Origin of the sequence: Mycolicibacterium arenosum (genome assembly GCF_024320865.1) — a bacterium.
GTDB classification, from domain to species: domain Bacteria; phylum Actinomycetota; class Actinomycetes; order Mycobacteriales; family Mycobacteriaceae; genus Mycobacterium; species Mycobacterium arenosum.
Window position 1 is genome coordinate 1 of sequence record NZ_JANDBD010000019.1, and the last position, 101,891, is coordinate 101,891.

Here is a 101,891-nt window from a genome sequence, read left to right on the forward strand (position 1 = left end):
TATGGACAAATCACCTTGAAAGCCATCTATGGCAAGTGTTTTCCGAGTCACCCAGCAGCCCACCGGATCGACCCCCGTCGAAGCCGTCCGGTTGCCATCACTGTGCACCAATAGGTGTTTTCGTTGACCGGCTACTGTGCCGTCGGCTGAATCGACACCAGTCGGAACGAGCCCGACTGGGCGTCGTCGGGCGTGAAGCGGACCGTGAGGGTGTCCGGGGGGAACCGGGTGGCCATCTCGTTCAAGGTCCGGGACAGAAACACTTTCGCCTTGGCGTTGCCGTACCAGTTCGGGTCGGACGGGTCGACGCTGAGATCTCTCGTCTGCTCGATCGCCGTGTCCCACTGCTGCACCGCGTCAGGCCTCGCGTCTCCGAATCCGGTGGACTGCAGGTAGGCGTCCTCCGCTCCTGAGAGCGTGACCACTGCTCCGCCACCGACCGGCGTACCGGTGATCGTGCCGTTGACGACGTCGGCGGTGACCGACGCCAGCCGCGCCGTGCACACGTCGTCGACGACGCTGGACGGCCCGCAGAACTCCGGCAGCGGGTCGGCGTGAGCCGGAGCGGCGGGTAGTACGAGCACGCCAACGGCGGCTATCGCACAAGTGAACAGGCGGGGCATCACGGGAATGTATTCGGTGGGTGCGCAGCGGGGGTTACACGTTGGTGTGCTGACTCTCACCGCGCGAATGGTCGAACAGGGAATTCGCCAGGAGTAAAATCGGTTTTGCTCATGACCGCGTTGTGCGATCGTTCCGAGTAGACATCTCAAAAGCAGTAGCAGGAGGACAGTGTGGTGGAGTCGACCCGTGCTCACACGGGCCAGGCCTCGCGTGCGCGTCAACCAGGGATTCTGACCCGGATCGTTCGGGAGACCGACCCGCCGACCGACACCATGCAGCGCATCACGGCACCGCTGCGCACCAACGCCGACGAGGCATACAACATCCGCGTCGGCGAAGTGCTCGATCTGGCCGGCAACATCGGCGCCCTGCTGATGGCGTCCGGGATGCCAGCGACCGCCACCATGGACCAGGTCACGGCCATCGCGGCCGCGTACGGCATCGAGCGGTGCGAGGTCGACGTCATCAGCACCACGATCCACGTCGCCGCCTATCGCGGCCCGTCGGTTCCCGCGGCCAGCACGCTGCACGTGGTGCAGTCCCGGTCGATCGACTTCAGCCGGCTGGCGGCCGTCGACCGCCTGATCGCCCGCATTCGCGCGGGCGACGTGTCCTCGTCGGACGCCCGCAATGAGCTCGACGCCATCGTCACCGCGCCGCACCCGTACAAGCGCTGGATCGCCACCCTCGCGTGGGGCGCGCTCGCGTTCGCGACGGCGGGCACGCTGGGCGCCACCTGGCTCGCGTGTCTGGTCAGCGCGCTGAGCGCCATGACGATCGACCGCGTCAACCGACGACTGAACCGGCACGGGCTGCCGTTCTTCTTCCAGTACGTGGTCGGTGGCGCCATCGCGACTGCGCCGCCGCTGCTGCTCTACTGGTTCGGCCCGAAAATGGGGCTGTACTTCGAACCGACCGTGGCCATCGCAGCCGGGCTCGTGGTGCTCCTCGCCGGTCTGTCGTTGGTGGGCTCCGTCGGCGATGTCATCACCGGTGCCCCGGTCACCGCGGCGGGTCGCTTCTTCGAACTGGTCATGATGACGGGCGCGACGATCGCCGGTGTCGCCGTCGTCCTGCACCTCGCCAATCGCTACGGCGCGCCGTGGATCGACATCAGTGCCAGCGCACCACCGGCGTTGGCGGAGTTCCCGGCCCGCGTCGCGTTCGGCGCGGCCAGCGCGGCCGCGTACGCCCTGGCGTGCTACGCGGAGAGGTCCGCGGCGGTGGCGGCCGCGTTCGGCGGCGCGGCGGGGACCATCGCGTTCCTCGTCGCTCAGGGTGCGGGACTGGGTGTCGTGGTCGCGTCGTTCATCGCCGCCGTGCCGATCGGCTTGGTCGGCCGCTTGATGGAGCGTCGTAATCTCGCGCCGCCGCTCGTCGTGTCGATCGCGGGCATCGTGCCCCTGCTCCCTGGTCTCGCACTGCTGCACGGGGTGTACGCGATCCTCAACGAGCAGTCGGCGATCGGGTTCGCGGCGGTTCTCGGCGCGTTCGCCGTCGGCACCGCGCTCGCCGCCGGAGTCACGTTGGGCGAATGGAGTTCCTGGAAGGTGCGGCGCCGCCGGCTTCGGGCCCGGCGCGGCAGCCGCGGTACGCGACTCGCGCGCCGCGGAGCGTTGAGTTCCGCCGACTAGCTGTGCGGTGGTCGGGAATTACCCGGCCTCCGCGAACGCTCTCACCTGCGTGAGCAAGCACTATCCGGCGATCGCGTTCACCGACGACGTCCGCGCCGTTCAGCATCAGCACGGCAGCGATGCGTTCTACGATCGTAAGCGCGTCGCCGGGAAGGCATCCGCCGTGCCCGATCTGTTGACGGATGACGAGAAGGACTTCCTCGCCGAACGCGACGGCTTCTACCTCGCGACAGTCGGCGAGACCGGGTGGCCGTACGTCCAATTCCGTGGCGGTCCAAGGGGATTCGTACACACACCGGACGACCGCTCGATCGCCTGGGCCGACTTCCGCGGCAATCTCCAGTACATCAGCACCGGCAATCTCGAGAGTAGCGATCGCGTGGCGCTGATCGCCGTCGATTACGCACACCGGCGTCGCCTGAAGCTGTTCGGCCACGCTCGCATCGTCACCGTCGACCAGGACCCCCAGTTGATGGCCGCGCTGAGCGACCCGGCCTACGACGCCGTCGTCGAACGAGCCGTCGTGGTCACCGTCGAGGCGTTCGACTGGAACTGCCCGCAGCACATCACCCCGCGGTTCACCGCCGCGGAACTCCAGCCGGTTCTCGCCGATCTGACGGACAAACTGACCGCACTGGAGGACGAGAACGCCGCCCTGAAGGCCGCGCTGGCCGGGCGCAGCTAGCTGCTCTGGCAACCATCGCATCGAGACTCGGTCGGATGCCTGCAATCTTTTGTGTTGTGACGTCTGGGTACGTCTGTGACCACTGGTACAGATAGTCCTCACGCTGCAGTAACCACCGAGTAGTTGCTATCGCTTTGCTGATGGCAAACGTTACAAGATCAAAAAGATCCTCTGTACAGCGATAACGCAATCATTACGAAGTCGAAAGGGTATTGCATCCGACTTGCTGTTCGCTATTCTGAGCAAAGTCTCTGGTCCATCGGCGGGCCGGACTGTCACGAAGGGTAAGGGCTAACATGGCTAAGGTCTCGGTGCCGTCGAGCAAGCTCGCGGCAAAGATGGTTGGCGTCGGACTGGTCGCGGGCGGGCTGATGCTCGGGCTGCCGGCTGCGATGGCGTCCGCCGACCCGCTCGGCGACGCGCTCGGCGGTGCGGTCAACGGCGCGAACGGTGCCGTCCAGAACGTGGTCAACCAGAACAACGCAGGCTTGCAGGGCATCACCGCGATCAACAACGGCGGTCTCCAGGCTGGCACCGCGACCAACAACACCGGCCTTCAGGCGGGTCTGCTGGAGGTGAGCAAGAACGCTCAGGCGGGCGGGCTCGCCACGTCGTCCGCGATTGCCAACACCAACAACTTCGTGCGGTTCGCCGTGTTCGGCATCCTGCGCTGACACGGAAGCCTTACGCGAAGGGGTCGAGCCGCCGGCTCGGCCCCTTCGTCGTTCTGTGCACCGGGTACTCCCCGAATGCGGTTACCTTGGCTTCATGATCAACGTGAACCGCCTGTGGACGGCGGTCGGTGGGGGAATCGTCACGATCGCGCTGTTGTCCGGATGCTCTGCGGGGCAGGACCGCATGCCGGAGGCGCCGCCCAGCGCGCCGGGTGTGACGGCCGACGGAGTGGCTGCGCCGGCGCCGGAGTTCGGACCCGTCGACGAGCCGGCTACCAAGCGAGACGTCGTCAAGACCGCGTCCATGACCGTCAGAACCGGCAATCCGTCCGAGGCCGCCGACAAGGCCGCCGTGATCGCGGAGAACGCGTCGGGCCGGGTCGACCGTCGCACCGAGAACGCTGGCACCGGCCGCGGTCGGGCCTCCACGACGATCGTGTTGCGGGTCCCGGTCGGCCAGCTCGACGGTGTGGTGCGTGAGCTTAAGGAACTGGGAACGGTGCAGACCGCCGAAACGACGGCCGATGACGTGACCGCTCAGCGCGTCGACCTCGACGCCAGGATCAAGGCGCTGCAGACATCGGTGGACCGGCTGCTCGGGATCATGCGCGACGCGACGGATCCGGATTCGCTCATTCGGGCCGAGGACGCGCTGTCCGAACGTCAAGCCGAACTCGACAGCCTGCGCGCCCAGCGCGAGCAACTCGGTGACCAGATCGCCTACAGCACCGTCGACGTCAGCTTCGTCGCCGACCAGATCGGCGGCCCGACACCCGAGCAGTACAGCGGCTTCCTCGGTCAGGTCGAACGGGGCTGGGACGGCTTGGTCGCCGTGGTGGGCAATCTCGTTCTGCTTCTCGGGCTGTTGCTGCCGTGGCTCGGCGCGCTCGCCGTCGTCGGCGTTGGGCTGTACCTGATCATTCGGACCGCCCGTCGACGCGAACGCGGCGGCCCTCCGCCTGCGCAGCCTGTCGTGGCCGCTGCCGCCGACACGCCGACGACCCCCGACCAGAGCCGGGGATCGTCGGGTGAGAGCTAGAAGGAACGTCTAGCAGGGACTCAGGAGGCGCGGCGGATGCCGCGCTTGAGCAGGAGCTCGCGCTCGGATTCGGACAGTCCGCCCCAGATGCCGTAGGGCTCGCCGACCGCGAGTGCGTGTGAACGGCACTGGGCGATCACCGGGCACGCCCGGCACATCTCCTTGGCGCGCATCTCCCGCTGGGCGCGCGCACGGCCGCGCTCGCCGTCGGGATGGAAGAACATTGAAGAATCGACACCCCTGCAGGTGCCTGCCATTTGCCAATCCCAAATGTCGGCGTTGGGTCCGGGTAGCTGCTGCGGCTGTGGCATGTGGGAAACCCCTCTCTGCACATTCCATTTCGCGTGTGCGAAACGGAGTGTGTTGAGTCGAAAAACCGATCCGAGCTCGTGTCGCCGATGACTACTCGTGCAGACAACGTAGAAGGGCCCCGGAAAACACGTCAATACCCAGCACGTGTGCTCAGGCACATACCGGCAGCGTGAGAATTTACATCACGTTCATCATTGGGACCCGCGCGAAACTTGCGGGGTGATTACGAAACGCCCGCTCTACGACATCATTTCGTGTTTTCGCTGTTCGCCATAACCGGCCTTAGCGTGCGCGCCCGGCCCGCCTAGGTGGCAGTTGACATGTCGGTAACATTCCGACCATCAACTGTTAACCAAAGTTGCGTTGGCAACACTTCTCCTGGCCGGACCGCCGGTATCGGGTTCTCGCCGTGGCGATTCCGGGCGGTTGATAGCGTCCCGGTTCGATGAACACCTTGGCCGATGCCGCATTCGGCGGCCACCCCTGGCGCTGGCCGTTGCCGCCCGCGCGCACGCCGGAGGAGCGGTGGCTGCGCGCAGTCGCCGCCGGCGGCCAGGGTCGGTATGCAGCCGCCCTCACCGACCTGGGCGCCCTCGAGCGAGCCGACGGGGCGGGACCACTTCGCTCGCTGGCGTTCAGCACTCGGGCCTCGTTTTTGCGGCAGCTCGGCTGGCACGCCGCCGCGCGCCCGTGGGACGGCCGGGCCCTGGCCCTCGCGGACACGCATTCCGACGCCCGCGCCGACGCGCTGATCGGCTTGGCCGCCGATGCGCTGGGCGTCGGACGGTTCGCGCTGTCGGCCCGTCTCCTGGACCGCGCGCGGCCGGTCGTCGGTGCCGGCACGTCGCCCCGGTTGCCCGTGCGGCTGGCGTGGGTGAGTGCGGAACTGGCGATGTTCACGAGCCGCGGCGCCGAGGCGGTGGAGCACGCGCGAGCGGCCGTCGCACTCGCCAAGGACCTCGGTTCGACCCGACACGCCGTGAAGTCCGACGTTGTGCACGCGGCGGCGCTGTGCAGTGCGGGCGAGCTCGACGACGCGCGCCGCGTCGCCGACGGCGCCCTCGACGCCGCCGAGGACTCCGGACTGCTACCGCTGAGCTGGGCGTTGGCGTGTCTGCTCGGCGACATCGGGAGCGCGACCCGCCCGCCCGACACGATCGCGGAGATCCGAACTCGCAGCGCAAACGTCGTAGAAGATCGTGGTGGCGCGTGGTCGAGTCGCTGATTCCACGCGTCACAGCCGGATCATTAGTCTTTAGCTGACGCATCGGCCCCGATGCACCCCATCCGTAACGCTGGAGAAGCCGCCCACGATGACAATTTCGGGAGATGGTCTCGATGATGTCGTTGCTAGAGCAGTGGCGGGTGATCGAGGCGCACTTCAAGAAGTGCTGGTAACCATCCGGCCGATCGTCCTCCGCTACTGCCGGGCGAGGATCGGCTCCGCGGAGAGATCCGGGTTATCGGCGGACGACGTTGCTCAGGAGGTGTGCTTGGCCGCCATCACGGCGCTGCCGCGCTACAGGGATCAGGGACGACCCTTCCTGGCCTTCGTATACGGCATCGCCGCTCACAAGGTCGCCGACGCATATCGAGCCATGGGACGAAATCAATCCGACGCCACAGACACCCTGCCGGACCGAGCGTCGTCCGACCTGGGGCCCGAGCAACTCGCGATGAACGCCGAGGCCTCGGCCCGAATGGAGCAGCTCCTCGCGGTGCTTCCCGAAAAGCAACGCGAAATCGTCATCCTGCGCATCGTGGTGGGCATGAGCGCTGAGGAGACCGCCGAAGCGGTCGGCAGCACCGCCGGCGCCGTGCGCGTCGCGCAGCACCGAGCGCTGACAAGACTGAAGTCCGAACTCGACGGAAGGGGGGAAGGACGTGCCTGATTTCGGCCGCTGGACCTCCAACGGCGGAGACCCGTCGCTCAACGACGTCAACCGCGTCGACCGGTTCTTCGACGCCCTCGGCTCGAACGAGACTGCGTACTCGACCGACCACGCCGAGGCCGAACTCGCCTTCCTGTTCGCCGACTGGCGTGACGAGGTGCGCACTGCACCCGTCACCGCGCCGGTCACCACCCGCGACGCCGTCGACGCGCTGAACGCCGGACTCGGCGCCCGCAAGCGCGGCCGGTCGACCCTCGTTCTGGTCGGCTCGGCGGCCGCCGCGGTGCTCTGCATCGGTGGCTTCGGTGCCGCGGTGTACTCCGCAGGCCCCGGCGACGCGTTCTACGGCATCCGCTCGTCGCTGTTCGGTGAGCAGGCCACCCGTGACGACGCCGTCATGCTCGCCGCGCAGGCGGAGATGCAGCAGGTGCAGAAGCTCATCGACGACGGTCAGTGGGAGCAGGCGCAGGACAAGCTGGTCGCGCTCAGCAGCACCGTGCAGAGCGTCGAAACCCCCGAGCAGAAGCAGCAACTGGTCGACCAGTACAACCAGCTGACGGTCAAGGTCGTCGAGCAGGATCCGGCGGCGACGCTGCCGCCCGACGCACCGCTGCCGACGTTCACCGATTCGCCGCTGACGCTGTTGCCGATCCCGACCTTCCAAGTCGGGGACACCACGACCTCGACGACGTCGGAGACTTCCGGGACCACGTCGACCGAGCCGTCGGACACGACCACAACGTCGACGTCCACGACGACATCCCCGTCCGATTCGGCCACGACGTCGACTCCCGGCCCGGAGGTCATGCTGACCACGCCGCCCACGTCGTCGGGTGACGCGTCGTCGAACCCGGCGACCACGCCGCCGTCGACACCACCGTCGGGCACCACCACGACCACCACGCGCGTGGAGGTGACATCGGTCACGTCGGTTCCGTCGGCCCCGCCGTCATCGCAGGCACCGCCGCCGCCGTCACCGCGGTCCGAGCCGTCGCAGGCCCCGCCGCCGAGCGTGGTCCCCACGCGTGCCCCTCAGTCGGTTCCCGCCCCGCCACCGGCGTCGTCGGTGCCCGCCGAAGCTCCCGCACCGGTCGAAGCGCCGTCGTCAGAGCGGCCGGCACCCAAGCCGCCGCGCGTGGAGGAACCGGCGCCGGTCACGACCACCGTCGCGCCGCCGAGCTAATCGAAGAGTTGCGCCGTCAGCGATATCCGTCGTGGTCCGACGTGGCCTCGTTGAGCGACGCGTCGGCGTAGCCGCGGCAGTAATCCCAGGTCACATAGGCTTCGGGCTCGGGATCGTAGGCGGGCTCGTGGGGGCGAACCGTGCCGTCCACCAGCAACTGCAGCAGGTTCGCTCGCAGCATGTCCCAGTCGTGATAGTGATCCTGCTGGCACTCGTCGCAGCAGACCACCAGTCCGCGAATGCCCTTGTGCGCCAAAAGCGCCTCGTAAACCGCCAAGTCGGCGAGATCGGCCTCGACCGCGACACGTTCCTGCGGATCGAGCGGCTGGCCCGGCTCGATCGCGTCGAGAGCCGCCGACGGATCGCAAGGGTCGTCGGCGAACGGATCGGGGGGCAAACCCGGCGGCAGGTGGTCGCGCACGGGTCCACAGTACTCAGGCCCCTGGGTATCGCGCCAGCGCTCCACGCCGCAGGTCGAGTGGGCGCGGCATGTCGGCGGCGAGCATCCGGATAGGATGGATACCTCAGTCTCGCCGGAAGTCTGAACGTGCCCCGCGCCGTACTGGAGGCCCATAAATGTCCATCGCTGAAAGCAGCCTTCCCATCGCCGTTCCGGTGCCCACCGGCGGCGACGATCCGACCAAGGTCGCGATGCTCGGGCTGACGTTCGACGATGTCCTGCTTCTGCCCGCCGCCTCCGACGTGGTGCCCGCCAACGCGGACACGTCGAGCCAGCTGACCAAGCGCATCCGCCTGCGCGTGCCGCTGGTGAGCTCGGCAATGGACACCGTCACCGAATCCCGCATGGCCATCGCGATGGCCAGAGCCGGCGGCATGGGCGTCCTGCACCGCAACGTGCCGCTGTCCGAGCAGGCGGGCCAGGTGGAGACCGTCAAGCGCTCCGAGGCGGGCATGGTGACCGATCCGGTGACGTGCTCGCCGGACAACACCCTGGCCGAAGTCGACGCGATGTGCGCGCGGTTCCGCATCTCCGGTCTGCCGGTCGTCGATGCGGGCGGGCAGCTCGTCGGGATCATCACAAACCGCGACATGCGCTTCGAAGTCGACATGAACAAGCCCGTCTCCGAGGTCATGACGAAGTCGCCGCTGATCACCGCGCAAGCGGGGGTGTCCGCGGAGGCGGCGCTCGGACTGCTGCGCCGGCACAAGATCGAGAAGCTGCCGATCGTCGACGGCCACGGTCGCCTGACCGGGCTGATCACCGTCAAGGACTTCGTCAAGACCGAGCAGTTCCCGTTGGCCACCAAGGACAGCGACGGCAGGCTGCTCGTCGGCGCCGCCGTCGGGGTGGGCGGCGACGCGCGCGAACGTGCGATGGCCCTCGCCGACGCGGGTGTGGACGTGCTCATCGTCGACACCGCGCACGCTCACAACCGGGGTGTGCTCGACATGGTGTCCTGGGTGAAGGCGATGGTGGGTGACCGCCTCGACGTCATCGGCGGCAACGTGGCGACACGAGCCGCGGCGGCCGCGCTCGTCGAAGCGGGCGCCGACGCCGTGAAGGTGGGCGTGGGCCCCGGCTCGATCTGCACCACCCGCGTCGTCGCGGGCGTCGGCGCCCCGCAGATCACCGCGATTCTGGAAGCCGTTGCGGCGTGCGCGCCCTCGGGTGTGCCGGTGATCGCGGACGGCGGGCTGCAGTACTCGGGGGACATCGCCAAGGCGCTCGCCGCCGGCGCGTCGACCGCGATGCTCGGCTCGCTGCTGGCCGGCACCGCCGAGGCGCCCGGCGAGCTGATCTTCGTCAACGGCAAGCAGTTCAAGAGCTACCGCGGCATGGGGTCGCTGGGGGCCATGCAGACGCGCGGGCCGCAGAAGAGCTACTCGAAGGACCGTTACTTCCAGGACGACGTCCTGAGTGAGGACAAGCTGGTCCCCGAGGGCATCGAGGGCCGGGTGCCCTTCCGCGGGCCGCTGTCGACCGTCATCCACCAGCTCACCGGTGGCCTGCGCGCCGCCATGGGTTACACCGGTTCGGCCACCATCGAGCACCTGCAGCAGGCACAGTTCGTCCAGATCACGGCGGCTGGGCTCAAGGAGAGCCACCCGCACGACATCACGATGACGGTCGAAGCGCCCAACTACTACGCCCGCTGACACGGCGTTAAGGAACCACACGCATGCGCGACATGGTCGAAATCGGCATGGGCAGAACCGCCCGCCGCACCTACGAACTCGGCGACATCAACATCGTGCCCTCGCGGCGCACCCGGTCGTCGCAGGACGTGTCGACGGCGTGGCAGCTCGACGCGTACCGCTTCGAGATCCCCGTCCTAGCGCACCCCACCGACGCCCTGGTGTCGCCGGAGTTCGCGATCGAGATGGGCAAGCTCGGCGGGCTCGGCGTGCTCAACGGCGAGGGGCTCATCGGCAGGCACGCCGACGTCGAAGACAAGATCGCGCAGGTGATCGACGTCGCTGCCAGTGCATCCGACGAGTCCGCCGCGATCCGCCTGCTACAGCAACTGCACTCCGCGCCGCTGGATCCCGAGCTGCTGGGTGCCGCCGTCGCACGCATCCGCGACGCCGGCGTCACCACCGCGGTGCGGGTGAGCCCGCAGAACGCCCAGGCGCTGACGCCCGCCCTGGTCGCGGCCGGGGTCGATCTGCTGGTCATCCAGGGCACGATCATCTCCGCGGAGCGGGTCGCCAAGGACCACGACGGCGTCGGGGAACCGCTCAACCTCAAGACCTTCATCTCGGAGCTCGACATCCCGGTGGTGGCGGGCGGCGTCCTCGACCACCGGACCGCACTGCACCTGATGCGCACCGGGGCCGCAGGCGTCATCGTCGGCTACGGCTCGACGTCCGGCGTCACGACCAGCGACGAGGTCCTGGGCATCAGCGTGCCGATGGCGACCGCGATCGCCGACGCCGCCGCAGCCCGTCGCGAGTACCTGGACGAAACCGGCGGCCGCTACGTGCACGTGCTCGCCGACGGTGACATCCACTCGTCCGGTGACCTGGCCAAAGCCATCGCCTGCGGCGCCGACGCCGTGGTCCTCGGTACGCCGCTGGCGATGTCGACCGAGGCGATGGGCAACGGGTGGTTCTGGCCGTCCGCGGCCGCGCATCCGTCGCTGCCTCGCGGCGCGCTGCTGCAGGTCGCGCTCGACGACCGACCATCGCTGGCTCAGGTGTTGACCGGGCCGTCGGACGACCCGTTCGGATCCCTGAATCTCGTTGGTGGACTTCGCCGTTCGATGGCCAAGGCCGGTTACTGCGACCTCAAGGAGTTCCAGAAGGTCGGCCTCACGGTCGGGAGCTGACAGCCGTTACCTTTACAAATTAGGGTCACCTGTCTAGCCAGTTACCGGTCGGTAGGTCCATACTGGACGTATGGAGCCTGACTACGACGTCCTGATTATCGGCTCGGGTTTCGGGGGCAGCGTCAGCGCACTGCGGCTCACCGAAAAGGGCTACCGCGTGGGTGTGCTGGAGGCGGGCCGCCGATACGAGGACGCCGACATGGCGAAGACCTCCTGGAACCTGCGGAAGTTCCTCTGGGCTCCGCAGTTCGGCATGTACGGCATCCAGCGCATCCACCTGCTGCGCAACGTGATGATCCTAGCCGGGGCCGGCGTCGGCGGCGGTTCGCTCAACTACGCGAACACGCTCTACGTCCCGTCCGGGCCGTTCTTCAACGACCCGCAGTGGAAGGACATCACCGACTGGCACGACGAGCTCATGCCGCACTACGAGCAGGCGAAGAAGATGCTCGGTGTCGTGATGAACCCGACGTTCACCGACGCGGACCGCATCATGAAGGAGGTCGCCGAGGACATGGGCGTCGGCGACACGTTCGTGCCGACGCCGGTCGGTGTGTTCTTCGGCACCGACGGCCAGAAGCAACCTGGCAAGCGCGTCGAGGACCCCTACTTCGGTGGCGCCGGCCCCGCCCGCACGGGCTGCATCGAGTGCGGTTCCTGCATGACCGGCTGCCGGTACGGCGCGAAGAACACCCTGCTGAAGAACTACCTCGGGCTCGCGGAATCGGCTGGCGCGCAGATACATCCGCTCACGATGGTGAAGTCGTTCGAGCAGCGGGCCGACGGCATCTGGGAGATCAAGACCGCCCGCACCGGCGGCAAGTTGCGGCGCAAGCGCAAGACCTTCACCGCCCGCCACGTCATCCTCGCCGCAGGCACCTACGGCACGCAGAAGCTGCTGTTCAAGATGCGCGACACCGGCAAGCTGCCCAAGCTGTCCGATCGCCTCGGCCTGCTCACCCGGACGAACTCGGAGTCGATCGTCGGCGCCGGCCGGCTCGCCGTCTCCGATGACCTGGATCTGACGCACGGCGTGGCCATCACCTCGTCGATCCACCCGACCAGCGACACCCACGTCGAACCCTGCCGATACGGCAAGGGGTCCAACGCGATGGGGCTGCTGCAGACCTTGATGACCGACGGCTCCGGGCCGCAGGGCACCGACGTGCCGCGCTGGAAGCAGCTGTTCCAGAACGGCCGTGCGGATCCGAAGGGCACGCTGCGGCTGCTCAACCCGCGCCGGTGGAGTGAGCGCACGATGATCGCGCTCGTCATGCAGAACCTGGACAACTCGATCACCACCTTCACCCGCAAGACGAAGTTCGGCTTCCGGATGCTCGACAGCAAGCAGGGCCACGGCGAACCGAACCCGTCCTGGATCCCGGCGGGCAACGAGGTCACGCGACGCATCGCCGAGAAGATCGACGGCGTCGCCGGCGGCACGTGGGGCGAACTGTTCAACATTCCGCTCACGGCGCACTTCCTCGGCGGAGCGGCGATCGGCGACACCCCGGAACGCGGCGTGATCGACGCCTACCAGCGGGTCTGGAACTACCCGACCCTGTCGGTCGTCGACGGCGCGGCGATCTCGGCCAATCTCGGCGTCAACCCGTCGCTCTCGATCACCGCGCAGGCCGAACGGGTGGCGTCGCTGTGGCCGAACAAGGGTCAGGAGGACCTGCGTCCGGCGCAGGGCCAGGCCTACCGGCGCATCGACCCCATCTCGCCCGAGCACCCGGTCGTGCCCGAGCACGCGCCCGCCGCTCTGAAACTGATTCCGATCACGTCGGAGCGCAGCGCGGGTTAGGTCCCTTTGCCAGAATGAGCGCGTGAACTTCCTTCAGCGCCGCCGGACGGGGCTGTTGATCAAGCGCGCGCAGCCCTTCGTCGACGAGCCGCTGGTCGCGGTGGGCAACTTCACCTGGCTGGGTAACAGCATGGGCGCCCAGCCGGGGATGCGCGGCAGGGCGGACCTCGCGGGCGGGTTGCCGGAGTGGACTCTCATCGGGACGGGGGCGACGAGGCTGCACATCGTGACGTCCAACAACCTGAATCCCGATCGGGGCGAGGAACTGTTCGGCAGCTGGCCGCTCGACGGGGTCCGGGTCACCGAGGAGACCTACGGGCGCAAGATCGGGCCGGTCTCGGCCGGCGCCTACCGCGCCGCCAGGTTCGAGTTCCCGGACCGCCCGGCCGCCCTGCTGCAGCCGTTCGGCAGGCAGGCGTTCGAACTGGTGGCGGCCCGGCACGCGGCGAACCCCGACAAGCCCTCCTTATCCGACGGATTGACCAGGGTCGCCCTGATGACGACGGCTGACGGCCCCGTGTCCGCCGACGTGTTCTTCCTGCTCAGTTACGGCGACGGCCGCACCGACACCGTGCCCCTCGGCGACGGCGACAAGCTGCTGACCCGCCTGCAGGCGCTGCCCGGATTCGACAACGAGACGTTCATCAAGGCGGTGGCCGCCAGCGAGGGTGGCATCTCCGTGTTGTGGACGGGCCCGCCACTAGACTGAGCGGGTGAATTCCCCGCGCCCCGTGCTGGTCGTCGACTTCGGAGCCCAGTACGCACAGCTGATCGCGCGTCGCGTCCGCGAGGCCAGGGTGTTCTCCGAGGTCATCCCGCACAGCGCGACCGTCGACGAGATCAAGGCCCGCAATCCGCAGGCCATCGTGCTGTCCGGCGGACCGGCCAGCGTCTACGCCGACGGCGCGCCGCAGCTCGACCCGGCGGTCTTCGACCTCGACGTCCCCGTGTTCGGCATCTGCTACGGATTTCAGGCCATGGCGCAGGCGCTCGGCGGCACGGTCGCACGCACCGGCACCAGTGAGTACGGCCGCACCGAGCTGAAGGTGACTGGGGGACAGCTGCATTCGGACCTGCCGTCGACGCAGCCGGTGTGGATGAGCCACGGCGACGCCGTCACCGCGGCACCGGACGGCTTCGACGTCGTCGCCGTCAGCGCGGGGGCGCCGGTCGCGGCCTTCGAGAACCGGGAGCGCCGACTCGCCGGTGTGCAGTACCACCCGGAGGTGCTGCACACTCCGCACGGCCAGCAGATCCTCAGCCGCTTCCTGCACGAGTTCGCGGGCATCGACGCGTCGTGGACGCCCGCGAACATCGCCGACGCCCTTGTTGAGCAGGTCCGCACGCAGATCGGCGACGGCCGGGCCATCTGCGGACTGTCCGGCGGCGTCGATTCCGCCGTGGCCGCCGCCCTGGTGCAGCGTGCCATCGGTGACCGGTTGACGTGTGTGTTCGTGGATCACGGACTGCTGCGCGCGGGGGAGCGCGGCCAGGTGCAGCGCGACTTCGTCGCCGCCACCGGCGCGAAGCTGGTGACGGTCGACGCCGAAGCGCGCTTCCTGGAAGCGCTTTCGGGTGTCACCAACCCGGAGGGCAAGCGCAAGATCATCGGCCGGGAGTTCATCAGGGCGTTCGAGGGTGCGGTGCGCGACATCGTCGGTGATGGCGGCCCCGAGGTCGACTTCCTGGTGCAGGGGACGTTGTACCCCGACGTCGTCGAGTCCGGCGGCGGATCGGGCACGGCCAACATCAAGAGCCACCACAACGTCGGCGGGCTTCCCGACGACCTGAAGTTCAGGCTCGTCGAACCGCTCCGATTGCTGTTCAAGGACGAGGTGCGCGCCGTCGGACGCGAGCTCGGTCTGCCCGAGGACATTGTTGGGCGCCAACCGTTTCCGGGTCCGGGGCTCGGCATCCGGATCGTCGGCGAGGTCACCGCGGATCGGCTGGACACGCTGCGCCGTGCCGACTCCATCGCCCGCGAGGAGCTTACGTCGGCCGGGCAGGACGCCCAGATCTGGCAGTGCCCGGTGGTGCTGCTCGCCGACGTCCGGTCGGTGGGGGTGCAGGGCGACGGCCGCACCTACGGCCACCCGATCGTCCTGCGGCCGGTGTCGAGTGAGGACGCCATGACGGCCGACTGGACGCGGGTGCCCTACGAAGTGCTGGAACGGATTTCGACCCGCATCACCAACGAGGTGCCCGAGGTCAACCGCGTCGTGCTCGACATCACCAGCAAGCCGCCCGGCACCATCGAGTGGGAGTAGCTAGGTCTCCTCGTCGGCCTGTTTGGCGATGATGTCGCCGAAGATCTGACCGACGGCCTCCTCGATGGTCGTCTCGATCGAGAACGCCAGGGTGGCCGAGACCGCGGCGACGGCCTGGGTGCGGAACCGTACCAGCATCGTGATCAGTTCGGCCACTTCGGTATCCGGCGGCAGCGCCTCGCCGGGCTTGATGCGGTCGAGGACGTGCTCGACGCCCGCGGCCACCAGCAGTCCGCTGATCTGATCGACCAGCGGCGCGATCTGCTCGTGCAGGTCGATCAGCTTGTCGCTGGCCACCCCGTACTGGCGGATCTCGTTGAACGCCTCGATGAGCTTGGGGCGCACGACGACCGCCTCGCCGTCCTCGAGGCGAATGACCCCGAGCCCCACCATCCGCTCGAAACCGGTGTCGTCGTCGACGAGCCGTTTCGCGTTGGCGACGCTCATCCGTTCCGGCTTCTCCGTCGCCCAGCTGCCCGCGATCGCGGACTCGATGCCGAGCATGTCGCCGACGCCCTTGCCCTGCTCCCACGCGGACAGCATTTCGTGGACGTGCGAGATGTTGTAGCCGCGGTCGAGCAGCGAGGTGATGAGGCGCAGCCGCGTCAGGTGGGTGTCGTTGAACAGCGCGATCCGGCCGACGCGCAGCGGCGGGTGCAGTAGGCCTCGGTCCCGGTAGACCCGGATGTTGCGCGTCGTCGTGCCGGCCAGCCGGGCCAACTCCTCGATGCGGTACTCGCCGGACGCCTCGACGCCGTGCGGCTGCACCGCGGCGTCGAAAAGCTGCGAAACCGCGTTCTCGATGACCCCGCGCGAGCCGCGGCGGATCTGCCTCGGCGCCCGACGCAGCCCGGCGAGAACCGTCGAGATGGCTCCCGCCTGCTGCTTGGGCTGCCGAGCGGACACGATTAGGCCGGTGACGCGACCGCTCGGAGGTGCGTCGCCTTCGCGACGGCGTCATAGTCCCCGAATTCGAAATCCCGCATCTGTCGAAGATACTGCGTGGCGAAGCCGGGGTACATCGAGGCGTTGAACCCGTCGGCTGTCAGGTACCAGCTGTTGCAGCCGGACATCCAGGTCGTCTTCGTGAGTCGGCGCTGAAGGCGCTCGTTGTGCCTGCGCTGAACGTCGGCTCGGACGTCGAGGTAGAGCAGGTCGTCGCGGAGCACCGTCGAGATGGCGGACACCGCGTAGTCGAGTTGACCCTCGACGTAGACGAGCAGCGAGTTGTGCCCCGGCCCCGAATTCGGGCCCGTCATGAAGAACAGGTTGGGATAGCCGCTGGCTTGAATGCTCTTGTACGCCTGCGCCCCACGGGCCCAGTCATCGGCGAGGGAACGCCCGCCGAGTCCGGTGACGGGGTACGGCGGACCGGTGAGGTGGACGTCGAAGCCGGTGGCGAACACGATGGCGTCGAGGTGGTGTTCGACCCCGTCACTGGTGCGGATCCCCACCGGACTCATGGTGGCGATCGGCCAGTCGATGAGCTTGCAGTTGTTCTTCTGCAGCGCCGGGTAGTAGTCGCTGGACACCAGCATGCGCTTGCAGCCGGGCGTGAAATCCGGCGTCAGCTGGCGGCGCAGCCACGGATCCTTCACCTGCCGGCGCAGATGCGCCTTGCCCAGCCGCGCCACCAGGCCGGTCAGCGGGGTGTCCCACACCATCGCGGTGGCGCTCGCCTCGTGTCCCCAGAACAGCAGCTGGCGCGCGAGTTGTTGCGCGGCGGGCACTTTCGCGAACAGGGTCTGCGCGGCGTCCGGCATGGCGACGTCGAGGCGGGGGATGACCCACCCGGGCGTGCGCTGGAACACCTTGACGAACTCGGCCTGCTCGACCAGTTCGGGAACGATCTGGACGGCGCTGGCACCGGTGCCGATGACGGCCACCCGCTTGCCGGTGAAGTCGTAGTCGTGGTCCCAGTTCGCGCTGTGGATCTTGTGGCCCTGATAGGTGTCCAGCCCGCGGATGTCCGGCCACTTGTGATCCGGTAGCGGTCCGGATGCCAGCACGACGGTTCGCGCCCGGTACGGCCCGGAGTCCGTCGTGACGGTCCAGGTGCCCGCGTCCTCGTCGAATTCGAGGCCCGTGACCTCGACGCCGAACTCGATCCGGCGACGCACGTCGAACGCGTCGACCATGTCCTCGATGTGCTGGCGGATCTCGTCGGCAGGGGAGTAGGCCCGCGACCACGTCGGGTTCTTCACGAACGAGAACGAGTACAGCAGCGAGGGGATGTCGCACGCCGCCCCCGGATAGGTGTTGTCGCGCCAGGTGCCGCCGACGCGATCGCTGCGTTCGAGGATGACGAAGTCGTCGACGCCGGCCTCGCTGAGCTTGATGGCGGCGCCGACGCCGGTGAACCCGGCTCCGACGATGAGGGTGTCGTAAGTGTGCGTCATGATCAGGCCGCCGGCTCGTGGGTCAGTTCTTTGAACCAGGACGGGATCGGCTTGAGCAACGCCTTCGGGTAGTAGTCCGACGCCTTCACAAGGGGATTCGCCACCCAGTGGTAGGGGTTGTTCGGCTTGACCACCATGCGCGCGTGCAGCTTCAGAATCTGGTAAGTCGGCACCCGCCAGGTGCTCTCGCCGCGTTCGCCGAGCGTCTTGAACCGCTTCATCGCGTTGTACAGCTTCTCGGGCTGCAGACCCATGTCGACGATGTTGTTGCGCATCCGGTTCAGCAGCGGGATGTACATGATCGCGCCGATGATCACGCCGGGTGTGGCGATGTTGCCGACGAACTGGACCAGCAGCCGGCGGGCATCGGCCTGGCCGATCATGTTCAGAACCTCGAAATCGACGGCGATGTGCCGGGATTCGTCGTTGTTGATCTTCTCGAACACCTGGTGGCAGACGGGGTCGTGCACCTCTTCGAGGAGGAACTTCAGCAGCGCGCCGTCGAGCGCCACCTCGAGCATCGGGATGACGGTCCCCAGGATCGACAGCGACATGTCGTCGGCGTAGGTGTCGAGCCAGTCGATGGCGAGGCGGATGTTGACGTTGGGCTCCGGCATCTCTCCGTCGTCGAGCATGCCCCAGCGCTTCATCAGCGCGAGTTCGGCGTTCGCGTGCCGCTGCTCCTCGGCGTGGAAGTAGCGGTAGATCTCGGCGAGCGTGGGTGTCGGCGCCTTCTTGGCCAGCGCCGCGAACCCACGCGCTCCGACGTTCTCGATCCAGCAGAGGTCGGCCATGAAGGCCTTCAGCTTGGGCCGCATCTCGTCGGTGATCGTCTCGGCACCCGGGGCGTCCCAGTCGATGTCCGCCAAGGCCCACTGACGGTCCTTGATCTTCGCCAGCATGTTGTCCATGTCGATGGCCATGTTGTGCTCCTAACCGGTCACGCGGGTGGTGAGGCCGACGGCGCGGGTGTACACCGTCGGAGTGAAACGTTTGATGCCCCAGCCGATCCGGGCGTCCGGCTGCGGCAGGCAGTACAGGCCGCCTCGGTCCAGGGTGTCGAGGCAGGTGCGGGCGACCCGCTCGGGTGAGAAGCCGGTCCAGCGCATCAGCCGGTCGGCCAGCTGGGTGGACTTGTCCGAGATGCGGCCGGCCTCCACGATGTTCGTCTTCACGAACGTCGGGCACAGCACCGTGACGTTGACTCCGGTGCCGGACAGTTCGGCCGACAGGGTCTCCGAGAGCGACAGCACGCCGGCCTTGCTGACGTTGTAGGCGGCCATGCCGGGGGCGGCGCCGAACGCCGCCGCGGAGGCGACGTTGATGATGCCCGCCGGCCGACCCGCGTCGCGCAGGATCGGCGCGAACACGTGGCATCCGTGAATGGGTCCCCACAGGTTGATGTTGAGCACCCAGTTCCAGTCGTCGAGGTCGGCCTCGCCGATTGCCTGGCCGCCCGCGCCGACGCCGGCGTTGTTGATCACCACCGTCGGTGGGCCGCCGAACCACGACTGCGATTCTTTGGCCAGCAGTTCGACGTCCTCGAGGCGGGATACGTCGCAGGTCAGTGCGATCGCCCGGCCGCCTGCGGCCGTGATGGCGTCCGCGGTGTTCGAGGCGGCGGCTGCGTTGATGTCGCTGCACACCACCCGGCCACCGCGGCGGCCGAGTTCGGCGGCGAAGGCGGCGCCGATGCCGCTGCCCGCGCCGGTGATGACGGCCGCGGCGTCGTGGCTGCGTTTGGTCGAGCCGAAGATTCCCATCGCGCTATCCCGTCGCTTCCCGAATCGTGTTGGTACGCAGTGCGTCCGAAATGAAGTTCGCGACGCCGTACATCGCGGGTCTGGCCTCCGGGCTCAGCCGGGGGAGTGCCTGGAAGACGTGCACCTGGTCGGGCCAGATCTGCAGGTCGCAGGTGCCGCCCGCCGCTCGGATGTCGGCGGCCAGCTTCCGCGCGTCGGAGACGAGCATCTCGCCACCTCCCGCCTGGACCAGCGTCGGCGGAAGGACCCGGCCGCCCGCCACGTCGAGCGTGAGCCGGGGATGATCCAGTGGCGTTCCGGCGCAGTACAACTCGAGCAGCCGAGTGGCGTCGGCGGCGCGGATGGCGGGATCGCGGCGCAGTTCCTCCCTGGCTCGCGCCAGGCCGAACGTCAAGTCCATCAGCGGGGAGAACAGCACCAGCCCCGCGGGATGCGCGGTGTCGGGCTGCAGCGCGAGGTCGACGCTGAGATGCCCGCCCGCGGAGTCGCCGGCGACGACGATGCGGTGCGGCTCGTGTCCGTGGTGAAGTAGCCAGTCCCAGCCCGATCGGACATCCGTTGCGGCCGCAGGGAATCGGTGCCGCGGGGCCAGCCGGTAGTCGACGCTGAACACGGGCAGGCCGGTCAGCCGCGACAGCCACCCGGTGAGCCTGCGGTGCGTGCGGGGTGAGCAGAGCGCGTAGCCGCTGCCGTGCACGTAGTAGATCGCGGCGCCGTCGGCCGTCGCGCCCGCGGCCCGCACCCACTCGCCGACCAGGCGGCGGCCGTCGGGCAGTCGAGCGTCGACGGGTTCGACGTCGACACCCCGCAGTGACGGCCCGAAGGTGTCCATGACGCGGGCGACGATCTGACGCGAGGTCCACAGGCCCCACGCCTGGTCCGGCGGTAGGACGGCGCTGAGTTGACGCAACGTCAGGCTGCTGACGGTGGCTGCACCCCGCGATCGCAGCGACCCGCGCGTTCTGACCTCCATTGGTCGAGACATGCGATGAGTACAGCACCAATGGTGACATTCGTCAATGTCAACATTTATCAGTGTGAGGCCCTGATCACGCCGGTTTCGTTTGCTTCAACCCCGCCGAACGTTGGTTACCGCCACGCGAAACCGCGCGGACGCGTGTCGGTAACCAACGTTCGCGCGAGGGGGAGGGGTGGGATCAGCGGGCGGGGTCGCCGCGCCAGGCGAAGCTGTTGACGTACTTGCCCATGTCGAGGGCGAGTTGCAGGTTGGCGCCCGACGGCTTGCCGGATCCGAACTCCGGACTGAAGGCGTGATACGGCCCGACCGCGCCCGCGATCAGCGCGAAGTCGTTCTTGACCGCGACCATGACCATCACCCGCATGCGGGAGTAGCTCGCCGTCGCGCCCTGCGGCCAGCAGTCGGCGACGAGGCCGTAGCCGGTGTGATAGCCGACCATCGTGTTGGGGATCTCGTAGGCCGTCTTCGTGTCGGGGAACGTGCTGTTGACGAGTTCGGTGGCGATCTGCTGCGGCGTCCGGCCGCGGGCCGGTTGCCCGAACAACCGCATGGTGCCGCCGTCTCCTGCCTGCAGATCGGCGGTGACGCTGTCCGGCGCGGTGGTGATGGCGTACGCCGCGCCCTCGGCGGGGTACGAGACCGAGAAGGCGCCGTCGGCGGACGTGAAACGCGGGTTGGCCGTGACGGGTTCGCCCATCGGAGGAGCCCCGCAGTCCGGCGGGCACATGTATCGGGCCGACGGCTTCTGCAGTGCGCCCGACAGCGAAACCAACCCCGCCGCAACGAGGCCGATCGCGAGCACCCACACGACGATCAGGTGGCGCTGCGACGTCTTCTTCAGTTCGGGCGCCTCGTACGTGCCCGAGAAGTAGGTGTGGCCGGGAACCTCGATCGTCGGCGCGCTCACGGCTCACCGGTTTCGATGCGCACCGGTCGGATGTCGCGACGGAGTTGTCGCGACGACCGTGACGCAGCGTGAATGGACGCGCCGCAGGCGACGCAGAACGCCAGGTCCGGTACGACGTGACCGCAGTGTGGGCACAGGATCGGGTCGTGCTCGTGCATTTCGCCGTGATCCTCGTGCAGCAGCGCCAGGTGCACGCCGACGCGCAGCGCCAGCAGAGCGATCGCCGTCATCGTGAGGTGCACGCTCAGCTGCAGGAACTGCGGCACCCGCGCGACGTCGACGAGGCCGAGCAGCGCGTACATCGCGATGACGATGAACGCCATCGCCGCCAGTACGAGGCGGATGTAGTTGCGGCCGTGCTGTTTACGGTCGGCAGGTCGGGTGAACCACAGTGCGGTGCCGACGAGACCTCCGACGCACGCCGCGGTGAGCGGCACGGCGACCCCCCGAATGCCCGCCTCGACGATCAAGCCCTCCATCGGCCGCGCCCGAGCGATCATGCCCACGGAGAACTGCGGCGCCAACCGGGTGAGCGTCGCCGCGCCGGTGAACATCAACGCGCCGAGCGCGCCGAGCGCGAAACCGTCGAGCGCCTCCCTGGGGCCGGGCCGGATCAGCCGCACCAGCGTCGCGGGGACGAGCATCAGCACCATCCCGCCGACCGGTACCCCCAACCCGTCGCGGAGCAGTCGTCCGCCGGTGATGCCCGCTCCGAGGGGAACGCCGTAGGACCTGGCCACCGCTGCGCCGGTCAGCAGCACCCAGCCGACTCCGAGTCCGATGCCGATGGCCGCCGTCAAGATCAGTGTGCTGGAGGGGATGTCGCGGTGGACGTCGGCTTCCTGCAGGTAGATGAGGAACAGCAGCGGCAGGCCGAGTGCGGCGACCGTGATCAGTGCGGCTGGCAGGCGGAACAGCGCGGCACCGACGAGCGCGGCCAGCAGGAGGCCGAGTCCGATCAGGAACACGATGCGCGACGCGGGCGGCAGATGTGGGAACAGTGAACTGCCGATGTTCGGCCTCAGCAGGTGCTCGCCGGGCGAGGCGCTGAAGGCCTTGGCTCGCAACCACTTCGGCCCCTTGTTCTTGGTGTCGTCCAGGTAGTCGCCGCACCACCCGCAGAATTCGCCTGCGGGGACGGCCATTTCGCACCGCGCGCACTCCATGGTCGGGAACTCGTCGTCGGTTGCTCCGGAGTCGGTGGTCATCGGGTTGCTCTCTGGATGAGAAGGATGTTGCGGACCAGGTTGTCGACGTCGGGGGTGCCCAGGCCGGTCACCAGGTCGTAACCGGGACCCGCGTCGTCGACGGCGTTGCCGCCCAGCGTGACGTCGCGGAACGCGGGAAGCGGCGCGCCCTGGGCGATGCCGTACAGCATCGGATTCAGATCGCCGATCAACCGTCCGCCGTTGGCGAGCAGGTACTGGTTCATCATCGCGGCGAATCCCGCCCAGATCGGCGCGGACATGGACGTACCGCCGCCGACGCCCTCCTGGCCGTCGTGGATGATCCGGATACCGGTGAAGGGGTCGGCCACCGCTGCGATGTCGGGGGTCAAGCGGTTGCCGTTGTGCCGGTCCGCGGCGATGCTGTCGGATGCTTCGTCCTGCCAGGGCGGGCGGTCGAACAGCGCCGAGACTCCACCGCCGGTGCCCTGGGTGAGGGGGATGTCGAACCACGACTGTTCGGAGAGCCATCGGCCGTTGGCGTCGGTGGACAACGTCGTGCCGCCGACGTTGGTCATCTCGGGAAGCGAGGCCACCGAGTCCAGGCCGATGTCGTTCGCGCTCGGTGGGGAGTCCCAGTTGTCGCCGCCCTTGCATTCGAAACCCGCGAGATCGCCGCTCGCATCGAAAGCCGTTGTGCCGCTTCGGTGGGCGTCGCGCAGGGCGGACCGCACGGGCGCGAGATCGGCGGCCGTGATCAGCTTGTCGCAGCCCCAGCCGATCGAGAAGCTCCACACCGCACCGGGGAACTGCTGCTCGGTATCCTCGAGCAGTTTTCCGATCTTGACGTATGCGCCCCCGCCCTCGACGGTGGGACGGGCGTTGACGACGATCTTGCGCGCATCGGGCGCGATGGCGTGGGCGACTTGAAGATCCATGGTCGTCTCGCCGTACGGCCTGGGTAACTCGTCGCCGACGACGGTCGGGGTGAACGTGGGGAGCCCGGATGTGGTGGCGTACGTGTCGAGATCGGCCTGATCGAAGCCGTTGAACGCGAAGATCACGATCGTCTGGCCCTTACCGGTGTAGCCGTCCTTCGCGAGGTTCGTGGCGTTGTAGGCGTTGATCAGCGCGGTGGGGCTCAGCCCGCCGTTCGGCACCTCCGTCGGAATATCGGCGGGGCGTGACTCGTGATGCGGTGTGTAACTGAGGATTCGACCGAGCTCGCGCACCTCCGCGTGCAGTTCGTCCGGCACTTCGGGTTGTTGCGGAGACGCGTAGAACTCCTGGCCGAGCTTGCCGCGGTAGTCGTGGATCTCGACGCCGAGGGCCTTCGCGACGGCGTCGGGATTCCCCTCGATGACGGCCCAGTCGTCGCCCGCCCGCCACTGCACGGTCAATCCCACGGCGCCCGCCCAGGACTGCAGGCCCGACGGTCGGTCGGTGCGCGCCAGGGTGGCGGTCAGTTGGACCTGTTCGCCCTGTGCGGGACCGAGATCCGTGGAAGCGGCCAGCAGCGACGCGAAGGGCCCGGTGATCCGATCGGGTTGCTCCGGCGTGAGTCGGAGATCGGCGGCCAGAACCAGGACCGCGGCCATTACGAGTGCCAGCAGCCAGTGCACGGAGAAGGTGCGTTCACCGTGTGTGGTCACGGTTGACGTGTAACGCCGAACCATGTCAGTGGAACGCGCTGTCCGGGGAGTCCGAGCACCTGGTCAGGTGGCGTACTCCCCGGACGGCTCGACGTCAGTTGTCGCCGGGAATGGCGGTCGGCGCCGGCGGTGCCTTGACCGTGGGGGTGAACAGGTTTCCACCCGTGGGGTTGATCGACTTCTCGGTCGGCGTGACCTCGGACGTCGACGACGGCGTGGTCGAGGTTTCCGGAGCCTTCTCTTCCTCCGTGCCGCACGCCGCGGTCAGTCCGACCATGGCGATGATTGCGCCACCACCGACGACAGCTGCGATGCGACGGCCCAGACGATTCGACTTCATGATTCAGTCCTTTAACTATCCCCGAGTAGCGAACGGTTCTTCGGTGAATCGCAAGCGATTCCGCACGCCCAGGGACGTACATCAGCCCCATTCCGAAGCGGGTTCTGGTGATCAGCACCTTATCCCACCGGTTAAGGCGGTGCACAGCATTAGCCAGTCGGTTCGCCGCAGGCAGAAGCGTCGTGGACCGCGCCGATTCCCCGGCTCGCGCGCTTCTGCCCGCCGGTTCCGCTTGACGGTTGTCGGAGGCCGAGTGTTTACTCGTCTTATCGAACAGATGTTCGAATGTGGCGGTGTTTCGAATGATGCGGGAGGTGCTGCTGTGACAGCGGCGATGAACCTGGAACAGGCCCGGTCGCACCGCGCTGAACAGGTGGAACACCTGCGTCGCAGGATAGCCGGAATGTCCGGCAAGGGGTCCGGATCGGTGGGCGCATCGTTCCGGGGGAGCGCCACCGCAACCCCTTCGAACGCCGCGCTTCCCGACTCGGAGACTTTGCTGCCGCTGCCGGATTCTCTGGCGCAGACCCTATCCGGCGCGTTGCCGCGCGGCTCGGTCGCGGTGGTGTCGGGTGCGCGTTCGTTGCTGCTGCAGTTGGTGGCCGCGGTGACGTCGGCAGGCGGTCACGCGGCCATCGTCGGGCAGCCCGACGTGGGTCTGCTGGCGGCCGTCGAAATGGGTGCGGATCTGAGTCGGGTTGCGGTCGTGCCGGATCCGGGTGCCGACCCGGTCGAAGTGGCCGCCGTTCTGATGGACGGAATGGACCTCGTGGTGCTCGGCCTGAGCGCGCGCTCGGTTGCGCCCACCCGCGCCAGGGCGGTGACGGCACGCGCCAGGCAGAAGGGGTGCACTCTTCTGGTCGCCGGTGGCGACTGGCCTGGCGCGGCCATCCGGCTGGATGCGCGGGTCAGCGGCTACGACGTCGTCGGGGCCGGCTCCGGAGCGCCGACACCGGGGTGCGGACGTATCGGCCGGGTGCGGTTGGACACCAGGGCGAGGGGCAGGCTCGCCGACAGGGCCGACGGCCGGCTCGCCGGCGGCGTTCGCGCAGTGGGCGAATGAGGTGTCCGCTCGGTCGAACGGCGCGGGTGTGTTGGCCGTGTGGTGCATGGACTGGCCGGCCGTCGCGGCGGCCACCGCCGCGGGGTTGCCCGCCACCGCGCCGGTAGCGGTCACGCTGGCCAACCGCGTCGTCGCGTGCTCGGCCGCCGCGCGCTCGGTCGGGGTGCGGCGCGGGCTGCGGCGTCGGGAGGCGCAAGCCCGATGCCCCCGGTTGCACGTCGTCACAGCCGATCCCGCACGCGACGCCCGGCACTTCGAGGGCGTGACGGTCGCGGTGGACGACGTCGTGCCACGGGCCGAGGTGCTGCGACCCGGTCTCCTGGTGGTGTCCGTACGCGGTGCCGCCCGCTACTTCGGCTCGGAGCAGGCCGCTGCCGAACGGCTCGTCGACGCGGTGGCCGCAGCGGGTGCCGAATGCCAGGTCGGGATCGCCGATCAACTGTCCACCGCGGTGTTCGCCGCCCGCGCGGGGCGCATCGTGGAACCGGGAGCGGATGCGGCGTTCCTGTCGGGGCTGTCCATCAGGCAGCTCGCCACCGAGCCCAGCCTGGCCGCTCCGGGGCGCGGGGAGCTAGCGGACCTGTTGTGGCGCATGGGTATTCGTACCATCGGACAGTTCGCCGAACTGCTCCGGTCGGACGTGGCGTCGCGATTCGGCGCCGATGCCGTCGTCGCGCACCGGTTCGCCAGGGGTGAGCCCGCGCGTGGGCCGTCGGGCCGGGAGCCGCCCGCCGAACTCGACGCCGTGATGAACTGCGACCCTCCGGTGGACCGGGTCGACGCCGCGGCGTTCGCGGGCCGTTCGCTGGCGGGGGAGCTGCATCGCAGCCTGGAGTCGGCGGGCGTCGGCTGCACCCGGTTGGCCATCCGCGCCGTCACCGCCAACGGTGAGGAGCTGCAACGGGTTTGGCGCTGTGCCGAACCGCTGACCGAGGACGCCACCGCGGACCGGGTGCGATGGCAGCTGGACGGATGGCTCAACCGGCGCCGCAGCGACGACCGGCCGAGCGCGCCCATCACGATGCTGAGCCTGCACCCGGTCGAAGTGGTGTCGGCCGCGGCGCTGCAGCTGCCGCTGTGGGGTTCGTCCGGTGACGAGGATCGGCTGCGCGCACGCCGTGCCCTGGTGCGGGTGCAGGGTCTGTTGGGGCCGGAGGCGGTTCAGGTGCCGGTGCTCAGCGGTGGTCGTGGACCTGCCGAGCGCATCACCCTGACGCCGCTCGGCGACGAGCCGGTGCCGCGTGCCGATCCCGGCCAACCCTGGCCGGGGCAGCTGCCCGAACCGTCCCCCAGCGTGCTGCTCGACGATCCCGTCGACCTGCTCGACGTCGACGGGAATCCGGTGCGGGTCACCGGCCGGGGACTGTTCACCGCCGAGCCCGCGCGGCTGAAGGGCGATCGGACGAGTGGCGGGCTGAGTTGGTGGGCCGGGCCGTGGCCGGTGGATGAGAGGTGGTGGGACGCGGGATCGGCGGGCGGCCGGACCGCGCGAGCGCAGGTGCTGCTGAGCGGTGACGAGCGAGCCGGCGGGCGCGCGCTGCTGCTCTGCTACCGGCAGCGCAGGTGGTACATCGAGGGGGCGTACGAATAGAACGAGCACAACTCAGTTGTGCACAATCAAATAATCGGTTACCGTCGACTCGTGGCAACAGTGGGCATCGACAGTCAGCTCTGCTTCGCCCTGTACTCGGCGTCGCGGGCGATGACGGCCGCCTACCGACCGATCCTGGCCGAACTCGACCTGACCTATCCGCAGTACCTCGTCATGCTGGTGCTGTGGGAGGAGCGGGACGGTGTCACCGTCCGCCGGCTCGGCGAGCGGCTGCACCTCGACTCCGGCACGTTGTCGCCGCTGGTGAAGCGGCTCGAGGTCAACGGATTGGTGCGGCGTGTCCGCTCGCGTGACGACGAACGCGTCGTCGAGGTCACCCTCACCGCGGCCGGGCGCCGCCTCGAGGAGAAGGCTCAGTGCATTCCCGGACGGCTCGGCGCAGCCACCGGAATCACCGAGAAGCAAGCGGCGGACCTGCGCGATGCGGTCCGCCAACTCACCGATGCGCTCGACGCATCCACTGAAAGGGAACTCACGTGAAGACGCTCTACACCGCCGAAGCGCTGGCCACCGGCGAGGGCCGCGACGGCCACGGTCGGACCTCCGACGGCAAGCTCGACCTGGACCTCGCCACGCCCACGGAGCTCGGCGGCAGCGGCGAGGGGACCAACCCCGAGCAGCTGTTCGCGGTCGGCTACGCCGCCTGTTTCCACTCCGCGCTGCGACTCGTCGCCCGCGCGGAGAAGGCCGACGTCTCGGATTCCGCTGTTGGAGCGCGGGTTTCGCTCGGTCAGCTCGACACCGGCGGCTTCGGCCTTGCGGTGGAGCTCGAGGTGACGCTGCCCAACCTGGATCACGACACCGCGCAGGCGCTCACCGAGAAGGCGCATCAGGTGTGCCCCTACTCGAACGCGACCCGCGGCAACATCGACGTGACGCTCACGGTCACGGACGACTAGAAGACGACTAGGCCAGGCCGGCGGCGAAGGGGCCGACCCGCTCGATGAACCTGTCGAAGAAGGCATCCGGGTCGACCTCGACGCCGACGTGCGCGTTCGGTGGTTTGCCCCAGGTCCCGCGCCAGTCGGCCACGGTCATGCCGCGGGTCAGCGTGCCGGTCAGCTCGACGTCGATCGGGGCGCGGCGGTAACGCACCAGATCGGGATCGAGGGCGACGGCGGCCGCGAGCGGGTCGTGCAGATGCGCCAGGTAGCCCTCGCCCTGGTCGAAGTGGAACTCGAAGTAGAAGCGCATGGCGTCCTCGAGCACCCGGATCAGCGGGTTGGCCGCCGCCGACCGGGTGCCCCTGTCGTCGAGGACGCTCATCGGCGTGGTCGCCGACCCCGCCGCGGCGGCCAGTCGGCTGAGGATCGACGGCGTCATCGCGGCGTTCTCGGTGAGGTTGAGCCCGAGGACGATCGGCAGGTGCGTGGGCTGTTCGAGCCCCCACGCCGCGCCCCACACCCGGAACACCTCCGCGGCCGCCTCGGGATCGACCGACACGTTCCACTCGGAGACCGGCGTGGTGTTGCCCCCGTAGTTGAACGCGCCGCCCATGATCACCAGCCGGTGCAGCATTCGCGGCAGCGCGGGCTCCTCCCGGATGGCCAGCGCCAGATTGGTGAGCGGACCGGTGGCCAACCCCACCAGTTCGCCGCGGTGTTCACGTGCGGCGCGCACCCACGCCTCGGCCGCGTCGTACGACGTGAGCTCGCTCCCCGCGTCGGGCAGGCTGGCGTAGCCGAGTCCCAGGGGGCCGTGGGTGTCCTCGGCCGTCCTCAGCGGAATCGCCAACGGCCGGTCCGATCCCCTCGACACCGGGATGTCCGCGGCGCCGCACAGCGCGAGCAAGCCGAGGTTGTTGGAGCACACCACGTCGACGGGGACGTTGCCCGCCGTCGAGGCCACGCCGACGAGCCGGGCGTCCTCGCTGGCCAGCAGATAGGCCAGCGCCATCGCGTCGTCGACTCCGGTGTCGACGTCGGCGAACACGGGGACTGTCACGGTCACCCGATAAGTATCACCAGTGCACGCCGGGCACGAGTCGCACGGCCTGCTTGACGGGCCGTGGCACCCGCAGTTTCACCGCGGTGGCGCGGGCCGGGCGTTTCGGCCGTCGGGCCGGTGAGTCGACTGAGGGCTCGCCGGGTTCGATTCCGCGGGCCGCGGCCGAATCGGGATAACCCAGGTACAGCTGATGCAGCACGCGGCGCGACACCTTCGGCACGAAGTACATGCCGATGTCGGCCAGCGTGCCGACCGGGGTGTCGATGCGGGCCGGCTTCTCGACCAGGCCGCGCACCACCATCGCGGCGGCGTGCTCGGGACTGATCGCGGGCATCGGGTTCAGCTTTCGCGACGGCGCGATCATCGGCGTCTTCACCAGCGGCATGTGGATGCTGGTGAACGTGATGTGGTCCGACAGCGTCTCGGTGCCGACGACTTCGGCGAACGCGTCGAGCGCCGCCTTGCTGGGAATGTAGGCGCTGTACTTGGGGCTGCTCGCCTGCACGCCCGCGCTGGACACGTTGACGACGTGGCCGAAGCGGCGCTCGCGCCAGTGCGGCAGGAGCGCGAGCACCATGCGGACGGACCCGAAGTAGTTGACGGCCATGACGCGCTCGTAGTCGTGCAACCGGTCGGTCGACGCCGACACCGACCGGCGGATCGACCGGCCCGCGTTGTTGACCAGGTAGTCGACGTGCCCGAACTGGCCGAGGATGTCCTTCACGGTGTGCTCCACCGACGCCGAGTCGGTCACGTCACAGGTGAAAGCGTATGCGGCCCCGCCGAATCCGCGGATCTCGGCGATCAGTTCGTCGAGGGCCTCGGCGTTGCGGGCCAGCGCGAACACCACGCCGCCGCGTTCGGCTACGGCCACCGCCGACGCGCGCCCGATCCCGCTGGAGGCGCCGGTGATGATCACGTGACGGCCGACCAGTGGGCCCTCCGAGTCGTCGCGTCGCGCCCGGTCCGGGTCCAGGTGCGCGGCCCAGTACCGCCAGAGCTTCGGCGCGTACGAGGCGAACTCGGGCACGTCGATTCCACTGCCGCGCAGCGCTTCTCGAGCGTTGTCCGAGGTGAACGTCGGGGCCAGGTCGACGACGTCGAGGATCTCGGCGGGAATGCCGAGTTGCGTCGCCGCCATGTCGCGCAGCACCTTGGCCCGGCCGGTCACCTTCAGGAACGGTGTCGCGGTGGCGGCGGGCAGGGTGCCCCGCAACGGCGGCAACCCGGCCTCGCGCGCGACGCCGCGGTAGATGCCCCGCAGGCCGATGGTCTTGGGTGCGACGAGGTGGAAGGTCTGACCGTCGCGACCGTCGACGTGCATGAGATGAGTCAACGACTCGGTCACATAGTCCACCGGCACGATGTTGGTGCGCCCGGTGTCCGGCAGCACGATCGGCGTGAGTTTGGGCAGCCGGGCGAGCCTGGCCAGGATGCCGAAGAAGTAGTACGGCCCGTCGATCTTGTCCATCTCGCCGGTCACCGAATCGCCGACCACGACGGCGGCGCGGTAGATCCGGGTCCGCAGCCCCGTCGCCTGCCGCACCAGCAACTCGGCCTCGAACTTCGTGCGGTGGTAAGGCGTCGGCAGCTCCTGCGCGACGTCGAAGTCGTCCTCGGTGAACTCGCCGGGGAAGGTGCCCGCCACCGCGATGGACGACACGTGGTGCAGTGTCGCGTCGAGCCGCTTGGCGAGGTCGATCACCGCGCGGGTGCCGTCGACGTTGGCTCTCCGCGCTGCGGCTTCATCGTCTGGGCCGTCGGCGGTGATGTCGTAGATCGCGCCGCAGTGCACGACGTGGTCGACGTCCCCCAGCTCGGCGACGGTCTCGTCGCTGAGCCCGAGGCCGGGCGCAGTCAAGTCGCCGACCAGCGGCTTGGCTCGATCGCCCCACTCGCTCGCGAGTCTTTCGAACCGGGCGAGCGAATCGCGGCGCACCAGGACGTGGACCTCCTGATCGCCGGCTCGGGTCAGTAAACGGGTGATGACGCGGCGACCGATAAACCCGGTACCGCCGGTAACGACATAGCGCATGCGAGTCATGCTCGCCCTGTTCAGGGCGTTCGTCAACAGGGTGTGACGTGATCGGTTACGGCGCAGCCGCGACCTTCCGCGCGATGTCGCGGGCGACGGTGAACCCCTGGTTCCCGGTTCCCGGACCGCACCCGAGCGCGTCGACGACGACATTGCGCTCGACGGTGATGGCCCGCTGGCAGTTCGGGTTGTCGGAGGTCGGCGGCGCGCCGGGTGGCGATTGGGAGAAGAGCAGCAGGATGTTCACGCCGTCGTTGTTGCCGACCACGCCCGTCTTCCAATCGTGGTCGCGGCCGCCGAGCTTCTCGGTGAAGTCGATGTTCTGGCAGTTCCGCCACGCGGCCACCACCCGATCGCGCGCCGCGGTGGCCGCCGCGGCGTCGGGATACGCCACGACCGCCTCGACAACCCCCCTGCCGGTCGGGGGATCATCGCCGATCGTCTTGCGGGCGACACCCGTGAACCCGGTGGGATCGTAGGTCTCCTTGTGGGCGGGTGCCCACGCACTGCGGCACTCCAGCGGAATCGGCGAGTCGCCGCCGATCGGGTCGGTGCCCGAGTTCTTCTCGATGAGCGCGGGCACCGAATACACCGAGGCGACCTCGGGTGCGCTGAGCAGGAAGCCCATGACGGCGTCGGGTGCGACCGGGGTGGCCGGGGGTGGGGGCGCCTCGGTCGTCTTCGGTGTCGACGTCTTCGGCACGCCGGCCTTCGTCGTAGTGCTCGGCTGAGTGGTCGACGTCGACGCGGTGGTGGTCGAATCGTCACCGCCGGTGGTCGACACCACGACGACGACGACCGACGCGATGACGATCACGACGGTAGCCGCGATCATCACCCACATCCACCTGTTCTGCGGGGGCTTGGCGGGCGGGGCGGGCGGCTGCCACCCACCGGGTACCTGCGCCGGTGGCGGAGGCACGGGCGCCCTGGGCACCGTCCTGTCGTCGTCGTAAGGCCGGCCCTGCGGATCCATCGCGTATCTCTCCCACCCTGGCAGTCGTCGATCCAATCTAAGACACCTCGGCAGGTGCTCTGCGCGTCAATTCCGCGGCGCGCTATCGTCCGAACCGACCACGCCACGCCTGGACAGGGAGCGACCAATGCCGATCAACCCCAACGCCATCGGCGCGAAGACCGCGCCGCAACCGTTCGAGTGGACCGATCGCGAGACGCTGCTCTACGCGCTGGGCGTCGGCGCGGGCACCGCTGATCTCGCGTTCACCACCGAGAACAGTCACGACATCGAGCAGCAGGTGCTGCCCACCTACGCCGTGATCTGCTGCGGCGCCTGGGGTGCGGTCGGGGAGGTGGGCAGCTTCAACTTCGGCATGCTGCTGCACGGCAGTCAGCGCATCCGGCTGCACGCCCCGCTGCCGCCAGCGGGCAAGCTGAACGTCAGCTCCGAGGTCGTCGACATCCAGGACAAGGGCGAGGGCAAGAACGCCATCCTGGTGTTCAAGGGCACCGGTACCGACGACGACGGCAACGTGATCGCCGAGACGTGGTCGACCGCCGTGATCCGCGGCGAGGGCGGCTTCGGCGGCCAACCGGGTGAGCGCGCTGCCGCGCCGGAGATCCCCGACCGGGAGCCCGACGCGAAGGTGGCGTTGCCCACCACGGTGGATCAGCCGCTGATCTACCGACTCTCCGGCGATCGCAACCCGCTGCACAGCGACCCGTGGTTCGCGCAGAACCTCGCAGGGTTCCCGAAGCCCATCCTGCACGGGCTCTGCACCTACGGAGTCGCGGGCCGGGTGCTGGTGTCCGAACTCGGCGGCGGGGACGCCACCCGGATCCGGGCCGTCGGCGCGCGTTTCACCTCGCCGGTGTTCCCCGGCGAGACGCTGACGACGTCGGTGTGGCGCACCGAACCGGGTCATGCCGTATTCCGCACGGAGGCAGCCGAAGTCGACGGTTCCAACGCACGCCTGGTGCTCGAGGACGGCGCGTGCGAGTACGTCGACTGATCGACTTACCCGTCCGGTAATTGTGTTCGGACGGGCGTGGGCCGATGCTCGGATCATGTTCGAATCCGTGCCCGCCTACGCGGTGGCCGTCCTGCGCGACGTCGACTTCGGTGCCGACGTCGTGCGCTACATGCGTGAGATCGACGCCACGCTGGAACCCTTCGGTGGCGAGTTCATCGTGCACGGCGGCGATCTCACGGCTGTGGAGGGCGACTGGGCCGGCGACGTGGTGATCATCCGATTCCCGGATCGCGCGGCGGCCGACGGCTGGTACGCCTCACCCGCGTATCAGCGCATCCTGCCGCTGCGCACGCTGCACGCGGCGTCGGACGTCGCCGTCGTCGACGGCGTCGCGCCCGGCCACACCGCGGCGAAGCGTGTCGAGGAACTGCTGGGCGCCGGGTCAGGGCCGGTCGACCCAGTCCACTAGCGTCCAGCCGGTCGTCGGGTTGCCGCGCACCACGACGTACCCGGTGTTGTCGAGACCCGTGATCTCGACAGGAGGGTTGTGGACGTTCATCAACGTCCATGCCACGATCGCGCCGCCGTGCGAGTAGACGACGGGTTTCGTGTAACCGCCCGAGCGGATCGCACCGAGTGCGGCGTCGAACCGCTCGTCGAGTTCGTCGCCGTCGATGGAGCCGGGGATGCGAGCGGTGCGATCGCCGCGCGTCCACGCCTGGACGGCGTCCAGATACCCCACCGCCCGATCCACTGGGAGGCCCTCGAACTCGCCGCCCTCCACCTCGCGCAGCCCGTCCTGGATCTGCACCGGCTCACCGACCTCGTCAGCGAGATACTGCGCGGTCTGCCGGGTGCGCAGCAGCGGGGACGCGAACACGGCGTCGGGCACCGGGTCGCTGTGCAGGACACCGGCGGCCTTGGCCTGCTGCTCGCCGAGCGCGGTGAGCGGCGGCCCCGGAACCGCGGTCGCGACGATGCCCGCGACGTTGGCCTCGGATTCCCCGTGCCGCACCAGAGTCACCGTCATGACGCCGTCCGGCTGCGCCGCCGCGGGTGGTGCCAGCGCAATGGTGAGCACGGCGGACACGACGAGGCACAGCAGACGCGGCATTACGCGACCGTACGCTCCAGGCTCGCCAGCGACTGCTCGATGAAGTCGGGTTCGAACACCGGCACGCCGACGCTGTCGCGGAACTCCTGGCTGGTGTCGCTCCAGTCGTAGGTCATGGTCACGTCGGTGTCGTCCCCGTTGGGGGTCAGGTCGTAGCGCCACCACCAACCGCCTGGTGAGTGCTCGCCCGACTCGTCGAGCCGACCCGGCAGCCATGCGATGGTCCTGTCCTGGTCGAACTCGGTGACCAGGTTGTGCATGACGTAATGGCCGCCGGCCAGATCGAGATACATGTTGACGGCGAACATCTGGCCCACGTGGGTGATGGGGGCGGCGTCGACGGCGTCGCGCACCCAGTCGCCGGGTTCGGTGTCCTTGTGCCGCGTCGGGTCGGCGAGTACCGCGAACACGTTGGCCGGGCTGGCCGGGATCGTGCGGGTGACGACGTAGCGCTCCTCGGTCGCGGTGGTCATGCGTTGGCTCCTTCTCCGTAGGCGGCGGCGATGTCGGGTGAGTCGGTCCACTTGGAGTACGTCGGCGACTGCGGCCAGCCGTCCGGCGAGTCCTGCCACTCCTCCTGGCGGCCGTAGGGGAGGAGGTCGATGAGCGCGAAGCTGTGGCTGAGCTGCTCGGTGCCACGGCCGTCGGTGTGCCAGGTGCGATAGACCTTTTCGCCGTCCCGAAGGAAGACGTTGACGGCGAAGCCGGTTCCCGGCGCGGCCCCGACGTCGGCGCCGAAGCTGCTGTCGGCCGACGAGTACCAGTCCATCTTGTTGCCGACCTTGCGCTTGTAGGCCAGCGCCTCGTCGATCGGCCCGTTGGTGACGATGACGAACCGCGCGTCGTAGTTGTCGAGGAACTCCAGTCGGGTGAACTGCGACGTGAAGCCGGTGCAACCGCCGCACTGCCACTCGGCGCCGTCGTTCCACATGTGGTTGTAGACGATCAGCTGGTCCTTGCCCTCGAAGACGTCGGCCAGCGTCACGGGCCCGTTCTCGCCGACGAGCGTGTAATCGGGCATCTCGACCATCGGGAGCCGACGACGTTGCGCGGCGATCGCGTCGAGTTCTCGGGTGGCGGCCTTCTCCCGTGCGCGCAGATCGTCGAGTTGGGCGCGCCAGGTGTCGTTGTCGACGACGGGCGGTAGGGCGGGTGCAGTCATTCAGGCCTCCTCGGATGGGGTAGATGGTGGGTAGACCGACGGGGCTCCGATTACTCATCGCGGCCGGCCCTCCCCCTGGTGCTCGAACGCATGTTCGATTAGATTCACGGGGTGGGTTGGAACGACGGGCCGTCGACGTGGACGGAGATGAACCGCGTCCTCACCAGCAAGCCGCGCCGTGCCGGTCTGCCGATCGCCGAGCCCACGGGTGACGGTGGTGACAGTCCGGCCTGGTCGCGCAAGCGCGGGGCCTACGAGCCCGTCGGGAGGCGGGGGAGGTCGTCGGTCCCGTACGCCGAACTTCACGCGCACTCGGCCTACAGCTTCCTCGACGGCGCCAGCACGCCCGAGGAACTGGTCGAGGAGGCGGCCCGGCTCGACCTGCGCGCCATCGCGCTGACCGATCACGACGGGCTCTACGGAGTGGTGCGGTTCGCCGAGGCGGCCAAGGAACTCGACGTCGCCACCGTGTTCGGGGCCGAACTCTCGCTCGGCAACAAGCCGCGTACCGAGGATCCCGACCCGCCGGGTCCCCATCTGCTGGTGCTGGCCCGCGGCCCGGAGGGGTATCGCAGGCTGTCGCGCCAGATCTCGGCGGCGCATCTGGCAGGCGGGGAGAAGGGTAAGCCGCGCTACGACTTCGACGCGCTGACCGAAGCTGCGGGAGGGCACTGGCAGATCCTCACGAGTTGCCGTAAAGGTCATGTGCGACAGGCGCTTTCGGACGGCGGGCCCGAGGCTGCGGAGCGAGCGCTCGGCGAGCTGGTGGACCGGTTCGGGGCGAACCGCGTCAGCGTCGAACTGACCCACCACGGTCACCCACGCGACGACGAGGTCAACGCCGCCCTCGCCGCGTTGGCGCCGCGGTTCGGTGTGAACGTCGTCGCCACCACCGCCGCGCACTTCGCCGAACCGGCGAGGAGCAGGCTCGCCATGGCGATGGGCGCCATCCGGGCCCGCAACTCCATGGACGAGGCCGCCGGCTGGCTGGCGCCGCTGGGCGGCTCGCATCTGCGCTCCGGGGAGGAGATGGCCCGGATCTTCGCGCATCGACCCGAGATCGTCACGGCGGCAGCCGAACTGGGGGAGCAGTGCGCGTTCGGGCTGGCGCTGATCGCCCCGCAGCTGCCGCCGTTCACGGTGCCGGACGGGCACACCGAGAACAGCTGGCTGCGGCACCTGGTGATGACGGGTGCCCGTGACAGGTACGGGCCACCGGGACGGGCGCCGAAGGCGTACAGCCAGATCGAGCACGAGCTGAAGATCATCGCCCAGTTGAACTTCCCCGGCTACTTCCTGGTGGTGCACGACATCACCCGGTTCTGCAAGGAGCACGGCATCCTCTCGCAGGGCAGGGGTTCGGCGGCCAACTCCGCGGTCTGCTACGCACTCGGTGTCACCAACGTCGACCCGATCGCCAACGAGCTGCTGTTCGAACGGTTCCTGTCGCCGGCTCGCGACGGGCCGCCCGACATCGACATCGACATCGAATCGGATCTGCGCGAGAACGCCATCCAGTACGTCTACGACAAGTACGGTCGCGACTACGCCGCGCAGGTCGCCAACGTCATCACCTACCGCGGCCGCAGCGCGGTGCGCGACATGGCCCGCGCCCTCGGGTTCTCACAGGGCCAGCAGGACGCGTGGAGCAAGCACATCAGCCGCTGGAACGGGCTGCCCGATTCGCCCGACGTCGAGGACATCCCGGAATCGGTCATCGACCTGGCGCTGCAGGTCAAGAACCTGCCTCGGCACATGGGCATCCACTCCGGCGGGATGGTCATCTGCGACCGGCCGATCGCCGACGTCTGCCCGGTGGAGTGGGCGCGCATGGAGAACCGCAGCGTGCTGCAGTGGGACAAGGACGACTGCGCGGCAATCGGTTTGGTGAAGTTCGACCTGTTGGGGCTCGGCATGCTGTCGGCGCTGCACTACTGCATCGACCTGATCGCCGAGCACAAGGGCATCGACGTCGACCTGTCCAAGCTGGACCTGTCCGAAGCCGCCGTGTACGAGATGCTGCAGCGCGCCGACTCCGTCGGAGTGTTCCAGGTGGAGTCACGCGCGCAGATGGCGACGCTTCCCCGGCTCAAGCCGCGGGTGTTCTACGACCTGGTGGTCGAGGTGGCGCTCATCCGGCCCGGCCCCATCCAGGGCGGGTCGGTGCACCCGTACATCCGACGCCGCAACGGTGAGGAGCCCGTCACCTACGATCACCCGTCGATGGAGTCCGCACTGCGGAAGACGCTGGGGATCCCGCTGTTTCAGGAGCAGCTGATGCAGCTGGCCGTCGACTGCGCCGGGTTCAGCGGGGCCGAGGCCGACCAGCTGCGCCGCGCGATGGGCTCCAAGCGATCCACCGAGAAGATGCGCAGACTGCGAGGCCGGTTCTACGACGGCATGCGGGCGCGCCACGGCATCGTCGGCGACGTGGCCGACCGGATCTACGAGAAGTTGGAGGCGTTCGCCAATTTCGGCTTCCCCGAGAGTCATTCGCTGAGCTTCGCGTCGCTGGTGTTCTACTCGTCGTGGTTCAAGTTGCACCACCCGGCGGTGTTCTGCGCGGCGCTGCTGCGGGCGCAGCCGATGGGGTTCTACTCGCCGCAGTCGCTGGTGGCCGATGCTCGGCGGCACGGTGTCGTCGTGCACGGGCCGGACGTGAACGCCAGCCTGCCGCACGCCACGCTGGAGGACGCCGGTACTCAGGTTCGATTGGGGCTGGGCTCTGTGCGCCACATCGGTCAGGAGTTGGCCGAGCGGATCGTCGACGACCGAGAAGTCAACGGGCCCTTCGCCGATCTGCTGGATCTGGCCGACCGCGTGCAGCTGTCCGTGCCGCAGACCGAGGCGCTGGCGACGGCGGGCGCGCTGGGCTGCTTCGGAACGGCGCGACGCGAGGCGCTGTGGGCGGCGGGCGCGGCGGCGACCCAGCGGCCCGACCGACTGCTCGGTGTCGGTGCGTCGTCCCACGTGCCCGTCCTTCCCGGCATGACCGAGTTGGAACTGGCCGCCGCCGACGTCTGGGCGACGGGGGTGTCCCCGGACAGCTATCCGACTCAGTTCCTGCGCGAGAAGCTCGACGAGATGGGAATCGTGCCGGCTGATCAGCTGCTGTCGGTGCCGGATGGAACGCGAGTCCTGGTTGCCGGTGCGGTGACTCACCGGCAGCGGCCGGCCACCGCGCAGGGTGTGACGTTCATGAACCTCGAGGACGAGACGGGCATGGTCAACGTGATGTGCTCGCGTGGCGTGTGGGCGCGACACCGCAAGCTGGCGCAGACGGCGTCGGCGCTGGTGATCCGCGGCATCGTGCAGAACGCCACCGGCGCGGTTACGGTGGCCGCCGATCGGATGAGCCCCATCGACATGAGGGTGGCATCCAGGTCGCGTGACTTCCAGTGAGCGAAGCGAACTGGATCGACGGCCGTAGCCAGTGAGCGAGACTGCGACGCCAAGAAGTTGTTGAGGATGCGCCAAGGCGCGGTTGCGAAGGTTCTCTCAACCCGGACACCACCGGAACACAACCACCGAAAGTGAGAACATCGTGAACAGCATCCGCAAGTCCATCGTCGGAGCCGCCCTCGCCGGCGGTCTGCTCCTCGGCGCCCCCGTTCTGGCGACGCTGGCCGCCGCACCCGCCTCTGCCGACAGCGGCATCGTCTTCCAGGACGGCAACGGCGGCGGCTTCGCGATCGGCGACGACAGCGTGGCCTTCGGCAACGGCAACGGCGACGGCGCGGTCATCACCGACGACGGCTTCGGCTTCCGCGTCGGCGGCCTGCAGCTCAACCTCGACGACTGACACCACAGCTGCCCACCGACCACGCGCCCGCCCCTCGACGAGGGGCGGGCGTTGTCGTCGCCGGGCACGAACCGTTGCTGGTGGGGGATCATCTAGGTATGACCGCCAGAGCAGACGGATCCGTACCGGGTCGACCATCGCCGCACATCCGGCTGACGTCGCACCCCGTCACGGCCGTGCACGCCGTCAACTGGGGGGCCGCGACCGCCGCTGAGCGCGGCCCGGTGATCGCCACCACGAGCAACCGTCTGCACCGCAACGCCATCGGCACCCACTCGGGCTCGTACAGCGTCTACCGGGCGCTGGCCGTCGCCGCGGGAGCGTTGTCGCGCGAGCATCGCGCGGACCTCACCAACACCGCTCCGACCGACGTCGTCGGCCCGTATGCGCAGTGGGGCGACCCGCAGGCCATCGTCAGCCTCGACCCCTGGGGTGCCGCCGTCGCCGACGTGTTCGCCACCGAACTGGCCGACGGCCAGGACATTCGCCCGACGATCGCGGTGACCAAGGCCCACGTGCTGTTGCCCGAGATCATCGAGGCGGTGCAGAAGGGGCGGCTTCGCCCGGACGGCCGCGTGCTCGTCGATTCCGGAGCGGCGGTCGTCACGAAGGCGGCGATCGAACCGGTGTGGCACCTGCCGGGGGTGGCGGCCCGCTTCGGCTGCTCGGAGTCCGATCTGCGCCGGGTGCTGTTCGAGGAGACCGGCGGCATGTACCCGGAACTGGTCACGCGCGGCGACCTGGAGGTGTTCCTACCGCCGATCGGCGGCCAGACCGTCTACATCTTCGGCGACCCGCACAAGCTCGCCGACCCTGCCGTGGAGTTGACCGCACGAGTGCACGACGAGTGCAACGGATCGGACGTCTTCGGCTCCGACATCTGCACCTGCCGGCCGTACCTGACGCACGCGATAGAGGAGTGCATCGCCGGGGCCCAGCGCGGTGGCGTCGGCCTGGTCGCGTACTCGCGCAAGGAGGGTCGGGCACTCGGTGAGGTGACGAAGTTCCTCGTCTACAACGCGCGCAAGCGTCAGGTGGGAGGGGACACCGCCGATCAGTACTTCGCCCGCACCGAATGTGTTGCGGGAGTTCAGGACATGCGTTTCCAGGAGCTGATGCCGGACGTGCTGCACTGGTTGGGCATCACGAAGATCCACCGGTTGGTGTCGATGAGCAACATGAAGTACGACGCGATCACCGGGTCGGGCATCGAGGTGGGCGAGCGGGTCAACCTGCCCGACGAGCTGATCCCGGCGGACGCGCGCGTCGAGATCGACGCGAAGACCGCCGCCGGGTACTTCACGCCCGGTCCGATCCCGGACGCCGATCAGCTGCGGAGCACCGTCGGCCGGGATCTGCGGTGAGCCTGGTCTCGGCCTCCGCGGTCGACGACCTCCGCACCACGGCCGAGATCCGCAGCCGAGCGGAGTACCTGCTCGCGCGCGCCCGCGGCGACGAGTCGGAGTGGTTCACCGTCGTCGACGACGCGTTGCCCGGTGCGGCGGCCACCGTGGCCGACCTCACCGCGACGCGCTTCCCCGACCTCGTGATCCCGTTCCACAGCCGGTGGCGGCACTTCGAAGCCGGCGGGGTGGATCGCACCGCGGACCTGGACCTGTCCGGCCTCGATGCCGCGGAGCGGGCCCGCACGTGGATCGACCTCGCCGTCGTCAGCGTCCTGCTCGACGCGGGTTCGGGCCCGGACTGGCGCTACCGGGAGACCGGCACGAGTCTGGACTTCACCCGGTCCGAGGGGCTCGGCGTCGCGAGTTGGCACGCCTTCACCACCGGAGTGTTCTCGTCCGATCCCGACCAGCCGCTGCGGGTCGACGCCGACGGCCTGATCGACCTGGACGCCGATCGGCTGGCGCACGCCTTCCAGGTCGGTCCCGGCAATCCGCTCGTCGGCTTCGAGGGGCGGGTCGCCCTGCTGCGCAGGCTCGGGTCGGCGCTGGCGGACCGCCGGGACGTGTTCGGGTCGAGCGCGCGGCCGGGCGGGATGTACGACGCCCTGGTGACGCGGACCGGCGCGACGAGCGTGCAGGCCCACGACATCCTGTCGGCGCTGCTGTCGACGCTCTCGGGAATCTGGTTGGCGGACAACGGGATCGACGGGCAACCACTCGGCGACTGCTGGCGCCACGACGCCGTGCCGGGCCGCGGCGCGACGCGCGGTTGGATGCCGTTCCACAAGCTGTCCCAGTGGCTGACCTACTCGCTGCTCGAGCCGTTCCACTGGGCCGGGGTGGATGTGCAGGGCCTCGACGCGCTGACCGGACTGCCCGAGTATCGCAACGGCGGCCTGCTGCTGGACTCCGGCGTGCTGCGGCTGCGGAACCAGGGGTGGGCGGGCCGCTCCTGGACGCCGGCCGACGAGCTGGTAGTCGAGTGGCGCGCGCTGACCGTCGCGCTGCTGGACGAACTCGCGGTCCTGGTACGCGATCGCCTGGGCGTCGACGCCGAGGCGATGCCGCTGGCGTGTGTGCTCGAGGGCGGCACCTGGGCGGCGGGCCGACTCCTGGCGCAGCGGGCGCGCGGCGGCGTGCCGCCCCTGACCGTCGTCAGCGACGGCACCGTCTTCTGAACACTCGAGAGGAACCCATGTCCGGCGTGCACGTCATCGATCACCCCCTGGTTCAGCACAAGCTCAACACGATGCGTCGTAAGGACGCCTCCACCAACACCTTCCGCCGCCTCGTCGAAGAGCTGTCGGCGTTGATGGCCTACGAGGTGCTGCGGGACATCCCGCTCCACGAGGTGCAGATCGAGACGCCGCTGGAGACGATGACCGGACAGCTCATCGACGGCAAGAAGCTGGTGTTCGTCTCCATCCTGCGGGCCGGAAACGGCATCCTCGACGGCATGCTCAGCGTCGTGCCCAGCGCGCGCGTCGGCCATATCGGGATCTATCGAGACCCGAAAACGCTTGTTGCCGTGGAGTACTACTTCAAGGTGCCCAAAGATCTCCAGGAGCGCGACGTCGTGGTGGTCGATCCGATGCTCGCGACCGGGCACACCGCCATCGCGGCGGTGGACCGGCTCAAGGAGTGCGCACCGCGGTCGATTAAGTTCGTGTGTCTGCTCACCTGTCCCGAAGGCCTGGCCGCGATGCAGGAGGCCCACCCGGACGTTCCGGTGTACGCCGCCGCCGTCGACCGGGAGCTCAACGAACACGGCTACATCGTTCCCGGCCTGGGCGACGCCGGGGATCGCATCTTCGGCACCTAGCGCCAGCACTGCCGGTCCACGGCCGCTTGCCGCTTGCCCTAGCGCTGATGGGGGCAGCCGCCGGCAAGCCTGATGACTCGAACGCGAAAGCCTACGTGCCCCGCCTCGCTCTCAACGCGAGAGCGCACCGGTGTCCACCAATCGGTGGACACGGGTTTCATCCGGTGCCTCCACCGGCTGCCCGACATACGTCGTCGCGGGTTCGCGACATAGTTGTCTCATCGCCGGAACACACCGGCGGCAAGCAGGTAAAAGCGAACTCACACAGAAGGATTCACGAAATGACCAAGCTCACCCGCCTCCTCGCCCTGCCCGTCGTCTCCGCAGGCATCCTCGGTGGCGCCGCCCTCGGCCTGGCCGGTATGGCCAGCGCGCAGACCCAGGCCCCGACCGGCCCCGGTTACAGCTACAGCCCGCAGACGACGGCCACCCCGGCCGCCACCCAGCAGCCCGGGTGGGCGGCACACCACGGCCCGCAGCACGTCGCGAACCTGCAGAACCGGTAACCCCACAGACCGGTAGGCCCTCTCCGAACATCCCCGCGGAGAGGGCCTACCGCTGTGCGCGGGGTCGCCAAGAAGTTGTTGAGGATGTGCCAAGGCGCGGTTGCGAAGGTTCTCTCAACCCGGACGACACCGGAACACAACCACCGAGAGTGAGAACACCATGAACAGCATCCGCAAGACCATCGTCGGCGCCGCCCTCGCGGGTGGCCTGCTGCTCGGCGCCCCCGTGCTGGCCACCCTGGCCGCCGCGCCGGCGTCGGCCGACAGCGGCATCTTCTTCGAAGACGGCAACGGCGGCGGCTTGGCGGTCGGCGAGAACGGCGTGGCCTTCGGCAACGCCAACGGCGACGGCGCGCGCATCAGCGACGACGGTTTCGGCTTCCGCGTCGGCGGCCTCCAGGTCAACGTCGACGACTGACATTCACACCACGACTGACCCCGGCGCCACGCGGCGTCGGGGTCGTTGTCGTTCTCAGCCCTCCGTCGGCCTCACCGCCGATGACGACGATGCCGCCGCCCTGCCCGTCGGAGTCGAGGTTCACGCTGTTGATGAAGCGACGGTGGTGAGCCAGCCGTAGTGATCGGAGGTGAGGCGGTCGACGACTTCCGGTGTCAGATCTGCTGGCATGCGCGCGAATGTAGTCTCCGGCTATGTCCTCTACGACCTCCTCCCCGCAGCTGAACCTGACCGTCGACGAACTCCTCACCACCACCCGGTCGGTGCGCAAGCGCCTCGACTTCGACAAGCCGGTTCCCCGCGACATCGTGATGGAGTGCCTCGACCTGGCGCTGCAGGCGCCGACCGGTTCCAACGCGCAGGGCTGGCAGTGGGTGTTCGTCGACGACCCGGAGAAGAAGAAGGCGATCGCCGACATCTACCGCGTCGCGGCCACGCCGTACCTCGACATGGAGAAGCCCACCTACGGCGACAGCCGCGACGAGCGCACGCCGCTGGTCGTCGACTCGGCGAAGTACCTCAACGAGAACCTCGAGAAGGCGCCCGTCTTGATGATCCCGTGCCTGGAGGGCAGGCCCGACGGAGCGCCCGCGGGGATCAGCGCGTCGTACTGGGGCTCGCTGCTGCCCGCGGCGTGGAGCTTCATGTTGGCGCTGCGGTCGCGCGGGCTCGGGTCGGCGTGGACGACGCTGCATCTGCTCGGCGAGGGGGAGAAGCAGGCCGCCGACATCCTCGGCATCCCGTTCGACACGTACGCCCAGGGCGGGCTGTTCCCGATCGCCTACACCAAGGGCACCGACTTCAAGAAGGCGAAGCGGCTGCCCGCCGAGCAGCTGTCGCACTGGAACAGCTGGTAGCGATTTGCGTGTCGCTAACCGCTGCCAGCGCGGGTTTCGACACGCGAGCCACAGTTACACCGCGCCCGCGAAACCCTGCTGACGCCACGCCTCGTACACCGCGACCGCGGCCGCGTTGGACAGGTTCAGCGACCGCCGACCGCCGAGCATCGGGATGCGCACTCGCGCGGTGATGTGCGGGTCGGCGAGGGTGGCCTCGTCGAGGCCCGTCGGCTCGGGCCCGAACATCAGCACGTCGCCCGGCCGATAGGCGATGTCGGCGAACGACGTGTCGGCATGAGCCGTGAACGCGTACACGTTGGCCGGCGTCACCTCCGCCCACGCCGTCGGCAGGTCCGCGTGCACCGTCACCGACGCGAGGTCGTGGTAGTCCAGGCCGGCCCGTCGCAGTTTGGGCTCCGACAGATCGAAGCCGAGCGGCTCGACGAGGTGCAGTCCGCAACCCGTCGCCGCCACCATGCGGATCGCGTTGCCCGTATTCGGAGCGATGCGCGGTGAGTAGAACAGCACGTTGAACACGGCGGCGGAATCCTTTGGTCGGGCATGTCTCGGATGTGCAACGACATTTGCTCGTATAACACACGAGTCGGCAACGGCCCGGTCACGAACTCTGTCTGTTCAGTAAGAATTGTGGAAACGCTCGCACATCGCTGTCATACTCGACAAATTGCCAGGCGGACGTAGATCTTCCGGTGCCCACCCCGACGTGGGCAAACTGCAGCAGGAAGCCTTATGACAAACGCGCGATTGATGAAATGCGGGCCACTGGCCGGTAGCACGGTCGGGGCGCAATGACGGCCTTCGGGCAGCAGCAACCACCGGGCGCCGCTATTGCCGAATTCGAGAACAATCTCGCGCAGCCGCCGAAGCGTCCCGCGCGGTGGGCGATGAGCAATTGGCCGGTGCGATGGAAAGTCTTCGCCATCGTGGTGGTTCCACTGCTATTGGCGGGTGCATTCGGCGGCCTGCGGATCTACACCGGCTGGACGGCTACCGACGAGTTGCAACTCGCGTCGGACCGCGCGGACCTCGTCCCCGCCACCGAGGACTACATGGCCTCGCTCGAGGCGGCACTGCTGGCCAACTCGACCGGCGGCGACCCGCAACCGGCCCTCGCGGCGTTCGACACGAGCAAGCAGAACCTGCAGCGCCACCTCGCCGACACCGACATCGTCCCGGACGTCGCCAAGGGCACCCAGACGCTGCTCGAGGGCGGGCAGTCGTTGCTGGATCAGGTCACGGCCAACAGCATCAGCCTGCGCGACCGGATCACCACTTACGCACCGATCCTGCTGACCGCCGAGGACGTCGTCACGGGGTCGGTCCGCGTCGACGACGAGCAGATCCGCGCCGAGGCGCTCGGCCTGTCGCGTGCCATGGGCGCCCGTGGCCAGATGATGATGCAGCAGCTGCTGGTCAACCTCGGCGGCGAGATCCCCGAGCCCGAACTGCGCACGTCGATGGTCACGCTTGCCGGCACGGAGCCCTCGACGCTGTTCGGCATCAGCCAGGTGCTCGGCATCGGCTCACCCGACGCCGAGAAGCTGCAGAGCGAATTCGTCACCCGCATGGGCATCATCTCGGACCCGGCGATCCCGCTGGTGAACAACGCCGAACTCAGCCAATCTCTGCAGGCGACCAACGAGATCGCACTGCAGGTCATCGACTCCACGAAGTCGGGCATCACCACCGCGATGGCCGATCGGGTGAGCACACAGCGGCAGGAGGCCATCCGCGACTCGGTGGTGGTCGGCGTCGCGATCCTCGTCGCGCTGCTCGTCGTCCTGCTGGTGGCCCGCACGCTGGTCCGGCCGCTGCGCCGGTTGCGCGACGGCGCCCTGAAAGTCGCCCACGACGACCTCGCCCGCGAGCTGGAGCGGGTGCGCTCCGGAGGTGCGGTGGGTCCCGTGCAGCCGCTGCCCGTGCACACCACCGAGGAGATCGGCCAGGTCGCGCACGCGGTCGACGAACTGCACGAGCAGGCCATCCTGCTGGCGGGCGAGCAGGCGAACCTGCAGATGCAGGTCGACGACATGTTCGAGACGCTGTCCCGCCGCAGCCGCTCACTGGTCGACCAGCAGCTGACGCTGATCGACAACCTCGAGCGCAACGAGGAGGACCCGCAGCGTCTCGAAGCGCTGTTCCGCCTCGACCACCTGGCCGCGCGCATGCGCCGCAACGGCGCCAACCTACTGGTGCTCGCCGGGTCGAAGGTGCCTCGCGAGCAGGCCGATCCGGTGCCCGTCGCGGCGATCATCAACGCGGCCGCCTCCGAGGTCGAGGACTACAACCGCGTCGTGACCGCCGTCGTCCCCGAAAGCGAGGTGCTCGGCGTGGTCGCGGGCGACCTCGTCCATCTGCTGGCCGAGCTGCTGGACAACGCGCTGCGCTACTCGCCGCCCATCTCGCAGGTCCGGGTGTCGGCCGTTCACACCGGAAACGGAGGCCTGGTCATCGAGGTCAGCGACATCGGCCTCGGGATGACGGATTCCGATCTGCGCGTGGCCAATACGCGCCTGCAGTCCGGCGGTGAGGTCAACCCCTACACCGCGAGGCACATGGGCCTGTTCGTGGTCGGGCGGCTCGCCTCACAGCACGGCCTGGTCGTGCGGCTGCGCAGTACCGTTGCGGGGGATCCGAATTCGGGCACCACCGCTGGTGTGTACCTCCCCGGTGAACTGTTGATCGAGCACGGCGACGGCTACCGGGCGCCCGCACCCGGCGAGTACGGCGCGGTCACTCCGGCCGACGCGCACGCCGGTATCGCGACGGCGCTCGCCCTCGACGAGGACCACTCGGGCCACGCCGGGTACGACGAGCAGGGCCGAGACTTCGGTGCCGAACCCGAGTTCGCGCCGGCGCCGGCAGCCGACCACGGCTACGGCTACGGCTACGGCGGCGAACCGGAATACCGTGGCGAACCCGAATACCGTGGCGAACCCGAATACGGCGCAGAACCCGAGCCGGATTACCGCAACGGACACGGTGAGATCCCCGTTTCGCTTCTGCCGCAACGTAATCCGGGCGCCAGCGGAATCTCGGGCATACCGTCCATGCCGCCGCCTCCTCCGTCGGTCGAGCCGGAGTCGGACTGGCCGGACGAGGAGTGGCCCGCCGACTCGATGCCCGCACAGACTCAGCCTCAGCAGCCGTCGTCGTACCCGCCGCCTCCCGCGGCTCCGCCGCCGGGTCGTCCGGCGCCAACCAACACCTCGGCGTTCTTCGCGTCGCGCGACCAGGCGGCGAACCGGCAGCAGCCGTCGCCGCCTCCGCCGCCTCCGAACGGGCTACCGAACCGGCCGGTTCCGTACTCCAACGGCGTATCCCGTCCGCCGACCAACGGGGTGCCCCGACCGCCCGCTCCCGAACCGGAGTCCGACGCCGGCGTGGCGGAGGCCCCGGCAGCGGCGACCGTTCCCGCCACCGGCGATCAGGCACGCAGCAGCGACGGCTCCATCTTCGACAAGATGCTGTCGGAGTGGCTCATCGACGATCCCCACGAGCTGGCGCAGAGCTCCGACCTGGATTGGCAGACGGTCTGGGACAAGGGCTGGGAAGCGGCCGCCGCCGCGGCCGAGGCGCCCGTCGACCAGCACACCGAACACGGCCTGCCGATGCGCACGCCCGGTGTTCGGCTGGTACCCGGTGCCGCCGAACAGGGTGAGCGCGCCGCCAACGGGCGACACCGCAACGGCGGCGACGCCGAGGGCTCGGATTCGGAACCCCACGACATGCCGCACCGGAATCCGGACGCGGTGCGCAGCACGATCAGTAGTCATTTCGGCGGCGTGCACGCGGGCCGCACGCATGCGCGGGAGATCAGGGAGACGGATAAAGGATGACGCGGCTGTGACCCGTTCAGGACAACGAGACTCTCTGGACTGGCTGGTCTCCAAGTTCGCGAGGGAGGTTGCCGGCGTGTCGCACGCGATCCTGGTATCCGCCGACGGCCTGCTGATGGCGGCCAGCGAGCACATGCCAGGAGAGCGCGCCGATCAGCTCGCGGCGGTGGCGTCGGGGATGGCGAGCCTGTCGACCGGTGCCGCGCAGCTCTTCGACGGCGGCTACGTCATGCAGTCGATCGTCGAGATGGAGAACGGCTATCTGCTGTTGATGCGCGTGGGGGACGGGTCGAACCTGGCGACGCTGGCGACGCCGGGCTGCGATATCGGCCAGATCGGCTTCGAGATGGCCGTGCTCGTCGAACAGGTGGGCACCGTGATCCAGTCCGGACGCAGACGCGCCGGGCAGTCGTCTTGAGCCGCCGATGGACGCGCCACACGACACCTGGGACACCGGCGGGATGAGGGAAGGGGCCAGCCTGGTTCGGCCCTACATCCTGACATCGGGTCGCACTCGGTCGCGTGTCGCACTGGCGCTCGAGGCTCCGATCAGGACACTGGACCCTGCGCCCGCGCCGCGTTGGCCCGGCAGTGATGTTCGTGCCAAGATTCTTCAGTTGGGTGTCGAGGCCCCCTCGGTCGCCGAGATCGCCGCACGCCTGTCGTTGCCGCTCGGTGTGGCGCGTGTGCTGATCGGGGACCTGGTGGCTCAGGGCTACGCACAGGTCCACGACACGCTCGACGAGACGTCGACGACCGACGAACGACGCGAACTGATCGGAAGGACCCTGCGTGGCCTACGGGCACTCTGAGGGGCGCACCGCCTCGACGAAGATCGTCATCTCCGGCGGCTTCGGCGCAGGCAAGACGACGTTCGTGGGTGCCGTGTCCGAGATCATGCCGCTGCGCACCGAGGCGCTGGTGACCAACGCCTCGCAGGGCGTCGACGGGCTGGAGGCCACGCCGGAGAAGAACACCACGACGGTCGCCATGGACTTCGGTCGCATCACCCTCGCCGAGGATCTGGTGCTCTACCTGTTCGGGACGCCGGGCCAGCGCCGCTTCTGGTTCATGTGGGATGACCTGGTCCGCGGCGCGATCGGGGCGATCGTCCTGGTCGACGTGCGGCGGTTGCAGGACAGCTTCGCGGCGGTCGACTTCTTCGAAGCCCGGCGGCTGCCGTTCCTCGTCGCGGTCAACGAGTTCGACGGCGCGCCCCGGTATCCGCACCCGGAGGTCCGCAAGGCGCTCGCGCTCGCCGAGCACATCCCGATCGTCACCGTCGACGCGCGTGACCGGCACTCCGCCAAGGCGGCGTTGATCGCCGTCACGGAGTACGCGTTGATGAACCTGTCCACGCTGCCGGGGTGAGCACGTCGCACGACGACGACATGGTCTGGCTCGACCGGGAGTACGTCGGCCACGACTTCCGTGACGACGATCTGAGCCGCCTGCGCACCGAGCGGGTGGTGTTCACCGAGTGCGATTTCAGCGGAGTCAACCTCACCGAGTCCGAGCATGTCGGCTCGGCCTTCCGCAACTGCACGTTCCGGCGGACCATGCTGTTTCACAGCAGCTTTCACGGATGCAGTCTGCTGGGTTCGGTGTTCACCGAGTGCCGGCTGCGACCGCTGACGATGAGCGAAGTGGACCTGACGCTGGCGGTGCTCGCCGGCTGCGACCTGCGCAGCGTCGACCTCAGCGACTGCCGGTTGGCGGAGGCGAGCCTGGTCGGAACGGATCTGCGTAAGGCCGTGCTGCGCGGTGCGGACCTGCGCGGCGCTCGCACCCAGAACGCCCGCTTCGAGCAGGCGGACCTGCGCAGAGCGCGCGTCGACGCGACGTTCTGGACCACCGCCGCGGTCAGGGGTGCCAAGATCGACGTCGACCAGGCCCTGGCGTACGCGGTCGCGCACGGTCTCGACGTCGGAGGGAGTTAGCAGTGTCGACCCCGTCAGGGGACGAGCGGCGATCCGCGAGTTCCACCGAGAGACGTTCGCGGGTGGTCCGTTGACGTGTACGCCGGTGAACCTCGTCGTCGACGGCGAGTGGGCGGCCATCGAGTGGACCGATCCCGCGGGCTTTCGCGGATGTGGGTTCTTCCGGGTCGTCGACGACCTCATCGTCACCCAGCGCGGCTACTGGGACAGCGCACAGCTCAACGAGATTCACCCCGACGTGCACGGAGCGAGCTAGCCCCGCTCAGGGGATCACTTCCCCTTGAGGCGGATCTTCCAGCGCACGAAGCTCAGGTAGAAGATCGACAGCAGCACCAGCATTCCGAAGTCGAGCAGCCAGACGCTCTTGGCGAGGTCGCCTCTCTGGTCGACGGGCCCGCCGAACTCGCCCAGCTGCGCCGGGCCACCCTCCTTGATCGGCAACGGCAGCGCCCCGGCGTAGTGCTTCCACAACCCGTCGGCGGGCAGAATCGGCGGCCGCACCATCTCGGGCAGACCCACGGTGGAAGCGGTGATGGCGAAACCCCAACGTGCCGGGGTGATCCAGGACAACTGGTCGAGGCCGATGCGACCCGTCACGGGGATCATGCCGCCTGAGAACACCAACTGGCTCATGACCGCGACCACCAGCATCGGCATGATCTGGTCGCTGGTCTTGGCCATCGACGACAGTGCGAAACCGACGCACGCGGCGCAGATCGTCGCGGCGGCCATGCCGACGTAGAGCTCGATCGCCGCGGCCGTCCCGCCGTCGCCCAGGAACGTCAGGACGACCGGCCCGTTCTTCGGAGTGCCGACGCCCGCGATCGTGATGAGCATGACGATGCCGGACTGGAGAATCGCGAAGACCGAGTAGATGGACACCTTCGCGGCGAGGTACGCGGTGGTCGACAACCCCACCGCCTGCTCGCGCAGGAAGATCGCACGTTCGCCGATGAGGTCGCGGATGGTCAGGGCGGTGCCCATGAAGATCGCGCCGACGTTCATCAGGACCAGCACCTGGCCCGGCTGGTTCGGCGCGTCACCCGCCGGGTCGGGTACGCCGAAGCCGGTCGTGCCGGGCACCGATAGCGACAGCGCACCCATGATGAGCGGCAGACACGCGAGGAAGATGAAGTATCCGCGGTCGGAGACGATGAGCCGCAGCTGCCGTCGCGCGATCGTCGAGAACTGCCGGACCACGCTGGTGTGCACCGGCTGGCCAAGGTCGGCGGGCGCCTCGGCCTGTGGCGGTGGCGGCGGTGGACCGTGCCGCTCGAGGAATTTGCGCTTGGCGCCCTCGGGATCACCGGCGACGCTGCTGAAGATGTCGGCCCAGTTGGTGGTGCCGAGCTGCGGGCCGATCTGATCCGGCGGCCCGCAGAACGCCGTCTTGCCGCCGGGGGCGAGCAGCAGCACCTGGTCGCAGACGTCGAGGTAGGTCAGCGAGTGGGTGACCACCAGCACGACGCGGCCGGCGTCGGCGAGCTGGCGCAGCATGGTCATGACCTGGCGGTCGAGCGCGGGGTCCAGACCTGACGTCGGTTCGTCGAGGATGAGAAGCGAAGGGCCGGTGAGCAGTTCGAGCGCCACCGAGGCGCGTTTGCGTTGGCCACCGGACAGCTTGTCGACGCGGGTGTCGAGGTGTTTGGTCATCTCGAGTTCCTCGAGGACGCGCATCACCTGCTGTTCGCGGTCTTCCTTCGTGCTGTCGGGCGGTAGGCGGAGCTCGGCGGCGTACATCAGCGCCTGGCGCACGGTCAGCTGGCCGTGTACTACGTCGTCCTGCGGGACCATGCCGATTCGGGAGCGGAGGCTGGCGTACTCGGCGTGGACGTCGTGGCCCTCGAACGAGACCCGGCCCGTCGTGGGGTGGGTGAGGCCGGCGACCATCTTGGAGAAGGTCGACTTTCCGGCGCCCGACGGTCCGATGACGGCGGTGAGGGTGCCGGGCCGTGCGGAGATCGAGATGTTGTCGAGCAGCGTCTTGTTGCCCTCGATGGTCCACGTGACGCCGTAGGCGTCGAGACCGCCGGTCTTGGTGGCCGCCTCGGTCTCGTTGCGTCGGGCCAGCGTGCCGTTGCCGAAGACGAGGTCGACGTTGCCGATGGTGACGACGTCGCCGTCGCGCAGGGTGGCGGCGTCGACGCGCTGGCCGTTGACGAACGTGCCGTTGATGCTCTTGTTGTCGCGGATCGTCGTCCCGGTGGGCGACGGGAGCAGCGTCGCGTGGTGCCGCGAGGCCAGCACGTCGGGAATGACGATGTCGTTGTCGGTGGCGCGGCCGATCTTGACCCCGCCGGTCGCGACCTCGGTGGTCCCGCGGCCGGGCCGCAGGATCTTGAGCATGCTCGTCGCGAGGTTGGGCTGGCCCGTGGCCACGTTCCCCTGCCCGTCCATGGGACGCGGAACTGCGGCGGGGCCCATCTGGGTGGCGGCGGGGTTTCCGCCGGAGGGGGGCGACACCTGTTGCGGCGCACTGGGATACGCGGGTGCGCCGGCGCGGGGCATCGGGGCGCTCTGGTGCGGCCGGGGACCGTTCGGCGGACCCATCGGGCCCGACGGGTAGCGCGGCTGCGGCGACGACGGCGGGTGGTAGGCGGGGCCGGGGGGCGCCGTCGGGTACTGAGCGGCGGGGCGCGCCGCGATCGGGACCGACTGCGTCGGCGGCGGCGAGCCGACGTTGCCCTGGTGCTGGCCGACGTCGAACGTCAGCGCGGGACCGTCGGGGTTGCCGATGTTCACGGTCAGGCCGTCGCTGATGTCCGTGACCGGCACGCGCTGGTTGCGCACGTACAGACCGTTGAGGCTGCCGTTGTCGATGGCGAGCCAGCGGCCCTGGTCGAATCGCAGGATCAGGTGCGCGCGCGAGATCAACGGGTGGGCGACTCGGACGTCGGCGCGCAGGTCGCGGCCGACAACCACGTCGTTGCCCGCGGCGAAGTTCCGGGCGGACCCGTCGTACTTGACGGTCAATGCAGGTGGGGCGGGTCGGCTCATCGGGTGCAACTCTAACGGTATGAGGCCCGCCCGCGCCTGCGGTCCGCGCCCTTAGTTCGGGACCGGAATCCGCCAGCTTACGGTGTCGGTGATCTGGTGCAGCCCCGTCATCCGGTCGCCCTCGGCGTCGATCACGTGGGCGAACGCCGCGTCGACGGCGGCGTTGTCCGCTTTGGACCGGCCGCGGTAGTGGCCGAGGACCACGACGCGCTGATCCGACACGGTCAGGTACTCGCTCGGTTCGACGGAGATGTCGTAGGCCTCGTCGATGGTCGCCCACACGCCGAGCATGTCCTGCGCGCCGTGATGCGGGCCTCCGACGCCGTGCGGCATTCCGGCACTGACCAGGCCCTCGAAGTCGTCGGCGAGCAGTGTCAGCAGGGCTTCGGCGTCGGCCCCCGCGAGCGCGTCGTAGAACCGGCGCGCGACGGAGGTGGCGGTGGCGGGTGTGTCGGTCGGCATGTCGAGCCTCCTTTTTAGAGATGTCTCTCTATTATTAGCTCGTGCCGAGGCCAGCCCGCTACTCGAAAGACGATCTGCTCGACGCCGCCGCTGCGCTACTGGCGACGGAGGGGCCCGCGGCGGTGGCGATGGCCGGAGTCGCCCGCGCGGTCGGCGCGCCCAGCGGATCCGTCTATCACCGTTTCCCGACCAGGGCCGCACTGTGCGGCGCCCTGTGGCTGCGCACCGAGGAGCGCTTCCAGGCGGGGTTCGTCGCCGCCCTCGGTTCGGGTATCGACGAAGTCGAAAGATGTGTCGCCGCAGCGTGTTACGTGGTCACGTGGTGTCGCGCGCATCCGAACGACGCGCAGGTGCTCGTACTGGGACCGGGTGCGCTCGATATGGCGGAATGGCCCGATTCGGTGCGCGAGCGGCGCGGCGAACTGCAGCGCACCGTCGGCGCCGCGATGGCGGGCTTCACGGCCGACCCCGATCGGCTGCGCGCAGCGGTGGTCGACGTGCCGGTGGGTGTGATTCGCAGGCACTTGGTTGCGCGGCAAACCATTCCGGCATCCGCGGAGGCGATCGTAGAGGATTGCGCCCGAGCGTTAATTGCAGTGTGCTAACGAATCGGCGCTGATTCGGGCGCGGCGCATCTATTTACAGGTGAGGACGTGTTCTCGTAGATCCATGTCGATTGACGACGCACGCGCCGACTGGTTGCGCACCCTGCTGCGGACGCTCCTCGCCGCGGCCGCGGTCGGGGCTGCTCTGTGCACGCTCATGGCTACCAACGGCTATTTGCCTCTGGCCGCCGCCAAACCGGCCTTCGTCGTGGACGGCCGGGGTTACGTGAACACCCCGGCCCGCTGCGACGCGGCCCAGACCCCCGTGTTCGCCGGGCGAACCCCGCTGTCGCTCATCGCGATCTGCCAGGACAAGAGGGGCGGCTACGAGTATCGCGGGATGCGGTTGCGCGACCGCGCGCTGCTCAAGCTGCCCGCGGAGCAGCTGGGCAACGGGTGCTTCGGCGCCAGCACGAAGGACATCACGTACACGGTGTCCGAGCGCAAGCTGCTGCTGACCGCCAAACTGCGCGTCGTCCGCGACGAGGCGATGCTGGAGTTCACGGACTTCACCGCCGAGGCACCGGCGGCGGCACCGGTGGACAAGGCATCCGGCACCGTCGGCTAGTGCTAGACCGGTGTCGGCGAGCCGGTCACGACGCAGTGCGTGTGGCTGTAGATCGTCGCCATGCACTTGTTGCAGTGTGTGCACAGCGAGCGGATGCTGCGCGCGTCGCCGTCGTCCTTGATGCGGTTGATGAGATCGGGTTCGGCGAGTAGCGCGCGGCCCATCGCGACGAACTCGAAACCCTCGGCCATGGCGAGGTCCATCGTCTCGCGATTCGTGATGCCGCCCAACAGGATCAGCGGCATCTTCAGCTCGGCGCGGAACTGCTTGGCGTCGCGCAGTAGGAACGCCTCGCGATACGGGTACTCGCGGAGGAACTTCTTCCCGGTCATGCGGATGCCCCAGCGCAGTGGCGGCTTGAACGCACCTGCGAACTCCTTGACCGGAGCGTCGCCGCGGAACAGGTACATCGGGTTGACCAGCGAGCTGCCCGCGGTCAGTTCGAGGGCGTCGAGTCCGCCGTCCTCCTCGAGCCACTTCGCGGTCTGGAGCGACTCCTCGATCGGGATGCCGCCGCGCACCCCGTCGGCCATCGTCAACTTCGCGGTGATCGCGATCTGGCCGCCCACCGCCTGGCGCACCGCGGTGACCATGCCGCGGGCGACCTTGGCGCGGTTCTCCAGCGAGCCGCCGAACTCGTCGTCGCGGCGGTTGATCAGCGGACTGAGAAACGAGCTCGCGAAGTAGTTGTGTCCGAGGTGGACTTCCACGGCGTCGAAGCCGGCGTCGACGGCGTACCGGGCGGCGTCGGCGTGCGCGGCGATGATGTCGTCGATGTCGGCCCGCGTGGCCTTGCGGGCGAACCGCATCGACATCGGATTGAAGAACCGCACCGGCGCGAGGGCCGTCGCCTTCGTCGTACGGGCATTGGCGACGGGTCCGGCGTGGCCGATCTGCGCGCTGACGGCTGCGCCCTCGGCGTGGATGGCCGCTGTGAGCTTCTGCAAACCGGGGATGGCTTCGGGCCGCCACCAGATCACGTTGCCCTCGGTGCGTCCGCCTTGGGTCACCGCGAGGTACGCCACCGTGGTCATCCCGACCCCGCCCGCCGCGGGCAGCCGGTGGTAGGTGATGAGGTCGTCGGTCACCAGTGCATTCGGCGTCGACGCTTCGAACGTCGCGGCCTTGATGACGCGGTTGCGAAGCGTCACCGGGCCGAGCTGAGCAGGGGTGAACACATTGGGCTGAGTGTCCATAACAGGGGAGCCTGCCACAATGTGTGCCGTGGGAGCGATCACTCTGGACGGTAAGGCCACACGCGACGAGATCTTCACCGACCTGAAGGACCGGGTGGCGGCGCTGACCGCCGCGGGTCGCACGCCGGGGTTGGGGACCGTGCTCGTCGGCGACGACCCCGGCTCGCACGCCTACGTTCGCGGCAAGCACGCCGACTGCGCCAAGGTCGGCATCACGTCGATTCGGCGCGACCTGCCCGCCGACATCAGCCAAGCCGAGCTCGACGCGACGATCGACGAACTCAACGCGAACCCCGAGTGCACCGGGTACATCGTGCAGCTGCCGCTGCCCAAGCACCTCGACGAGAACGCCGCACTCGAACGCATCGATCCGGCCAAGGACGCCGACGGACTGCACCCGACCAACCTCGGACGGCTGGTGCTCAACGAGCCCGCGCCGCTGCCGTGTACCCCGCGCGGCATCGTGCACCTGCTGCGCCGCTTCGACGTGGAGATCGCGGGCGCGCACGTCGTGGTGATCGGACGCGGTGTGACCGTCGGCAGGCCGATGGGGCTGCTGCTCACCCGTCGCTCCGAGAACGCGACGGTCACGCTGTGCCACACCGGGACTCGCGATCTGCCCAGCCTGGTCCGGCAGGCCGACATCGTCATCGCCGCGGTGGGGGTGACGCACCTGGTGACCGCCGATATGGTCAAGCCGGGGGCCGCGCTGGTCGATGTCGGCGTCAGTCGCGACGCCGAGGGCAAGCTCGTCGGCGATCTGCATCCCGACGTATGGGATGTCGCGGGGCACGTGTCGCCCAACCCCGGCGGCGTCGGCCCGCTGACGCGCGCGTTCCTGCTGACGAACGTCGTCGAGCTGGAGGAAGCGAAGCGCGGGTGACGCCGAAGGAGATCGCGCACAAGGTGTTCGCGGGGCAGTGGCCGATCCTGTCGGTGGGTCTGGTGCTGCTGGCGGCGTTCGGCCTCGTCGTCGCGGGCTACTGGCGCCGTGGCGCCCTGGTGCTCGCGATCGGGGTGGGCATCGCCTCGGCACTGCGGCTGACCATGCCCGAGGACCGGGCCGGCCTGCTGGTCGTGCGCTCCCGGACCGTCGACGTCATCACCACGGCGGCGGTCAGCGCGGCGATGTTCTACATCGCGTGGACGATCGACCCCCTCGGCACCAGCTAGCTCACCTCAGCTTGAGCGCCGCCGCCACGATCGGCTTCGCCCACGCCGGCGTCGCACTCACATCCGTTGGGGCCACGATGTCTCCGCGCACCACGTGCAGGATCAGGACCGGCTGCGGCGCGACACCTTGAGCCGGGTCGCCGGCCGCGGAGTTATCGTAGACGCGCAGCTCGGTGAGGACGGGCAGCAGGCTGATCAGGTTGAGCCGACTGTGCCGCCAGCGCTTCCGGATGGCCTCCTCGGGGATGTCGTGACCACCGCCGGCCACCCGCTGGCGCACCCGCGCGAGGTGCATCTCGGGACTGGCCAACCCGACGTAGAACACGTGCACCTCGAAGCCCGCGGCCGCGGCCTCGGACAGCAGGCGCGTCATCGTGCCGCCGCCGAGCGTGGTCTCGAACGCGAAGTCCAGACGTTCGGCGAGCGCGCGTTCCAGCAGTCGCCGACCCTGCCGCCACGCGGCGGCGTTCGCCTTGACCTGCTCTAAGCCGGGGTTGGCCGCGATCAACGCGCGAGCGGCCTCGTCGGGGTTGTAGTACTCGCCACCCGCGGCGCGAATCATCGCGCCGCCGATACTGCTCTTGCCCGCGCCGTTGACCCCGGCGAGAACGTGGATGGTCGGCGGTGCGGTCCGACTCAGCGGGAGCGTCGCTTCGGGCGTGCGGCCTTCACCGCGGCGCGGCCGAGGTCAGCGGGTGACGCGTCGAACGCCGCCGCGACGCCCGCCTTGGCCGCGGGCCTCTGCATCCGGTCCAGCAGCGCGTCGAATTCCTCGGTGAGCTCGTCGAGCACCGGCGAGCCCGCGCGCGTCAGCGCCTGGAACTCGGCGTAGGACAACAGCACCGCCTTGGTGGTGTTGTGCTTGGTGATCGCGACGGCGCCCGTCTGCGCGGCCTGCTCGAAGACCGCCCCGAACTCGTTCTTGAAACGGGTGGCGGGCACCGACGGCACGTCGACGAGCTCGCCGTCCCGGTTGCGGAAACTCAGCGTGGTCATGCACCCAGTCTAGCCGTTTCAGCCATTTTGGACAGAATGGACATTTCAGCCGGAACGAAACCCGCCGAACGTTGGTTACCGCCACGCGTTTCGCAGTTTCGCGTTGCGGTAACCAACGTTCGCGCGTAAGTCGAGTTAGGTGGCGAGGGTGGCCCGGATGCCGACCGTGACGTATGGCAGCGCCAACCCCGAGGTGTTGGCCAGTGCCGGGTGGGTGTTCAGCAACTCGCGAACCCGGTCGAGCGTGCGGGTGCGCACTTCGGTCGGCGAGGTGATGCAGTAACTCCGGGACGCGACGAGGTCGACGAGCGCCTGGGGAGTCAGGTAACTCGTCCACTCGATCTGTGACCGCTCCTGGTCGGTGAACGGCGAAGGCAGTGCGACCTGTCGCCTGCCGTAGGGATCGTCCTCGTGGCCGATGATGCGACCCAGGTCCCTGACCCAGCCGAGACGCTCGTCGCGGACGTTCCACACCAGTCCGAGCCGGCCGCCCGGCCGCAGCACCCTGGCGACCTCCTTGACCGCACGCTCGGGATCGAACCAGTGCCAGGCCTGCGCGACGAGCACGGAGTCGACGCTGCTGTCCGGCAGCGGAATCTCCTCGGCCGTGCCGAGCAGGGCGGGAGTGTCCGGCAGCGAGCCGCGCAGCACCTCGAGCATCTCCGGAATGGGGTCGACGGCGATCACGTTGAGGCCTCGCTCGACCAGCCGGATCGTCAGCTTGCCGGTCCCCGCCCCGAGGTCGAGCACGTCGCGTGCACCCGACGGCAGCAGCCAGTCGATGGCCTCCGGCGGGTACGACGGGCGCCCGCGCTCGTAGGCGGCGGCCTCCTCGCCGAACGACAGTGAGCGATCCCGCGCTTCGCTCACCGCGCCGCCAGGTCGAGCGTCCGCCTGACCAGGATGCCGACCGCATCCGTTTCGACCAGGAAGCCGTCGTGGCCGAACTCGGACTCGACGACGTTGAGTTCCGCGCATCCCGGCAGCAACTCGGCGAGTTCCTGCTGCAGCCGCAGGGGATACAGCCGATCCGACGTGATGCCGCCGACGATCACCGGAATCTCGCAGGAGCGCAGGGCCGATCGCACCCCACCGCGGCCGCGGCCGACGTCGTGGCTGCTGAGCGCATCGGTCAGGACGACGTACGTGCCCGCGTCGAATCGGTTCGCCAGCTTGCCGCCCTGATGCTCGAGATAGCTCTGCACGGCGTACCGTCCGCCGTTCGTCGGCTGCTCGTCACCCTGGGCGTCGTTGCCGAACCGATCGTCGAGTTCCTTCTCGCCGCGATAGGTGAGATGTGCGAAGCGGCGGGCGATCTCGATGCCCGCGCGGGGGGTGCGGCCGGTGTCGTAGTAGTCGCCGCCGTGCCAGTCGGGGTCGGCCTTGATGGCGGCGACCTGTGCACTCTGCGTGCCGATCTGGTCGGCGGTGGCCCTGGCTCCGACGGCCAGCACGAGTGCCGCCCGCACGGTGTCGGGATGCCCGACGATCCACTCCAGCGCCCGCGCCCCGCCCATCGATCCGCCGACGACGGCGGCCACCCGCGTGATGCCGAGCTCGCGCAGCGCCGCCAGATCGGCGTTCACCTGGTCGCGCACGGTGATCGCGGGAAACCTTGAGCCCCATGGCTTTCCGTCGGGCGCAATCGAGCTGGGGCCGGTGGACCCGCGGCAGCCGCCCAGCACGTTGGTGGCGATGGCGCACCAGCGATCGGTGTCGATCGGCGCTCCCGGTCCGGCGACGCCGTCCCACCAGCCGGGGGTGGGGTGGTCGGGTCCCGCCGGGCCGGTGACGTGCGAGTCGCCGGTGAGCGCGTGGAGCACCACGACGACGTTGTCACGGGTCGGCGACAGCGCGCCCCAGCGTTGGATCGCGATCTCGACGTCGTCGAGAACGGTGCCGTTTTCGAGGGTCAGCGAGCCGATGTTCACCACTGCCAGGTCGCCCTCGGCGGGCAACTGCGTGGTGCGGCTCTCCAACGTCGTCACACCGACGCCGCGGTCGCTGCGACACCCGAGAAGGCTTTGGCCGCAGCGAAACCGCGCTCCAGGTCCTCGATGATGTCGTCGATGCCCTCGATGCCGACGGCGAGCCGTACCAGGCCGGGGGTCACGCCGGTGGCGAGCTGCTCTTCAGCGGACAGCTGCTGGTGCGTCGTCGACGCCGGGTGGATCACCAGCGAGCGGACGTCACCGATGTTGGCCACGTGGCTGTGCAGGGTGAGCGCGTCGACGAACGCCTTGCCCGCCGCGATGCCGCCCGACAGTTCGAAGGCCAGGACGGCCCCAGTTCCCTTGGGCGCCAGCTTCTTTCCAAGGTCGAACCACGGCGAGCTCGGCAGGCCGGCGTAGTTCACCGACACCACGTCGTCGTGCCCCTCGAGGTACTCGGCGACGCGCTGCGCATTCGCCACGTGCCGCTCGACGCGCAGGCTCAGCGTTTCGAGGCCCTGGGCGATGAGGAACGCGTTGAACGGTGCGGCGGCGCTACCCAGGTCACGCAGCAGCTGCACGCGGGCCTTCAGTGCGAAGGCGGGCGGGCCCAGCTCGGCGAACACCACACCGTGGTAGCTCGGGTCCGGCGTCGTGAAGCCGGGGTGACGGCCCTGCGTCCAGTCGAACGTGCCGCTGTCGACGATCACGCCGGCGATCGCCGAGCCGTGTCCGCCCAGGTACTTCGTCGCCGAGTGCACGACGATGTCGGCGCCGTGCGCGATCGGCTGGATCAGGTACGGCGTGGCGATCGTGTTGTCGACGATCAGCGGGATGCCGTGTTCGTGCGCGACGCCCGACACGCCGGGGATGTCGAGGATGTCGATCTGCGGGTTCGAGATCGTCTCGGCGAAGAACGCCTTGGTGTTCGGCTGAACGGCCGCGCGCCACGACGCGAGGTCGTCCGGGTTCTCCACGAACGTGGTCTCGATGCCGAGCTTGGGCAGCGTGTAGTGCAGCAGGTTGTAGGTGCCGCCGTACAGCCGTGGGCTCGACACGATGTGATCGCCCGCGCTGGCGAGGTTCAGGATCGCGAACGTCTCCGCGGCCTGGCCGGATGCCAGGAACAGCGCCGCGATACCGCCCTCTAGCGCGGCGATGCGCTGCTCGACGACGTCCTGCGTCGGGTTCATGATGCGGGTGTAGATGTTGCCGGGCTCGGCGAGGCCGAACAGCGCGGCAGCGTGGTCGGTGTCGCGGAAGGTGTACGACGTCGTCTGGTAGATCGGCAGGGCCCGCGCGTTTGTCGCGATGTCGGGCGTCTGGCCCGCGTGCACCTGCTTGGTCTCGAACGACCAGTTGACCGTCGGGTCCTCTTCTGGCGTGCTCATGTGGAACGAACCTCCATCTATCTCAGGGGGCCCGTACAACGGACCCGCGCTTGCCGCGTAGCCGTTCTCGACTACTCAACCTGGTCGTCTCCCGGGGCACCCCACCGCGGTTGGAGGGTTGCCGGCCAGCAAGCCGGGGCTTAACGCTGGCGCTCATGACCGATGCGTAGCTTAACTCACAGCCTCACGCGGGTGCCACCAGGTTCCAGCCTGGGCGGCGGATACCGGGGTCGCGTGGGGCGGATGCCTCAATTCGTCGCATGTCCGGGGGACCCCGCGCTGAGAGCGCCTTCACCGCGTAGGTTCGTAGGCGAATTAACGGGAGTTTCATCGCGACGCCGGGAGAGTGACCGAGAGTGACCGAGGGTGCCAAGCCAACCATCATCTACACGCTGACCGATGAGGCGCCGCTGCTCGCGACGTACGGCTTCCTGCCGGTGATCCGTACCTTCGCCGACGCCGCGGGCATCGACGTGAAGACCAGCGACATCTCGGTCGCCGCGCGCATCCTCGCCGAGTTCCCGGAGAACCTCACCGACGAGCAGCGCGTGCCGGACAACCTCGCCGAACTCGGCGAGCTCACCCAGTCGCCGGACGCGAACATCATCAAGCTGCCGAACATCAGCGCCTCGGTGCCGCAGCTGGTGGCCGCGGTCAAGGAGCTCAAGTCCAAGGGCTACGACATCCCCGACTACCCCGGCGATGCGAAGACCGACGAGGAGAAGGCGATCAAGGAGCGCTACGCCAAGTGCCTCGGCAGCGCTGTGAATCCCGTTCTGCGTGAAGGTAACTCGGACCGCCGCGCCCCGAACGCGGTGAAGGAGTTCGCCAAGAAGCACCCGCACAGCATGGGCCAGTGGTCGCAGGCGTCGCGCACCCACGTCGCCACGATGACCGGAGGCGACTTCTACCACGGTGAGAAGTCGATGACGCTGGACAAGGCGCGCACGGTCAAGATGGTGCTCACCCCCGCCTCCGGCGACGCGATCGTGCTGAAGCCCGAGGTCAAGCTCGACGAGGGTGACGTCATCGACAGCATGTTCATGAGCAAGAAGGCGCTCGTCGAGTTCTACGAGAAGGAGATCGAGGACGCCTACAAGACCGGCGTCATGTTCTCGCTGCACGTGAAGGCGACGATGATGAAGGTGTCGCATCCGATCGTGTTCGGGCACGCGGTCAAGGTCTTCTACAAGGACGCGTTCGCCAAGCACCAGAAGCTGTTCGACGAGTTGGGCGTCAACGTCAACAACGGCCTCTCGGATCTGTACGACAAGATCGAATCGCTGCCCGCGTCGCAGCGCGAGGAGATCATCGAGGATCTGCACCGTTGCCACGAGCACCGCCCGGAGCTCGCGATGGTCGATTCGGCGAAGGGCATCTCCAACTTCCACTCGCCGTCCGACGTCATCGTCGATGCGTCGATGCCCGCGATGATCCGGCTGGGCGGCAAGATGTACGGCGCCGACGGCCGCACGAAGGACACCAAGGCGGTCAACCCCGAGTCGACGTTCTCCCGGATCTACCAGGAGATGATCAACTTCTGTAAGACCCACGGCCAGTTCGATCCGACCACGATGGGCACCGTTCCCAACGTCGGTCTGATGGCGCAGAAAGCCGAGGAGTACGGCAGCCACGACAAGACCTTCGAGATCCCGGTGGACGGCGTCGCCGACATCGTCGACGTCGACACCGGCGAGGTGCTGCTGTCGTGGGACGTCGAAGAGGGCGACATCTGGCGGATGCCGATCGTCAAGGACGCTCCGATCCGCGACTGGGTCAAGCTCGCCGTCAACCGTGCGCGGCTGTCGGGGATGACGACGGTGTTCTGGCTGGACGACGAGCGTCCGCACGAGAACGAGCTGCGCAAGAAGGTGAAGAAGTACCTCAGGGAGGAGGACACCGAGGGCCTCGACATCACGATCCTGCCGCAGGTGTGGGCCATGCGGTACACGCTGGAGCGGGTGATCCGCGGCCAGGACACCATCGCCGCGACGGGCAACATCCTGCGTGACTACCTGACCGACCTGTTCCCGATTCTGGAGCTGGGTACCAGCGCCAAGATGCTGTCGATCGTCCCCCTGATGGCGGGCGGCGGACTGTACGAGACCGGAGCGGGCGGCTCGGCGCCGAAGCACGTCAGCCAGCTGGTGGAGGAGAACCACCTGCGCTGGGATTCGCTCGGCGAGTTCCTGGCCATCGGCGCGAGCCTGGAGGACCTCGGCAACAAGTTCGACAACGCCAAGGCCAAGGCGCTGGCGGCGACGCTCGACACCGCCGTCGGAAAGCTGTTGGAGGAGAACAAGAGTCCGTCGCGTAAGGCGGGCGAGCTCGACAACCGGGGCAGTCAGTACTACCTGTCGCTGTACTGGGCGCAGGCACTGGCCGCCCAGACCGACGACACGGAGTTGGCCGAGCACTTCGCCCCGCTTGCCAAGCAGCTGGCCGAGAACGAGGACGCCATCGTCAACGAGCTCCTCGCGGTTCAGGGCGAGAAGGTCGACATCGGCGGTTACTACTACCCGGACCGGGAGAAGACCACCGCCGTGATGCGGCCGTCCAAGACGTTCAACGACGTCCTCGAGGCCGTACACGCGGGCGCCAACGAGGCACCGACGGACTAGCCGTCAGCCCGCAGGCGGCGCCGCCCGCTCGGGTTCGGCGTTGGCGTCGACGAAATCGGCGATGAGCTCGGTGATGATGCCGGGTGCTTCGAGCATCGGGATGTGGCCGACGGCGGGCAGCGGGGTGACCTTGGCGTGTTCCGGCAGGTGCTCGCGGAAGTAGCGGTGGCCGCGCGGGGTGGGGAACACCCGGTCCTTCTCGCACAGCACCAGGTGGGTGGGCACGTCGATGTCGGCCAGTTCCAGCAGCCCCGGCAGTCGCAGCGTCTTGATCAGCAGTTGCACGTAGGCGGTGCAGTGCGTGGCGTCCTCGACGAGTGCGACGAGGTCGGGGTGGCTGGGTCCGTCGGCGGGGCCGCTGACGGGCAGCGTGGCGATGCGGCGGACGAACGGCAGGTCGACGATCCGCGGGCCGATGAGTCGCGCCGCGACCAGTGCGGGCCCGCCCAGCAGGAACTTCAGGACGGTCTCGTACTTCGACAGCGCGTGATGCGGCCAACCACCCGCGGGCGCGATGCCGGTCACCGTGCGGGCCCGGCCGCGCCGCTCCAGCTCGAACGCCACCCAGCCGCCCAGCGAGTTGCCGACGATATGTGCTGTCTCCCAGCCGATTTCGTCCATCCGACGCTCGACGTCATCGACGAGGGCGGAGGTTTCGAGCAGCCAGGTGCCCGAGCGCCTGCCGCCGTTGTGGCCCGGCATCGTCGGGGCGAACACCTCGAAGCGACCCGTCTCGGCCAGTTGCTCGGCCACCGTGCGCCACACGTTCTGCGAGCACAGGAAGGGGTGGAGCAGGACGATCGGTTCTCCCGTTCCGAGGTGGATGGGATCGCGTTCAGGCATGCGGCGACCCTAAAGGTGTTACCGCCGGTACCGCAAGGGTGTGTGAGGGCGACCGGCTAAGGTCCTATCCCTGTGATCGTCAGCACCATCAACGTCAACGGCATCCGCGCGGCGGTCAAGGAACGGTCGCCCGAGAACCAGGGGTTGCTGCCGTGGCTGAAGACCACCCCCGCCGACGTCATCTGCCTGCAGGAGACCCGCGCCGACGACGAGCAGTTGGCCGAAGCGCTGGCGCCCGCGCTCGCCGACGGCTGGCACCTCGCCTCGGCCGACCCGCATCTGAAGGGCCGCAACGGCGTCGCGGTGCTCAGCAGGAACCCGATCACGCGCACCCGGATCGGACCGGGCTCGAATGCCGACGACGAGTTCGCCTCCCACGGCCGCTATCTCGAGGTGGACACCGGCGATCTGACCGTCGCCAGCGTCTACTTCCCGACCGGCGAGGCCGAGACCGACAGGCAAGTCGAGAAGGAGCGGTTCATGGCGGCCGTCGCCGCCCGGATGGCCGAGCTGCTGCGTAATCGTCGCGACGCGGTGGTCTGCGGCGACTGGAACATCGGCCACACCGAGCTCGACATCAAGGCGTGGAAGGCCAATCGCAAGAAGGCGGGCTTCCTGCCCGCGGAGCGGGCCTGGCTGACGGATCTGCTCGCCACCGGCTGGGTCGACGTGGTGCGAGTGCTGCACCCGGACACCCCCGGCCCGTACAGCTGGTGGTCCTGGCGCGGGAAGGCGTTCGACAACGACGCCGGCTGGCGGATCGACTACCAGCTGGCGAACCGGCGGCTGGCCGACCGGGTGGTGTCGGCCCGTGTCGAGCGCGCCGAGGCGTACGCGCTGCGGTGGTCCGACCACGCTCCGGTCACCGTCGAGTACTGCTGAGAGCCCCCGCGGGGGTGCGTCCGAGGTGGCGCAGGACGCGGTCGAGATCGGTTGCGGCCGGGCCGGTGACGGCGTGCGCGAACGGGGCTCCGTCGACGTCTCTGATCTCGTCGTCGGGCACCGCCAGTGCCACGGTCAGCGCCGCGGCGGCGACGTCGTCGGGCACCGTGTACGTGCGGCCCAGCGCTGCGGCGACGTCCCAGCCGTGGACGACGTAGTCCACCAGGTGGAAACCGATCGCCATCTCGCCGGACACGACGACGTCGGCGCCGAACTCGGGCAGGGCGAACGGGGTCTGCGCACCGGCGTCGGCGAACGCGGCCAGGACGTCGGCCGCGGCGTCGGCATAGGTCCCCGCGGGATTCCGGCGCACCGCGTCGACGACACCGGCGACGTCCCACCGTGCGAGTTCTGCACCGAATCCCCTTGCTGCGGAGGCGAACCCGTGGTGCTGCACGGTCATGTGGGCGAGCAGATCGAGCAGCGTCCACCCCGCGCACGGTGTCGGGCGGTCGAGATCAGTCGAGGAGACGTCGCGAACGACCTCGATCGAGTGGAGCACAGCGGTGCGGTGCGGGGGGAGGAGTGTCTGATAGTTAGTAGGCATGTGCATACGATAGGCGCACGCATATAGTTTGGCAACGCCTACGATACGGCGATGGCTGATCGTCCCGACCTCGCCGCCATGCTCGCGCCGTTGCTGCGCGAGCTCATCGCCGCCGAGGAACCGATCCTCGCGGCGCACGGCGTGACGATGTGGGCGTACGTGGTGCTGAGCGCGCTCGACCGGTCACCGAGCAGAACGCAGGCCGCGCTGGCCGAGGCGATCGGCGCCGACAAGACGCGCATCATCCGCACCCTCGACGACCTGCAGCGCAGCGGGTACATCGAGCGCGAACCCGACCCCGACGACCGCCGGGTGCGGCTGCTGGCGATCACGGTGCGTGGCCGCGCGGTCAAGCGCGCCGTTCAGGAGGAGATCCAGCGGGGCGAGGAGCGATGGCTCGGCGAGCTGACCGCCGAGGAGCGGACGGTGTTCCTGCGATCGCTGCGGCGGCTGACCCCCGACATATTCGGATGACACCAGTGAGAAGATCTTTCCCATCATGAGCGCTCAGCCCGTCGTCTTCTCCGGTGTCCAACCCACGTCCGACTCCCTGCATCTGGGCAACGCGCTGGGTGCGATCAAGCAGTGGATCGGGTTGCAGGAGGACTACGACGCGTACTTCTGCGTCGTCGACCTCCACGCCATCACGATCGCGCAGGACCCCGCGACGCTGCGCAAGCGCACGTTGGTCACGGCGGCGCAGTACCTCGCGCTCGGTGTCGACCCGGCCAAGGCCACCGTGCTGGTCCAGAGCCACGTGCCCGCCCACACCGAATTAGCCTGGGTGCTGGGCTGTTTCACCGGCTTCGGGCAGGCGTCGCGGATGACGCAGTTCAAGGACAAGTCGCAGAAGGAGGGTGCCGACGCCACCACGGTCGGCCTCTTCACCTATCCGGTGCTGATGGCCGCGGACGTGCTGCTCTACGACACCGCACTGGTGCCCGTCGGCGAGGATCAGCGCCAGCACCTCGAACTGGCCCGCGATGTGGCACAGCGGTTCAACGCCCGGTTCCCCGACACGTTCGTCGTGCCCGAGCCGATGATCCAGAAGGCCACCGCCAAGATCTACGACCTGCAGGACCCGACGGCGAAGATGAGCAAGTCGGCCGCCACCGACGCCGGGCTCATCAGCCTGCTCGACGATCCCGCGAAGACCGCCAAGAAGATCCGGTCCGCGGTGACCGACAGTGAGCGCGAGATCCGGTTCGACCGGGAGGCGAAGGCGGGGGTGTCGAATCTGCTGACCATTCAGTCGGCTGTCACCGGCACCGACGTCGACACCCTGGTCGACGGCTACGCCGGCCGCGGATACGGTGACCTCAAGAAGGACACCGCGGAGGCGGTCGTCGAGTTCGTGACGCCGATCAAGACGCGCGTCGACGAACTGCTCGCCGACACCGCCGAACTCGAGGCGGTGCTGGCCGCCGGTGCGGACCGCGCCAACGACGTGGCTGGCAAGACGCTGAAGCGGGTATACGACCGCCTAGGGTTTCTACAGATCAAGCGATAACCGCATGGGGAGGCGTGGATGACCGAACCGGCCGAACCGGGGATACTCGACCGGTTGCGTGCGCGCTTCGGCTGGCTCGACCGCACCATGCGGGCGCAGGGGCGGTACAACGACGTCAAGGGCGACTTCTTCGCCGCAGGCATCACGTACTTCACCATCTTCGCGCTGTTCCCACTGCTCATGGTCGCGTTCGCCGCGGCCGGCTTCGTGCTGGCCAGCAGGCCGGAACTGCTCGCCGACGTGACGGCGAGCATCAAGACCTCCGTGTCGGGCGATCTCGGGCAGCAACTCGTCGACCTGATGGATTCGGCCATCGACTCGCGCACCTCGGTGGGCATCATCGGCCTGGTGACCGCCGCGTGGGCCGGGTTGGGTTGGATGGCCAACCTCCGCGAAGCGCTCTCGGAGATGTGGGTGCAGCGGCGCGAGCCCGCGGGGTTCGTCACGACGAAGCTGTCCGACCTCGCCGCGCTGGTGTCGACGTTCGTCGCGCTGGCCGTCACGATCGCGCTGACAGCCGTCGGCAGCTCCGGATTGTTGCGGGAGGTGCAGGAACTGCTCGGGCTGGAAGGCGTGCCGGGTGCCGGCGTCTCGCTGCGCATCGGTTCCCTGGTGCTCTCACTGCTGGTGTCGTGGCTGCTGTTCACCTGGATCATCGCCCGGCTGCCGCGCGAGTCGGTGAGCTTCCGCAGCTCGCTGCGCGCCGGCCTGCTCGCGGCGGTCGCCTTCGAGATCTTCAAGCAGGTGGCGTCGATCTACCTGAAATCGGTGGTGACCGGGCCCGCGGGAGCGACGTTCGGGCCGGTGCTCGGCCTCATGGTGTTCGCCTACATCACCGCACGACTGATCCTGTTCGCGACCGCGTGGGCCGCCACGTCGCCGGACAATCTCGCGGCCGCACCGGTCGAGCCACCGAACCCGGCGCAGATCACCGCGCGCGTTCAGGTGAACGAGGGGATCGGCGTCGGCGGGGCGTTCGCGGCTGCGGCGGTGGGCGCCGTTGGTGCGCTGGGGCTTTCGCGGCTGTGGCGGCGCTAGCGGATCAGATCCGGATCACCTTGCGAATGCTGATCGCGTCGGAACCGCAGAGCCGGCACGTCAGCGGACGAATCTTCAAGCGCAGGTTCGAGATCGAGAGCGCCTGCTTGCAGAACGGGTAGCAGCACCCGCAGGACAGCGTGATCCAGAACGTCGCGGGGTGGTACTCGGGGCTGCAGAATTTCTTGCAGGCACAGGGGAGTTCGAGCTCGTAGTCCAGTTCCTCGAGCGAGAACTCGGCGACAGTCGTCACGATTGCAAAGGTTAAAGCGGAGGTTGAGGCTTGTCCGTTAGGCGCGCCCTAGCGGGCCGGGCGGCGATTCAACGATCGGGCACCCATCATCAGCCCGAAGACGATCAGCGCGCCCACCACGCCGACGCCGACCCGCACGGGGGTGGCGTCGACCGCGGGCAGGGCCGTCGCCAGGTCCTGCGTGCCGGGGGCGCCGGGCTGCACCTGGCCGGGATTCGGCGCCGTGAGGGAGGGATCGGGTTCGATCAGCGTGCCGACCGTCGTGCCGGGCGGGGTCGCGAAGCCGTAGTCGAGCAGCCGGGCCGCCTGTTCCCACGGCGCGATCGGCTGCCGGGTGCCGCGCAGCAGCACGGCCACCAGTCGCCGGCCGTCGCGGTTGGCGGCGCCGACGAAGGTCTGGCCGGCGTCGTCGGTGTAGCCGGTCTTGCCGCCCATGGCGCCGGGGTAGTTGGCCAGCAGCTTGTTGTCGTTCTCGATGGGATACCCGGCGTCACCGCGACCGGGGAAGTCGAACGTCCCGGTGGAGACGATGTCGGTGAACACCGCGTTCTGCCAGGCGTAACGGTAGAAGAGGCCGACGTCGTAGGCCGACGTGCTCATGCCGGGGCCGTCGAGACCCGACGGCGTCGCGACCCTGGTGTCGTGGGCGCCCAACTTGTCGGCCAGGGTGTTGAGCTTGCCGAGTGCGGTGTCCATGCCGCCGAGTTGCATGGCGAGTGCGTGGGCGGCGTCGTTGCCCGAGTGCATCAGCAGGCCGTGCAGGAGGTCGTTGGTCGAGTAGAAGCCGCCCTCGCCGACGCCGACCTTGGTGCCTTCGGCGTTCGCGTCGTCCTGCGTGCCCGCGATCACCTTGTGGATGGGGAGTTCCTTGATGGCCTGCATGGCGACGAGGACCTTGATGACGCTCGCCGGGCGGTGCCTGGCGTGCGGGTCGCGCGCCGCGATGATGTCGCCCGAGTCCAGGTCGGCGACCAGCCACGCCTCGGCGGAGACCTCCTCGGGGACGGGCGGGGTGCCCGGCGCGGTGATGATGCCGCAGTTCGACAGCGCCTCACCGCCGATCGGCGACTCCGGTACGGCCAGCGGTTCCGGGGTCGGGTCACCCGGTTTCGGGACCTCGGAGGCGTCCACCGCGGGCGGCGTCGTGACGCGGTACGCGCAGGGATCCGGTTCGGGGTCGGCTGCGGCCGACGGTGCGCCGACGAGGACCGGAGCCGTCAGCACCGCGGCGGCGGCGACCAGGCAGGCGAGGCGGCGTGATGCCGATCCGAAAGTAGCCATCGTGGTTGGAGGTTAGGAGATCGACGGCGGATATCCGCGGAGCCACGCTGTGACTGGTGTGACTAATGTTTCAAATGAGGTCTAACTGGTTACCGCATGCTCGGTCGGACGCGTCTACAGCTCGACGTACGCCAGCGCGGGGAACTCGATCGTCGCCATCCAGAGCCTGCCGCCGGTCTCCACGACGCCGGTGACACCGCCGAAGTCGGGATGCTTGGTGCGGACGCCGCCGACCACCTCGCCCGAGTCGGGGTCGAAGCCGACCACCCAGACCTCCGGCTCGACCTTCGGCTGGAAGCGCGCGGGCAACCGCCAGATCACCTTGCGGATCCACGGCGGCTTCGGCATGAGGCCCTCGGCGGCCGGGTTGGCCGGTGTCACCAGCGCCACCCAGATCCGGCCGTCGACCCCCGTCGAGATGTTGTCCGGCATACCCGGCAGATGCACGGCCAGCGGGGTGACCGTGCCGGCCTGCGGGCCCGACAGCCAGTACTTCGACAGCCTGCGGCCCAGCGTCTCGGCGAACACCAGCGCCGAGCCGTCAGCGGTCACGGTCACGCCGTTGGCGAAGTACAGGTCCGGCACCACGGTGTCGACGCCGCCGTCCGGGGTGAGCCGATACAGGCCGCCGCTGGGACGGGCCTCCAGCACCGGCGCCAGGAAGTGCTCGAAGTGAAAACGACTGGTGGACTCGGTGAAATAGATTGTCCCGTCAGCGGTTTCGGTGACGTTGGAGCAGAACTTCAGCGGCCGACCTGCGACGTTGTCGGTGAGCACGTCGAGCTTTCCGCTCGCCGGGTCCAGCGCGAGCAGCCCCCGGTGGCTGTCGCAGATCAGCACCCGTCCGTCGCGCGCGACGTGCAGGCCCAGGGGGCGCCCTCCGGTGTCGGCCACCACCGTCTGCTCACCGCCGTCGGAAGACAGCCGCACGATCCGGCCGTCGACCAGGCCGGTCCACAGCCTGCCGTCCGCGTCGACGACGACGTCCTCCGGCCCGTCGCCACCGACCGGGACGACGGTGACGGGCCGGGCGGGCACGTCGGGTATCGCCTCGATCGGCGGCGGCTGCCAGCGGACGGGATCGATCGACGGTTTGCGGGTGCTCACTAGAGCATCTTGCTGGCGCGTCCCAACACGTCGTTGAGGATTTCGTAGATCGCGTCGAATTCCGGCTGCCCGCAGATCAGCGGCGGCGCGAGCTGCACGACCGGGTCGCCGCGATCATCGGCGCGGCAGTACAGCCCGGCCTCGAACAGCGCAGGCGTCAGGAAGCCGCGCAGCAGCCGCTCGCATTCGTCGTCGTTGAACGTCTCCTTGGTGGTCTTGTCCTTCACCAGTTCGATGCCGTAGAAGAACCCCTCGCCGCGAACGTCACCGACGATCGGGAGGCTGTACAGCTTCTCGAGTGTCGACTTGAACGCCGGCGCCATCTGCTTGACGTGGTCGTTGATGCCCTCGCGCTCGAAGATGTCGAGGTTGGCCAATGCCACCGCCGCGGACACCGGATGACCGCCGAACGTGTAGCCGTGCCCGAACACCGTCGACCCGTCGTTGAACGGCTCGAAGAGACGGTCGCTGGCGATCATCGCGCCGATCGGCGAGTAGCCCGACGTCAGGCCCTTGGCGCAGGTGATGATGTCGGGCACGTAGCCGAAGTCGTTGCACGCGAACATCGAGCCGATGCGGCCGTACGCGCAGATGACCTCATCGGACACCAGAAGGACGTCGTACTCGTCGCAGATCTCGCGGACCCGCTCGAAGTACCCCGGCGGCGGCGGGAAGCAGCCGCCCGCGTTCTGCACCGGCTCGAGGAAGACGGCCGCGACGGTGTCGGGGCCCTCGAACTCGATGGCCTCGGCGATGCGGTCGGCGCAGTAGCGCCCCCATGCCTTGGGATCGGTGCTGAATTGCTCAGGCGCCCGGTAGAAGTTGGTGTTGGGCACCCGAAAACCGCCGGGAGTCGGGGGGTCGAACGGCGCCTTGAAGGTCGGGATGCCGGTGATGGCGAGGGCGCCCTGCGGGGTGCCGTGATACGCGATGGACCGCGATATCACCTTGTACTTACCCGGCCTGCCGGTCAGCTTGTAGTACTGCTTGGCCAGCTTCCACGCGCTCTCGACGGCTTCGCCGCCGCCGGTCGTGAAGAAGACCCGGTTCAGGTCGCCCGGTGCGTAGCCGGCGAGGCGCTCGGCGAGTTCGATCGCGGGCGGCGTCGCGAAGGACCACAGCGGGAAGAAGGCGAGGGTCTCGGCCTGCTTGGCGGCCACCTCGGCCAACTCGGAGCGGCCGTGCCCGACCTGGACGACGAACAACCCGGACAGTCCGTCGATGTACTTGTTGCCGTTGCTGTCCCAGATGTTGACGCCCTCGCCGCGGGTGATGATCGTCGGCGTGATGTCGTCGCCGTGGCGGGCGAAGTGCCCCCAGAGGTGGCGGTTGGCCTTCGCGCCCATGTCGCTGGCGGTCGTCGGCGCGTTTTCGGTGATAGTCATCTTGTACCCCAATTGTATTGCTGTTTAACGAGTTTCAAATAGACGAGGGTTTCGGTGGATATCACTCCCGGAACTGCGCGGATCTTGGTGTTGAGCAGGTCGAGCAGATCGCCGTCGTCCTCGCAGACGACCTCGACGATGGCGTCGAACGACCCCGCGGTGAGCACCACGTAGTCGACGGATTCGATCTTGGACAGCTGCTCGGCGACCTTGGTGGTGTCACCGGTGCACTTGATGCCGATCATGGCCTGGCGCGCGAAGCCGAGTTGCATGGGATCGGTGACGGCGACGATCTGCATCACCCCGGCGTCGACCATGCGCTGCACGCGCTGCCGCACCGCCGCCTCGGAGAGTCCGACGGCCTTCCCGATTCCGGCATAGGAACGTCGGCCGTCCTGTTGCAGCTTCTCGATGATCGCCTTGGACAACTCGTCCAGCTGAAAGGCGGCACCGGGTCGCGATTGGTTGATTCGCAACGAGACGGCCTGGATGCCCTGAGGCGCACCCGGGTTGACCATGGACACGATTGTGCACGGAATTCGTCTCCCGCCACAACCATCTGATGCGAAATCGTTCGTTGGAGGCGGTTCACACCACGGTAATGCGTAGCCGCGCGCCCACGGCGTCCGTTAGCGTGGGGACATGAGTATGGCGAGCAGCTGGATCGGCGGGACCGCAGTCAAGACCGACGGTGCACCGCACCGGATCGTCAACCCCGCTACCGGCGATGCGGTCGCCGAGTTCGCCCTGGCCACCCCTGCCGACGTCGACGCAGCGGTCGCCGTCGCACGAGCGGCGTTGCGCGGCTGGTCCACGGCTACCCCCGCCGATCGCGCGGCGGTGCTGTTCAAGCTGGCCAAGCTCGCCGACGAGAACGCCGAGGCACTGGTCGCCGAGGAGGTCTCCCAGACCGGTAAGCCCGTCCGGCTCGCAGGAGAGTTCGACGTCCCCGGCAGCGTCGACAACATCGACTTCTTCGCGGGTGCCGCGCGGCATCTCGAGGGCAAGGCGACCGCCGAGTACTCGCCCGATCACACCTCCAGCATCCGGCGCGAGGCCATCGGAGTCGTCGCGACGATCACCCCGTGGAACTACCCGTTGCAGATGGCGGTGTGGAAGGTCCTGCCCGCGTTGGCCGCCGGATGCTCGGTGGTGATCAAGCCCGCCGAGATCACGCCGTTGACCACGCTGACGCTGGCGCGGCTGGCCACCGAGGCGGGTCTTCCGGACGGTGTGCTGAACGTCGTCACCGGCGCCGGATCCGACGTCGGCACCGCGCTGGCCGGCCACGCGGGCGTCGACCTGGTGACGTTCACGGGGTCGACGGCCGTCGGCCGACGGGTGATGGCCGCGGCCGCGGCGCACGGTCACCGGACGCAGCTCGAGCTCGGTGGCAAGGCGCCGTTCGTGGTGTTCGACGATGCCGACCTGGGCGCCGCGATCGAGGGCGCGGTCGCCGCGTCGCTGATCAACACCGGGCAGGACTGCACCGCCGCCACCCGCGCGATCGTGGCCCGGCCGCTGTACGACGACTTCGTCGCAGGTGTCGGCGAGCTGATGGGCAAGATCGTCGTCGGCGACCCGCACGACCCGGATACCGATCTGGGCCCGCTGATCACAACGGCGCACCGGGAGAAGGTCGCGGCGATGGTGGCGCGGGCACCGGGGGAGGGCGGCAGGGTCGTCACGGGCGGCGAGGCGCCCGACGGGCCGGGGTCGTTCTACCGGCCGACGCTGATCGCCGACGTCGACGAGCGGTCCGAGATCTACCGCGACGAGGTGTTCGGCCCGGTGCTGACTGTGCGCTCGTTCACCGACGACGACGATGCGCTGCGGCAGGCCAACGACACCGAGTACGGGTTGGCGGCGTCGGCGTGGACGCGCGACGTGTATCGCGCCGGACGGGCGTCCCGCGAGATCAACGCCGGCTGCGTGTGGATCAACGACCACATCCCGATCATCAGCGAGATGCCGCACGGCGGTGTCGGTGCGTCGGGCTTCGGCAAGGACATGAGCGACTACTCCTTCGAGGAGTACCTCACCATCAAGCACGTGATGAGCGACATCACCGCGGTGGCCGAGAAGGGTTGGCACCGCATCATCTTCACGAAGCGCTAGTTGCGCCGGAATAGTATTCCTAGTCGTCAAGTCTCGGGCTTGACGACTGGGAATGCCGTTCCGGCGAGAGAGGGTGGATGGTGAGCGCGCTCGAGGTTCGCGACGCCGTCGAAGACGACTGGCCCGGCATCCGGTTGCTCACCGGTGTCAGCTACGGCGCCAACTGGCGGCCCGAGACGTTCGACGCCTGGCGGACGCTGATGCCGCCCCGCAGTTCGGTGGTCGTCAGCGACGGGCCGGACATCGTCGGGATGGCGCACTACCTGGACTTCGCCATGACGGTGCCCGGTGGCGCGCAGCTACCCGCCGCGGGCATCACGTGGGTCGGCGTGGCGCCCACACATCGCCGTCGGGGCCTGCTTCGCGCGATGTACACCGAACTGCACCAACGGATTTCAGACGCGGGTTATCCGCTGGCCGGACTCACCGCGACCGAGGGCGGCATCTACGGCCGCTTCGGCTACGGGCCCGCGACGATGGAGACGCAGCTGTCGGTGGACCGGCGGTTCGCCCGACTCCACGCGGACGCCCCCGACCCCGGTGGCGTCCGCGTCGTGCGGCCCGGCGACCATCGCGACGAACTCGCGGCGATCTACGACCGGTACCGGCGGCTGACGCCCGGCGCGCAGGTGCGGCCGACGGCACTGTGGGACGACCTGCTCGCCGACTGGGAGGACTCGCGTCGCGGCGGCACGCCGTGGTTCTGCCTGCTTCATGCCGACGGCTACGCGCTGTACCGCATGCATCGCGGAGCCGCGAGAAACGTTCGGGTGGAGGAGTTCAGGGCCGCGACGGCCGACGCGCACATCGCGCTGTGGCGAACGCTGGCGGGCATCGACCTGGCGGAGACCGTCAGCGTGTCGACCCACGCTCGGGACCCGCTGCCCCACCTGCTGACCGACGCGCGACTGGTGCAGACGACCGGCGTCGAGGACGAGCTGTGGCTGCGCATCATGGACGTCAGCCGTGCGCTCGAGGCCCGCAGCTATGCCACCGATCTGGACGTCGTGCTCGAGGTACACGACGGATTCCGTTCCGACGGTGGAAGATTCGCGCTGTCAGCCAGTGCCGGCCGGGCGCAGTGCGCCCGTACCGATGCCGCGCCGGACCTGACCATGGATCTCGACGTGCTCAGCGCGCTGTACTTCGGCGTGCACTCGGCGGCGACGCTGGCGAGCGCGGGCCGGATCCGCGGTGACGGTGCCAGCCGTCTGGACGCGGCGCTTTACAGTGCCGTCCCGCCGCAGTTGGGATTCGGCTTCTAACCCAGCATCGAGTGTTGACTTCTGCGACGCGAGAACGAAAATCGCGTGGCGGTAACCAACGTTCGCGCAAAGCGTTGCTAACGCCCGGCGATCAGACCCGCGACCCTTGCGAACGGTGAGGTCGTCGGGCGGCCCTTGAACTCGGCGCGGTCGGCGGTCCGGTAGAGGGCGTAGATACCCTGCACCGCCAGCCACCGCAGCGGCTCGGGCTCCCAGCGCCGGGATCGGTGGCCGTTCCACGGCAGCCGGGTCAGGTCGGTGTCGCGGCCGAGCACAAGATCGCACAGCGTGCGGCCCGCGAGGTTGGTCGCGGTGACCCCGGTACCGACGTAGCCGCCCGCCCAGCCCAGTCCGCTGGCCGGATCGAGGCCGACGGTCGCCGACCAGTCCCGCGGCACGCCGAGCACCCCGGCCCACGCGTGGTCGATGCCCGCCGACGCGGCCGCGGGGAAGAACCGGCGCAGCAGCGCGGTGAGGCTGTCGATGGCGGCCTGCTGAGTGGCGCCGTCGGTGTCCACCTTCGATCCGTACCGGTACGGCACGCCTCGGCCGCCGAACGCGATCCGGTCGTCGGCGGTGCGCTGCGCGTACATGTACACGTGGGCGAAGTCGCCGAGCGTTTCCCTTCCCGCCCAGCCGATCTCGTCCCACGCCGCCAACGACAGCGGCTCGGTGACGATCATCGACGAGTTCATCGGCAGCCACGTCCGATGCTCGGCGCGCAGGTTGGCGGTGAAGCCCTCGGTGGTGCGCAGGACGTGCGTCGCCCGCACCGTGCCGTGATCGGTCACGGCGACGCCGGGCCGGATCTCGGTGACGGTCGTGCCCTCGTAGATCGGCACGCCCGCCCGCTCGACGGCGTCGGCCAGGCCGCGGACCAGTTTGGCCGGGTGGATGCGCGCGCAGTGTGGATGCCAGATGCCGCCCAGCGTGCCCGCCACGTTGATCCGCGCGGCGCTGTCGGCGGAGGACAGCAGTTCGGCGTCCACCCCCGGCCACTCCGCATCCGCCTTCGCGGTCTCCAGCAGCCGCGCCTGCTGGGCGGGGGTGTAGGCGACGTTGAGCTCGCCGCCCTTGACGATGTCGGCGTCGATGCCCTCGGCCGCGGCCACCGCGATGACCTCGTCCACGGTCTGGTTCAGCGCGCGCTGGTGGTCGATCGTGGCCTGCCTACCGTGCGCCGCGGCGTAGCGGGCCCGCCCGCCGGTGATCTCGTGAGTCAGCCAGCCGCCGTTGCGCCCGGATGCGCCGAAGCCCGCGAACCGGCTCTCCAGCAACACGATTCGCAGGTCGGGCTGCGCCTTCTTGAGGTAGTAGGCCGTCCACAATCCGGTGTAGCCCGCGCCGACGATCGCGACGTCGACGTCGAGTGAGCCGGCCAGCCCGGCGCGGACGCCGGGCAGGCCGAGCTGCTGCCACCAGAACGAGACACCGCCGTTGCTGGTCGTGGTGCTCACGCGATGCGGATGAGCTTCTTGTTCACGAACTCGTCGATGCCGAAGCGCCCGAGTTCGCGTCCGAAGCCCGAACGCTTGACTCCGCCGAACGGCAACTCGACACCCTCGGCGCCGACCGCGTTGACGAACACCATGCCGGCCTCGATCTTGTCGGCGACGCGCTTGGCCTGCTCGTCGTCGGTGGTGAACACGTAGGAGCCCAGGCCGAACGGGGTGTCGTTGGCCAACTCGACCGCCGCGTCCTCGTCGGCGACCTTGTAGACCGACGCGACGGGGCCGAACAGTTCCTCGCGGTAGTCGCCCGGCACGTTGGTGAGCACGCCGGGCGGGAAGAAGGCGCCGTTGCGGCTGCCCGTGCTCGTCAGTTCGGCGCCCGCGTCCACGGCGCGCTGCACCTGCTCCTCGAGCCGTTCAGCCGCCGCCACCGAGGACAGCGGCGCGAGTCCGTCGGCCTTGTCGAGGACCTTCTTGGTGAACTTGTCGAGGAACTCGTCGTAGACCGACTCGGCGACGATGATGCGCTTGGCCGCGTTGCACGCCTGCCCGGTGTTCTCGAAGCGGCCGTCGATCGCGGCCTCGACCGTCGCGTCGAGGTCATCGGAGCTCAGCAGGATGAACGGGTCGGACCCGCCGAGTTCCAGCACGACCTTCTTCAGGTTGCGGCCCGCGATCTCGGCCACCGCCGCACCCGCGCGTTCGGAGCCGGTGAGTGAAACCCCTTGCACGCGTGGGTCCGCGATGGCGTCGGCGATCTGCTCATTGGTGGCGTACACGTTGACGTAGGCGCCCTCGGGGTATCCGGCGTCGGTGAAGATCTGCTGCAGCGCGGCGGCGGACTCCGGGCACTGCGGGGCGTGCTTGAGCACGATCGTGTTGCCCACCGTCAGGTTCGGGCCCGCGAATCGTGCCACCTGGTAGTAGGGATAGTTCCACGGCATGATGCCCAGCAGCACGCCGACGGAGCTGCGCCGTATGAGCGCGGAGCCCTCACCGTCCAGCAGGGTGATGGGCTCGTCGGCGAGGAACTTCTCGGCGTTGTCGGCGTAGTACTGGTAGATCGCGGCGCTGAACTCGACTTCTCCGACCGACTGATCCAGCGGCTTGCCCATCTCGCGCTGAATGATCTTGGCGAGCTCGTCCTTGCGCTCCTCGTGCAACTGCGCCACCCGGCTGATCAGCGCGGCGCGCTCGGCGATCGTCGAGCCGCGCGACCACTCGCGGTGCGCTTTCGTGGCCGCTGCGATGGCGTCCTCGATCTGCGCATCGGTGGCCGTGGGGTACTCCTTCACCAGCTCGCCGGTCGAGGGGTCGACGACGGCGTAGGTGATCGTGCTCATGTGTTCACTTCTCCTGTTGTGCGATGGGCAGGCGCCGAAACGGCGAACGACGTTTCAGCGCATGACATTTTCGACGCTACTCGTCCTTCGGGACGACAATCACCGGAACGTCGACGCCGGCGAGAATGCGGGCGGCCGTCGAGCCGAGGAAGATGCGCTTGGGTGCCGCGAAGCGGCTGGAGCCGACGACCAGCAGGGCGCCGTCATCCCAGCTGAGCTTCTTCAGCGCGGATTCGAGCGTCAGTCCGTCGGCGACCAGCGAATCGATCTCGGGGGCGTCGGGCAATGCCCGCGCCGCCACCCCGAGGTTGGCCTGGGCGGCATCCACCTGGAGTTGGCGCACCTCGCGGGCGCTGCTCGCCTCCGCGAGGTTCTCGGCGGACACCAGCGACAGCATCCGGATGGAGATGCCCGCCGCACTGGCGAGCGTGATGGCGAACGGCAGCGGGTTGTCGTCGCCCGGACGCGTGGGCACCGCAGCGGTGATCTCGGTGATGGAGTCGTCGGGATCCTCGGCGTAGCCACGTGGCGCGAGCGCCACCGGAATCGACGACGTGTGCAGCAGGGCGCCGGTGACCGGGCCGATGGTGTGCCCCCCGAAGAAGCCGTCGCGAGCCCCGCCCACGACGATCAGATCCGATTCCTTCTCCTCGGCGAAGGCCGCCAGCGACTCGGCGAACGAGTCGCCGACGACCACGTTAGGAGTGGCGGTGACACCGTCCTTCGCGAGCGCCGCGATGGCCTTCGCGATCCACTCCTCGCCCTTCCGCATTAGCAACTGCTGGTACTCGACGCGGCCGGGGTGTCCGTCGGGGAACTCCTCGCGAACGACGAGGACGACGTCAACGGTGGCACCGAAAGTCCGGGCCAGGGCGCTGGCCAGGGCGACACCGTCGTCACCCGTGGGCGTGGCCAGATAGCCGACCGTCAAATGCATTTCGTCTCCTCTAGAAGGTGTCGGGGACCTTGACCTCGGTGGACGCGTTGAGCGTCTCGCCCCGGAAGAAGCGCTTGGTGCCGAAGGCGAAGCACGCCAGCATCAGCGGGATGCCGAGCACCAGCATGCCGACGCCCAACACGAAGACGCCGCCGACCGGACCGAAGGCCGTGTAGCCGTAGTCGGGCGCCATCATGTCGTAGGCGCTCTTGCCGAATGCCAGCGTCATCGCGAGCGCGCCCAGCAGTGGGAAGATGCCGCGGAAGAACAGGTTTCGGGCCGACTGGAACAGCGTCCTGCGGAAGTACCAGACGCAGGCGTAGGCGGTGACGCCGTAGTAGAAGGCGACCGCCAATCCGAGCGAGGCGACCGAGTCGGCCAGTGCGTTCTCCGAGAGGAACGTCAGCACCAGGTAGAAGAAGAGCGCCGCGAGCCCCATGACGATGGTGCCGAACGCCGGGGTCATGTACTTGGGGTGCACGCTGGCGAACCGCTTGGGAATGGCCTCGTAGACCGCCATGGACAACGATCCGCGGGCCGTGGGCAGGATGGTGGTCTGCGTCGACGACAGCGCCGAAACCGAAACCGTCAGCAGCAGAAGCGATGCCAGGATCGAGCCGGCCACCGGTTCGCCGAGCACCGTCAGCACGTCATCGGTGTTGTTCGCGTTGTTCAATCCGATGCCCACGTTGCCGAAGCCGGCGAACGACTGGATCGCGTACGCCACCAGCACGTAGGTGCACACCAGGATCAGCGTGGTCACGACCGCCGCGATGCCAGGGGTCTTGCCGGGGTTCTTCGTCTCCTCGCCGACCGCTAGACAGGCGTCCCAGCCCCAGTAGATGAAGATGCACAGGATGATCGCCGCGGCGATCGAGGACATGTCCAAGCCGCTCGGCCACAGCCACGACAGTTGCGGGGTGATCGCCTGTGCGCCGGCCGTGCCGGTGAACACCCGGACCAGTGCCCAGATGCTGGCGACGATCAGCACGCCGAATTGGATGGTGATGAGGACGTTCTGCATCCTCTCGGAGACGACGACGCCGCGGGCGCTGACCAAGGTCATCGAGAGGATGAAGAAGGAACCGAGCAATACCTTCGCCCAGATGTTCTCGGCGAGCGCGTCCTGGCCGAGGAACTTGAACAGGTAGATCGCGGCGACCTCGGCGACGTTGGCGAGCACGATGATCGCCGACACCGCCAGACCCCAGCCGCCGATCCACCCGATCCACGGACCGAAGGCCTTCGTGCCCCAGGTGAAGGTCGTTCCGCAATCGGGGGTGTCCTGGGACAGTTCCTTGTAGGCGAACGCCACCAGGAGCATGGGGATGAAGGCGAGTACGAACATCGACGGGGCCTTCTCGCCAACAGCCAGTACCACGTATCCCAGCGTGGCGGCGAGGCTGTAGGCGGGCGCGACCGCCGCGAGACCGATGACGACGTTGCCGACGAGGCCCAGTGCACCCGCCTGGAGTCCCTTGCCCGTGACGGCGGGGGTAGCGGGCGCGGCGGGAGCCGGAGGTTCAGCGATTGCCATGGATGCTGAATATACGGTTCGAGTCGTCTGTGCGCGTGAGTACGACGAAGTAGTTTTCGCGGCGGTAACCCAGCAACGAAATCCGCGGTTTGCAGCTACTTCGAGCGCCGGTTCGCGATCGTCCTCGACCTCCCGGCCGCCGGTTGTTTCGGACGTGGCTCCGACGGGCCGATGTGCGGCGCACGGCTACCCCTCGACATCGGTGGTGACTGCGGCGGCGAGGGCCAGGACGAGGCTTATGCGACGGGATTAGGCTGGTGGCGTGACCGCCTCAGTCGACGAATTCGAGGGCCTGCGTACACATCTGCTCGCGGTCGCCTACCGGCTGACGGGAACGTTCGCCGACGCCGAGGACGCCGTCCAGGACGCGTGGCTGCGGTGGGATGAACTGGGTTCGGGACGCGATGCGATCGCTGACAGCAGGGCGTGGCTCACCACCGTCGTCAGCCGAATCGGGTTGGACCGCTTGAAATCCGCTGCGCGTCGCCGTGAGATGTACGTCGGCGAGTGGCTGCCCGAACCGGTGGTGACGCCGCTCGACGGTTCCGATCCGCTGGCTGCAGTCGTCGCCGACGAGGACGCCCGTTTCGCCGCCATGGTCGTGTTGGAGAGGTTGACCCCCGACCAGCGGGTCGCATTCGTCCTGCACGACGGATTCGCGGTGCCGTTCAGCGACATCGCCGACGTGCTCGGTGTTTCCGCGCCGACCGCTCGTCAGTTGGCATCGCGCGCCAGGAAGGCGGTGGCCGATGCCGCGCCGCCCGCACGGGACGCGTCCCACGACGAGGTGGTCGGAAAACTGATGGCGGCCATGGCGTCCGGTGATCTGAGCACCGTCGTCAGCCTGCTGCACCCCGACATCACGTTCACCGGAGACTCGAACCGGATGGCGCCGACCGCCGCCCGCGTCATCCACGGGTCGGAGAAGGTGGCCCGCTTCATCATGGGTCTCGTCGCGCGGTACGGCCCCAAGATGTTCGAGGCCGGCCGGCCGGCGCTCGTCAACGGCGATCTCGGGATCTACAACGAGCGTGCGGACACCGACGGTCACTGGGCAGAGTTGCACCCGCACATTCAGGCGATCACCGTGCGTGACGGGCTGGTGACCGCGATCTGGGATATCGCGAACCCGGAGAAGTTCAGCGCGTCTCCGCTTGCGGCTCGGTGAAGGTCGACTCCGCCCACGGGACCCGGCACGCGTCGCCCGAGCTGAAGCCCTGCTCGGTGATGCCGAGCGCGGTGTTCATTCGGGCGCGCATGTTCTCCACCCCGACCTGGTAGGTCAGTTCCATCACCCCGGCGTCGCCGAAGCGCTGACGGAGATCGTCGACCTGCTCGTCGGTGACGGTGTGCGGATCGACGGTCATCGCGTCGGCGTAGGCGATCGCAGCGCGCTCGTCGGCGGTGAACAACGGCGAGGTCGCGTAGTCGTCGATCTGCTTGAGCCGCTCGACGTCCAGGCCGTCCAGCCTGATCAGCATGGCGCCGAAGTCGACACACCACGAGCACCCGACGGTCCGCGCGGTCCAGTAGACGGCCAGCTCACGCACGTTGGACGGCAGCGTCTTCGACGCCCGCTCCAGCATGCCCTCGTGCACCGCGCCCGCGACCATCAGCTTCGGATTGTGGGCGTAGATCGCGAAGGGTTCGGGCACCTCGCCGAACCGCCGCTTGGCGTAACGCCACATCAGCCGGGTGGTCAGGGAGGCCTTCTTGGGGGAGAGCGGGGGGATTCGCGTTTCGGTCATACCACTAGGACGACGCAGCCTCGCGAGGTGTGACATTCCGAAATCACGGTGGATCGCTCGCGCGCGGGTACATCGGGGGTGTGCACGAGGAAACGACGTCGATCCCCACCCGCGGGTCGATCTACACGGCCCACCTTCGATCGAGTTCGGCGGTGGCGATCCAGTTCATCGCCGTGGCCGCCGCGCTCTGGGTGCTGGCGTGGGCGGTGGGTGAGGCGTGGGTGATCATCCTGCCGGTGGTGCTGGCGTTGATCGCGTGCACCGTTCTGTGGCCTCCCGTGCGCTGGTTGCGGGGCAAGGGCCTGGCCCCGGCGGCGGCGGTCGCAGTCGTGCTACTCGTCGCGGCGGGTGTCGTCGCCGGTGTCATCGCCCTGGTGGCGCCCGCGATCGCGGAGCAGTCCACCCAGCTCGCCCAGCAGGCGTCGGCAGGCGTCGTTCAGGTGCGGGACTGGCTGGGCGGCCCGCCGCTGAACATCAGTGAGACGCAACTGAATTCAGCGGTCACCGCTATCAACGACCGGCTGAACTCCAGCAGCACTCAGATCGCGTCCGGTGTCTTCACCGGCGTGGGTGCGGCGACGTCGGCCCTGGTCACCGTGTTCACCGCCCTCGTCGTGACCTTCTTCCTGCTGAAGGACGGGCCGCGCTTCGTCCCCTGGCTGCGTCGCGTCGTGGGACGGCCCGCCGCCCCGCACGCCGCCGAGCTCCTCTCTCGCGTCTGGGCCACGCTCGGAGGCTTCATCCGGACGCAGGCGCTGGTCAGCCTGGTCGATGCGGTGCTCATCGGGATCGGGCTGGTTATCCTCGGGGTGCCGCTGGCCTACGCCCTGGCGATCATCACGTTCATCGGCGGGTTCGTACCGATCGTCGGAGCGTTCGTCGCCGGAGGCCTCGCGGTGCTGGTCGCGCTGGTCGCGAACGGCCCGGTGAACGCACTCATCGTGCTGGGGCTCATCCTCGCGGTACAGCAGCTCGAGGGCAACGTCCTACAGCCGTGGCTGCAATCGAAGTCGATGAACCTACACGCGGTGATCGTCCTGCTGGCCGTCACGTTCGGCGCGTCGACCTTCGGTGTCATCGGCGCGTTCCTCGCGGTGCCGGTGGCGGCCGCCGTGGCGGTCGCCCTTCGGTACTACGGCGAGCAGGTGGCGAAACGGCAGCTCGGCGGTGCTGTGCCGGCTCAGCGCCGCGCCGCGGCGACCGACGAGTAGACGTCCAGATAGGCGTCGAGCCCGAGGACCTCCAGCGGCCTGCCGGTGACCGGGCCGCGAGCCACCACCCGCATCTCGGTGGTGTGCCCCTCGGTCAGGCGCTGAACGTCGACGAGCAGGTTGATGCCCGCCGCGGCGAGGAACTCCACCCCGGTCAGATCGACGATGAGCAGGGACGCACCGGACCCGAGCGCGAGTTCGAGGTCGACGGCGAGTCGGGGAGCGGTGATCGTGTCGATCACCCCGGCCACGTGCAGGGTGAGAGCGTCCGAATCGAGTTGTCGCCGGACGACGAGTTGTTCGCTGGCGCGGGGGAGCCGCGGCTCGGGCCAGTGCGGGCCGGCGCGGACGGAGTCGAACTCGGAGCGGTCATGGCCGTCCATGGGTGGGACCTCGTGGTCGATCGCACGGTTGACGTGCGTGTCCCGCTCTACGGTGTACCGGCGGGCGCACGCGCGCGGCCGGGTGAACGCGGGATGTTTCGGGCGCGACTCGTGGTTGAACGCGCACTCCTTACTGGAGTGAACATCGTCGATCGGCGTCGCGGTGTTACCCGACGAGGCCCCCTACACGTCCGGTTCCGGTCAGCGGGCGAACATCAGCGCGCGCTTGACCTCTTGAATCGCCTTGGTGACCTGGATGCCGCGGGGACAGGCCTCGGTGCAGTTGAACGTGGTGCGGCAGCGCCACACCCCGTCCTTCTCGTTGAGGATGTCGAGCCTTTCGGCGGCGCCCTCGTCCCGGCTGTCGAAGATGAACCGGTGCGCGTTGACGATCGCAGCGGGCCCGAAGTACGAGCCCTCGTTCCAGAACACCGGGCAGCTGGTGGTGCAGCAGGCGCACAGGATGCACTTGGTGGTGTCGTCGTAGCGGGCGCGGTCGGTCTGGCTCTGGATCCGCTCCTTGGTCGGCGGGTTGCCCGACGTGATGAGGAACGGCTTCACGGCGCGGAAGGCGTCGAAGAAGGGCTCCATGTCGACGACGAGGTCCTTCTCGACGGGCAGCCCGCGAATCGGTTCGATCGTGATCGTCAGCTGCTTGCCCGGCTTCTTCGGCAGCATGTCGCGCATCAGCACCTTGCACGCCAACCGGTTGACGCCGTTGATCCGCATGGCGTCCGAGCCGCACACACCGTGCGCGCAGGACCGGCGGAACGTCAGCGTGCCGTCGAGGTACCACTTCACGTAGTGCAGGAGGTTCAGCAGCCGGTCGCTCGGCAGGCACGGGACCTGGAAGCTCTGGAATCCGGCGTCGTCGGGAGCCTCGGGGTTGAACCGCGCGATCTTCATCGTGACCATCACCGCGCCGTCCGGTACGGGAGGCAGTTCGGGATCGCCGGTCTCGGGCTTGGGAAGAGTCGGTGCGCTCATGGTCAGTACTTCCGTTCCATCGGCTCGTACCGCGTCTGGACGACGGGCTTGTAGTCCAGCCGGATCTCGCTCAGGAGGTCCGTACCCTCCTTGTACGCCATCGTGTGCCGCATGTAGTTGGTGTCGTCGCGGTTCGGGTAGTCCTCGCGGGCGTGCCCGCCGCGCGACTCCTTGCGGTTCAGCGCGCCGGCCACCGTGACCTCGGCGAGCTCCAACAGGAAGCCCAGCTCGATGGCCTCGAGAAGGTCGCTGTTGTAGCGCTTGCCCTTGTCGTGCACCGTGATTCGCGCGTAGCGCTCCTTCAGGGCGTGGATGTCGGTCAGGGCCTGCTTCAGCGTCTCCTCGGTGCGGAACACCGCGGCGTTGTTGTCCATCGACTGCTGCAGCGCACCGCGGATGTCGGCGACCCGCTCGTTGCCGTGGTCGGACAGGATATCGCCGACCCAGCCGGTCACCATCGCCGCCGGAGCCTCCGGCATGTCGACGAAGTCGTGGCCGTTGGCGTAGTTCGCCGCGGCGATGCCGGCGCGGCGACCGAACACGTTGATGTCCAGCAGCGAGTTGGTGCCGAGGCGGTTGGCGCCGTGCACCGACACGCACGCGCACTCGCCGGCCGCGTACAGGCCGGGAATCACGTTGGTGTTGTCACGCAGCACCTGACCCTGGATGGTCGTCGGGATACCACCCATCACGTAGTGGCACGTCGGGTACACCGGCACCAGTTCGGTGACCGGGTCGACGCCCAGATAGGTGCGGGCGAACTCGGTGATGTCGGGCAGCTTGGCCTCGAGCACGTCGGCACCGAGGTGGCGCACGTCGATGTAGACGTAGTCCTTGTTCGGCCCGGCGCCGCGGCCCTCGAGAACCTCGAGAACCATGGAGCGGGCGACGATGTCACGCGGCGCGAGGTCGACGATCGTCGGCGCGTAGCGCTCCATGAAGCGTTCGCCGTCGGCGTTGAGCAGACGGCCGCCCTCGCCGCGGACGGCCTCGGAGATCAGAATGCCCAAGCCTGCAAGGCCCGTCGGGTGGAACTGGTGGAACTCCATGTCCTCCAACGGAAGTCCCTTGCGGAACACGATGCCGAGGCCGTCGCCGGTCAGCGTGTGGGCATTCGACGTCGTCTTGTACATGCGACCCGAGCCGCCCGTCGCGAAGACGATCGCCTTGGCGTGGAAGACGTGCACATCGCCGCTGGCGAGTTCGTAGGCGACGACACCGGTCGCGACCGGGCCACCCGGCGTCTCGGTCAGCACCAGGTCCAGCGCGTAGAACTCGTTGAAGAACTCGACGTCGTGCTTGACGCAGTTCTGGTACAGCGTCTGCAGGATCATGTGGCCCGTGCGGTCGGCGGCGTAGCACGCGCGGCGCACCGGCGCCTTGCCGTGATCGCGGGTGTGTCCGCCGAACCGGCGCTGGTCGATGCGGCCCTCGGGAGTGCGGTTGAACGGCATCCCCATCTTCTCGAGGTCGAGGACGGCGTCGATCGCCTCCTTGCACATGACCTCGACGGCGTCCTGGTCGGCGAGGTAATCGCCGCCCTTGACGGTGTCGAACGTGTGCCACTCCCAGTTGTCCTCTTCGACGTTCGCGAGCGCGGCGCACATGCCGCCCTGGGCCGCGCCGGTGTGGCTGCGCGTCGGGTAGAGCTTCGTCAGCACCGCGGTGCGGGCCCGCGGTCCCGCCTCGACGGCTGCGCGCATCCCCGCGCCGCCGGCACCCACGATGACGACGTCGTAGCGGTGTTCAATAATCATTCGAGCCCACTGTCCTTCTACGAGATGTTCGCGTCGAACGTCAGCAGCACGTAGGTGCCGAGCACCAGGGTGAACAGAACCGACAGTGCCAGCAGGGTATTCAGCCAGAACTTCGTCGAGTCCTTGCGGGCGTAGTCTGCGATGATCGTGCGCATGCCGTTGCCGCCGTGCAGCTGAGCGAGCCACAGTAGCAACAGGTCCCAGGTCTGCCAGAACGGCGACGCCCAGCGCTCTGCGACGTAGTTGAAGTCGATGCGGTACACCCCGTCCTCCCAGAACAACATGATGAAGAGGTGCCCGAGCGCGAGGAAGACGAGGACCAGACCCGAGAAGCGCATGAACAGCCAGGCGTACTTCTCGAAGTTCGGCATCGCCGAGGCGCGCCGCGGCGAGCGCGGGTTGTCCAGTCCCGCAGGACGGTCGAAGCTGCGCTGCATCACGGGCGCCGGGCCACCGCGCTCGCTTATGTGGTCGTAGGGGTTCTCGCGACTCATAGGAAACGCTCCGCCATGTGCATGCCGATCACGCCCACTGAGACGGCGATCAGCGAGATCCAGATCCCGAGCACGATCCACAACATCAGTCGCTGGTACTTCGGTCCGTGCTGCCAGAAGTCGATCAGGATCACCCGAATGCCGTTGAGCGCGTGGTACAGCACGGCCACCACGAGGCCGAGTTCCATCAGCCCGATCAGCGGCGTCTTGTAGGTCTCGATGATCTCGTTGTAGGCCTGCGGGCTGACCCGGACCAGTGCCGTGTCGAGCACGTGCACGAAGAGGAAGAAGAAGATCGTCGCACCGGTGATGCGATGCAGTACCCACGACCACATGCCCGGGTCGCCGCGATACAGCGTGCGACGCCTGCGCGGTGACGATCGCGGAGCCGGGATATCCGAATCAGCCGCGGTAGCTGTACTCACGTCGAATCCTCCAACGCCTACGGTGGATGCTCGGGCTCGGAATCGCCCCGAAAGAGGCCGAAAATCCTGCCCGATACCTGGTGGCGACTCTAATCCCACACCCGGTGATTAACGAACTACCGTTGAGGCGTCACCGCACGGTAATGGCCGAGTCTGGCGTTACCTTCCTCACGTACGCTGCGCCGGGAGGGGAGCTTCGGAATGCATTCAGAATTCACTGGGGAGGGCTGAGATGGCACCCGAAATCGACTGGAAAGTGTTGCGCGACAGCGCGATCGACGTCTCGCGACGCGCCTACGCGCCGTACTCCGACTACCCCGTCGGAGCGGCCGCGCTGGTGGACGACGGCAGGGTGATCGTGGGCTGCAATGTGGAGAATGTCTCATATGGCCTGGGTCTCTGCGCCGAGTGTGCTGTTGCCTGCGCCCTAGTCTCCAGCGGTGGCGGACGACTGGTCGCCCTGGCGTGTGTCGACGGATCCGGCAACCCGCTGATGCCCTGCGGGCGGTGCCGTCAGGTGCTGTTCGAGCACGGCGGTCCCGAGATGCTGATCGATCACCCGGCGGGTCCCCGGCCCCTGTACGAACTGCTGCCCGACGCCTTCGGGCCCGACGACCTGGCGCGCGGGGCGACGCCGTGACCCCGGCGTTCGACGCCCCCACCGTCATCCGCACCAAGCGCGACGGCGGGGTGCTGTCCGACGACGCCATCGACTGGGTGATCGACGGCTACACCCACGGGCGGGTGCACGACGCGCAGATGTCGGCCCTGCTGATGGCGATCTTCCTGCGCGGCATGACCGGAGCCGAGATCTCCCGGTGGACGTCGGCCATGATCGCGTCGGGTGCGCGGTTCGATTTCGGCGATCTGCGGCGCGACGGTAAGCCCCTGCGGTTGGTGGACAAGCACTCCACGGGTGGGGTAGGGGACAAGATCACCATCCCGCTGGTGCCCGTCGTGATGGCCTGTGGCGGAGCGGTTCCTCAGGCGGCGGGCCGGGGCCTCGGCCACACCGGGGGCACGCTGGACAAGCTCGAGAGCATCGCCGGGTTCACCGCCGAACTGTCCGGTGACCGCATCCGCGGACAGCTTCAGGACATCGGCGCCGCGATCTTCGCGGCGGGCGATCTGGCTCCCGCCGACCGCAAGATCTACGCGCTGCGCGATGTCACCGGTACCACCGAGTCGCTGCCCCTGATCGCCAGCTCGGTCATGAGCAAGAAGCTCGCGGAGGGTGCCGACGCGCTCGTCCTCGACACCAAGGTGGGACGGGGTGCGTTCCTCAAGACGCTGCCCGAGTCGTACGAGCTGGCGCGCACGATGGTCGCCCTCGGCGAGGCGCACGGGGTGGCGACGCGCGCGCTGCTCACCGACATGAACGTGCCGCTGGGGCTGGCGATCGGCAATGCGGTCGAGGTCGCGGAGTCGATCGACGTGCTGGCCGGCGGAGGCCCGGAGGACGTCGTCGAACTGACCCTGGCGCTGGCCCGCGAGATGCTCGACGCCGCCGGGATCGACGGGCGCGATCCCGCCGACACCCTGGCCGACGGCTCGGCAATGGACTGCTTCCGCGCGCTCGTCGCGGCCCAGGGCGGCGACCTGTCGCAACCGCTGCCCGAGGGTGCCCATTCCGAGACCGTGGTGGCCCCACGCGGTGGCACGATGGGAGACATCGACGCGATGGCGGTGGGACTGGCGGTGTGGCGGCTTGGTGCGGGCCGTTCCGCACCCGGTGCGCAGGTGCAGTTCGGCGCCGGCCTCCGCATGCACCGCAGGCCCGGCGATCCCGTCGCTGCGGGCGACACCCTGTTCACGCTCTACACCGACACCCCGGAGCGGTTCGGTCCCGCGCTGGCCGAACTCGACGGCGGCTGGTCCGTCGGCGATGACGCCCCGGAGATCCATCCGCTCATCATCGACAGGATCGAGTCATGACGACACCGCTGACACTCGACGGCATCCGGCAGGCTCCCAAGGCGCTGCTGCACGACCACCTCGACGGCGGCCTGCGGCCTGCGACGGTCCTCGCCCTGGCCGACGAGTTCGGGTACGACGACCTGCCCGCCCACGACGTCGACGAGCTCGCGACCTGGTTTCGCACCCGAGCACACAGCGGGTCGCTGGTTCGATACCTGGAGCCGTTCGCGCACACCGTCGGCGTGATGCAGACGCCCGAGGCGCTGCACCGGGTGGCCTACGAGTGCGTCGAGGACCTGGCCGCCGACGCGGTCGTCTACGCGGAGGTCCGGTTCGCTCCCGAGTTGCACATCGAACGCGGGCTGACGCTGGATCAGGTCACCGACGCCGTGCTGGCCGGGTTCGCCGACGGGGAGAAGGCGGCGGCTGCGGACGGCAAGCCGATCGTGGTGCGCTGCCTGGTCACGGCGATGCGCCACGCGGCGCGGTCTCGGGAGATCGCCGAACTGGCCATCCGATTCCGGGACAAGGGCGTCGTCGGGTTCGACATCGCGGGCGCCGAGGCCGGCTACCCGCCGTCGCGGCATCTCGACGCGTTCGAGTACATGCGGAACAACAACGCGCGGTTCACCATTCACGCCGGTGAGGCGTTCGGGTTGCCGTCGATCCACGAGGCCATCGCGTTCTGCGGCGCTGACCGGCTGGGTCACGGCGTGCGGATCGTCGACGACATCGAGCGGATGCCCGACGGCGAAGTCCGGCTCGGTCGGCTCGCATCGCTGTTGCGGGACAAGCGGATTCCGTTCGAGATGTGCCCGTCGTCGAACGTGCAGACCGGTGCTGCCCCCAGTATCGAGGGCCATCCGTTCGACCTGTTGGCGCGGCTGCGCTTCCGCGTCACGGTGAACACCGACAACCGGCTCATGAGCGACACCACGATGAGCGAGGAGATGCTGCACCTCGTCAACGCGTTCGACTACGGCTGGAGTGATCTGCAGCGCTTCACCATCAACGCGATGAAATCGTCGTTCATCCCGTTCGACGAGCGGCTGTCGATCATCGACGAGGTCATCAAGCCGCGCTACGCGGTGTTGATCGGCTGAGCCAGCACCTCGCGCAACCTGTCGGCGAACGCGCCCGGCGCCTCCATGAATCCCCCGTGGCCGCCGGGGAACATCGCCAATTGAGCGCCGAGCAACGACGACGCAGCGCGTGACGTCGCCGCGGTCAGCAGGCGCGCGGACGTCTCGCCCAAGCCGATCACCACCCGGGTCGTCGACTCCCGCAGCGACTCGGCGTCAGGCACGTAGCGCGTCGTGGATGGCAGGTCGTGGTCGAAGAACCGCGCCGATTCGGCGAGCTGACGCGCCATCTCCGATGCGGTCGGCTCGGGGCCGGGCGGCGGGCCGTCGCCGGGCTCGAATCCCGCGTTGACCATGAAGGCGCCCCACGCGGGACCCGGTCCGTCGCGGTGGAACGTCGCAATGATGGAGTCCGTCGCTGCACGCTGTGCCACGGCGTCGGGCAGCAGCTCCAGGAGCGGTGGTTCGTGGGCGATCAGCATGCCTACCCGGCCGGGATGATTCGTGACGAGCGCCAAGCCGGTGACGGCGCCCCCGCTGGAGCCGAACACGTCGGCGGTTTCGGCACCCAGCTCGTCGAGAATCGCGACCACGTCGTCGGCGCGGATGTCGGGGGTCGACGGGCTGTCCGGATCGTCCAGCCCGCTGGCGCCGTAACCACGCGGATCGAGCGTGACGACGGTGCGGTCAGTGGCCATGGCGTGTGCGATCGCGGTGAATTCGGCGGCGGCCATCGGCGAGCCGACGATGACGAGCAGCGGGCCCGCCCCGCGGACCTCGTAGTGGAGCCGCGCCCCTGGGACGTTGAGATTCATGCCCAGTAGACCGCCGGACTACCCGAAACTCATCATTCCTGCCTCGCAGATCCTCTATTCCTGCCTGAAGCGCGACTCCACGAACGCCTCGAGCTTGTCCCACTGCTCGACGGCCTTGGCGTAGGGCGCCGGCGGCTTGGTCACCTTCTCCGGCGACAGCGCGTGGGCCACGAAGCGCCCCAGCGGCTCGTCTACCTCGAGAGCCTCCTCGACCGAGGTGTCCTCGGCGTACTCACTGACGTCGCGCAGCAGTTCGACGGCGAGCTCGAGCTGGTCGCGGTCGACGGCGTCGGGACCGTCGGCCAGGTCGTCCGACAGCCCGCTGAGCACGTAGACGTTCTCGTCGGCGACCCTGATCTGCAGCGAGCCGTCCGTCGCGGCGGTGCGGATGTCCTCGAACGTGCTGAAGCCCGACAGGTCGCTCTCGTGCTCGTCGGCGAGGTAGCGGGCCAGCGCGCGCTCGGAGGTGAACACGTTGATGCGGCCGTTGCGGCCGAGGAAGCGGGGCTCGTCGTTGAAGTAGCACCGCAGCGTGTAGTACGTGCCGGAGCTCGTCATCACCCTGATCGGGTCGATGCCGACCTGCACCCAGAAGTCCTCGTCGCTGCCCAGCACCTGGTCCTCGGCCTCAGCCGCCAGTGCGTCGTGCTCCTCGTCGGTGTCGACGACGTCGTCGATCACCAACTCCTCGTCCTCGTCCGGCTCGGGGGCGTCGGCGTCGAGCTCCTCCTGGGCCTTCTTCGACGCGGCCTCGTCGACGTCCGGAACGGTGACGAGCTCGTCGATCGCGTCGATGATGGCGTCCCAGTTGCGTCCGACGGCCGCTTCGATGTCCGCCCACCGCTTGCGGCCGGCACGCCCGGCGAACGCCTCGACGCCGCCGCCCAACGACCCGAGCACCGGGTTGCCGTTGAAGAACTTCGCGACGGAGACGAGGTCGCAGACCGACCCGATGGCCTGCACCACGGTCAGCGCGCCGAGCAGCTTGGCGACGGACTCCTCGGTGGGCTTGTCGGCCACCAGCTCCGGCACGCCGATGAGATCGTGCTGCCGGTCCTCGGGGGCGTCGAGCCTGTGCGCGTTGGCCTCGGTCAACGCCGACCAGGCGGGGTGATCGGTCAGGTCGTTCTCGGTGCTCGTCCGCACGTACGCGACCAGATCGGCCGTGGACTCGAAGGCGTACAGGTCGTCGCCCTCACCGAGAAAGCCCTGCCACTCGTCCGCGGCATCCCGCCACAGCGAAGCCCAGAGCGTGTAGAGATCACCCTTCGTCAGTCCGAGCCGGACCGGCACGATGTCTGCAGCCATGGCGCACAGCCTAACGATGCTGGCTGCGCGGCCTGACGGGTCTCCGCCTCAGCGCCGGTCGCGGGTCCCGAGCGTCGTTTGAGAAACGTTTGAGTCCGCCCCCGGATTCTCGTCGCCATGACCGCTCTCGTTCCGGCCGCGCCCTACATCGGCGGACGGCATCGCACGCACGGCGCCGGTGATCGCGGGGTGGCGCCGAGCCTGCCGATGCACCGGCGGGTCCTCAAGCACCCGCGCGCGATGCAGTACAACCGGCTCATCGTGCTGGCGCTGGTGGTCAACGTCGGCTGGTTGGGGTACGGCGCGGCAGCGGGTTGGTGGACGTCGTCGGGCACTGACCTGAGGGCGGTCGCGCTCACGGCGCAGGCGAATCTCGCTGCCGCAGTGGTCTTTCGGCAGCAGTACGTTCTCAACGCGTTGGCCTGGCTGGTGACTCGACCGCCGACGTCCTGGCCGCTGCGAATCCGCTGGGCGCTCGGGAAGTACTACCACGTCGGCGGACTGCACGTCGGCACCGCCGTCGCCGGGACGCTCTGGTATCTGGTGCTCGTCGCCTCGATGGTTCGCGACGCGCTCGCGGGCGTCGGCCAGGCGTCGCACGTCCACCTGATCCTCGGGGCCACCATCGCCACGACGTTCACGGTCATGGTCGTGATGGCGCTACCCCGGCTGCGTGCCGCCCAGCACGATCGCTTCGAGATGACGCACCGGTTCTGCGGGTGGGCGGCGCTGCTCCTCGTCTGGCTCAACACCGTGCTGTTCACCGGCGCGGGGTCGGTCGTCCCGTCGCCGTCCTTCTGGTTGGCCGTCGTGAGTGCGGCGCTGGCGCTCTGGCCGTGGCTGCTGCTGCGCCGCGTCCCGATCACCGTGGAACGGCCGTCGTCGCACGCGGCGCTGGTGCGTCTGCACGGCGCCGCGGTCCCCGCCGTCGGCACGACCCGCCCGATCAGCCGTCGACCCGTCATGGGGTGGCACCACTTCGCCAACGTGCCCGCCGCGGCCGGGGACGCGGGATACCGCATGCTCGTCTCCCGTGCCGGCGACTGGACGTCGGACTTCATCGACTCGCCGCCCGAGCACGTGTGGGTGCGCGGGATCCCCGCCGTCGGCGTGGCCAATGTGCGCAAGCTGTTCACGAAGGTCGTCATCGTGGCGACCGGCAGCGGCGTCGGGCCCGTGCTCGGCCACCTGCTCGACGACTCCGTTCCGGCTCGGCTGGTCTGGGTGACCAGGAACCCGCGGGACACCTACGGTGACGCCTTCGTCGACGAGATCCTCGCCGCCCAGCCCGACGCGACGATCTGGGACACCGGCACGCTCGGCACACCGGACGTGCCGGCCCTGGCGTACGCCGCGTACCTGGACTCGGGCGCCGAGGCCGTCATCTGCGTCTCCAATCGCGCGGTGACCTGGCGGGTCGTGCACGGACTCGAGCGGTGCGGCGTTCCGGCCTTCGGGCCGATCTGGGATTCGTGAGCATCGTGAGCGGATTAAACGTGTGCACGCCCTGGCGGAGTGGGACACACTGCCTGTGTGCCCGACGGGAGCGAGGGTTTCGAGGTGGGGTCGCGCGTCGGGTCGACGTTCGGCAAGTACACCGTCATCAGCCTGCTCGGGAAGGGCGGGATGGGTGAGGTGTACGAGGCCCACGACAACGACAAGAACCGCACCGTCGCGTTGAAGATCCTGGCCGACCGCTTCTCGACCGACCCGACGTTCCGCGCGCGGTTTCAGCGCGAGTCCCATGCGGCGGCGATCCTGCAGGAACCGCACGTGATTCCGATCCACGACTGGGGCGAGATCGACGGCCGGCTGTACATCGACATGAGGCTGGTGCGGGGGCGGACGCTCGACCAGCTGATCGCCGAGGGCCCGCTGACACCGGAGCGGGCGGTGGCCGTCATCGCCCAGATCGGCGCGGCCCTCGATGCGGCGCACGCCGAGGGGCTGATGCACCGGGACATCAAGCCGCACAACATCATCGTCACCGACGCCGACTTCGCCTATCTGGTCGACTTCGGGATCGCCGAGACGCGGGGCGACACCCGGCTGACGACCGACGGGACGCCCGTCGGCACCGTGCACTACATGGCGCCCGAACGGTTCACCTCGCAGGGCGCCACGCCCGCGGTCGACGTGTACGCGCTGGCGTGCGTGCTCTACGAGGCGCTGACGGGGGACAGTCCGTTCGCTCTCGACAGCCTGCAGAACGTCGTCGGGGCGCACCTGGCGTCGCCGCCGCCGCGTCCGAGTGCGGCGAACCCGCGGGTGCCGGTGGCGTTCGACGCCGTCATCGCCAGGGGCATGGCCAAGGACCCCGACGACCGGTACGGCACCGCCGGTGGTCTCGTCCGGGCGGCGCAACGGGCGGTCGACGGCGCGGGCGGCAGTGGAGCGACGGGGGGAGTGGATCGGTCGACGCTGGCGTTGCCGGCCGACGTCGCACTGTCCGCGCCGGACGCACCCTCCGATGTGGTCCCTCAGCGGCGGAACCGGTTGGCGCCGACGGTGATCGCCGTTGCGGCGGCACTGCTGCTCGGCGCCGTCGGCGTGGTGATCGGTCTGCAGGTCCGCCAGTCGGGGTCCGACGCGACGGTACCGCCGACGACGACCGCCGACACGTCCCCCTCCACCGCGGACGCGATGTTCCGGGGCTACGTGCTGCAGCAACCCGCCGTCGAGGTGCGCACCGATCCGAAGCTAACGGCGCCGGTGACCGGCCGCCTACCGTATCAATCCGAAGTCTTCATCGTGTGCGTGATGATCGGCGACATCGTGGAGGGCCCCGGTGCCGACGGCGGGCCGACGATCTTGACGCCGGTGTGGGACAAGGTCCGAACCGCCAGGGACGGCGCCGATCTCGGGTTCGTTCCGGACGTGTGGGTGGATACGGGAACGGCGGAGCCGCAAGCGGATCCATGCTGAGCCGGGTGGGCTTCGGAGTGCTGGGTCCGTTGCAGATGACGGTCGACGGCGCACCGGTCCCGCTGGGGTCGAGGAAGCAGCGCGCAGTGCTCGCCGTGCTGCTGCTCAACCGCAACCGCGTGGTGAGCAGTGATGCGATCATCGACGCGACGTGGGGTGAGCGAGCCCGGCGGGAGGCGCGGGCCAGTCTGCACACCTACGTGGCCGCGTTGCGCCGACTGCTCAACGACGCTGGTGTCGACGGCCGCAGTCTGCTGGCCGCCGCACCGCCGGGCTATCGGCTGGGGGTTCCCGACGCCGATTGCGACGCTGGACGATTCGCCGTTGGGCAGGCTGCCGGCATCCGCGCGGCCGCCGCGGGCAGGTTCGACGAGGCCAGCAGGCATTTGGCGTCCGCCCTGGCGGAGTGGCGCGGCCGGGCGTTGGAGGATCTCGGCGATCTCGACTTCGCCGAGTCCTTCGCCGCCGCGCTCGGCGAGGAGCGGGTCGATGCGCAGATTGCGTGGGCGGAAGCCGAAATCGCCTGCGGGCGCGGAAATTCCGTCATCGGAGAGCTTGAGCGTCTCACGGTCGAGCATCCCTACCGCGAGCCGCTGTGGGCGCAGCTGATCATCGCCTATCACGTTGCGGAACGGCAGTCCGATGCCCTCGGTGCCTACCGTCGGCTGCGGACCGCACTCGACGGCGACCTCGGCATCGAGCCGGGGCCGACACTGCGAGCGCTGCATGAGAGCGTGCTGCGCCAGGAGGTACTCGACGTCCGACGGTCGGCGTTGACCGTCGCGTCGGCGCGCGCCGACACCCTCGACGGCCGGACGGCCTCCGGCCGGCTCGGCGCGGCGCGGCTGCGGGCACGGTCCGGCGAGGTGCACGCTCTGGTCGGGGCGGCCACCCGCATCGGCAGGCTCACGGACAACGACGTGGTGCTCGACGACGTCGACATCAGTCGCCACCACGCCGTCGTCAGCGACACGGGTGCGATGTTCGTCGTCACCGATCTGCGCTCGGCCAACGGGGTGTACGTGCAGGATCGCCGGATTCGGGGGAGTGCGGCGCTCGCCAACGGCGACCGGATCCGGATCGGGCCCCACGAGTTCGTCTTCGAGTGGGAGCCGGGAGGCTGATTACGAAGCGTTCGTCATCCGCGTCGGCGTAGGCTCGGCCGCTTGGACGCCAACACCCGCCTCGCCGCCCAACGCACCCGCCTGGCTCAGGAACGGACGATGATGGCGTGGGTCCGCACCGCGACCTCGTTGATCGCGTTCGGCTTCACGGTGTATCAGCTCTTCCGCTTCCTCGAGGAGTCGGAGCGGTTGAGCGAGCCGTGGGTGAGCCCTCAGATGATCGGCGTGGTCTCGATCGTGATCGGGCTGACGGCGCTGGTGTTGGCCTGGCTGCAGCACCGCCAGGCGCTGAAGACCCTGCGGGCCGAGTTCGGGCCCATGCCGTACTCGGTGGCAGGAGTCGTGGCGGTGTTGATCGCGGGCTTCGGCGTCATCGCGCTGCTCGGCGTGACGCTGAGGCTCTAACGGCACTGCCGTCGTCCCGGCCGAAAGTCCATTTATTGTCACGCGGCGGAATGTGTAGCGAAAGCGGCTGAATTCGCTCGAGGCGCATTCAGGCATGCAGGTGAATACGAAATTGACACCCGTGTCATTGCCGGTCGCCGCAGCGCATCGCGCTGTACTCGGCGGAAGTCGGGGCTGTGATCTATTCGTTATTTGCTGTGCGGTGGTCCCGATTCTGCTATACCGATCATTGTGGGTCGGGGAAAGGCCACACGCGGGAGGACTCGTGTCGTTCCATTTCGGAGGACCTCATCGCCTTCGCGCTTTCGTCGTCATCACAGCCGTCACCGCCCTGGGCACGCCGCTCGTCGGTGAGGTGCCCACGGCGTCAGCCGACACCAGCGCGACCGTCGAAGTCGAGACCCAGCGGATGTCCGACGCCAGCCCGACTGCGCGCCAGGACGGCAGCTATCAACCAGGCGACCAACTGACGCTCGTCTGCTCCAAGCGCGGCGCGGGTACCGCCGGGCTGTTCAGCGCCGCCGTCGCGGGCCAGGGGAACGACCTCTGGTATCAGACGTCGGACGGCCACTTCGTGTCCGACGCCGACATCGAAACCGGCACGCTCAAAGTCGCCGCCCCGGAATGCAGCGCGGCGCCGTCGAGCGCGACGAGCCAGCCGGCCACCGTCGTGGATGCGAGCCGCACGACGGGCCGGACCCAGGGATCGAATCCGGGAGCGCCCGGCCAGTGCACCTGGGGGGCCGCGCAGAAGTGGTTCGAGGCCAGCGGGTCGTATCCGGCCATGCTCGGTAACGCGCTGTCATGGGGCGATTCGGCGGCGGCCGCGGGCTGGACGGTCGTCACCGACGCCCGCGAGCGGTCGATCGTGGTGTTCCAACCCGGTGTCGCCGGCGCGGGTCCCATCGGGCACGTCGGGTGGGTGGACTCGGTGTCACAGCGCCCCGATGGCCGATGGATACACATCACCGAAATGAACAACGTGTCCCTCGGCGGCCCCGGCGTGTTCAACGGTCGCGACGTCAAGGAAGTCCCCGGAATGTCGTACGTCCTGCTGCCCTGATCTCACGCGGTCGGATGCCGCAAACCCCGAAACCTCTGCGCCCGTGGGATCAGTCGAGGTTCACCACCGACAGCGTATTGCCGAATTCGTTCGCCACGAAGACGTGAGTGCCGTCCGTGCTGACCGCTACCGCGGCCGGACGCGATCCGACGGGGATGACTCGGATAACGGCGTTGGTGGCGGTGTCGATCACGGACATCGTGTTGTCGCCGGCATTGGTGACGTACAGCAGACTGCCGTCTGGACTGACCGCGATTCCGTCAGGGGAGGTTCCGACGGAGATGGTGTCGGTGACGGTGTTGGTGGCGGAGTCGACCACGGACACCGTGTCGCCCGAGTTGTTGGCGACGTAGAGCAGGCTGCCGTCATGGCTGACCGCTAAGGCGGCCGGGGAGGATCCGACGTGAATGATGTCGGCGATCGTGTTGGTGGTGGTGTCGATCACCGACACCGTGTTGTCACCGTAGCTGGTGACGTACACGTGTGTGCCGCTGTGGCTGACTGCTATTCCATCCGGGGATCCGACGGGGACGACGGCGATGACCTCGCGGGTGATGGTGTCGATTACCGACACCGTTTCACTGAGGCTATTCGCGTACGGGCTGAAGCTATTCGCGACGTACACGCGTGTGCCGTCGGGGCTGACGGCCAATTCGACGGGACGTGTTCCGACGGGGATGGTGTTGGTGACGGTGTTGGTGGCGGTGCGGATCACCGACACCGATCCGCCGTTTCTGTTGGCGACGTAGAGCCATTGGCCGTCGGCGCTCGCCGCTACCGCATTGGGAGCCCCTCCGACGACGATGGTGTTGGTGACCGTCTTGGAGGCGATGTCGATGACTGAGACCGTGTTGTCGTCGTCGTTGGCGACGTAGACGTCTGTGCTGTTGGGGCTGACTGCCACCGAGACCGGGCCGGACCCCACCGGGATGGGAGCGCCCGCGATGGTGTTGGTGGTGGTGTCGAACACGGTCACCGCGCCGTTGGTGTCGATCACGTAGAGAAGGTCGCCGTTCGGGGCTACTGCCAGTTGGCGCGGAGAGACTGGACCCGACCAGGGCCTGATGGTGTCTTTGACGGTGTTGGTGGCGGTGTCGATCACCGACACCGATCTGCTGGCGAAATTGGCGACGTAGACCCGGGTGCCGTCGGGGGTAATCGCCAGAGCGCCCGGAAGGCTTTCGACGATGATGGTGTGGGTGACGGTGTTGGTTGCGGTGTTGATCACCGACACCGAGTCGCTGGTTCTGTTGGCGACGTAGAGCCGGTGGCCGTCGGGGCTGATCGCCACCGCGACGGGCCGTGCGACGGCGATGTCGGTGACGGTCTGTGTGGCGGTGTCGATCACCGACACCGTATTGCTGTCGGAGTTCGCGACGTATAAGTGCTTGCCGTCGGGGCTGACCGCCACCGCGAGAGGACCGGATCCCACGCCGATGGTGTGGGTGACGGCGTTGGTGGCGGTGTCAATGACCGAGACCGAGGCGCTGCCCTGGTTGGCGACGTAGACCTGCGTGCCGTCCGGGCTGACGGCCACCGAGGTGGGTAACGATCCGACGGCGATGGTGTGGGTGACGGTGTTGGTGGCGGTGTCGATGACCGACACCGACGCGCTGTCCTGGTTGGCGACGTAGACCTGCGTGCCGTTCGAATTGACCGTCGCCGCGATGGGAGACGATCCGACGAGGATGGTGTGGGTGACGGTGTTCGTCGCCCTGTCGAATACCGACACCCCGTCGGCGCCGGCGATGTAGATCTGTGTGCCGCCGGGACTGATCGTCAGAGCAGCCGGCGAGTACCCGGCGGTCACGCTGCCGGAGAAGATGAACGCGGCTGCCCTGACCGGAACGGTCACGGTTTCCGTGGCGGTCCTCAAGCCGTCGGAGGCGCTCACCGTGAAGGTGTCGGTGGCGGTCGCGGTGGCGGCGAGCCTGGCGGCGTTCGTCGGAGCGTAGGTGAATGCCCCAGTCGTCGAGCTGAAGATCAAGCGCCCCTGCGTGGGCGGACGGGTGATGGTGTAGGTCACCGCTCGGGGACCCGGGGTGGCGAACATCGCCGCGCCAGTGACGGTGCCGTCCGCATCGGGTGTTCCGACGGTGGCGGTGAACGTGTCCGGGACGACGCGGACGCTAACGGTAGCGGTGGATCCGCCGTTGACCGTGTACGTGAAGGCGTCCGTGCCGTTGAAGTCGGGATCGGGGGTGTAGCGGACCGCGGATCCGTTGGCGGTGACGAGCGCGGCTCCGCGGGCGGGGTCACTTACGCTTTGCACCCTCTTCGGGCCGGCGTCGGTGTCGGTGTCGTTGGAGAGCACGTCGATGATGGCGCCGGTGCTGTCCTCGGCGACCGTCGCGGCGTCGTTCACGGCGGTCGGTGGGAGGTTGTCGACAACCGTCATGGTGACGGTGGCGGTGTTGGAGGCGGGGATGTCGGGGCTGGCTGCGGCGAGGGTGTAGGTGAAGGTGTCGGTGCCGCGGTAGCCGGTGTCGGGTCGGTAGGTCAGGGTGCCGTCGGCGCCTTGGGTGATCCTGCCGTGGGTGGGTGCGGTGATGACGGTGATGGCGCCGAGGTCGAAGTTGGTGCCGGGGTAGCGGGTGTCGTTGGCGCTCAACGCCGGTGACAGCACGGTGGGGGTGTTCAT

General features: G+C 68.6%; 100 protein-coding genes, 1 pseudogene and 1 riboswitch. Of the genes and pseudogenes, 53 read left to right on the plus strand and 48 right to left on the minus strand.

Annotated features, from left to right (window positions below):
- Window positions 1-131: 131 nt before the first annotated feature.
- Entirely contained in the window at window positions 132-623 is a 492-nt protein-coding gene (locus NM203_RS31415; protein WP_255064855.1) for a hypothetical protein, read from the minus strand.
- A gap of 174 nt (window positions 624-797) precedes the next feature.
- On the opposite strand from NM203_RS31415, the gene NM203_RS31420 reads away from it, so the two are divergent.
- The 4 genes from NM203_RS31420 to NM203_RS31435 all read left to right on the plus strand — a co-directional run bounded on the left by NM203_RS31420 (window position 798) and on the right by NM203_RS31435 (window position 4,656).
- Entirely contained in the window at window positions 798-2,258 is a 1,461-nt protein-coding gene (locus NM203_RS31420) for a threonine/serine exporter family protein (protein ID WP_255064856.1), read from the plus strand.
- A 49-nt stretch (window positions 2,259-2,307) separates the two neighbouring features.
- Entirely contained in the window at window positions 2,308-2,943 is a 636-nt protein-coding gene (locus tag NM203_RS31425; RefSeq protein WP_255064857.1) for a pyridoxamine 5'-phosphate oxidase family protein, read from the plus strand.
- Window positions 2,944-3,254: 311 nt separating this feature from the next.
- Window positions 3,255-3,617, plus strand: a complete 363-nt coding sequence (locus NM203_RS31430; RefSeq protein WP_255064859.1) for a hypothetical protein — start codon at window positions 3,255-3,257, stop codon at window positions 3,615-3,617.
- A gap of 184 nt (window positions 3,618-3,801) precedes the next feature.
- Complete coding sequence (locus NM203_RS31435) at window positions 3,802-4,656, plus strand: DUF4349 domain-containing protein (protein ID WP_255064994.1); 855 nt, start codon at window positions 3,802-3,804, stop codon at window positions 4,654-4,656.
- A gap of 20 nt (window positions 4,657-4,676) precedes the next feature.
- On the opposite strand, the gene NM203_RS31440 is transcribed toward NM203_RS31435, so the two are convergent.
- Entirely contained in the window at window positions 4,677-4,967 is a 291-nt protein-coding gene (locus tag NM203_RS31440) for a WhiB family transcriptional regulator (protein WP_255064861.1), read from the minus strand.
- 446 nt (window positions 4,968-5,413) lie between these two features.
- Here NM203_RS31440 and NM203_RS31445 point away from each other — a divergent pair, with 446 nt between their 5' ends.
- The 3 genes from NM203_RS31445 to NM203_RS31455 all read left to right on the plus strand — a co-directional run bounded on the left by NM203_RS31445 (window position 5,414) and on the right by NM203_RS31455 (window position 8,043).
- The gene (locus NM203_RS31445; protein WP_255064862.1) at window positions 5,414-6,193 is read left to right on the plus strand and encodes a hypothetical protein; all 780 of its coding nucleotides are present in this window, start codon (window positions 5,414-5,416) and stop codon (window positions 6,191-6,193) included.
- An 88-nt stretch (window positions 6,194-6,281) separates the two neighbouring features.
- A complete protein-coding gene (locus NM203_RS31450) occupies window positions 6,282-6,860 on the plus strand; it encodes a sigma-70 family RNA polymerase sigma factor (protein ID WP_255064863.1) in 579 nt (192 codons plus the stop codon).
- Window positions 6,853-8,043 (plus strand): anti-sigma-D factor RsdA, encoded by a 1,191-nt coding sequence (locus NM203_RS31455; RefSeq protein ID WP_255064865.1) that lies wholly within the window; start codon window positions 6,853-6,855, stop codon window positions 8,041-8,043. The genes NM203_RS31450 and NM203_RS31455 overlap by 8 nt, the downstream gene beginning before the upstream one ends.
- 16 nt (window positions 8,044-8,059) lie before the next feature.
- On the opposite strand, the gene NM203_RS31460 is transcribed toward NM203_RS31455, so the two are convergent.
- Entirely contained in the window at window positions 8,060-8,464 is a 405-nt protein-coding gene (locus tag NM203_RS31460; protein WP_255064866.1) for a DUF5319 domain-containing protein, read from the minus strand.
- A gap of 155 nt (window positions 8,465-8,619) precedes the next feature.
- Here NM203_RS31460 and guaB point away from each other — a divergent pair, with 155 nt between their 5' ends.
- The 5 genes from guaB (at window position 8,620) to guaA (ending at window position 15,407) form a co-directional block, all read left to right on the plus strand.
- Entirely contained in the window at window positions 8,620-10,161 is a 1,542-nt protein-coding gene (guaB, locus tag NM203_RS31465; protein ID WP_255064867.1) for an IMP dehydrogenase, read from the plus strand.
- A 23-nt stretch (window positions 10,162-10,184) separates the two neighbouring features.
- Entirely contained in the window at window positions 10,185-11,333 is a 1,149-nt protein-coding gene (locus NM203_RS31470; RefSeq protein ID WP_255064868.1) for a GuaB3 family IMP dehydrogenase-related protein, read from the plus strand.
- Window positions 11,334-11,403: 70 nt separating this feature from the next.
- Window positions 11,404-13,140, plus strand: coding sequence for a GMC family oxidoreductase (locus NM203_RS31475; protein ID WP_255064870.1), 1,737 nt, complete (start codon window positions 11,404-11,406; stop codon window positions 13,138-13,140).
- Between the two features lie 22 nt (window positions 13,141-13,162).
- Window positions 13,163-13,849, plus strand: a complete 687-nt coding sequence (locus NM203_RS31480; protein ID WP_255064871.1) for a hypothetical protein — start codon at window positions 13,163-13,165, stop codon at window positions 13,847-13,849.
- Between the two features lie 4 nt (window positions 13,850-13,853).
- A complete protein-coding gene (gene guaA, locus NM203_RS31485; RefSeq protein WP_255064873.1) occupies window positions 13,854-15,407 on the plus strand; it encodes a glutamine-hydrolyzing GMP synthase in 1,554 nt (517 codons plus the stop codon).
- Here the strand turns inward: guaA and NM203_RS31490 are convergent, their stop codons facing one another.
- From NM203_RS31490 to NM203_RS31530, 9 genes are all read right to left on the minus strand, one after another.
- Window positions 15,408-16,316: a MerR family transcriptional regulator gene (locus NM203_RS31490; RefSeq protein WP_255064996.1), complete on the minus strand. Its 909-nt coding sequence runs from the start codon at window positions 16,314-16,316 to the stop codon at window positions 15,408-15,410.
- A complete protein-coding gene (locus NM203_RS31495) occupies window positions 16,316-17,806 on the minus strand; it encodes a flavin-containing monooxygenase (RefSeq protein WP_255064874.1) in 1,491 nt (496 codons plus the stop codon). The genes NM203_RS31490 and NM203_RS31495 overlap by 1 nt, the downstream gene beginning before the upstream one ends.
- Window positions 17,807-17,808: 2 nt before the next feature.
- Complete coding sequence (locus tag NM203_RS31500) at window positions 17,809-18,729, minus strand: ferritin-like domain-containing protein (protein WP_255064876.1); 921 nt, start codon at window positions 18,727-18,729, stop codon at window positions 17,809-17,811.
- A gap of 9 nt (window positions 18,730-18,738) precedes the next feature.
- A complete protein-coding gene (locus NM203_RS31505) occupies window positions 18,739-19,569 on the minus strand; it encodes an SDR family NAD(P)-dependent oxidoreductase (RefSeq protein ID WP_255064878.1) in 831 nt (276 codons plus the stop codon).
- A gap of 4 nt (window positions 19,570-19,573) precedes the next feature.
- On the minus strand, window positions 19,574-20,554 hold the full coding sequence (locus NM203_RS31510) for an alpha/beta hydrolase (RefSeq protein WP_255064879.1): 981 nt from the start codon (window positions 20,552-20,554) through the stop codon (window positions 19,574-19,576).
- A 172-nt stretch (window positions 20,555-20,726) separates the two neighbouring features.
- The gene (locus NM203_RS31515) at window positions 20,727-21,455 is read right to left on the minus strand and encodes a hypothetical protein (protein ID WP_255064881.1); all 729 of its coding nucleotides are present in this window, start codon (window positions 21,453-21,455) and stop codon (window positions 20,727-20,729) included.
- Entirely contained in the window at window positions 21,452-22,663 is a 1,212-nt protein-coding gene (locus NM203_RS31520; RefSeq protein ID WP_255064882.1) for a zinc ribbon domain-containing protein, read from the minus strand. Before NM203_RS31520 ends, NM203_RS31515 begins: the two co-directional genes overlap by 4 nt.
- A complete protein-coding gene (locus tag NM203_RS31525; protein WP_255064998.1) occupies window positions 22,660-24,219 on the minus strand; it encodes a S53 family peptidase in 1,560 nt (519 codons plus the stop codon). Before NM203_RS31525 ends, NM203_RS31520 begins: the two co-directional genes overlap by 4 nt.
- Window positions 24,220-24,367: 148 nt before the next feature.
- Window positions 24,368-24,613: a hypothetical protein gene (locus NM203_RS31530; RefSeq protein ID WP_255064883.1), complete on the minus strand. Its 246-nt coding sequence runs from the start codon at window positions 24,611-24,613 to the stop codon at window positions 24,368-24,370.
- A gap of 322 nt (window positions 24,614-24,935) precedes the next feature.
- Here NM203_RS31530 and NM203_RS31535 point away from each other — a divergent pair, with 322 nt between their 5' ends.
- The 4 genes from NM203_RS31535 (at window position 24,936) to NM203_RS31550 (ending at window position 28,187) form a co-directional block, all read left to right on the plus strand.
- Window positions 24,936-25,676, plus strand: coding sequence for a DnaE2-dependent mutagenesis accessory factor ImuA' (locus NM203_RS31535; RefSeq protein ID WP_408633444.1), 741 nt, complete (start codon window positions 24,936-24,938; stop codon window positions 25,674-25,676).
- A 46-nt stretch (window positions 25,677-25,722) separates the two neighbouring features.
- Window positions 25,723-27,267 (plus strand): DNA polymerase Y family protein, encoded by a 1,545-nt coding sequence (locus tag NM203_RS31540; RefSeq protein ID WP_255065002.1) that lies wholly within the window; start codon window positions 25,723-25,725, stop codon window positions 27,265-27,267.
- Between the two features lie 111 nt (window positions 27,268-27,378).
- On the plus strand, window positions 27,379-27,768 hold the full coding sequence (locus tag NM203_RS31545) for a MarR family winged helix-turn-helix transcriptional regulator (RefSeq protein ID WP_303625511.1): 390 nt from the start codon (window positions 27,379-27,381) through the stop codon (window positions 27,766-27,768).
- A complete protein-coding gene (locus NM203_RS31550) occupies window positions 27,765-28,187 on the plus strand; it encodes an organic hydroperoxide resistance protein (RefSeq protein ID WP_255064885.1) in 423 nt (140 codons plus the stop codon). Before NM203_RS31545 ends, NM203_RS31550 begins: the two co-directional genes overlap by 4 nt.
- 7 nt (window positions 28,188-28,194) lie before the next feature.
- Here NM203_RS31550 and NM203_RS31555 read toward each other — a convergent pair whose 3' ends face one another.
- Genes NM203_RS31555 through NM203_RS31565 form a run of 3 tightly spaced genes read right to left on the minus strand, consistent with a single transcriptional unit; the run spans window position 28,195 to window position 32,246 of the window.
- Window positions 28,195-29,232 carry a nucleoside hydrolase gene (locus NM203_RS31555; protein WP_255065004.1) on the minus strand — a complete coding sequence of 346 codons (1,038 nt, stop codon included), beginning with the start codon at window positions 29,230-29,232 and terminating at the stop codon, window positions 28,195-28,197.
- A gap of 16 nt (window positions 29,233-29,248) precedes the next feature.
- Window positions 29,249-31,270, minus strand: a complete 2,022-nt coding sequence (locus NM203_RS31560; RefSeq protein WP_255064886.1) for an SDR family oxidoreductase — start codon at window positions 31,268-31,270, stop codon at window positions 29,249-29,251.
- A 55-nt stretch (window positions 31,271-31,325) separates the two neighbouring features.
- The gene (locus NM203_RS31565) at window positions 31,326-32,246 is read right to left on the minus strand and encodes a sensor domain-containing protein (protein WP_255064887.1); all 921 of its coding nucleotides are present in this window, start codon (window positions 32,244-32,246) and stop codon (window positions 31,326-31,328) included.
- Between the two features lie 127 nt (window positions 32,247-32,373).
- Here NM203_RS31565 and NM203_RS31570 point away from each other — a divergent pair, with 127 nt between their 5' ends.
- The gene (locus NM203_RS31570; RefSeq protein ID WP_255064888.1) at window positions 32,374-33,240 is read left to right on the plus strand and encodes a MaoC family dehydratase; all 867 of its coding nucleotides are present in this window, start codon (window positions 32,374-32,376) and stop codon (window positions 33,238-33,240) included.
- 55 nt (window positions 33,241-33,295) lie between these two features.
- Window positions 33,296-33,670: a DUF1330 domain-containing protein gene (locus NM203_RS31575; protein ID WP_255064889.1), complete on the plus strand. Its 375-nt coding sequence runs from the start codon at window positions 33,296-33,298 to the stop codon at window positions 33,668-33,670.
- Here the strand turns inward: NM203_RS31575 and NM203_RS31580 are convergent.
- From NM203_RS31580 to NM203_RS31590, 3 genes are read right to left on the minus strand one after another with little or no spacing between them, the layout of a single operon-like run.
- On the minus strand, window positions 33,644-34,315 hold the full coding sequence (locus NM203_RS31580) for a histidine phosphatase family protein (RefSeq protein ID WP_255064890.1): 672 nt from the start codon (window positions 34,313-34,315) through the stop codon (window positions 33,644-33,646). The two genes, NM203_RS31575 and NM203_RS31580, sit on opposite strands and share 27 nt — an antisense overlap.
- Window positions 34,315-34,788 carry an SRPBCC family protein gene (locus tag NM203_RS31585; protein ID WP_255064891.1) on the minus strand — a complete coding sequence of 158 codons (474 nt, stop codon included), beginning with the start codon at window positions 34,786-34,788 and terminating at the stop codon, window positions 34,315-34,317. The genes NM203_RS31580 and NM203_RS31585 overlap by 1 nt, the downstream gene beginning before the upstream one ends.
- Entirely contained in the window at window positions 34,785-35,477 is a 693-nt protein-coding gene (locus NM203_RS31590) for a DUF899 domain-containing protein (RefSeq protein WP_255064893.1), read from the minus strand. The genes NM203_RS31585 and NM203_RS31590 overlap by 4 nt, the downstream gene beginning before the upstream one ends.
- A 111-nt stretch (window positions 35,478-35,588) precedes the next feature.
- Between NM203_RS31590 and NM203_RS31595 the strand changes: the two genes are divergently transcribed.
- From NM203_RS31595 to NM203_RS31625, 7 genes are all read left to right on the plus strand, one after another.
- On the plus strand, window positions 35,589-38,879 hold the full coding sequence (locus NM203_RS31595) for an error-prone DNA polymerase (RefSeq protein WP_255064894.1): 3,291 nt from the start codon (window positions 35,589-35,591) through the stop codon (window positions 38,877-38,879).
- Window positions 38,880-39,021: 142 nt separating this feature from the next.
- Window positions 39,022-39,279 (plus strand): hypothetical protein, encoded by a 258-nt coding sequence (locus NM203_RS31600; protein ID WP_255064896.1) that lies wholly within the window; start codon window positions 39,022-39,024, stop codon window positions 39,277-39,279.
- A 98-nt stretch (window positions 39,280-39,377) separates the two neighbouring features.
- A complete protein-coding gene (locus NM203_RS31605; RefSeq protein ID WP_255064897.1) occupies window positions 39,378-40,643 on the plus strand; it encodes a GTP cyclohydrolase II in 1,266 nt (421 codons plus the stop codon).
- A complete protein-coding gene (locus tag NM203_RS31610) occupies window positions 40,640-41,863 on the plus strand; it encodes a URC4/urg3 family protein (protein WP_255064898.1) in 1,224 nt (407 codons plus the stop codon). Before NM203_RS31605 ends, NM203_RS31610 begins: the two co-directional genes overlap by 4 nt.
- Before the next feature lie 17 nt (window positions 41,864-41,880).
- The gene (gene upp / locus NM203_RS31615; RefSeq protein WP_255064899.1) at window positions 41,881-42,507 is read left to right on the plus strand and encodes a uracil phosphoribosyltransferase; all 627 of its coding nucleotides are present in this window, start codon (window positions 41,881-41,883) and stop codon (window positions 42,505-42,507) included.
- Between the two features lie 281 nt (window positions 42,508-42,788).
- Window positions 42,789-43,013: a hypothetical protein gene (locus NM203_RS31620; protein ID WP_255064901.1), complete on the plus strand. Its 225-nt coding sequence runs from the start codon at window positions 42,789-42,791 to the stop codon at window positions 43,011-43,013.
- Window positions 43,014-43,173: 160 nt separating this feature from the next.
- Window positions 43,174-43,431: a hypothetical protein gene (locus tag NM203_RS31625; protein ID WP_255064902.1), complete on the plus strand. Its 258-nt coding sequence runs from the start codon at window positions 43,174-43,176 to the stop codon at window positions 43,429-43,431.
- Window positions 43,432-43,498: 67 nt separating this feature from the next.
- On the opposite strand, the pseudogene NM203_RS31630 reads toward NM203_RS31625, so the two are convergent.
- Window positions 43,499-43,641: pseudogene (locus tag NM203_RS31630) on the minus strand (TIGR03667 family PPOX class F420-dependent oxidoreductase); the annotation flags it as partial.
- A gap of 23 nt (window positions 43,642-43,664) precedes the next feature.
- Here NM203_RS31630 and NM203_RS31635 point away from each other — a divergent pair.
- Entirely contained in the window at window positions 43,665-44,327 is a 663-nt protein-coding gene (locus tag NM203_RS31635; RefSeq protein ID WP_255064904.1) for a nitroreductase family protein, read from the plus strand.
- Window positions 44,328-44,381: 54 nt separating this feature from the next.
- Here the strand turns inward: NM203_RS31635 and NM203_RS31640 are convergent, their stop codons facing one another.
- Entirely contained in the window at window positions 44,382-44,846 is a 465-nt protein-coding gene (locus NM203_RS31640; RefSeq protein ID WP_255064905.1) for a tRNA (cytidine(34)-2'-O)-methyltransferase, read from the minus strand.
- A 272-nt stretch (window positions 44,847-45,118) separates the two neighbouring features.
- On the opposite strand from NM203_RS31640, the gene NM203_RS31645 reads away from it, so the two are divergent.
- Genes NM203_RS31645 through NM203_RS31670 form a run of 6 tightly spaced genes read left to right on the plus strand, consistent with a single transcriptional unit; the run spans window position 45,119 to window position 50,365 of the window.
- Window positions 45,119-48,169, plus strand: coding sequence for a sensor histidine kinase (locus tag NM203_RS31645; protein ID WP_255064906.1), 3,051 nt, complete (start codon window positions 45,119-45,121; stop codon window positions 48,167-48,169).
- Window positions 48,170-48,176: 7 nt separating this feature from the next.
- Window positions 48,177-48,587, plus strand: a complete 411-nt coding sequence (locus NM203_RS31650; protein ID WP_255064907.1) for a roadblock/LC7 domain-containing protein — start codon at window positions 48,177-48,179, stop codon at window positions 48,585-48,587.
- A gap of 7 nt (window positions 48,588-48,594) precedes the next feature.
- Window positions 48,595-48,981, plus strand: coding sequence for a DUF742 domain-containing protein (locus NM203_RS31655; RefSeq protein WP_255064908.1), 387 nt, complete (start codon window positions 48,595-48,597; stop codon window positions 48,979-48,981).
- Entirely contained in the window at window positions 48,962-49,540 is a 579-nt protein-coding gene (locus NM203_RS31660) for a GTP-binding protein (protein WP_255064911.1), read from the plus strand. Before NM203_RS31655 ends, NM203_RS31660 begins: the two co-directional genes overlap by 20 nt.
- Window positions 49,541-49,560: 20 nt before the next feature.
- Window positions 49,561-50,109 carry a pentapeptide repeat-containing protein gene (locus tag NM203_RS31665; RefSeq protein ID WP_255065006.1) on the plus strand — a complete coding sequence of 183 codons (549 nt, stop codon included), beginning with the start codon at window positions 49,561-49,563 and terminating at the stop codon, window positions 50,107-50,109.
- The gene (locus NM203_RS31670) at window positions 50,039-50,365 is read left to right on the plus strand and encodes a nuclear transport factor 2 family protein (protein ID WP_255064912.1); all 327 of its coding nucleotides are present in this window, start codon (window positions 50,039-50,041) and stop codon (window positions 50,363-50,365) included. The genes NM203_RS31665 and NM203_RS31670 overlap by 71 nt, the downstream gene beginning before the upstream one ends.
- A 14-nt stretch (window positions 50,366-50,379) precedes the next feature.
- Here NM203_RS31670 and NM203_RS31675 read toward each other — a convergent pair whose 3' ends face one another.
- Entirely contained in the window at window positions 50,380-53,106 is a 2,727-nt protein-coding gene (locus NM203_RS31675) for an ATP-binding cassette domain-containing protein (RefSeq protein WP_255064913.1), read from the minus strand.
- Between the two features lie 51 nt (window positions 53,107-53,157).
- Window positions 53,158-53,568 (minus strand): nuclear transport factor 2 family protein, encoded by a 411-nt coding sequence (locus NM203_RS31680; protein ID WP_255064915.1) that lies wholly within the window; start codon window positions 53,566-53,568, stop codon window positions 53,158-53,160.
- Window positions 53,569-53,609: 41 nt separating this feature from the next.
- Between NM203_RS31680 and NM203_RS31685 the strand changes: the two genes are divergently transcribed.
- Complete coding sequence (locus NM203_RS31685) at window positions 53,610-54,173, plus strand: TetR/AcrR family transcriptional regulator (protein ID WP_255064916.1); 564 nt, start codon at window positions 53,610-53,612, stop codon at window positions 54,171-54,173.
- Window positions 54,174-54,237: 64 nt separating this feature from the next.
- On the plus strand, window positions 54,238-54,741 hold the full coding sequence (locus NM203_RS31690; RefSeq protein WP_255064918.1) for a hypothetical protein: 504 nt from the start codon (window positions 54,238-54,240) through the stop codon (window positions 54,739-54,741).
- A gap of 2 nt (window positions 54,742-54,743) precedes the next feature.
- Here NM203_RS31690 and NM203_RS31695 read toward each other — a convergent pair whose 3' ends face one another.
- The gene (locus NM203_RS31695) at window positions 54,744-55,937 is read right to left on the minus strand and encodes an NADH:flavin oxidoreductase (RefSeq protein ID WP_255064919.1); all 1,194 of its coding nucleotides are present in this window, start codon (window positions 55,935-55,937) and stop codon (window positions 54,744-54,746) included.
- Between the two features lie 28 nt (window positions 55,938-55,965).
- On the opposite strand from NM203_RS31695, the gene NM203_RS31700 reads away from it, so the two are divergent.
- A complete protein-coding gene (locus NM203_RS31700) occupies window positions 55,966-56,820 on the plus strand; it encodes a bifunctional methylenetetrahydrofolate dehydrogenase/methenyltetrahydrofolate cyclohydrolase (RefSeq protein WP_255064921.1) in 855 nt (284 codons plus the stop codon).
- Window positions 56,817-57,110 carry a DUF3017 domain-containing protein gene (locus NM203_RS31705; protein ID WP_255064922.1) on the plus strand — a complete coding sequence of 98 codons (294 nt, stop codon included), beginning with the start codon at window positions 56,817-56,819 and terminating at the stop codon, window positions 57,108-57,110. Before NM203_RS31700 ends, NM203_RS31705 begins: the two co-directional genes overlap by 4 nt.
- Window position 57,111: 1 nt before the next feature.
- On the opposite strand, the gene NM203_RS31710 is transcribed toward NM203_RS31705, so the two are convergent.
- The 5 genes from NM203_RS31710 to NM203_RS31730 all read right to left on the minus strand — a co-directional run bounded on the left by NM203_RS31710 (window position 57,112) and on the right by NM203_RS31730 (window position 61,428).
- The gene (locus NM203_RS31710; protein WP_255065009.1) at window positions 57,112-57,750 is read right to left on the minus strand and encodes an ATPase; all 639 of its coding nucleotides are present in this window, start codon (window positions 57,748-57,750) and stop codon (window positions 57,112-57,114) included.
- Entirely contained in the window at window positions 57,747-58,106 is a 360-nt protein-coding gene (locus tag NM203_RS31715) for a type II toxin-antitoxin system prevent-host-death family antitoxin (RefSeq protein ID WP_255064924.1), read from the minus strand. Before NM203_RS31715 ends, NM203_RS31710 begins: the two co-directional genes overlap by 4 nt.
- A gap of 135 nt (window positions 58,107-58,241) precedes the next feature.
- Entirely contained in the window at window positions 58,242-58,976 is a 735-nt protein-coding gene (locus NM203_RS31720; protein WP_255064925.1) for a class I SAM-dependent methyltransferase, read from the minus strand.
- Window positions 58,973-60,094, minus strand: a complete 1,122-nt coding sequence (gene metX, locus NM203_RS31725; RefSeq protein ID WP_255064927.1) for a homoserine O-acetyltransferase MetX — start codon at window positions 60,092-60,094, stop codon at window positions 58,973-58,975. Before metX ends, NM203_RS31720 begins: the two co-directional genes overlap by 4 nt.
- Window positions 60,091-61,428 (minus strand): bifunctional o-acetylhomoserine/o-acetylserine sulfhydrylase, encoded by a 1,338-nt coding sequence (locus NM203_RS31730; RefSeq protein ID WP_255064928.1) that lies wholly within the window; start codon window positions 61,426-61,428, stop codon window positions 60,091-60,093. The genes metX and NM203_RS31730 overlap by 4 nt, the downstream gene beginning before the upstream one ends.
- 41 nt (window positions 61,429-61,469) lie before the next feature.
- Window positions 61,470-61,589: riboswitch (SAM riboswitch) on the minus strand.
- Between the two features lie 195 nt (window positions 61,590-61,784).
- On the opposite strand from NM203_RS31730, the gene NM203_RS31735 reads away from it, so the two are divergent.
- Window positions 61,785-64,049 (plus strand): NADP-dependent isocitrate dehydrogenase, encoded by a 2,265-nt coding sequence (locus tag NM203_RS31735; RefSeq protein WP_255064929.1) that lies wholly within the window; start codon window positions 61,785-61,787, stop codon window positions 64,047-64,049.
- A gap of 3 nt (window positions 64,050-64,052) precedes the next feature.
- On the opposite strand, the gene NM203_RS31740 is transcribed toward NM203_RS31735, so the two are convergent.
- Window positions 64,053-64,892, minus strand: a complete 840-nt coding sequence (locus tag NM203_RS31740; RefSeq protein WP_255064932.1) for an epoxide hydrolase EphH — start codon at window positions 64,890-64,892, stop codon at window positions 64,053-64,055.
- Between the two features lie 72 nt (window positions 64,893-64,964).
- On the opposite strand from NM203_RS31740, the gene NM203_RS31745 reads away from it, so the two are divergent.
- Window positions 64,965-65,774 carry an exodeoxyribonuclease III gene (locus NM203_RS31745; protein WP_255064933.1) on the plus strand — a complete coding sequence of 270 codons (810 nt, stop codon included), beginning with the start codon at window positions 64,965-64,967 and terminating at the stop codon, window positions 65,772-65,774.
- On the opposite strand, the gene NM203_RS31750 is transcribed toward NM203_RS31745, so the two are convergent.
- On the minus strand, window positions 65,755-66,387 hold the full coding sequence (locus NM203_RS31750) for a TIGR03086 family metal-binding protein (protein WP_255064934.1): 633 nt from the start codon (window positions 66,385-66,387) through the stop codon (window positions 65,755-65,757). The genes NM203_RS31745 and NM203_RS31750 overlap by 20 nt on opposite strands.
- A 45-nt stretch (window positions 66,388-66,432) precedes the next feature.
- Here NM203_RS31750 and NM203_RS31755 point away from each other — a divergent pair, with 45 nt between their 5' ends.
- Genes NM203_RS31755 through yhjD form a run of 3 tightly spaced genes read left to right on the plus strand, consistent with a single transcriptional unit; the run spans window position 66,433 to window position 68,929 of the window.
- A complete protein-coding gene (locus NM203_RS31755; protein ID WP_255064935.1) occupies window positions 66,433-66,855 on the plus strand; it encodes a MarR family winged helix-turn-helix transcriptional regulator in 423 nt (140 codons plus the stop codon).
- A 25-nt stretch (window positions 66,856-66,880) separates the two neighbouring features.
- Window positions 66,881-67,891: a tryptophan--tRNA ligase gene (trpS, locus tag NM203_RS31760; protein ID WP_255064936.1), complete on the plus strand. Its 1,011-nt coding sequence runs from the start codon at window positions 66,881-66,883 to the stop codon at window positions 67,889-67,891.
- A gap of 18 nt (window positions 67,892-67,909) precedes the next feature.
- Window positions 67,910-68,929, plus strand: coding sequence for an inner membrane protein YhjD (gene yhjD / locus NM203_RS31765; RefSeq protein ID WP_255064938.1), 1,020 nt, complete (start codon window positions 67,910-67,912; stop codon window positions 68,927-68,929).
- Window positions 68,930-68,933: 4 nt separating this feature from the next.
- Here the strand turns inward: yhjD and NM203_RS31770 are convergent, their stop codons facing one another.
- From NM203_RS31770 to NM203_RS31790, 5 genes are all read right to left on the minus strand, one after another.
- Complete coding sequence (locus NM203_RS31770; protein ID WP_255064939.1) at window positions 68,934-69,182, minus strand: hypothetical protein; 249 nt, start codon at window positions 69,180-69,182, stop codon at window positions 68,934-68,936.
- A 48-nt stretch (window positions 69,183-69,230) separates the two neighbouring features.
- Window positions 69,231-70,463 (minus strand): D-alanyl-D-alanine carboxypeptidase family protein, encoded by a 1,233-nt coding sequence (locus NM203_RS31775; RefSeq protein ID WP_255064940.1) that lies wholly within the window; start codon window positions 70,461-70,463, stop codon window positions 69,231-69,233.
- Between the two features lie 114 nt (window positions 70,464-70,577).
- Entirely contained in the window at window positions 70,578-71,570 is a 993-nt protein-coding gene (locus tag NM203_RS31780) for an SMP-30/gluconolactonase/LRE family protein (RefSeq protein WP_255064942.1), read from the minus strand.
- Window positions 71,570-72,955: an aspartate aminotransferase family protein gene (locus tag NM203_RS31785; protein WP_255064943.1), complete on the minus strand. Its 1,386-nt coding sequence runs from the start codon at window positions 72,953-72,955 to the stop codon at window positions 71,570-71,572. The genes NM203_RS31780 and NM203_RS31785 overlap by 1 nt, the downstream gene beginning before the upstream one ends.
- The gene (locus tag NM203_RS31790; protein ID WP_255064944.1) at window positions 72,952-73,473 is read right to left on the minus strand and encodes an Lrp/AsnC family transcriptional regulator; all 522 of its coding nucleotides are present in this window, start codon (window positions 73,471-73,473) and stop codon (window positions 72,952-72,954) included. Before NM203_RS31790 ends, NM203_RS31785 begins: the two co-directional genes overlap by 4 nt.
- A 124-nt stretch (window positions 73,474-73,597) precedes the next feature.
- Between NM203_RS31790 and NM203_RS31795 the strand changes: the two genes are divergently transcribed.
- Complete coding sequence (locus NM203_RS31795) at window positions 73,598-75,073, plus strand: gamma-aminobutyraldehyde dehydrogenase (RefSeq protein ID WP_255064946.1); 1,476 nt, start codon at window positions 73,598-73,600, stop codon at window positions 75,071-75,073.
- A 77-nt stretch (window positions 75,074-75,150) separates the two neighbouring features.
- Window positions 75,151-76,338: a GNAT family N-acetyltransferase gene (locus NM203_RS31800; RefSeq protein ID WP_255064948.1), complete on the plus strand. Its 1,188-nt coding sequence runs from the start codon at window positions 75,151-75,153 to the stop codon at window positions 76,336-76,338.
- Window positions 76,339-76,415: 77 nt separating this feature from the next.
- Here NM203_RS31800 and NM203_RS31805 read toward each other — a convergent pair whose 3' ends face one another.
- From NM203_RS31805 to NM203_RS31820, 4 genes are all read right to left on the minus strand, one after another.
- Window positions 76,416-77,795, minus strand: coding sequence for an NAD(P)/FAD-dependent oxidoreductase (locus NM203_RS31805; RefSeq protein ID WP_255064949.1), 1,380 nt, complete (start codon window positions 77,793-77,795; stop codon window positions 76,416-76,418).
- Window positions 77,792-79,132 carry an NAD-dependent succinate-semialdehyde dehydrogenase gene (locus NM203_RS31810; RefSeq protein WP_255064951.1) on the minus strand — a complete coding sequence of 447 codons (1,341 nt, stop codon included), beginning with the start codon at window positions 79,130-79,132 and terminating at the stop codon, window positions 77,792-77,794. The genes NM203_RS31805 and NM203_RS31810 overlap by 4 nt, the downstream gene beginning before the upstream one ends.
- A gap of 76 nt (window positions 79,133-79,208) precedes the next feature.
- Window positions 79,209-80,069, minus strand: coding sequence for a universal stress protein (locus NM203_RS31815; RefSeq protein WP_255064953.1), 861 nt, complete (start codon window positions 80,067-80,069; stop codon window positions 79,209-79,211).
- A gap of 10 nt (window positions 80,070-80,079) precedes the next feature.
- Window positions 80,080-81,606: an APC family permease gene (locus NM203_RS31820; RefSeq protein ID WP_255064954.1), complete on the minus strand. Its 1,527-nt coding sequence runs from the start codon at window positions 81,604-81,606 to the stop codon at window positions 80,080-80,082.
- A gap of 262 nt (window positions 81,607-81,868) precedes the next feature.
- Here NM203_RS31820 and NM203_RS31825 point away from each other — a divergent pair, with 262 nt between their 5' ends.
- A complete protein-coding gene (locus NM203_RS31825; RefSeq protein ID WP_255064955.1) occupies window positions 81,869-82,774 on the plus strand; it encodes a sigma-70 family RNA polymerase sigma factor in 906 nt (301 codons plus the stop codon).
- Here NM203_RS31825 and NM203_RS31830 read toward each other — a convergent pair.
- A complete protein-coding gene (locus tag NM203_RS31830; protein WP_255064956.1) occupies window positions 82,746-83,354 on the minus strand; it encodes a carboxymuconolactone decarboxylase family protein in 609 nt (202 codons plus the stop codon). The two genes, NM203_RS31825 and NM203_RS31830, sit on opposite strands and share 29 nt — an antisense overlap.
- An 80-nt stretch (window positions 83,355-83,434) precedes the next feature.
- Here NM203_RS31830 and NM203_RS31835 point away from each other — a divergent pair, with 80 nt between their 5' ends.
- Window positions 83,435-84,565 carry an AI-2E family transporter gene (locus NM203_RS31835; protein ID WP_255065011.1) on the plus strand — a complete coding sequence of 377 codons (1,131 nt, stop codon included), beginning with the start codon at window positions 83,435-83,437 and terminating at the stop codon, window positions 84,563-84,565.
- Here the strand turns inward: NM203_RS31835 and NM203_RS31840 are convergent.
- From NM203_RS31840 to sdhC, 5 genes are all read right to left on the minus strand, one after another.
- The gene (locus NM203_RS31840) at window positions 84,535-84,948 is read right to left on the minus strand and encodes an STAS domain-containing protein (RefSeq protein WP_255064957.1); all 414 of its coding nucleotides are present in this window, start codon (window positions 84,946-84,948) and stop codon (window positions 84,535-84,537) included. The genes NM203_RS31835 and NM203_RS31840 overlap by 31 nt on opposite strands.
- Before the next feature lie 201 nt (window positions 84,949-85,149).
- Entirely contained in the window at window positions 85,150-85,935 is a 786-nt protein-coding gene (locus tag NM203_RS31845; protein WP_255064958.1) for a succinate dehydrogenase iron-sulfur subunit, read from the minus strand.
- A gap of 2 nt (window positions 85,936-85,937) precedes the next feature.
- Entirely contained in the window at window positions 85,938-87,692 is a 1,755-nt protein-coding gene (gene sdhA / locus NM203_RS31850) for a succinate dehydrogenase flavoprotein subunit (protein ID WP_255064959.1), read from the minus strand.
- A 17-nt stretch (window positions 87,693-87,709) separates the two neighbouring features.
- Window positions 87,710-88,186, minus strand: a complete 477-nt coding sequence (locus NM203_RS31855) for a succinate dehydrogenase hydrophobic membrane anchor subunit (RefSeq protein ID WP_255064961.1) — start codon at window positions 88,184-88,186, stop codon at window positions 87,710-87,712.
- Window positions 88,183-88,611: a succinate dehydrogenase, cytochrome b556 subunit gene (gene sdhC, locus NM203_RS31860; RefSeq protein WP_255064962.1), complete on the minus strand. Its 429-nt coding sequence runs from the start codon at window positions 88,609-88,611 to the stop codon at window positions 88,183-88,185. The genes NM203_RS31855 and sdhC overlap by 4 nt, the downstream gene beginning before the upstream one ends.
- Window positions 88,612-88,843: 232 nt before the next feature.
- Between sdhC and NM203_RS31865 the strand changes: the two genes are divergently transcribed.
- From NM203_RS31865 to NM203_RS31875, 3 genes are read left to right on the plus strand one after another with little or no spacing between them, the layout of a single operon-like run.
- A complete protein-coding gene (locus NM203_RS31865; protein WP_255064963.1) occupies window positions 88,844-89,251 on the plus strand; it encodes a cytidine deaminase in 408 nt (135 codons plus the stop codon).
- Entirely contained in the window at window positions 89,248-90,546 is a 1,299-nt protein-coding gene (locus NM203_RS31870; protein ID WP_255064965.1) for a thymidine phosphorylase, read from the plus strand. Before NM203_RS31865 ends, NM203_RS31870 begins: the two co-directional genes overlap by 4 nt.
- Window positions 90,543-91,631, plus strand: coding sequence for an adenosine deaminase (locus tag NM203_RS31875; RefSeq protein WP_255064970.1), 1,089 nt, complete (start codon window positions 90,543-90,545; stop codon window positions 91,629-91,631). Before NM203_RS31870 ends, NM203_RS31875 begins: the two co-directional genes overlap by 4 nt.
- Here the strand turns inward: NM203_RS31875 and NM203_RS31880 are convergent.
- Both NM203_RS31880 and satS read right to left on the minus strand, forming a co-directional pair.
- Window positions 91,610-92,425 (minus strand): alpha/beta fold hydrolase, encoded by an 816-nt coding sequence (locus NM203_RS31880; protein ID WP_255064971.1) that lies wholly within the window; start codon window positions 92,423-92,425, stop codon window positions 91,610-91,612. The genes NM203_RS31875 and NM203_RS31880 overlap by 22 nt on opposite strands.
- A gap of 54 nt (window positions 92,426-92,479) precedes the next feature.
- A complete protein-coding gene (satS, locus tag NM203_RS31885; RefSeq protein WP_255064973.1) occupies window positions 92,480-93,733 on the minus strand; it encodes a protein export chaperone SatS in 1,254 nt (417 codons plus the stop codon).
- Window positions 93,734-93,850: 117 nt separating this feature from the next.
- Between satS and NM203_RS31890 the strand changes: the two genes are divergently transcribed.
- The 5 genes from NM203_RS31890 to NM203_RS31910 all read left to right on the plus strand — a co-directional run bounded on the left by NM203_RS31890 (window position 93,851) and on the right by NM203_RS31910 (window position 99,250).
- On the plus strand, window positions 93,851-95,209 hold the full coding sequence (locus NM203_RS31890; protein WP_255064978.1) for an FNR domain-containing protein: 1,359 nt from the start codon (window positions 93,851-93,853) through the stop codon (window positions 95,207-95,209).
- A gap of 57 nt (window positions 95,210-95,266) precedes the next feature.
- Window positions 95,267-96,658 carry a serine/threonine-protein kinase gene (locus NM203_RS31895; protein WP_408633445.1) on the plus strand — a complete coding sequence of 464 codons (1,392 nt, stop codon included), beginning with the start codon at window positions 95,267-95,269 and terminating at the stop codon, window positions 96,656-96,658.
- Window positions 96,652-97,782 carry a BTAD domain-containing putative transcriptional regulator gene (locus NM203_RS31900; RefSeq protein ID WP_255064987.1) on the plus strand — a complete coding sequence of 377 codons (1,131 nt, stop codon included), beginning with the start codon at window positions 96,652-96,654 and terminating at the stop codon, window positions 97,780-97,782. The genes NM203_RS31895 and NM203_RS31900 overlap by 7 nt, the downstream gene beginning before the upstream one ends.
- A 42-nt stretch (window positions 97,783-97,824) precedes the next feature.
- Window positions 97,825-98,187, plus strand: coding sequence for a YidH family protein (locus NM203_RS31905; protein ID WP_255064989.1), 363 nt, complete (start codon window positions 97,825-97,827; stop codon window positions 98,185-98,187).
- Window positions 98,188-98,452: 265 nt separating this feature from the next.
- Window positions 98,453-99,250 carry a CHAP domain-containing protein gene (locus tag NM203_RS31910; RefSeq protein ID WP_255064991.1) on the plus strand — a complete coding sequence of 266 codons (798 nt, stop codon included), beginning with the start codon at window positions 98,453-98,455 and terminating at the stop codon, window positions 99,248-99,250.
- A gap of 49 nt (window positions 99,251-99,299) precedes the next feature.
- On the opposite strand, the gene NM203_RS33570 is transcribed toward NM203_RS31910, so the two are convergent.
- Window positions 99,300-101,891 (minus strand): beta-propeller fold lactonase family protein (locus NM203_RS33570; RefSeq protein WP_408633446.1); only part of this gene is annotated, 2,592 nt, incomplete at its 5' end.

What these genes read in the sequence shown, in the direction of transcription:
- NM203_RS31415 (WP_255064855.1), bottom strand. Translation starts at nt 623, where the DNA reads ATGCCCCGCCTGTTCACTTGTGCGATAGCCGCCGTTGGCGTGCTCGTA.
- NM203_RS31435 (WP_255064994.1), top strand. Translation starts at nt 3,802, where the DNA reads ATGCCGGAGGCGCCGCCCAGCGCGCCGGGTGTGACGGCCGACGGAGTG.
- NM203_RS31440 (WP_255064861.1), bottom strand. Translation starts at nt 4,967, where the DNA reads ATGCCACAGCCGCAGCAGCTACCCGGACCCAACGCCGACATTTGGGAT.
- NM203_RS31445 (WP_255064862.1), top strand. Translation starts at nt 5,414, where the DNA reads ATGAACACCTTGGCCGATGCCGCATTCGGCGGCCACCCCTGGCGCTGG.
- NM203_RS31450 (WP_255064863.1), top strand. Translation starts at nt 6,282, where the DNA reads ATGACAATTTCGGGAGATGGTCTCGATGATGTCGTTGCTAGAGCAGTG.
- guaB (WP_255064867.1), top strand. Translation starts at nt 8,620, where the DNA reads ATGTCCATCGCTGAAAGCAGCCTTCCCATCGCCGTTCCGGTGCCCACC.
- NM203_RS31470 (WP_255064868.1), top strand. Translation starts at nt 10,185, where the DNA reads ATGCGCGACATGGTCGAAATCGGCATGGGCAGAACCGCCCGCCGCACC.
- NM203_RS31475 (WP_255064870.1), top strand. Translation starts at nt 11,404, where the DNA reads ATGGAGCCTGACTACGACGTCCTGATTATCGGCTCGGGTTTCGGGGGC.
- NM203_RS31495 (WP_255064874.1), bottom strand. Translation starts at nt 17,806, where the DNA reads ATGACGCACACTTACGACACCCTCATCGTCGGAGCCGGGTTCACCGGC.
- NM203_RS31500 (WP_255064876.1), bottom strand. Translation starts at nt 18,729, where the DNA reads ATGGCCATCGACATGGACAACATGCTGGCGAAGATCAAGGACCGTCAG.
- NM203_RS31505 (WP_255064878.1), bottom strand. Translation starts at nt 19,569, where the DNA reads ATGGGAATCTTCGGCTCGACCAAACGCAGCCACGACGCCGCGGCCGTC.
- NM203_RS31510 (WP_255064879.1), bottom strand. Translation starts at nt 20,554, where the DNA reads ATGTCTCGACCAATGGAGGTCAGAACGCGCGGGTCGCTGCGATCGCGG.
- NM203_RS31520 (WP_255064882.1), bottom strand. Translation starts at nt 22,663, where the DNA reads ATGACCACCGACTCCGGAGCAACCGACGACGAGTTCCCGACCATGGAG.
- NM203_RS31525 (WP_255064998.1), bottom strand. Translation starts at nt 24,219, where the DNA reads ATGGCCGCGGTCCTGGTTCTGGCCGCCGATCTCCGACTCACGCCGGAG.
- NM203_RS31530 (WP_255064883.1), bottom strand. Translation starts at nt 24,613, where the DNA reads ATGAAGTCGAATCGTCTGGGCCGTCGCATCGCAGCTGTCGTCGGTGGT.
- NM203_RS31540 (WP_255065002.1), top strand. Translation starts at nt 25,723, where the DNA reads ATGGACTGGCCGGCCGTCGCGGCGGCCACCGCCGCGGGGTTGCCCGCC.
- NM203_RS31545 (WP_303625511.1), top strand. Translation starts at nt 27,379, where the DNA reads ATGACGGCCGCCTACCGACCGATCCTGGCCGAACTCGACCTGACCTAT.
- NM203_RS31560 (WP_255064886.1), bottom strand. Translation starts at nt 31,270, where the DNA reads ATGCGCTATGTCGTTACCGGCGGTACCGGGTTTATCGGTCGCCGCGTC.
- NM203_RS31565 (WP_255064887.1), bottom strand. Translation starts at nt 32,246, where the DNA reads ATGGATCCGCAGGGCCGGCCTTACGACGACGACAGGACGGTGCCCAGG.
- NM203_RS31570 (WP_255064888.1), top strand. Translation starts at nt 32,374, where the DNA reads ATGCCGATCAACCCCAACGCCATCGGCGCGAAGACCGCGCCGCAACCG.
- NM203_RS31575 (WP_255064889.1), top strand. Translation starts at nt 33,296, where the DNA reads ATGTTCGAATCCGTGCCCGCCTACGCGGTGGCCGTCCTGCGCGACGTC.
- NM203_RS31580 (WP_255064890.1), bottom strand. Translation starts at nt 34,315, where the DNA reads ATGCCGCGTCTGCTGTGCCTCGTCGTGTCCGCCGTGCTCACCATTGCG.
- NM203_RS31585 (WP_255064891.1), bottom strand. Translation starts at nt 34,788, where the DNA reads ATGACCACCGCGACCGAGGAGCGCTACGTCGTCACCCGCACGATCCCG.
- NM203_RS31590 (WP_255064893.1), bottom strand. Translation starts at nt 35,477, where the DNA reads ATGACTGCACCCGCCCTACCGCCCGTCGTCGACAACGACACCTGGCGC.
- NM203_RS31605 (WP_255064897.1), top strand. Translation starts at nt 39,378, where the DNA reads ATGACCGCCAGAGCAGACGGATCCGTACCGGGTCGACCATCGCCGCAC.
- upp (WP_255064899.1), top strand. Translation starts at nt 41,881, where the DNA reads ATGTCCGGCGTGCACGTCATCGATCACCCCCTGGTTCAGCACAAGCTC.
- NM203_RS31620 (WP_255064901.1), top strand. Translation starts at nt 42,789, where the DNA reads ATGACCAAGCTCACCCGCCTCCTCGCCCTGCCCGTCGTCTCCGCAGGC.
- NM203_RS31625 (WP_255064902.1), top strand. Translation starts at nt 43,174, where the DNA reads ATGAACAGCATCCGCAAGACCATCGTCGGCGCCGCCCTCGCGGGTGGC.
- NM203_RS31635 (WP_255064904.1), top strand. Translation starts at nt 43,665, where the DNA reads ATGTCCTCTACGACCTCCTCCCCGCAGCTGAACCTGACCGTCGACGAA.
- NM203_RS31645 (WP_255064906.1), top strand. Translation starts at nt 45,119, where the DNA reads ATGACGGCCTTCGGGCAGCAGCAACCACCGGGCGCCGCTATTGCCGAA.
- NM203_RS31655 (WP_255064908.1), top strand. Translation starts at nt 48,595, where the DNA reads ATGGACGCGCCACACGACACCTGGGACACCGGCGGGATGAGGGAAGGG.
- NM203_RS31665 (WP_255065006.1), top strand. Translation starts at nt 49,561, where the DNA reads ATGGTCTGGCTCGACCGGGAGTACGTCGGCCACGACTTCCGTGACGAC.
- NM203_RS31675 (WP_255064913.1), bottom strand. Translation starts at nt 53,106, where the DNA reads ATGAGCCGACCCGCCCCACCTGCATTGACCGTCAAGTACGACGGGTCC.
- NM203_RS31680 (WP_255064915.1), bottom strand. Translation starts at nt 53,568, where the DNA reads ATGCCGACCGACACACCCGCCACCGCCACCTCCGTCGCGCGCCGGTTC.
- NM203_RS31690 (WP_255064918.1), top strand. Translation starts at nt 54,238, where the DNA reads ATGTCGATTGACGACGCACGCGCCGACTGGTTGCGCACCCTGCTGCGG.
- NM203_RS31695 (WP_255064919.1), bottom strand. Translation starts at nt 55,937, where the DNA reads ATGGACACTCAGCCCAATGTGTTCACCCCTGCTCAGCTCGGCCCGGTG.
- NM203_RS31715 (WP_255064924.1), bottom strand. Translation starts at nt 58,106, where the DNA reads ATGACCACGCTGAGTTTCCGCAACCGGGACGGCGAGCTCGTCGACGTG.
- NM203_RS31730 (WP_255064928.1), bottom strand. Translation starts at nt 61,428, where the DNA reads ATGAGCACGCCAGAAGAGGACCCGACGGTCAACTGGTCGTTCGAGACC.
- NM203_RS31740 (WP_255064932.1), bottom strand. Translation starts at nt 64,892, where the DNA reads ATGCCTGAACGCGATCCCATCCACCTCGGAACGGGAGAACCGATCGTC.
- NM203_RS31750 (WP_255064934.1), bottom strand. Translation starts at nt 66,387, where the DNA reads ATGCACATGCCTACTAACTATCAGACACTCCTCCCCCCGCACCGCACC.
- NM203_RS31755 (WP_255064935.1), top strand. Translation starts at nt 66,433, where the DNA reads ATGGCTGATCGTCCCGACCTCGCCGCCATGCTCGCGCCGTTGCTGCGC.
- trpS (WP_255064936.1), top strand. Translation starts at nt 66,881, where the DNA reads ATGAGCGCTCAGCCCGTCGTCTTCTCCGGTGTCCAACCCACGTCCGAC.
- yhjD (WP_255064938.1), top strand. Translation starts at nt 67,910, where the DNA reads ATGACCGAACCGGCCGAACCGGGGATACTCGACCGGTTGCGTGCGCGC.
- NM203_RS31775 (WP_255064940.1), bottom strand. Translation starts at nt 70,463, where the DNA reads ATGGCTACTTTCGGATCGGCATCACGCCGCCTCGCCTGCCTGGTCGCC.
- NM203_RS31785 (WP_255064943.1), bottom strand. Translation starts at nt 72,955, where the DNA reads ATGACTATCACCGAAAACGCGCCGACGACCGCCAGCGACATGGGCGCG.
- NM203_RS31790 (WP_255064944.1), bottom strand. Translation starts at nt 73,473, where the DNA reads ATGGTCAACCCGGGTGCGCCTCAGGGCATCCAGGCCGTCTCGTTGCGA.
- NM203_RS31795 (WP_255064946.1), top strand. Translation starts at nt 73,598, where the DNA reads ATGAGTATGGCGAGCAGCTGGATCGGCGGGACCGCAGTCAAGACCGAC.
- NM203_RS31800 (WP_255064948.1), top strand. Translation starts at nt 75,151, where the DNA reads ATGGTGAGCGCGCTCGAGGTTCGCGACGCCGTCGAAGACGACTGGCCC.
- NM203_RS31810 (WP_255064951.1), bottom strand. Translation starts at nt 79,132, where the DNA reads ATGAGCACGATCACCTACGCCGTCGTCGACCCCTCGACCGGCGAGCTG.
- NM203_RS31815 (WP_255064953.1), bottom strand. Translation starts at nt 80,069, where the DNA reads ATGCATTTGACGGTCGGCTATCTGGCCACGCCCACGGGTGACGACGGT.
- NM203_RS31820 (WP_255064954.1), bottom strand. Translation starts at nt 81,606, where the DNA reads ATGGCAATCGCTGAACCTCCGGCTCCCGCCGCGCCCGCTACCCCCGCC.
- NM203_RS31830 (WP_255064956.1), bottom strand. Translation starts at nt 83,354, where the DNA reads ATGACCGAAACGCGAATCCCCCCGCTCTCCCCCAAGAAGGCCTCCCTG.
- NM203_RS31840 (WP_255064957.1), bottom strand. Translation starts at nt 84,948, where the DNA reads ATGGACGGCCATGACCGCTCCGAGTTCGACTCCGTCCGCGCCGGCCCG.
- NM203_RS31845 (WP_255064958.1), bottom strand. Translation starts at nt 85,935, where the DNA reads ATGAGCGCACCGACTCTTCCCAAGCCCGAGACCGGCGATCCCGAACTG.
- sdhA (WP_255064959.1), bottom strand. Translation starts at nt 87,692, where the DNA reads ATGATTATTGAACACCGCTACGACGTCGTCATCGTGGGTGCCGGCGGC.
- NM203_RS31855 (WP_255064961.1), bottom strand. Translation starts at nt 88,186, where the DNA reads ATGAGTCGCGAGAACCCCTACGACCACATAAGCGAGCGCGGTGGCCCG.
- NM203_RS31865 (WP_255064963.1), top strand. Translation starts at nt 88,844, where the DNA reads ATGGCACCCGAAATCGACTGGAAAGTGTTGCGCGACAGCGCGATCGAC.
- NM203_RS31875 (WP_255064970.1), top strand. Translation starts at nt 90,543, where the DNA reads ATGACGACACCGCTGACACTCGACGGCATCCGGCAGGCTCCCAAGGCG.
- NM203_RS31880 (WP_255064971.1), bottom strand. Translation starts at nt 92,425, where the DNA reads ATGAATCTCAACGTCCCAGGGGCGCGGCTCCACTACGAGGTCCGCGGG.
- satS (WP_255064973.1), bottom strand. Translation starts at nt 93,733, where the DNA reads ATGGCTGCAGACATCGTGCCGGTCCGGCTCGGACTGACGAAGGGTGAT.
- NM203_RS31890 (WP_255064978.1), top strand. Translation starts at nt 93,851, where the DNA reads ATGACCGCTCTCGTTCCGGCCGCGCCCTACATCGGCGGACGGCATCGC.
- NM203_RS31900 (WP_255064987.1), top strand. Translation starts at nt 96,652, where the DNA reads ATGCTGAGCCGGGTGGGCTTCGGAGTGCTGGGTCCGTTGCAGATGACG.